Genomic DNA, 115,343 nt, shown 5'->3' with positions numbered 1-115,343 from the left:
ACCAACAAGCAATTGTTCAACGGCGCCTACGCGCGAACCCGCAGCTACTTCGAAAACTCGGAAATGGCCGCCACCGGCCTGCCGGACGCCGATCAACTGGCAATCCTCGAACCGTTCCGCGGCAAGATTCCCGAACAGGTGTTCAGCGAAGCCTTCCAGAACCCGGTCACCGATGGCAGCGGCATGATCCGCGCCCAGCAGCGCAAGGCCTATCAACTGCTGCAAGAGGCCGGCTGGCGCATCGTCGACGACAAAATGGTCGACGCCACCGGTAAACCGGTGACGATCGAGTTCCTGCTGGCCCAGACCGAATTCGAGCGGGTGCTGTTGCCGTTCAAGCGCAACCTGAGCGACCTGGGCATCGACCTGGTGATCCGCCGCGTTGACGTCTCGCAGTACGTCAACCGCGTGCGCTCGCGGGACTTCGACATGATCGTCGGCAGCTTCCCGCAGTCCAACTCGCCGGGCAACGAACAGCGCGAGTTCTGGATGAGCGCTGCCGCCGACAAACCGGGCAGCCGCAACTCCATGGGCCTCAAGGACCCGGTGGTGGACCAACTGGTGGAACAATTGATCAACGCCGATTCGCGCAAAAGCCTGGTGGCCCATGCACGCGCACTGGACCGGGTGCTGCAATGGGGCTATTACGTGGTTCCCAACTGGCACATCAAAACCTGGCGCGTGGCCTACTGGAACCACATCGGCCATCCCAAGATCTCGCCTAAATATGACATCGGCACCGCCACTTGGTGGGTCAAGCCCGATGCCAAACCGGCCATAGAGATCGAAACCAAATTGCAAGCCGACCCTGCGGGCACGGAGTAATCAGATGCTGGCGTATATTTTTCGGCGACTGCTGCTGATCATTCCGACCTTGTTCGGCATTTTGCTGATCAACTTCGTGATCATCCAGGCCGCCCCCGGCGGGCCGGTGGAGCAGATGATCGCCAAACTCGAAGGTTTCGAAGGCGCCACCAGCCGCATCGCCGGTGGCGGTGCCGAAGTCTCGGTAGCCGGCTCGGCCTATCGCGGCGCCCAAGGCCTGGACCCGGCGCTGGTCAAGGAAATCGAGCACATGTACGGCTTCGACAAGTCGGCGCCGGAACGCCTGTGGATCATGGTCAAGAACTATGCGTCCCTGGATTTCGGCGACAGTTTCTTTCGCGACGCCAAGGTCATCGACCTGATCAAGGAAAAGATGCCCGTGTCGATCTCCCTTGGGCTGTGGAGCACGCTGATCATGTACCTGGTGTCGATCCCGCTGGGGATCGCCAAGGCCACGCGGCACGGCAGTCACTTCGACGTCTGGACCAGTTCGGCGATCATCGTCGGCTACGCCATCCCGGCGTTCCTGTTCGCCATCCTGCTGATCGTGGTGTTTGCCGGCGGCAGTTATCTGGACTGGTTCCCCCTGCGCGGGCTGACATCGAACAACTTCGATGAACTGAGCATGGGCGGCAAGGTGCTCGATTATTTCTGGCACCTGGCGCTGCCGGTGACCGCGCTGGTGATCGGCAACTTCGCGACCATGACCCTGCTGACCAAAAACAGCTTCCTCGACGAAATCAACAAGCAATACGTGGTCACCGCCAAGGCCAAGGGCCTGACCAACCATCGCGTGCTCTACGGCCATGTGTTCCGCAACGCCATGCTGCTGGTGATCGCCGGGTTCCCGTCGGCGTTCATCGGTATCTTCTTCACCGGTTCGCTGCTGGTCGAAGTGATCTTCTCCCTCGACGGCCTCGGCCTGATGAGTTTCGAAGCGGCGATCAACCGCGATTACCCGGTGGTTTTCGGCACCCTGTTCATCTTCACCCTGCTGGGGCTGGTGGTGAAACTGATCGGCGACCTCACCTACACCTTTGTCGATCCGCGCATCGACTTCGAAAGCCGGGAGCATTGAGATGAACCTGTCCCCTCTCAATCGCCGTCGCTTCGAACTGTTCAAGGCCAACAAGCGTGGCTGGTGGTCGCTGTGGCTGTTTCTGATCCTGTTCGGCGCCAGCCTCGGCGCCGAGCTGATTGCCAACGACAAACCCCTGGTGGTGCATTACGACAACAACTGGTACTTCCCGGCGCTCAAGCGCTACCCGGAAACCACCTTCGGCGGCGAATTCCCGCTGGAAGCCAACTACAAGAGCCCGTACATCCGCGAACTGCTCAAGGCCAAGGACGCCTGGGTGCTGTGGGCGCCGATTCCCTACAGCTACCAGAGCATCAACTACGACCTGAAAGTCCCGGCACCGGCGCCGCCCTCGAGCGATAACCTCCTCGGCACCGATGACCAGGGCCGTGACGTATTGGCCCGCGTGATCTACGGCTTCCGCATTTCGGTGTTGTTCGCCCTGACACTGACCCTGTTCAGCTCGATCATTGGCGTCATCGCCGGTGCCCTGCAGGGTTTCTACGGTGGCTGGATCGATCTGGCCGGGCAGCGATTCCTCGAAATCTGGTCCGGGTTGCCGGTGCTCTATCTGCTGATCATCCTGGCCAGTTTTGTCCAGCCCAATTTCTGGTGGCTGCTGGGCATCATGCTGTTGTTTTCCTGGATGAGCCTGGTCGATGTGGTGCGCGCCGAATTCCTGCGGGGGCGCAACCTGGAATACGTACGCGCGGCCCGGGCGCTGGGCATGCAGAATGGGGCGATCATGTTCCGCCACATCCTGCCCAACGCCATGGTCTCGACCATGACCTTCATGCCGTTCATCCTGACCGGCGCCATCGGCACCCTCACCGCCCTGGATTTCCTCGGCTTCGGCCTGCCGGCGGGCAGTCCTTCCCTGGGTGAACTGGTGGCCCAGGGCAAATCCAACCTGCAAGCACCGTGGCTCGGCATGAGCGCGTTTGCGGTGTTGGCGTTGATGTTGAGTTTGCTGGTGTTTATCGGCGAGTCCGCTCGCGACGCCTTCGACCCGAGGAAGTGAAATGAATCAGGACAATCTGATCGAAGTGCGCGACCTCGCCGTCGAGTTTGTCGTCGGCGACCACTGCCAGCGTGTGGTCGAAGGGGTCAGTTTCGACATCAAGCGCGGTGAAACCCTGGCCCTGGTGGGCGAAAGCGGCTCCGGCAAATCGGTGACCGCCCACTCGATCCTGCGCCTTCTGCCCTACCCGCTCGCCCGGCATCCGTCAGGCACCATTGCCTATTCCGGGCAAGATCTGTTGAGCCTGAAAGAGAAGACCATCCGCCACATCCGCGGCAACCGGATCGCAATGATCTTTCAGGAGCCGATGACCTCGCTCAACCCGCTGCATTCGATCGAGAAGCAGATCAACGAGGTATTGGGCATCCACAAGGGGCTGGTCGGGAAAGTCGCGACCAGGCGCACCCTGGAGTTGCTGGAAATGGTCGGCATCCCCGAGCCGCACAAGCGCCTCAAGGCCTTGCCCCATGAGTTGTCCGGCGGTCAGCGCCAGCGAGTGATGATCGCCATGGCCCTGGCCAACGAGCCGGAACTGCTGATTGCCGACGAGCCGACCACCGCGCTGGACGTGACCGTTCAGCTGAAAATCCTCGAATTGCTCAAGGAACTACAGGCCCGCCTGGGCATGGCATTGCTGCTGATCAGCCACGATTTGAACCTGGTGAAAAGAATTGCGCATCGCGTATGTGTCATGCAGCGCGGTTGCATCGTCGAACAGGCATCGTGCGAAGAATTGTTCCGCGCGCCGCAGCATCCGTACACCCGGATCCTGCTGGCAGCGGAGCCCAGCGGCACGCCGGCGACCAATGTGGTTGGCCCGCCATTGCTGACGGTCAAGGACTTGAAAGTCTGGTTCCCGATCAAGAAAGGCTTGCTGAAAAAGACGGTGGATTACGTCAAGGCCGTGGACGGCATCAATTTCAGCCTGCCTCAGGGTCAGACCCTGGGGATCGTGGGAGAGAGCGGTTCCGGCAAGTCGACGTTGGGTCTGGCGATCCTGCGGTTGATCGGCAGCAAAGGCACCATCCGTTTTGAAGGCAAGCAGCTAGACTGCCTGACGCAACAACAGGTGCGGCCGTTGCGCAGGGAAATGCAGGTGGTGTTCCAGGACCCCTTCGGCAGCCTGAGCCCGCGGATGTGCGTGAGCCAGATCGTCGGCGAAGGCCTGCGGATCCACAAGATGGGCACCGAGGCGGAACAGGAACAAGCGATCATTGCGGCACTCAAGGAGGTAGGTCTGGACCCGGAAACCCGGCACCGCTACCCCCACGAATTTTCCGGTGGGCAACGGCAGAGAATCGCCATTGCCCGGGCATTAGTGCTAAAACCGGCGTTGATTCTGCTGGACGAGCCGACTTCGGCCCTCGACCGCACCGTGCAACGCCAAGTGGTGGAGCTTTTGCGTTCACTGCAAAGCAAGTACAACCTGACGTATCTGTTTATCAGCCATGACCTGGCTGTCGTCAAAGCGCTCAGCCACCAGCTGATGGTGGTCAAGCATGGCCAAGTGGTCGAACAGGGAGACGCGCAAAGCATTTTTGCCGCCCCCCAACATCCGTATACACAGCAGTTGCTCGAAGCCGCTTTCCTGGCTCCAGCCACTGCGCAATAACCTGAAAGAGAGGAGCAACACATGGGTTTTCTCGCCGGTAAGCGCGTACTGATCGTCGGTGTCGCCAGCAAGCTGTCCATCGCATCCGGCATCGCTGCCGCCATGCATCGCGAGGGCGCTGAGCTTGCCTTCACTTATCAGAACGACAAACTGAAAGGTCGTGTCGAAGAGTTCGCGCAAGGCTGGGGTTCGAGCCCTGAGCTGTGCTTCCCGTGCGACGTGGCCAGCGATGCGGAAATCGCCAAGGTCTTCGAAGAGCTGAGCAAGAAGTGGGACGGCCTGGACTGCATCGTGCACTCCGTCGGCTTCGCCCCGGGCGACCAACTGGACGGCGACTTCACCGAAGCCACCACCCGTGAAGGTTTCCGCATCGCTCACGACATCAGCGCCTACAGCTTCGTGGCCCTGGCCAAGGCCGGTCGCGAAATGATGAAAGGCCGCAACGGCAGCCTGCTGACCCTGTCGTACCTGGGCGCTGAGCGCACCATGCCGAACTACAACGTGATGGGCATGGCCAAGGCTTCCCTGGAAGCCGGCGTGCGTTACCTGGCCGGCTCCCTGGGCCCGGACGGCACCCGCGTCAACTGCGTATCGGCAGGCCCGATCCGCACCCTCGCCGCTTCCGGCATCAAGAACTTCCGCAAGATGCTGGCCGCCAACGAAGCGCAAACCCCGCTGCGTCGCAACGTCACCATCGAAGAAGTCGGCAACGCCGGCGCCTTCCTGTGCTCGGACCTGGCGTCCGGCATCAGCGGTGAAATCATGTACGTAGACGGTGGCTTCAACACCACCGCCATGGGCAACCTCGAAGAGTGATCTTCGGTTAGCCGATAAAAAACCCGCCTCTTCAGGCGGGTTTTTTTGTGCCTGTGAATCCTCGATCGCACGCATTCCCCTGTAGGAGCGAGCCTGCTCGCGATGGACTTCAAAGCACCGTGTTTCATCCTGACAAAACGCATCATCGTTAACGACCATCGCGAGCAGCCTCGCTCCTACGGGGTCAATGTTGTGTCAGGCAATTGGCAAACAGCTGCTGAATCGACTGCTGTCGCTGGCTGTAACGCTGCAACAACACAATCTCCCGATAAAACGTCAACTCACCCAGGCGAATCACCCTGACCTTCGCCCCATGCTCGAGCCACAAACCGGCTTCGGGCAGCAACGAAACCCCCAACCCGCATTCGACCATCTTGACGATGGCTTCCAGTTCATCCAGCTCCAGCGCCACCTGCACATCAACCTGCTGTTCACGCAGAAACCGGGTCACCAGGCGTCCACCAAACGAGTTGCGGTCGTAGCGTACATGGGGGTGATCGGCGAGCAGTTGCAGCGGCTCGTCGCCTTCGAGCTCCGCCGGGACGATCAATACAAACGGCTCGCGGCGAATCACTTGCGCCGACAGTTCCTTGGACAGGTCGAATGGTGGCTTGATCAGGATCGCCAGATCGACTTCGCCGGTGTCCACCTGGCTCAACAGATTGAGCGACACCCCCGGCACCAGTTTTGGCTCCAGCAATGGCGCCTGCTGACGCAAACGCAGCAAGGCCTGGGGCAGCAATCCGGTCTGGGCCGTGGCCACCGCACCGATTTTCAGCTCGCCACGGTATTCGCTGACATCGTCGCTGACGGCCATGCGGCTGAAGGTGTCCAGGATCTCCCGGGCCATGGGCAACGCGCGCTGCCCCGCCGCATTGAGCAATGCCTGACGTCCGGTGCGATCGAACAAGCGAATCCCGAGGGCCTGTTCCAGGTTGCGCATCTGCGCACTGACGGCCGACTGTGTCAGGCCGATGTGCATGCCCGCCGCCGCAAACGTGCCGTAACGCGTCACCGCGATAAAGGTTTTCAGTTCCCGCAGCATAGGGCCCCCGATTGATCGAAATAATTTGAGCTCGGCGCAAAAACTATCGTCTTTTAATCGAAAAGCACAGGAATACACTCAGCCTGAATTCAGCAGATTGAGGCCCACCCGATGCAGCTCTCCCCATTTCACCTCGCCATTCCCGTCTATGACCTGCCGGCCGCGCGACACTTTTACGGCACCGTGTTCGGCCTGGAAGAAGGTCGCTCCAGCGAGCATTGGGTCGATTTCAACTTTTTCGGCCACCAACTGGTGATCCACCTGGCACCGAAAAACGCGATCCAGGAAGCTGCCCACACCAATGCTGTGGACGGCCATGACGTGCCGGTGCCGCATTTTGGCGTGGTTCTGGGAATGGCGGAGTGGGAAGCGCTGGCCGAACGGCTGAAGGCGCTGGGGACGCGCTTCGTGATCGAACCGGGGATTCGTTTCCAGGGGCTGGTGGGTGAGCAGGCGACGATGTTTCTGTTTGATCCCTGCGGCAATGCGCTGGAATTCAAGGCATTCAAGGATATCGGGCAGTTGTTTGCCAAATAAGCGGTGACAGCGAGGACGCCTTCGCGGGCAAGCCCGCTCCCACAGTGATGTCTGTCGTTCACACGAACGGTGTACAACCACACCCTGTGGGAGCGGACTTGCCCGCGAAGGGGCCAGTCCTGCCAACACACGTCTAGCGGCCCAACACCGTTTGCGCCTCAACCAAAAGCTCTTCAATCGAGCCATGCAGCACAGTGTCGTAGTCGATCTGCCCGATGCTGAAGCGAATGTCATAACCGCGATGCAACGTGGCATTGCGCTCATCGAGCATTTCTTCGAGTCGCGCCTTGATCGCCTTGATGTCCACCGCGCTGGACCCCGTCAGCAAAGCGACGAAGGTGGCACCGTCCAGTCGACCGATCACGTCGCTTTCCCTGAAGCCTATGCGCAGCACATCGGCAAAGGTTTTCAGGGCATCGTCGCCCTCGGCGCGACCGAACAAGTAGTTGATGCGCTTGAAGTCGTCGAGGTTAAAAAACAGCAGGGTCGCCGGCCGGCCCAGTTGCTGGCAGACGTTCAGGCCCAGTTGGGCCAATGCGATGAAACCGTGCCGATTGGACAGCAGTGTCAACTCATCCATGCTCGCCATTTGCACGCCGATCAGTTCCTGCTCAGCCTGGCGGGCCAGGTCGCGCAGCAGTTCGCGTTCCTGCAATGGCGTGCGCAAGGGGTCTGCGCAAACGCTTGATGGGTAAGTCTTGCCTGGGATCAGCATAAGTTGCTCCTGTGGCGACTCTGTACTTTAGAGTCGCCCAGAACCGGTTTGACTCCCGGCTGACGCACCGTTGGTCAGCTACCCTGCGGACAGGGCCCTCCCGCGTCCGCCCAAGCCTTGAATTGCTCGACGAAAATAGCGTGGGGCACCGGCACCGGCTCGCGATTGCCTCCGGGATTCCAGCCCCACAGCACCAGTTTGTCCTCGCTGACATGCTTGATCAGCGCCGCGAAATCACGATCGCCGTTGCTGGAACGGTCCTTGATCATGGCGCACAACTTGTCGGGCGGCAGGCCAATCCAGGCCATTTTGTGCGCGGCCGGTGGCAGGCTCCAATGGGGCGCCCCCGGGGGTGCCTTAGGGTCGTAACCGGGCGGTGGATTGGCCTCGGCGTGGCAGGTCGCGCAGGGCAGTCCCGCGGCACCCTTGCCATCCAGGCCACGCACCACATTCATCCCATGGGGCTTTCCCGAATCGAACTGCAACGGTGAATCGCCGGGAATGTGGCAGTTTTGGCAACGCGGGCTCTGGAAAACCTTCAGCACGGTTTCGAAGGCCTTCAACGCTTCGCGGTCATCGGCGAACAACTCGGTTGCATAGATAAACAGGCAAACCAGCAGGACCGAGCCCAACAACCAGTGATGTCGTTTCATCTCACACCCCCGACAACTGCAGTGGCAATTCGCGCAGGCGCTGGCCGGTCAAGGCAAACACCGCGTTGGCCACGGCCGGCGCCATGGGCGGCACGCCCGCCTCGCCGATACCGCCGGGTTTATCGCTGCTGGGCACGATATGCACCTCCACCACCGGCATCTCGTTGAGCCGCAGCACCTGATAGTCGTGGTAATTGGACTGCACCACTTGCCCGTCCTTGAAGGTCAGCTTGCTGTGCAAGGTGAAGCCGAGGCCAAAGGTGATGCACGACTCCATCTGCGCCGCGATGCTCTGCGGGTTAACCGCAATCCCGCAGTCCACCGCGCACACCACCCGATGCACGCGGATCGCCAGGTTGTCCTGGGACACTTCGGCAACCTGCGCCACGTAACTGCCGAAAGACTCGTGCACCGCCACGCCCAAGGCATGCCCCTGGGGCAGTGGCGCCTTCCAGTTGGCTTTCTCCACCGCCAGGTTCAACACGCCGAGGTGTCGCGGATGATCCTTGAGCAAGGTTCGGCGGTACTCCACCGGGTCCTTGCCCGCCGCCGTCGCCAGCTCGTCGATCAACGATTCCATGACAAACGCCGTGTGACTGTGCCCCACCGAACGCAACCACAGCACCTTGATGCCGGTTTGCGGTGAATGCAGCTCGACCTGATGATTGGCCAGCCCTTCGAGGTAGGGACTGTCCACAACGCCTTCGACCGAGGTCTTGTCGATACCATCCTTGACCATCGCCGCTTCGAGGGAGGTGCCGGCCATGATCGACTGCCCGACCATCACATGCTTCCACGCCAGCGGCAGCCCGTCGGCACCCAGGCCAATCCGCGCCTGATGCAGGAACGCCGAGCGGTAATAGCCGCCACGAATGTCATCCTCCCGCGCCCACACGGTTTTCACCGGCCCGCCCGCGGCCTTGGCAACCTGCACCGCTTCAGCGACAAAGTCCGACGTCGGGTTGGCGCGCCGGCCAAAACCGCCGCCCAGGAACTCGGTATGGATTTCCACTTGCTCTGGTTTGAGCCCGGTGATTTTCCCGGCGATCATCTGATCGAGGGTCTGGAACTGGGTGCCGGTCCAGATTTCGCACTTGTCCTGGGTGATCTTCACCGTGCAGTTGAGTGGTTCCATGGGCGCATGCGCGAGGTACGGCACGCTGTACTCGACATCGAGGGTCTTGCTCGCCTTGGCCAGCGTCGCCTGGGTATCGCCCGCCTGACTGGCCGGAAGGCCCGGCGTGGCGGCGAGTTTGCGGAAAGTCTCCAGCAGTTTTTGACTGTCGAGGCCTGTATTCGGCCCCAAGTCCCACTCCACCGTCAGCGCGTCACGCCCCAACTTGGCCGCCCAATAATGATCGGCAATCACCGCCACACCGGTCGGCACCTGCAGCACTTTGTGCACCCCCGGGATCGCCAGCGCGCCGGCGCCTTCGAAGGATTTGACGCTGCCGCCAAATACCGGCGACCGGGCGACCATCGCGGTCATCAAGCCGTCGAATTGCACGTCCATACCGAACTTCGCGCGCCCGGTGATTTTTTCCGGGGTGTCCAGGCGTTTGGTGGGTTTGCCGATGAATTTCCAGTCCTTGGCGTCCTTGAGCTTGATCGATGCCGGATCCGGCACCGGCAGCTTGCCAGCATCGTCGGCCAGTTCGCCGTAGCTGGCGCGCTGGTCGCCGGCAATGACCACGCCCGATTCCGTACGGATCTGCGACGGCGCCACGTTGAAACGCTTGGCCGCAGCCTCGATCAACATCAATCGCGCCGCCGCACCGGCCTGGCGATAGCGGTCGAACTCCATCCAGGTCGAAGTCGAGCCGCCGGTGATTTGCATCCCGCCAAACCCGGCCAGCCCATAATCCTTAGCCGAGGCCGGGGAATGTTCGACGCGGATTTTCGACCAGTCGGCATCCAGCTCTTCGGCAATCAGCATGGTCAGGCCGGTCCAGATACCCTGGCCCATTTCCGAATGGCCGAGCAACACAGTGACGCTGTTGTCATTGCCGATGCGCAGGAACGCATTCGGCGTGAACACATTGCCCTGGTTGTCCGCCCCCTGGGTAAACCGATGGGCACCAGGGATGACAAACGCCACCACCAGGCCGCTGCCCAGCGCCGTGGCGCCCTTGAGGAAACCCCGACGCGATAACGCAGTGATGCTGTCCATGGCCACCTCAACTCAACTCGGCGGCGCGTTTCACCGCGGCGCGGATGCGTGGATAGGTGCCGCAGCGACAAATGTTGCCGGACAGCGCTTGATCGATATCGCTGTCGGTCGGTTGCGGGATCTTCGCCAGCAGCGCCGCCGCCGACATGATCTGCCCGGACTGACAGTAACCGCACTGCACCACATCGAGTTCGGCCCAGGCTTGTTGCACCGGATGCGAACCGTCGGTGGACAGGCCTTCGATGGTGAGGATTTTCTGCCCGTGGGCCACGGCCGTGGCGGGCGTGATGCACGAGCGCAGCGGCGCGCCATCGATGTGCACCGTGCAGGCGCCGCACTGGGCCATGCCACAACCGAATTTGGTCCCGGTCAGGTGCGCAACGTCGCGCAGGACCCAGAGCAGCGGCATGTCCGCGGGGACATCCAGTTCCTGGTCCTTGCCATTGATGTTCAGGGTCAGCATTGCGAAGGTCCTCAGACTCAAGGTGTTCTGAAGAGCGCGCGTCTTGGGAAAGGTGATGGGTTGCAGGAGTAAAGCGAATTTTCGCGCGCCTTGGGTTATCCCTTACAGCTAAGCGCAATTTGACCCGCAGGCCGAACCCTATCGACAGTCGGTCAATTAAACCGTCTCAATCGACTGATCCCAGTGAGTTCAAGGACTGTTGCGGGAGCGAGCCGGCTCGCCCCCACAGTTTTAGCGACATCGGCGCTAGACCCGAGGCTTGAGCAACACCCCGGTATAACGCAGCAGGAACAATCCGAATGCCGAACACCACAGCAACGCCGCCAGTCCCAGCCCCAACCCGGAAAACGGCACCAGCAGTACACGCGACAAACCGGCCAGCAGCATCAGGAAAAAACCCGCCACTATCGCTTTGGAAGGCAACAACGACCGCCCGGTATGGCCGAGGCTGACCCGGGCAATCATCGCCAGAATCAGCCCGCCGATGGCGCCAACCGCCAGCGCATGGGTGGCCAGGCTCTGTTGCGGCATCAGGCCGGCGTGCCACAACGCCATCGCCACGACCGCCACAGACAGCCACCCATAGGACAGGTACAGCGACCACAGCAGAGGCACCCGCCACATTCCACGGTCATGCCAGCGCCACAGCCGCAGCAGATGCAACGCCCCGATCAGCACAAACAACAACGACAACCAGGGCCTTGGCGCGTCATTCAAGCCGAAGGCAAAGCTCACGGCGACCAGCAACCCACTGACCAGCAGCACCCTGGTCGGCAATGGACTGGCCGCAGGCGCTGGCGGACGACTCAATCCGCGCTGAATGAAGAACGGGATCACGCGCCCACCGATCACACTCATCAACGCCGCCACCAGCCACAGCGCCGCCAGCACACCGCGCCGTTGCAGGCCATCGTCATGGGTCGCGAGCCCCCACAGCGTCATCACCTGGCACCCGGCCAACAAGGTGATCATCAGCAAAATCGGGTAATTATCGCGTTTGCCCGCCGCCAGCAGATCCCGCCCCAGCACCCACGCCAGCAGCGGCAGAAAAGGCAGTTGAAGCACCAGCAACAACGCATGAGGAATCGGCATCAGCCACGCCAGCCGCGCCAGCAGCCAGACCAGCACCAGCCCGATCAGCGGCCAGCCATTGAGTCCCCGCCGACCTGTCCAGTTCGGCACCGCTGTCAGCAAAAAGCCGGCAATGATCGCCACGGCAAACCCGAACGGCATCTCGTGTCGATGCCAGGCAAGCATGCCGCCCACCGGTTCAACGCCGGGCCATCGGCCGTACAGCCAAAGCGCCCAGATGGCCACCGCCAGCGCGGCAAATGCAGCGCCGGCGAGAAAGAACGGGCGAAAACCGAGACTGAAGACGGGTGCAGCGCCGAATGCGCGCATCAGGCCAGCACCCCGGCCATCGGTATGCTCAACCGATGCTGAGCCAGCAAGCGCATGACGTAGCCGACTTTCAACAGGGTGGGTCCGACGATGGTCATGGCATGCATCGCTACCAGCGCGACGATCGGCAAATGACCGGCATAGAGATAAGCGCCATAAATCCCGGCAAGCAGCATGGCCAGGCCGGTGCCGAGCACGCGGCTGGAAAGATGCAAAACATGCTGAGGATGGCTGAAGAAGTCGAACATTTTCCGTACTCCTGAAGGCGTTCAGTGGTACGTGTGTCGTATCAAGTCCCGTGCCAGATATTTAACCCTTGTAAATCAGGCACCTGCGAGGCCTTGAGTCTTTTCGACTACCACAAGGAATAGTCTGTATGACTCGATCAGGAGTCATACAGACTACACCCGACAAAACAGCAGCAAGCACTTGTCGATCTACGGCACGCCCGGCCGACATCAGGCTGGCTACGCTGATAGTCCAGCCTGCAAAAACCTGCCAGGGAGACCCGCCATGCTACACGTACAAAAAATCACCCCCTGCCTGTGGTTCGACGGCCAGGCCGAAGAGGCCGCCAAGTTCTACTGTGCGATCTTCGATCACGCAAAAATCACCGCCATCACCCATTACGGCAAGGCCGGCCAGGAATTCCACGGCCGGGAAGTCGGGTCGGTCATGACCGTCAGCTTCGAACTCGACGGACAGACGTTTACCGGCCTTAACGGAGGCCCGAACTTCACGTTCAACGAAGCGATCTCGTTCCAGGTCAATTGCCAGACCCAGGAAGAAGTCGACCACTTCTGGGGACGCCTGTCTGCGGGCGGGCCGGTCGAGGCGCAGCAATGCGGCTGGCTCAAGGACAAGTTCGGCGTGTCCTGGCAAATCGTGCCGGTGGCGATGATGGAGATGATCAAAGACCCCGACACGGCAAAATCCCAGCGTGCCATGCTGGCGATGATGCACATGAAAAAACTCGACATTGCCGAGCTGCAACGAGCCTTTGACGGCGAGAGCTAATACACTCCGACGCTGAACTGCCAAGGATTGACCATGAAGCTCTCCACGCCCAAGGCCACCGACAAGGCCCCGCGCTTCTGGCGCGATGACACCCTGCCCTTCATCGAAGCGCGCGCCATCGCCGACGGGCGCGAGGTCTGTTACACCCGGCATGCCCACGAACACTTCTCCATCGGCGCAATCACCGCCGGGCGCAGTACTTACGTCCACGAGCAATCGCGGTTCGAGGTCAGCACCGGCACCGTGGTGTTGATGAACCCCGACGATGTCCACGCCTGCAATCCGATCGACGACCAGCCTTGGTCGTACCTGATGCTGTACGTCGATACCGCATGGCTCACCGACTTGCAGCACCAGCTCGGGTTCAGCCACGACCTGGCGTTCCGTCGTTTTGCGCTCACCCACACGTCCGACACCAGTCTGTTCGACGGGCTGAAGGCTTTGTATGAAGTGTTGGTCGATCCGCAACAGGACGTGCTGCGCAAGCAGAGCACGGCCGTAGAGTTTTTCAGCGACGTGCAACTGCGCCTCAACCCGACCGATCAACCGCTGCGCGAGCCGAACTTCAAACTCGAACGCGCCGCCGAATTCATCCGCGATCACTGCACGCAGATGCTCAAGCTCGAAGACATCTGCGAAGCGGCACAGCTGTCACCGTCCTACCTGATCCGCGCGTTCAAGCAGCATTACGGCATGACACCCCACGCCTTCCTGGTCAACCGACGCATCCAGTTCGCCCGGGACCAACTGCGCCACGGCAAGCTGATCGCCGACGTCGCACTGGAAGCGGGATTTGCCGACCAGGCGCACTTTCAACGGGCGTTTAAACAGCATCTGGCGGCGACGCCGGGGCAGTATCGGGGCTGAACCCTCGCCACAGATACTCATCAACACAACAGACCTGTCACTCATTCAGCAATCAGGTAAACCGCACTCACCGCCAGCATCAACGCCATCACCCGGTTAAACCAGCGCATGCCCGCCGGGTTGTTGAGGTAGCCGCGCAGAAAAGTCCCGGCGTAGGCCCAGCAGCCGACCGACAGGTAACAAATCACCAGGTACACCGCCGCAAACTGCCAGACCAGCCGCGCCTCGCCATTGGCGACAAATGCGCCCATGCCGGCCACGCAGGCCAGCCAGGCTTTCGGGTTGAGCCATTGCATCACGGCGCCATACAGCATCGACGGGGCACGGTTTGCGTCCTTCGCCTCAAGCTGTCCATTGTCGGCCGCGAGCTTGTACGCCATGTACAACAGGAACGCCACGCCCGCCCACTGCACCACCCGGGTCATCGCCGGCCACAGCCGCAACACCTCATGCAACCCCAGCCCCATCAACACCAGCAGCAGCACGAAGCCCAGGGTCGCCCCGGCCACATGCCGCTGACTGGCACGAAAGCCGAAGCGCGCCCCGGAACTCAAGGCCACGATATTCACCGGCCCCGGCGTAATCGAAGCGGCCAACGCAAACGCCGCCATGGACATCATCAAACTCATCGCACACCTGTTCCTGTCAGTTGAACCAGGCCCCAAGGTAAAGCGCCCGCGGGTGTGCGTATTGAAGAAAACTGCCCTGCGCGCAAGATCCGCCCCTAGGCGTAATAGCCGACCACCCGCTTCACTTTCACCAGTGCCTGACGCAACGAGTCCATGTCCACCGAGCCCAGCGCCAGGCGGATCGCGTGGGGCACATGGGTCGAGATCGCAAAGGGATCGGCGGGTGAGACCGAGACCTGCTCGCGCATCAGCGCCATGGCGATCTGGTCAGCGCGGGCATCGTCGGTCAGTGGCAGCCAGATGAAATACGAAGACGGATGGCTGATGATCCTGAGCCCCGCCAGTTCCTTGCGCGCCAGGGCCTGCCTGGCCTGGGCGTCCGCACGTTTCTGCGCTTCGAGCTTGAGGACGGTGCCGTCATCGAGCCAGCCGCAGGCGATGGCGGTCATCACGCCGGGCGTGTTCCAGGTGGTTGCCATGATCGTGCGCTCGAAGGCTGCGACCCAGGGGACGGGCGCGGCTATAAATCCGACGCGCAACCCGGTGGCGATATTCTTCGACAGGCCTGAAACGTACACCGTCCTTTCCGGCGCCAAGGTCGCCAGGGGTGGCGGAACGTCGTCGGCCAGAAAGGCGTAGGCCGCGTCCTCGATGATCGTCAGATCATGCCGGCGGGCTATCGACACCAACTGCTCCCGCTGTTCGGTCGACATCACCCAGCCCAAGGGGTTGTGCAGCGTCGGCATCGCGTAGACGGCCCGTACCGATCGAGTCCGGCACAGCTTTTCGAGGGCGGGCAGGTCAGGCCCCTGGTCCGTGACGGGAATGGGCAAGAGCTCCAGATGCAGGGTTTCGGCCAGCGTCTTGAAACCAGGGTACGTCAACGCATCCGCAGCGATCACATCGCCGGGCTTGAGCAAGGTCATCAGGGTCACCGCCAGGCCGTGCTGGGCGCCGCTGACGATCATGACCTGTTCGGCCGGCACGTTGAGCCCGCGCTCACTCAGGTGCCGCGCCACCGAGGCCCGTTCATGCAAACGCCCCGCGTGAGGCTGGTAACGCAGCAGCGCTTCGAGGTCCCCGGACAACGCCAACTGACGCAGGGCGTTGCGCAACAGATCGGCCTGACCGGGCAACGACGGATAGTTGAAGTTGAGGTCAATCATCCCCGCCGCCACCACGGACTGGGCAATGCCTTGACCGGGCGGCAGCGACGTCTCCCGGACAAAGGTGCCGCGCCCGGTTTCGCCACTGACCAGGCCCATGCTTTCAAGCTCGGCGTACACCCGGCTGGCCGTGACCAGCGCCAAGCCTTGCTCGGAGGCGAGTTGCCGGTGAGTCGGCAAGCGTGTACCGGGCGACAGGCGACCAGCGCGGATGTCGGCGGCAAAGGCGTCTACCAGGGATTTGTAGCGGGAGCGAGGCATGTCGAGATGTATCCATGACAATTTTTTGATTGTACCGATAGTCGGCCATAGGATGGCTTTCGTGCAACCAGACTTTGAGCGAGAGCGAAATGGAACGGACTTCGAACCTGCAACACCCGTCACTGCAAAGCAACGCCAGCGGCTGGATCAATGGCCTGATCGGCGTGGTGATCTTTAGCGGCTCGCTGCCTGCGACGCGGGTGGCGGTGCTGGAGTTCGATCCGGTATTCCTGACGGTCGCCCGCGCCACCCTCGCGGCGATCCTGGCACTGTGCCTGTTACTGCTGTTCAAGGAAAAGCGCCCCGCGCGCCAGCAACTGCTGCCCTTGGCCATCGTGGCCTTGGGTGTGGTGGTCGGCTTTCCGCTGTTGACGGCACTGGCGCTGCAATACGTGACGTCCGCACACTCCATCGTGTTCGTCGGCCTGTTGCCGCTGGCGACTGCGGTATTCGGGGTCTTGCGCGGTGGCGAGCGGCCCCGGCCAGTGTTCTGGGTGTTCTCGGTACTGGGCAGCCTGCTGGTCGTCGGTTTCGCCGCGTCCCAGGGACTGACCGCGGCACCGCAAGGCGATCTCTTGATGCTGCTGGCAATCCTGGCCTGCGGCCTTGGCTATGCCGAAGGCGCGAAGCTGTCCAGGACGCTCGGTGGCTGGCAGGTGATTTCCTGGGCGCTGGTGTTGGCGCTGCCGATCATGGCAGCCGTGACCTGGTGGCGAGTGCCCGCGACCTTCGCCAACATCAGCGCGCCCGCCTGGCTCAGCCTGGGGTACGTGTCACTGTTCAGCATGCTGATCGGCTTTGTGTTCTGGTATCGCGGCCTCGCCCAAGGCGGAATCGCCGCCGTCGGCCAACTGCAATTGCTGCAGCCGTTTTTTGGCCTGGCGCTGGCGGCGACCCTGCTGCACGAACAGGTCAGCCTTGGGATGCTTGGCGTGACAGTCGCGGTGATCCTCTGCGTGGCCGGAGCGAAAAAGTTCTCCCGCTAGCCACTGATACGGCACTTTAGGTCCATGACTGTACGGGGCGCCCCCTTCAAGGGCTGTGATAAAAATACGCTCTCGCTACTGGAGCCCATCATGGACCTCGCCACCCTCTCCCTCTTTCTCCCGGCCTGCTTCGCCCTGAACATGGCACCCGGCCCGAACAACCTGCTGTCGGTGAGCAATTCGACCCGCTACGGCTATCGCACCGCGTGCCTGGCCGGCCTAGGGCGCCTGCTGGCGTTCGCCGGGATGATCGCTCTGGCCTCGGCTGGTCTGGCGGTGGTGCTGCAAACCTCGGAATTGTTGTTCTACGGGATCAAGATTCTCGGTGCGGCCTACCTGTTCTACCTGGCCTGGCAGTTGTGGCGTGCCGATCCCGGCGTGGAGAACGTGGTGGCCAGCGCTCCGGTGGGGATGCTGGCGCTGGCCCGGCAAGAGTTTCTGGTGGCAGCGGGCAATCCGAAGGCGATCCTGATCTTCACCGCGTTCCTGCCGCAATTCGTCGACGCGACCCGCGCCATCACCCCGCAGTTCGCGGTGCTGGGTGCACTGTTCCTGATACTGGAATGGATCGCCATCGCGGCCTATGCCTACATGGGCCTGCACATGCGCCGCTGGTTTGCCAAGCCGGCGGGCAAGCGCCTCTTCAACCGCTGCTGCGCGGGGCTGCTGTCGGCGGCGGCTTCGGTGTTGCTGATGGCGCGTCGGGCCTGAGCCGTTTTTTATTCATGGCCCTCTCCATCAGCATGGATCGGGCACCGCGCCTGTGACTAAATAGATCATCCCGCCATTGATGTGAAAGCCAGGCCCCAATGAACACAAGCATTCTTTACGCCCTTGCCGCCGCTGCGCTGTTTGGTGCAAGTACGCCATTGGCCAAGCTGTTGGGGCTGAACCTTTCGCCCATCCTGCTGGCCGGACTGCTGTACATGGGCAGCGGCCTGGGATTGACCCTTGCCCGATTGATCCGCGACCGGGGCTGGCGCCCCAGCGGGCTGACCTCTGCGGAATGGCCCTGGCTGATCGGCGCGATTGCATTTGGCGGGATTCTCGGCCCCGTGGCATTGATGTCTGGCTTGACCTCAACCTCTGGCGCCACAGCCTCCTTGATGCTGAACCTCGAATCAGTACTGACCGCCGTGCTGGCGTGGGTGGTGTTTAAAGAGAACGCCGACCGACGCATCGTCATCGGCATGCTGGCGATCGTCGCAGGGGGCGTGCTGCTGGCCTGGCCACAGGGAGCGGTTCACTCCCAGGGCTGGACCGGGCCGCTGTGTGTCGCCCTGGCCTGCGCCTGTTGGGCTATCGATAACAATCTGACGCGCAAAGTGTCAGCCTCGGACGCGCTGTTCATTGCGGGTGTAAAGGGTTTGTGCGCCGGGTTGGTGAACTGTTCCCTGGCGCTGTCGCTCGGTGCATCGTTGCCACCGATGACGGTGCTTGGCCCAACCCTGATCGTCGGCCTGCTCGGTTACGGTATCAGCCTGGTGTTGTTTGTACTGGCCTTGCGCGGGCTGGGTTCCGCACGCACGGGCGCCTATTTTTCCACCGCGCCGTTCCTCGGCGCCGCCATTGCCATCCTGCTGCTGGGCGAATCGGTGACGGCGAGTTTTTGGGTGGCTTCTTTGTTGATGGGGCTGGGGGTCTGGATTCACCTCAAGGAAAGCCATGCCCATGAACATGAGCACCAAACCCTTCTTCACCGTCATCGACACGTCCACGATGAACACCACCAACACGAACATGCATTCGAGTGGGACGGCACCGAACCCCACAGCCATGAACACCAACACACGCCCCTGCGTCACAGCCATGCGCACTTTCCAGACATCCATCATCGTCACAAGCACTAGTCGAGCACCGGCACCTCCTGATGGAGCGGGTCTGGAACGCTCCGCAATTCTCTGTCGATTTTCCGGTGGAGACCGTCTGATTCGACCTCTATGCTGGCCCCATGAACGTACACAGCACGCAACTTCCGCCCCATGCCGAGATGGTTCGCGCCATGCTCGAACGCGACACCGCCTACGAGGGGGTGTTTTTTACCGCGGTCAAAACCACCGGGATTTTCTGTCGTCCCAGCTGCACGGCACGCAAGCCAAAGCCGGAGAACGTCGAGTTCTTCGCCCATGCCGACGAGTGCCTGTCGGCGGGCTATCGCGCCTGCCTGCGCTGTAAACCCCTGGACGCCGCGGCCATCGCCCCGGATTGGGTACAGACGCTGCTCAAGTCGGTGGAAGCCGATCCCGAGCAGCGCTGGACCGATGCCCGGTTGCTGGCCGCCGGCATCGAGCCGCTGAAACTGCGGCGCTGGTTCAAGCAGCATTTCGGCATGACCTTTCATGCCTGGTTGCGCACGCGCCGCCTCGGCATGGCGCTGGGCGGCATCAAACAGGGCGACTCCATCGACAGCGCAGCGTTCGACTGCGGCTACGAGTCCCTGAGCGGTTTTCGCGATGCCTTCCGCAAATCCTTCCACATCACCCCCGGTCGCGCAGCCAACAGTGAGCCGCTGCTGTTCACGCGCCTGACCACGCCGCTGGGACCGATGATCGCCATGGCCGAGCGCCGTGGGCTGGTGTTGCTGGAGTTCCTCGACCGGCCGGTGTTGACCCGGGAGATTGAAGCCCTGCAGAACCGTTTCGGCTATGCCGTGGCGCCAGGACACAACCACCACCTGCAGCAAATCGAGCAGGAACTGGCGCGGTACTTCGCCGGCGACTTGACCGAGTTCAACGTGGCGCTGCACCTGCCCGGCAGCGAGTTTTCCCGCCAGGTCTGGGCCATCCTGGCGACCATCCCTTACGGCCAGACCACCACCTACGGGGCCATCGCCGCCAGGCTGGGCAAACCCGGCGCCAGCCGCGCGGTCGGCCTGGCCAATGGGCACAACCGCCTTTCGATCGTCCTGCCGTGCCACCGGGTGATCGGTGCCGATGGCTCGCTGACGGGCTATGGTGGAGGGCAGCCGCGCAAGGCGTTTCTGCTCAGGCTGGAAAAAGCCGCCGTGCAGATCACCCAACAACTCGCCTTCTGATCGCCCACTGTTTTTCACAAGAAAGGAAACCCGATGGACTGGCGCGACAATCAATGGCACCCACAGACCCACGGCGAAATCCACGCGCCATTAAAGCCCTGCGCAAATGCCTGAGCCCATACCCGACCGCTACCGACCCGCCACGGTGTTCTTGTCGTCAGTCGATGAGGACTGGCGCCGACACATCGCGGCGGTCGGCCCGTGCCTGCACCAACCCCACGCCGCCCGCGATCCTTATGAGTCGCTGGTACGGTCGATTGCCTATCAGCAACTGCATGCCCGGGCCGGCGATGCGATCATCGGTCGGTTGCTCGCCCTGTTCCCGTCCGGCCTGTTCCCCAGGCCCGAGCAGGTCGTGGCCAGCGACTTCGATCAACTGCGCGGTTGCGGGTTCTCCGCCAGCAAGATCGCCACTATTCAAGGCATCGCCCAGGCGACCCTCGAGGGCGTCGTGCCGGATTACGCCACCGCGCTGGCCATGGACGATGAAGCGTTGATCGAGCGCTTGATCACCCTGCGCGGGGTGGGCCGCTGGACCGTGGAAATGCTGCTGATCTATAGCCTGGAACGGCCGGACATCCTGCCGGCCGACGACTTCGGGGTGCGTGAGGGTTATCGGCGGCTCAAGGGCCTGGACGCACAGCCGACGCGCAAGCAGATGGTTGAAATCGGCTTGGCGTGGAGCCCTTATCGGACGGTGGCTTCCTGGTATTTGTGGCGGGTGTCCAACCGATAGACCGCGTTATCGTTCTTCGCGAGCAGGCTCCGGCGGCGTTGCGACGATGGCGCCCGCCGATTCAACACATCACCCAACGCCAGTCACAACCCCGATTTCAACCGGCTGAACGCCCGGATCAGCGCCCGGTTGAAGTCCTTGCCGTTGTCATTCTTGCTGTACAACGAAGCGCGAACCTCGGTCGGCGGGTAAGTCCCCGGATCATTGCGAATCGCCGGGTCGATCAAGCTGTCCGCCGCAGTGATCGCGTTGGCGTAGTGAATGGTATCGGTGATCGGCGCTATCACTTCAGGCGTCATCAAATAGTCCATCAGAGCCAGGCCGGCCTGCGGATGAGGCGCATCCTTGGGAATGACCATGGCATCGAACCAGATCAACGTGCCCTCCTTCGGTATCCGGTAACCGAGCTTGTAAGGTTTGCCCGCCGCTTCGGCCTGGCCGGCAGCGATGGCCACGTTGCCGTTCCACGACATCGCCACACAGGTGTTGCCATTGGCCAGGTCGCTGATGTTCAGGTCGTTGTCGAAGTAGCGAATGTAGGGGCGGATCTTCGCCAGTTGCGCCTCGGCGCGTTTCAGGTCATCGAGGTTCTGGCGGTTGATGTCCAGGCCCATGTACTTCATGACCGCCGCGAACACCTCGTTGGGATCATTGAGCAGGCTGACCCCGCAATCGGCGAATTTCGCCACCACCGCCGGGTCGAACAGCATTGCCCAACTGTCCGTCGGCGCGTCGGGCAGGCGCTGTTTGACCGCCTCATCCTGAAAGCCCACGCCCGTGGTGCCCCAGGCGTAGATCCCGGCATAGCGATTGCCCGGATCGAACACCGCCATATGCTGACGAAACTCCTCGCCGACGCCTGCAAAGTGCGGCAGTCGCTGCTTGTCCACGGGCTGGATCGCGCCGCTCTGGATGGCCCGGGACAGATGCTGTCCGGCAGTCAGCACCAGGTCGTAGCCGCTGCGGCCGGTGAGCAGTTTGGTCTCGACGGTTTCCAGAGAGTCAAAGTGATCGGCGACCACATGGATACCGGTTTGTTTCTCGAAATGGGTCAGGGTGTCCGGGGCCAGGTACTCGCCCCATATATAGAGATTCACCACTGGTTTTGGGGTGTCGGCGGCCTGCACACACAGGGGTGCAAGCACCAGCAGTATTGCTTGAGTCAGTTTGTGCAGGCCCATGGTCACGCTCCCTTTTTGTGGCTGGCGGCGCCGGCGTACTGAGGCATGGTGATGCACGCGACGTTGCCGCCACCGAGGAGAATTTCCCGGGAGTTTTCGATGCCGACGATTTTGTGCCGAGGGAACAGTTCCGCCAGGGTCGCCTGCGCCACCTGGTCGTTGCGATCACCAAACAGCGGCACCACGATCGACGTGTTACCGGCGTAGTAGTTGATGTAGGACGCACAGATTTTGGTGCCGGCCTGGCGGGTGTGGGTGCTGTCCTGCTGGTCCAGGCCTTCGGCCTCTTCAGCGGTCCATTCCAACACATCCGGTTGCGGCAGTTTGTGCACGATCAGCTCGCGGCCACGGCTGTCGCGGGTGCTGCGCAGGATGTCGTAGGCCTCCTGGTAGATTTCCCACTGCGGGTCATCGCGGTTATCGGTCCATTGCAGCACCACTTCTCCGGGGCGCACGAAGCATGCAAGGTCATCGACATGGCCATCGGTTTCGTCGAACTTGCAGCCCCGCGGCAGCCAGATGATTTGCTCGGCGCCCAGGTAATCGGTCAGGCGCCGGGTGACTTCGTCCTTGCCCAGGTGCTGATTGCGATTGCGATTGAGCAGGCATTGTTCGGTGGTGAGAATGCTGCCCTGGCCATCGCTCTGGATACCGCCCATTTCGGCAATCAACGGTGCGCGATAGCGGTCGAAGCGTTCGATTTCGAGGATCTTGCTCGCGATCTGGTCGTCCTTGTCCCATGGATAGTACAAACCGCCGTCGAGTCCGCCGTAGGCGTTGAATTCAAAGTCGACGCCGCGCACTTCGCCGCTCTGGTCGTTGACCACGAAGCACGGGCCGCTGTCGCGAAACCAGGTGTCGTTGCAGGTCATTTCGACCACCCGCACTTGCGGCGGCAACTGGCGGCGTGCGGTGGCGAACTGGGCAGCGGAGGCACACACGGTAACCGGTTCGCTCTGGGCGATTGCGGTGACGATCTGCACCCAGACTTTCTGTGCAGGCTTGGCGCCATTGCGCCAGACGTCGGTGCGCTCCGGCCAGCCAAGCCAGCAGCCGGACTTGGTTTCGAATTCGCCGGGCAAACGGAAACCGTCGAGTTTGGGAGTGGAATCGAGCAAACGTGCCATGGGCCTACCTCATTAGCGGGGATTGGAATGACCACAGGCTAAGGTCGTTGGCGGCCTCCTCGCCAACGATGATTATTTCGGAATACTTGAATTCAACTCATCAATCGACCAGCTGATCGTTGAACCATTCCAGCATCTGCGCGACCGCCGGCCGCTCCAGGCGCACCCGTTCACACACCAGCGCGTATTGGCCCAACGCGGTCATGCTGGAGGTAAAAGGCCGGACCAGACGGCCGCTGAGCAAGTCTTCCTGGGCGGTCAGGTTATCGCCCATGGCCACGCCCTGCCCCTGGGCCGCGGCCTCAAGCGCCAATCCGGCATGGGCGAAATACAGCTGCCGTTCGGGGCGCTGATCGCCGGCGTGGCTGGTGAGCCAGGCGGTCCAGGTCTTGCCGTCCTGATCGTCGTGGAGCAGGCAGTGACGGGCCAGATCCCTGGGGGCTTTCAGCGTGCCCTGGTTGAACAGACCGGGACTGCACACCGGAAAAAACTGCAACGCCGGCAGCGGCCGGACGAAATACGCACTGCTGTCCACCGGGCCGGTACCGTAGGTGATGGCGAGGTCGATGTCTTCCCCCGGCGCCGTGGCATCAATCGGTTGTTCGTAAAGGTGCAAGGTGATGTGTGGATAGCGCGCATAGAAATCGGTGAGGCGGCTCATCAGCCACTTTTGCGCCAGTTCGGCGGTCACCGCCAGGCGCAACACCGCGAGGGACGAGGGGTCGCGTAATTCGTCGCAGGCATCACCGATCAATTCGAAGGCCTGCTGCAAACTTTGCATCAAACGCCCGGCAGCCATGGTCGGACGAATTTGCCGGCCTTCGCGAATAAACAACGACACGCCCAGTTGTTCTTCCAGCTGACGAATCTGATGGCTGACGGCGCTGTCGGTCACACACAACTCAGCGGCTGCCCGACCGAAATGGGCATGGCGCGCGGCGCATTCGAAGGTTCGCAGTGCTGCCAGGGAGGGTAGTCGTCGCATCGGGCCTGGTCCGGAGAGGGAGGTACCCATGCTGACTTGGCTGTCGGTAACCGTCCAGTGGCACCGCGTTATCGTTCATCGCTGGCTGGCCAGCGAAGACGTCAGCAAGCTCACCACAGACCTTCTAGGCTGAACGAACGATTTCAGTCCTCTGGAGAGCACCATGCGACTCGACGGTTCCTGCCATTGCGGCGCGGTGTCATTCAGCCTGACCAGCGCCAACCCCTACCCCTATCAACGCTGCTATTGCTCGATCTGCCGCAAGACCCAGGGCGGTGGCGGCTATGCGATCAACCTCGGCGGCGATGCCGCCAGCCTGAAAGTACGCGGGCGCAAGCACATCGCGATCTACCATGCGCGGCTCAAGAATGAAGGTGACAAACGCGCCCACAGCAGCACCGCCGAGCGGCATTTCTGCTCGTTGTGCGGTTCGGGCTTGTGGTTGTTCAGTCCTGAATGGCCCGAGCTGATTCACCCGTTCGCCTCGGCCATCGACACCCCGCTACCGATCCCGCCGGAACACACGCACCTGATGCTCGGCTCGAAAGCCTCGTGGGTGGAGGTCGAAGCGCATGGGAAGGACCGGCACAGTTCGATGTCTATCCCGAGGAGTCCATTGCGCAGTGGCATGAGCGCCTGGGGCTGAGCCGCTAGGCTCGCGATCCAGGCACCAGCGCGATCCCCCTGTAGGAGCGAGCCTGCTCGCGAAGCACCCAAAGACGCCGCATTTAACCTGAACGTCCGCGTAATCGTTGGCGACCATCGCGAGCAGGTTCGCTCCTACAGGGACGGTATTTTGAAGGGCAAATTCCAGGTATAAAAAATCACCCCGGAGGGTCATGCGGTTCAGGCCGCGGTCGGCACACCACTGTGGAAGCGGAACTCCACATCCGGCGACTCGATCAGCTCCTGCTCGGCGGCGCGGACCTTGTCGATGACCTGGGCGATATCCTTGGCATCTCCGTACTGATAGGCCAGTTTCAGGTAACCCTGGAAATGCCGGGCTTCACTTTTAAGCAGGCCGAAATAGAACTTGCCCAGCTCTTCGTCCAGATGCGGCACCAAGGCTTCGAAACGCTCGCAACTGCGGGCCTCGATGAACGCGCCGACCACCAGGGTATCCACCAGTTTCACCGGTTCGTGACTGCGCACCACTTTGCGCAACCCCGAGGCGTAACGCCCGGCGGACAGCTGACGCAGTCCGATCTTGCGTTTTTTCATCAGACGCATGACCTGCTCGTGGTGCACCAGCTCTTCCCGGGCCAGGCGCGACATCATGTTGATCAGATCGACGTGGGAGTGATACTTGGCAATCAGGCTGAGCGCCGTGCTGGCAGCCTTGAATTCGCAGTTCTTATGGTCGATCAGCAGGGTTTCCTGATCGGCCAGTGCGGCTTGAACCCAACCATCGGGGGTACGGCAGCCAAGGAATTCGTGTATTTCGGGAAGGATCATGGGGCCCACGGACAAAAGGTTCAAAACGAAGGGCGCCGATTATACCGGCCTGCCCGAAGACCACCAGTCGCTACCGTTGATATGCATCAAGTCCCGTGCAGGCGACCAGCATCTATAGTAGTTTCACGCCATCCTTACTTTCCGGAGATCCCGATCATGCAAGCCATTCGCAGCATTCTGGTGGTTCTTGAACCCGAGCACTCGGAAAGCCTCGCGCTCAAGCGCGCCAAATTGATTGCCGGCGTGACCCGGGCCCATTTGCACCTGTTGGTCTGCGACCGCAAGCACGACCACAGCGCCATGCTCGGCGTGCTCAAGGCGGCGCTGGTGGCGGATGGCTATAGCGTCACCACCGAACAGGCCTGGGAAAGCAGCCTGCATGAAACCATCGTCACGGTGCAGCAAGCCGAAGGCTGCGGTCTGGTGATCAAGCAGCATTACCCCGACAGCCCGCTGAAAAAGGCCCTGCTGACCCCGGAAGACTGGAAAGTGTTGCGCACCTGCCCGACTCCGGTCCTGCTGGTGAAAACCGCAGGTTCCTGGAAGGACAAAGTGATTCTGGCAGCCGTAGATGTCGGCAACATCGACAGTGAGCACCGCCATCTGCACAACACCATCATCGATTACGGCTATGACATTGCCAGCATGGCCAAAGCGCACTTGCATGTCATCAGCGCCCATCCGTCGCCCATGCTGTCGTCGGCCGACCCGACCTTCCAGCTCAGCGAAACCATCGAGGCGCGCTATCGCGAACAGTGCAAGGCGTTCCAGGCGGAGTTCGACGTCGACGATGAACACCTGCACATCGCAGAAGGCCCGGCGGACGTGCTGATCCCGTTCATGGTGCACAAGCTGCAGGCGGCCGTGACGGTGATTGGCACCGTGGCGCGCAGCGGATTATCCGGGACGTTGATCGGCAATACGGCGGAAGTGGTGCTCGATGCGGTGGAGAGCGATGTGCTGGTGCTCAAGCCCCAGGAAGTCGAGGATCACCTGGAGGAAATCGCGAGCAAGCATTAAGCCCTGCTGTGCCTGACAGATGACCATCGCGGGCAAGCCCGCTCCCACGGGGTTTTCATCGACCTTGCGGGAGCGGGCTTGCCCGCGATGCTATTTATTAGCCGCCGAATGCATCATTCAGAAACCCCGGCGCGATATAGCGCTGGTAATGAGCTTCTGAAAGCAAAAAGAATTCCCGATCAATGGCGTCCCGCAGCTCCGGCAGGTTCCAGTCGCGAAACTCCGGCAACAGCACCATGCCGTAGGCTTCCAGGTTGTTGATCACCCGCGCGCCCCGTGCAATCAACTGATAAGCCCAGCAGTATTCCGACTGGTGGGGCACGAAGCGGATCTTGCGCTGCTCCAGCTGCATCCGGAGCAGCGCCGGATCAAAAATTTCCACCTTGGCCGCCATCACCTGGGACAACAACTGCTCAAGACGCAGCCATACCGCGCGCTTTTCTTCTTCGTTGTAGCCGTTCCAGTGAATCACTTCATGATGGAAACGCTTGCAGCCACGGCACACCAGATCACCGTAAACGGTGGAGCAGAGGCCGACGCAAGGGGTCTTGATGGTCTGATTGGGCATAGGGGAGAACGCGAAAAAGCAAAACAGAGTGGCATGTTAGCCCTTTGTCCGCCATTGATCACCCCTCAACGCTCTGCGCATCCGGCGCGTCAACATTCCGGGGTCGGCTGTCCACCAAAGTCCAATAGAGCCCGACTTACCTTTAAATTTTTTTTACCGTAGAATCAGCCAGCCTTTTTAGGCGCCAATGTCCGTTGGAAGCTGTTTTCAAAGCGTCACGAGCACAGTCGTTCCTTCAGAACGGTGTTGGCGAAAGGTTTTTTCCAGCGGGGAAAAACCCGACGCCAACCCTCATCAGCTCCCGTTCTGCAGGCGTAAAACTTTGAAAGCAGCTTCTGTAAGAAATTGCCGGTAATTCTGGCTAAGTGGCTCACAACGCCATGAAGCGCATGAGTACGGCAATTTCTGGATGAGCGTCCCGGACACCCATTTGGGACCACTGATGAGGGTAATACTGTGCTTGAAGCCTACCGCAAACATATCGAAGAGCGTGCAGCACTGGGTATCGTTCCCCAGCCGCTAAACGCCGAACAAACTGCAGGCCTGGTCGAGCTGCTGAAAAATCCCCCGGCTGGCGAAGAAGCTTTCCTCGTTGACCTGATCACCAATCGCGTTCCACCTGGAGTGGACGAAGCAGCCTATGTCAAGGCCGGCTTCCTGTCCGCCATCGCCAAAGGCGAAGCCAAATCCCCTCTGATCGACAAAAAACGCGCTGTTGAACTGCTCGGCACCATGCAGGGCGGCTACAACATCGTGACCCTGGTGAACCTGCTGGACGACGCCGAACTGGCACCAGTAGCGGCCGAAGAACTCAAGCACACCCTGTTGATGTTCGACGCCTTCCACGACGTCGCTGAAAAAGCCAAGAACGGTAATGTTCACGCCAAGGGCGTACTGCAATCCTGGGCTGACGGCGAGTGGTTCGTGAAGCGCCCGGTGCTGGCCGACAAGATCAGCCTGCGCGTGTTCAAAGTCACCGGCGAGACCAACACCGACGACCTGTCACCTGCTCCGGATGCCTGGTCCCGTCCAGACATCCCGCTGCACGCCCTGGCCATGCTGAAAATGGCTCGCGACGGCATCGTGCCTGACGCACAAGGCGTCACCGGTCCGATGAAGCAGATCGAAGAAATGCGCAACGCCGGCTTCCCGATCGCCTACGTCGGCGACGTGGTCGGTACCGGTTCTTCGCGTAAATCCGCTACCAACTCGGTACTGTGGTTCTTCGGCGACGACGTTCCTTACGTGCCGAACAAGCGCGCAGGCGGTTTCTGCTTCGGCAGCAAGATCGCTCCGATCTTCTACAACACCATGGAAGATGCCGGCGCACTGCCGATCGAGTTCGACGTTTCCAACATGAACATGGGCGACGTGATCGACCTGTACCCGCATGCTGGCAAAGTCTGCAAGCACGGTACCGACGAAGTCCTGACCACCTTCGAAATGAAGACTCCGGTCCTGTTGGACGAAGTTCGCGCCGGCGGCCGTATTCCGCTGATCATCGGCCGTGGCCTGACCGAGAAGGCTCGCGCCGAACTGGGTCTGCCACCTTCGACTCTGTTCAAGAAGCCTGAAGCACCGGCTGAAAGCACCAAGGGTTTCACCCTGGCGCAGAAAATGGTCGGCAAGGCTTGCGGCGTGACTGGCATTCGTCCAGGCACCTACTGCGAACCGAAAATGACCACCGTGGGTTCCCAGGACACCACCGGTCCAATGACCCGTGACGAACTGAAAGACCTGGCGTGCCTGGGCTTCTCGACCGATCTGGTGATGCAGTCCTTCTGCCACACCGCGGCTTACCCTAAGCCGATCGACGTGACCACCCACCACACCCTGCCTGACTTCATCATGACCCGTGGCGGCGTTTCCCTGCGTCCGGGCGACGGCATCATCCACTCGTGGCTGAACCGCATGCTGCTGCCAGACACCGTCGGTACCGGTGGTGACTCGCACACCCGTTTCCCGATCGGTATCTCGTTCCCGGCCGGTTCCGGTCTGGTTGCGTTCGCCGCAGCCACCGGCGTCATGCCGCTGGACATGCCTGAGTCGATCCTGGTTCGCTTCAAGGGCGAACTGCAACCAGGCGTCACCCTGCGTGACCTGGTTCACGCCATTCCTTACTACGCGATCCAGGCTGGCCTGCTGACCGTAGAGAAGAAAGGCAAGAAAAACGCCTTCTCCGGTCGCATCCTGGAGATCGAAGGTCTGGAAAAACTGACCGTCGAGCAAGCGTTCGAACTGTCCGACGCCTCGGCCGAACGTTCGGCTGCCGGTTGCACCATCAAGCTGTCCAAAGAGTCGATCGCCGAATACCTGAAGTCGAACATCACCCTGCTGCGCTGGATGATCGGCGAAGGCTACGGCGATGCGCGTACCCTGGAGCGTCGTGCTCAAGCGATGGAAGCCTGGCTGGCCAACCCTGAGCTGCTGGAAGCGGACAAAGACGCTGAATACGCCGAAGTCATCGAGATCGACCTGGCCGACGTCAAGGAGCCTGTGCTCTGCGCGCCGAACGACCCGGACGACGCTCGCCTGCTCTCCAGCGTTGCTGGCGAGAAAATCGACGAAGTGTTCATCGGTTCGTGCATGACCAACATCGGTCACTTCCGCGCTGCCGGCAAGTTGCTGGAACAGGTCAAAGGTCAGCTGCCTACCCGTCTGTGGCTGTCGCCGCCGACCAAGATGGACGCTCACCAACTGACCGAAGAAGGCTACTACGGCATCTACGGCAAGGCTGGCGCGCGCATGGAAATGCCGGGCTGCTCGCTGTGCATGGGTAACCAGGCACGTGTAGAGCCGAACTCGACTGTCGTGTCGACTTCGACCCGTAACTTCCCGAACCGTCTGGGTGACGGCGCGAACGTCTACCTGGCTTCGGCCGAGCTGGCGTCGGTGGCTTCCATCCTGGGTCGCCTGCCGACCGTCGAGGAGTACATGGAATACGCTGGCAAGATCGACAGCATGGCGGCTGATGTCTACCGCTACCTGTCCTTCGACCAGATCGCCGAGTTCCGCGAAGCGGCTGCGAACGCCAACATCCCGGTCGTTCAAGCCTAACGCTGCAAGGCAATGAAAAACGCCGCCCATCGTGAGATGAGCGGCGTTTTTTTATGCCCAGGTTTTAATGGCATACCCCTTGTGGGAGCGAGCTTGCCCGCGATGGCGACCTGACATTCACCTCTCTGTTGCCTGACAGGCCGCCTCGAGAGCAATCTCGTTGCCACAGGTCATGCCTTAATCCTTGTAGGCTCGTTGCACAGCGCCATCCACGCTCAGCCCGCTGAGCATCACCCCGTTGGCCCGAACTTCGGGCAACGCCGACAATACCGATTCCGCACTGTCCTTGAGACGCGCCAGAATCAGTCGTTTGCCTTCGTTATGCACCCGGACGAAAAACTCCTGCATCGCCTCGATGCTGGTGCCATCCAGATCAGGGGACTCTTCCAGACTGAGGATCACGGTATGGATCGGTGCCGGTGGGTGCCGGATCAAGTGCAAGGCAGCACCGAGAATCCGCTCGACATTGGCAAAAAACAACGCTTCATCCGGTCGCACGACCAGGACGCCCGGCACGGTTTCCGCCGCGGGATGACGTTGCACGTCGACAAAGTCATGCCCGCCGTCGATCCGGCCGAGAATCTGGATATTGGCCGCCGACATTTGCTTGAGCATCAGCAGCACGCTGATCGCCACGGACACCAGCAAGCCGTCCAGCACCCCCAGCAGTAACACCGCGCCCACGGCGCACATCACCAGCACACGGTCACGCCGCCAGATGAAATATCGCCCCAACGGCTGCAGGCTCAACCCGCGCGCCAACGCATGGATGACGATGGCGGCGAGGATCGGTTCCGGGGTCAAGGCGATATACGGCAATACCGTCATGACGATGAGCAACACCACCAGCGCCGCCACGCCACCGGCCAGCCGTGAGGTGGCACCCGCCGCCTCGTTGGCCGATGTCGCCGAATACCCTGCCCCCGCCGGCAGGCCATGGAACAGGCCGGACAGCAGGTTCGAGGCCCCGAGTGCCAGCATGTCGCGGTTCGAATTCACCCGGTCACCGTGCTTGAGCGCGTAGGCGCTGATCGAGCCGTAGGACTCCGCGTACAGGATCATCACCAGGGCAAACGCCACTTCGCCCAAACGCAGCCAATCGGCAAACGGCAACACCGGCAGGTTCGGCACTTCCAGGCTCAGGTCGATGAGTCCGATCATCTTCACCCCATACGCCGACAGGTTCAGCCACTGGCCGGCCGCGATGCCGATCACCACCACCAGCAAACCACCGGGCACCCGTGGAAACCGCGAAAACAACAGCAACAACACCAGCGCCACCGCCGCCACACCGGCTGCCGGCCAGTTCCATTGCGGCAGTTGTGCGAGTAATTGCGGGGCGAAGCGCACCAGATTGGCGTCGATCAGATGCACACCGACCACACTGGCGACCTGCTTGAGAATGATGGTCAGCGCCAGGCCAAAGGCAAACCCGCGCAACACCGGTTTGGCGATAAAGGACGTGACGCTGCCAAAGCGAAAGATCCCGGCCAGCAGAAACAGCCCGCCGGTGACCAGCACCAGCCCGGCCGCCAGGGTCGAACGCAACTGCGGGTCCCCGTTGGCCAGGGTCGCCGTCGCCGCCGCCAGCACCGCCGCCGCCGACGAAGTGGCCGAGACAATGGCAAACCGGCTGGTGCCGAACAGCCCATAACAGAGCAACCCGGCAAACAGCGCGATAACCCCGGCCTGCGGCGCCAACGCAGCAATGCTCGAATAGGCGACCGCCTCGGGCAGCAACAGACCGGCAATCGACAGCCCGGCCAGAACATCCTGCCAGCGATGGGTGGATTCAACAGGGTTGGGGGCACTCGACAAGCCACTGTCTCCAGACAAGAAAACCGCTGCACGCGTGATACGTGCAGCCGCCACTGTAGCGCAAAAGCAAACGATCGCCGTCTGTGGCTAAAGGATTTGTTCCCGCTGGCCCCGTCGCGGACGCCCGATGGACTGCCCCTCCGGCGCCACTCAATCTCGGAATCGTCCTACACATCAAAGCGATTCGCCTGACTGCGCCAAGCCGTGGACCCGCGCAAAGTCCCGTGCCTTAAAAAAAACACAGGGAAATGTGAATGCTCATTGCCGGCAAACCCGTCGTTTACAAGCTCGATATCCAGGGCTTCCCCCACGACTTTCAAGTGTTTGAGTTCAAGTTCACCGAGGCGCTCAACGAGACTTATGAGGTCAAACTGGAACTGGTCAGTGAACGCCGAGACCTTGATCTCGAATCACTTTTGCACCTGCCGGCCCATCTCTCTTTCGGTCCAGACGGCGCCGGCGTTCATGGGCAGGTTTATCGCGTCGCCCAAGGCGATTCCGGCGCCCGGTTGACCCGCTATCAGATGACGCTGGTGCCGCATCTCGCCTATCTGGCGCATCGTCACAACCAGCGAATTTTTCAGCAGCAGAACGTGCCGCAAATCATCAAAAGCGTTCTGAGCGATCACGGAATGCAGCCCAACGTCTGGCGCTTCCAGGTGAGTGCCGACTACCCACCCCGCCTGTACTGCGTGCAATACAACGAGTCAGACCTGGATTTCATCCATCGGTTATGCGAGGAAGAAGGTCTGCACTTTCATTTCCAGCACAGCGCCGATGGACACGTCCTGGTCTTCGGTGACGACCAGACCGTCTTCCCCCTGCCTGACGCACCGACAGCCTACGCACAAGATAGCGGCATGGTCGCCGCCGCAACGGTGATCGACCGCTTCAATGTCCGCCTGGAAACCCGCACCACCCAGGTCAGCCGCCGCGATTACCATTTCGAAAAACCCAATGTGCAACTGGAGGCCGAGGCCGCCGAGGCGCGTGTTCCCGTGCTGGAGGATTACGGTTTTCCCGGGCAGTTCACCCTTCGCGATCGCGGTGAGCACCTGAGCCAGCGCACCCTGGAGCGGCATCGCGCCGATTACCGTCAGGGCAACGGCCGCAGCGACCAGAGCCTGATGCGCAGTGGCAGCTTCGTCGAGATGAGCAAGCACCCGCGACCCGACTGCAACGGTTTATGGCTACTGACCCGCGTCGTGCACGTTGGTCGACAGCCACAAGTGCTGGAGGAGGCGGCGACCTCCGACGACAGTGGTGGCATCATTCAGGGCTACCGCAACCACTTTGTCGCGACGCCCTGGGATGTGATATTCCGCCCCGCACTGAAACACGCCAAACCGCGCATCCCCGGCAACCAGCACGCAGTGGTGACCGGCCCGCCCGGCGAAGAGATTTACTGCGATGCCTACGGCCGGGTAAAGGTCAAGATGATGTGGGACCGGGACGGTCAGCTCAATGAGCGGACCAGTTGCTGGCTGCGGGTGGCCACGGGCTGGGCCCATGATCGCTACGGCAGCGTGCAGATTCCACGGGTCGGCATGGAAGTGCTGGTGGGATTCGCCGAGGGTGATCCCGACAAACCGTTCGTCCTCGGTTGCCTGCCCAATGCCGTCACCCCGGTGCCGCTGGACCTTCCGGCGGAACAGACGCGCAGCATCCTGCGCAGCCAAAGCAGCCCCGGCGGTGGCGGTTACAACGAGCTGCGGATCGAGGACAGGAAAGGCGCCGAAGAAATCGCCATTCGCGCCCAGCGCGACTATGTCCAGCATGTGCTCAACGACCAACGCATCCAGGTCGACAACCAGCTGTCGGTGGTGGTCGGCGGCATTGCCAGCCATGAGCTGCACAGCGATGAACATCACCTGACCCACGGCAATCGCCTGACCGAACTCAAACAGGATGATCATCTGTGGGTGCAAGGCGACCGTCATATTCGTGTCGCCAATCAGCGACTCAGCGCCAGCCAGCATGTGCACCTCGGTGCCGGCCAGCAAGTGGTCATCGATGGTGGCGCCCATGTGACGATCAAGGCCGGCGGGCATTGGTTGACGCTGGGGCCTGAAGGCATCTTCAGCAGCGTGGCGATTGTCGAAGGTGGCGCTCCGGCGGTGGGCCTGTTGGCGGAACCCTTGGTACCGGGCGCATTGCCATTGCTGAAGGTGGCGTTCGATGCGGTTCAGCAGCGCCACGCATTGGTGTCGACCCGCGCCTCGCGCTGCCTGATCTGCGAGGCCGCCCAAGCATGAGCCTTTCGACTTCCTTGCCTGAAAATCTGCCATGGGGCGAGCAGCAGGCCTTTGTGCTGCTCGATGGCGCGACGCTGAGCGACTTGCCATCGCGGATAAAACGGCTCAACCGCGCTGCACTCACCCTGCCCCTGTACGACCAGCCACCTTTTAGCGCCTTGCGCGATGTCTCGCCATTGCTGGTGGCCGTCGAGCAACCTGACGACGCCGTGATGCAGTTTTTCATGCAACACGCCCCCATGGAGTGCGGTGTGCTGCTGTTCAGCCCGGCTCAACCCCATGTCGTCGCCGAACATTTAAGAAAGCTGCTGACCGTAGAGCTGTCCGAAGGCCTGTCGGTACTGTTGCGACTGGCCGATGCCGCCGTGATGCGAGCCTTGTTGGCCAGCGCCGATCAAAGTTTGTTCGGCCCGATGTCCTGGGTGGTGACGGCCGACTGCGTCAACACGGTCTGGCACAGTCATCGCCCTCGACAACCCGAATGCCCCGCGCTGCCCGCCCCTTATCGACTCAGCCCGGAACAGGTCGCGGCGCTGGATCAGGTTGATCATCGGCGCACGCTGCTTGAACTCGACGCACACTTGCTCAGCCATTTTCCCCAACGCCACCCCGGCGACAGTGTGGCCCAGCGCTGGGCCAGGCTTGAACAGCTGGAGGTCCAGGCCTCTGCCCTCGGGCTGCAGGGTCAATCCGAGTTGTTTTACTACGCCAATGTCGTGGCCTGGCTGGAGGGCGACGACCTCGACCGGCACCCGCACATCCGCCACTTGCTCCACACGCCTTCCCTGCAATCACCCGGCGAGCGCGTCGCGCTGGCTGCGGCCCTGGCCCATCAGTGGGCGTCTGAACGAGGCCCATCATGAACCAACACCCCGCCAACCTCGCGGCCGCCGCCGCTTCGAAATCTCCCATCGGCGCACCCGCTGCTTGCCCGCTGCGGCAAACCCATGTGCAACTGCTGCCGTTGCGTTACGGCCTGGTGGAAAAAACCCTCGACCCCGGCGCCGAACTGGAGATGCCCTACACCCTCACCGCCCGCCCCCTGGGCGTCCGCCTGCTGCGCGATGGCTGGCTGTACCTCATCGACAGCCTCAGCGGCGAGCTGTACGAGTACCGGGTGCTCGACGGTGTCGTCAGCGCGCTGCTGCACAAAGGCAAAACGGTTCACGAGGATCAGCGAGCGGCCATTGAAGAACGCCCGGCGCTGATCTTTTCCCGCAAGAGCACCCTGTACGTGACCTTCGCCGAGGTGCAGTGGAGTGCCGCCAAATGCCGTCAGGTGCTGGACAGCGCCGAGGAGCGCAAGCATTTCATGCAGGCGGTCGACCTTGGGCCGGTGCATTGCCAACTGGGTGGCGAGCACTTGCTCACCGTCGCCCAGGCCCGACAATGGCTGGCGGAAGTAGCGACCGGCGCAGAACCGGCCACCGACCCGCAAACGGGCGAGGTCGAGCTGCCCGCCGTGCAGGTCAGCGACGCCCCCGAGCACGAACGCGAGCCTTATCTGTGGGAGCAACCGCGGCGTTTCCGCGCGGCACACATCGGCGAATTCCTGGGACGGGTGCGCGCGCCTTATCAGGACGACACGCTGTTTCTGCTGGTCAACGATGACCTCGGCGTGATGCGCGATCTGGCCGACTATCAGGACACCGTGGTCGGCTGGGTCGATGACTGGAGCAACGCCGACAACAACCAGCGCGATTACCTCCTGGCCTGTTACATCGAGTCCCTGAGTCAGCTCAGCGACCAGGACATCGACAGTCTGGCCAAGGCCAACGACCAGCCGCAGGCCAAAGCCGTGTTTGCCGAACTGGAGCAGTTGCCCGAGCCGGATCGCGAGAACACCCGCAAGGCCTTGCTCGACTACCTGAACAAGGGCGGCAAGGTCGAGCCGAGCGACACCGCCGCTTCCCCGGAGCTGGAGCAATTACGGGACAAGACCCTCGACAACGCGCTGGAGCTGAACCGCTTTGACGGTGTCGCCCCGGACTTCACCGCCCACGGTCGGGCCATGGCCGACGCGGATCGACGCTACTACACCCGTCAGTCCTTCGAAGCGGTCGCTCCCGAAGACTTCGTCGATCGGCACCTTTCGGCGCTGGTCGATCTGGGCAAGGATCAGGACCTGCGCATGCGCAACGTGCTCGACGGCCCGGTGCTCAGCGGCAAGCGCGGGGTCAACGACCTGATCGACCGCCCGGCGATGGACGAGGCGTTGAACCGTCATCGCGACGACCTCGGCCGCTGGAACCGCCTGCTCGACCGCATCACCGCCGACCGCACGCAACTGCTGTGCGCCGGCCATTACCATCGCTCGGCCTGGTACTACGACGCACAAGTGCCGGCGCAACTCGGCCAGGCGTTCACCGCCGAATACGCCTGCCTCAAGGACCTCTGTCGCAGCGACGCGGCCGCCGAACTATTGCTCGGCTATCTGGAAGAACACCCGGAGCTGACCCGAGCGCTGTTCTACACCTTGCCGCTGCGTTTGCAATCCGAGCAGGTCGGGCAGTATTCAACGCTGTTCAACGCCGGCATGGCGATGTTCAACAACCTGGCGGAGTGGCTGGCCAAACTGCGGAAAATCGAGCAACCGCAGCTGCCGGCCCTCGACGATCTGCCCGACCCTACCCGCGCCGTCGCCGAGGCCGTGCAGCACACCTACAGCCCGGCGCTGAACCTGGGCCTGAGCCGCGTACTGGAAGGCTTCGACCTCTCGGCGGAGAAAATTCCCGACCTGGACGAATTGTTCCAGCGCCTGCCCAAGGGCCTGAAGCTGCGGCTCTTCGATGCCGCCAGAACCAGCGGCGTGACCTTCACCGTCGCCAGCCCCGCCGAACAGGCCGCCTTGCAACGGGAAATCAAGGACCTGCTCAGTGAACGCGACTACCTGAAAACCCTGAGCCGCGAACGCAACCAACTGACCCGCAACAAAAACCGCCAGGGCCACAAAACCCCGCGGGCCATGGAGTTGCAGCACGAAATCGTGCGGGTGCGGGCGCAACTGGCGCAGATCGAAGGACGGCTGGCCAAGGCATTGAGCCCGATTGCGGAACTACCAGATGAGTCGGCACGGCTGTACGGCGCAACCCCGGCACGGGCCGGCGTGACGGTGATGTTCCCGCCGGCCCAGCAGCAGGAGTTACGGGGTTTGTTGGGGAATATTCGGTCAGGGCTGGGCGGAGTGTCGACGGGTAGCCTGGTGAAGACTGAAGGGATGGGGTTGGTGGTGGTTTTGGTGCAGGTGGTGAATTTGGTGGGGGTATTCAAGGAAACCCTCAAACAATCAAAAAATGAACGAACTATTTGGCCACTTTTGTCTGTTGCTGCGACAACGGGAGCCGCTGGTTTCACTGCGGCCCAAAGTCTCTCAGACACCGTGTTGAAGGCTCGTAGTGCAACTCTCGTTTCAGGACTTCAGCACCATGCTTTACAGAATGTGAATGTGCAGATGGGCAAATTGCACATTGGATTGGGCATATTCACTTATAGCTTTGGGCTTGTGACTTCAATTGCCAGTCTTAAAAAGCAGATCAAAAATTGGCAGCAGGCGATCCGTAGCGGAAATCGTCCCGCACAAGCTGCAGCCGCGCTGGCTACATTGGGTGCGGGTGGAATGACTACCGTCAATGCAAATGGTCTTGGGCCAACTTTACGCGCCGGTTATACCGTCATTACCGCTGAAAAAGGCACGGTGCGCGCTACGGCGTGGGCAGCCGCCGCCACACGCCTTTCCACCGTGTTCTTCCGCTTCAACCTTGCAGGCGCGCTGTTCACCGTACTTGAACTGAGTGGCTCTTGGCTGTTCAACCGCTACAACCTCAGCGCCCACGACAAATGGCTGAAAACCACCCCTTGGAGCCGGGATGCCGAAATGCGCGGCGACCACTCACTGGATGAGTATCAAAGTTATCTGGCTTTCCTGATCCACGCACCTTACGCGCAACTGGGCCCGACCCCCTACGACTCCTGGCTGAAAAACCTGCTGTTCAAAGCCAGACCCAGCGATATCCATCTGGTGCTGCCAAGAGTGACGCTGGAAAACCTTCTGCCTCCCTTTGGCGGCAAGCCGACCCATCGACTGGGTATCGGCGCCCACCGTATTTCCATGCCCTTGCATAGCCAGGGAGCACCACGTGAACGCAAGGATGTGATCAGCGACGAGGTCGTGAGCAGCCTGCGCATCGTCAAATCAACCCCAGAAGGCTTGGTGCTCTGTCTTCGATACCCGGTCAATCCCGGCGCCGAGTACACGCCAGCGAAAGAAACACTGGAACTGACCGTCTGTATTCAGACGTTGAATGCCAAAGGCGAGTGGACGTCGCGCACCTCTGTCATACATATAGATCCTCGTGGTGAAGGCCATTTCTCGGTGGTTGCTTCCCAGTTGATCAAGGAGAAGCCTCCGGTCTTGCACGTCGAAACCGAGTTTTTGGAGAAGGCCGACCATGGCGAATAATCACGACAAGCCAATCGGCGCGCCGCAGCTTCAACAGCCCAAAAAAGCTGGAGACATCGAGCCGTTTCCCAGCGGGAAAATGACCTATCTGGCACCGCTACCACTACCAACACCAATGCCTCCCTACGGCCCGCATATTGGTGAGTTGAATGATGTGTACATGGACTTTGGGTTAGGTTCGCCTCAAATATTTTCTTGGCAAGTCATATTCGGCGGCCCGCTAACAATGACCTTTATGTTTGCTTTCTTGTTGCCGTTATTTAGTTTTTTCTTCGGACTCGTTTTAGGGTACGACTTGTTGTATTCCTGGGAGTTCGCGGAGCAGGTTTTTTTCCCATCATCAGAACTAGGATTGCAAACTGCCTTTGTATTGTTATCCATCGGCCTAGCCGTCTGGCACCACAACCACAAAAAACGCTCAACCCTCATCCCCACCCGCTTCAACCGCCAACGCCGTGAAGTCTGCTTCATGCCCTCAGGCGCGACCGAGCCCGTCTTCGTCCCCTGGGAATCCCTCTCCGCCTGGGTCATCGAAGCCCAGGGCGCCACCCAGTACGGTATCCATCGCCAGTACGGCATGGGCATCGGTTACCACCACGGCGAAACCCTCACCAGCCTCGAATTCCAGTGCGCGGGCCTGCCGCTGGTCATCAGCCACTGGGAAGCCATTCGCGGTTACATGGAATACGAAGTCAACGACCTCAAATCCATTCAGGACCTGCAAGACCTGCAAGGCCCCGACGACCCACCCCACGAAGGCCTGCACACCTTCCATAACGCCCGCGCTCGCATGCACCAGCAGATCCGCGACGGTTCGCGCAGTCGAACATCGGGTTTCTTCTGGTACCTGTACCACGTCATGACCTTGTGGACGATTCCCAACCGCCTCGTCGAATGGGAAGTGCGCCGCCTCGAAGAAATCGGCAAACAAGCCCTCCCCGACGCCATGCGCGAATGGTCGGAGCCGCTGCCGCAAGAGCAATGGGCCAAACCAAGTGAGGAATTGCTGCGGCTGAGTGAGCAGGTGCGGCAGCTGCAAAAGCGCCAGCCGCGACGGCCTATCACCGAGATTTTTGCCGAGGTGCAACGCTCGCCCTCCAACGGAAAACGTCGCGCATGAGTGGTTTTCCAGAGGTGCTCAGTGGGGTCGCTGTCCAACAGAAAGAACAAGAGAGACCGTCGGTTGTGCTGGTCGAAACCGAGTTTCTGGAGCAAGCCGACCATGCCGAATAATCACGACAAGCTAATCGGCGCGCCGCAACTTCAAGAGCCAAGAAAAGCTGGAGACATTGAACCGTTTCCAAGCGGAAAAATCACGTATCTGGCACCGCTCCCCTTACCGACACCAATGCCACCCTATGGCCCGCATATAGGCGAGTTAAATGATGTGTACATGGACTTCGGGTTGGGTTCGCCGCAAGTGTTTATGTGGCAAATGACTTTGGGCGGACCATTCAACATCGCTTGCTCTGTCGCCTTTCTCTTTCCCTTGTTAGGTGGCTTTCTTGGGTTAATGTTTGGAGATGGTTTGGAAACCAGTTGGATCTACGTAGAAGAGATCTTCGAAGAAACTCTAGGACTCGCACTGGAAACCGGTTTTTTTATTCTTCTAATCAGTCTAGGAGTCTGGCACCACAACCACAAAAAACGCTCAACCCTCATCCCCACCCGCTTCAACCGTCAACGCCGTGAAGTCTGCTTCATGCCCTCAGGCGCCACCGAGCCACTCTTCGTCCCTTGGGAATCACTCTCCGCCTGGATCATTGAAGCCCAGGGCGCCACCCAGTACGGCATCCATCGCCAGTACGGCATGGGCATTGGTTACCAGCACGGCGAAACCCTCACCAGCCTCGAATTCCAGTGCGCCGGACTGCCGCTGGCCATCAGCCACTGGGAAGCCATTCGCGGCTACATGGAGTTCGAAGTCAACGACCTTAAATCCATTCAGGACCTGCAAGACCTGCAAGGCCCCGACGACCCGCCCCACGAAGGCCTGCACACTTTCCGCAACGCCCGCGCACGCATGCACCAGCAGATCCGCGACGGTTCGCGCAGCCGAACATCGGGTTTCTTCTGGTACCTGTACCACGTCATGACCTTGTGGACGATTCCCAACCGCCTCGTCGAATGGGAAGTGCGCCGCCTCGAAGAAATCGGCAAACAAGCCCTGCCTGACGCCATGCGCGAATGGTCGGAGCCGCTGCCGCAAGAGCAATGGGCCAAGCCGAGTGAAGAGTTACTGCGCCTGAGTGAACAGGTACGGCAGCTGCAAAAGCGCCAGCCGCGACGGCCTATCACCGAGATTTTTGCCGAGGTACAAGGCTCGCCCTCCAACGGAAAACGTCGCGCATGAGTGGTTTTCCAGAGGTGCTCAGTGGGGTCGCTGTCCACAAGAAAGAACAAAAGAGACCGTCGGTTGTGCTGGTCGAAACCGAGTTTTTGGAGAAGGCCGACCATGGCGAATAATCACGACAAGCCAGTCGGCGTGCCGCAGCTTCAACAGTCCAAAAAAGCTGGTGATATTGAGCCGTTTCCCAGCGGAAAAATGACCTATCTGGCACCGCTACCCTTACCGACACCCGTGCCCCCTTATGGCCCGCATATCGGCGAGTTGAATGACGTTCATATGGATTTTGGAGTGGGATCGCCGCAAGTCTTTTCATGGCAACTCATACTGGGCGTGACATTCAGCGTGTCTTCCTCATTGGTATTTTTGTTCCCACTAATCACCGGACTTCTGGGAGTTATTTTTGGGTACGAACAGGAAGCCATATGGGACTCAGTGGTTGTAATGTTTGAAGTAGGTTTTGAACACGTTATTTTCATAGGACCGCTCATCTTGCTCATCGGCCTGGGCGTCTGGCACCACAACCACAAAAAACGCTCAACCCTCATCCCCACCCGCTTCAACCGCCAACGCCGTGAAGTCTGCTTCATGCCCTCAGGCGCGACCGAGCCCGTCTTCGTCCCCTGGGAATCCCTCTCCGCCTGGGTCATCGAAGCCCAGGGCGCCACCCAGTACGGCATCCATCGCCAGTACGGCATGGGCATCGGTTACCACCACGGCGAAACCCTCACCAGCCTCGAATTCCAGTGCGCCGGACTGCCGCTGGCCATCAGCCATTGGGAAGCCATTCGCGGTTACATGGAGTTCGAAGTCAACGACCTTAAATCCATCCAGGACCTGCAAGACCTGCAAGGCCCCGACGACCCGCCCCACGAAGGCCTGCACACCTTCCGCAACGCCCGCGCACGCATGCACCAGCAGATCCGCGACGGTTCACGCAGTCGAACATCGGGTTTCTTCTGGTACCTGTACCACGTCATGACCTTGTGGACGATCCCCAACCGCCTCGTGGAGTGGGAAGTGCGCCGCCTCGAAGAAATCGGCAAACAAGCCCTGCCCGACGCCATGCGCGAATGGTCGGAGCCGCTGCCGCAAGAGCAATGGGCCAAGCCGAGTGAAGAGTTACTGCGCCTGAGTGAACAGGTCCGACAGCTGCAAAAGCGCCAGCCGCGACGGCCTATCACCGAGATTTTTGCCGAGGTGCAACGCGGACTGTGAATAGAGGGAGGAAGCCTTTGTGGCGAGGGGTTTCGGTGGGTCAGGTGACAGCGGGTTTTCGCTGCCGCCCTTTAATCCGAAGCAAAAAAAGTCGCAGCCTCTGGCAGCACCTGGGAGAAAACACCGTTTTCTACGGAAGCTGCCGAAGGCTGCGATCTCTTGATCTTTAAATCACGCCGTCAGCGAGTAGATGAGCGCTGTAATCGCCACCAGCCCCACCGCCACCACGAATACGTTGGACGCCTGGCCGCGATAGCGCGCCATGGCCGGTACCTTGCGGATTGCGTACATCGGCATCAGGAACAGGATTGCCGCGATGACCGGGCCACCGAGGGTTTCGATCATGCCGAGGATGCTCGGGTTGAGGGTGGCGACGATCCAGCACACCACCAGCATGAACGCCGCGACGATGCGGTCCAGTGCCTTGGCGCCCGGGCGTTTGCCGCTCTTCACGATCAGGCCTTTCAAGCCTTCGCTGGCGCCGATGTAGTGGCCCAGGAACGACTTGGAAATGGCCACGAAGGCAATCAACGGCGCCGCGAAGGCGATGGTCGGGTTGCTGAAGTGGTTGGCCAGGTACGACAGGATCGACAGGTTCTGCGCCTTCGCCTCGGCCAGTTGTGCCGGGGACAGGGTCAGCACGCAGCTGAAGACGAAGAACAGCACCATCACCACCATCAAGGCGTGGGCACGGGACAGGATCTGCGAGCTGCGCTCTTCGGCGTGGTCGCCGTAACGACGCTTCTGATCGACCGCGAACGCCGAGATGATCGGCGAGTGGTTGAACGAAAATACCATCACCGGAATCGCCAGCCACAGGGTGTGCAGCAGCGCCGAGGGCTCAGGCAAGGTGCTGGCCGTGGCCAGGATGCCGCCGTTCCAGTGAGGAATCAGGAACACCGCCAGAAACAGCAAGGCGACAATGAACGGATACACCATCAGGCTCATGGCCTTGACGATCACCTGCTCGCCACAGCGCACCACGGCCAGCAGGCCGAGGATCAGCACCAGCGACAGCAGCGCGCGTGGCGGCGGCATGATGTGCAGTTGATGTTCCAGGAAACTGCCCACGGTGTTGGTCAGGGCCACGCTATAGATCAACAGGATCGGGAAGATTGCGAAAAAATACAGCAGGGTGATCAGCGCGCCGGCCCGGATGCCGAAATGCTCTTCGACCACTTCGGTGATGTCCGCGCCTTCACGGCCGGACAATACGAAGCGGGTCAGGCCGCGGTGCGCATAGAAGGTCATCGGGAATGCCAGCAGCGCCAGTACCAGTAACGGCCAGAAGCCGCCTACGCCCGCGTTGATCGGTAAAAACAGGGTGCCGGCGCCAATCGCCGTGCCAAACAGGCCAAGCATCCAGGTGGTGTCTTGGCGATTCCAGCTCGAAAGGGTCGCTGGTGTCGCGTCTAAATAGCGTTCGTTAACGCTATTGGCCTGATCATTCATCCGGTGGGATCTCCACATTCCGGTCACTTGCCACCCGGTCAGAACGCGTCGGAGTACCCGACAGGTAGCGCCCTGGCCGAAACAGGGGCGCGATTGTCCGGGATTAGTGAACAGAAGCAAAGACTTAGGTGAGGAACGGTGGTGCCAGGTGGCTGAGATTGCACAACATATCCCCCCGTGTGCGTAGTTTTTCAGTATTTTTTGAAATTTTTTCATTATTGATTGGATTTAGAGCACTTCTCGATACTTTGGGCCGGGCTGCAACTCCTCTGACAAAAGTAAATACTGGGGCCCGCATCGAAGCTATTTTTGCTGATCTGTCGTAAAGCAGCGAAACCATGCGTTTTTATACTGGCAGGGAATTGTCATCAACAGAAAAAACACGATCCCAATCCCGAGCGGCCAATGTCTTGCACACAGCTTCCACTCCTCCGAAGCAGCGACGTGAGACCACTTGCATGTCCTTGTCCGTTACGTATTGAATTGACATTCCATTTTCATTGAGCAGGACTCCACCCGCACCTCTCAACAATGCATGACCTGCAACGACGTCATGTGCAGAAACTGGGTAGAGAGAGACACCACAAATTCCGTCACCTGCGGCCACTTTCGCAAGCCTGTAGGCAATCGAGGGCATCGCGACAAAGCCACTAGGTGAGCAGAGCTCCAGATTGATATCTGATTTGTTTACGGCAGCGGAACTGAGCATGACCCGGCTACCGCTCGACCAAGGCAGGTCCAGAAGTTTACAAACTAAGGGCTGCCCATTACGCAATAAAGCAGGCGATCCTTCAGCCCAAGCGATGCAATCCGAAATGCCTTCTTCCGTCACAGGAGCATAAACCACGCCTAGTACTGGGATGTGTTTGTAAAGAAGGCCGACTGAAATAGCTGAACCTTTCAGCCCTCTCAAAAAATCATTCGTGCCATCGTTGGGGTTAACAACCCAGCACCATGGGTGTCCTGTAAGGGTATGGCCAGTTTCCTCCCCCCAAAAGTCGCAGAAAAACAAACCAAGTAGCTGCTGACGTAAAAGTTTTTCAATTTCGACATCGACAACTGCCTTGTCACCGTGCCCTCTTGGCCCTTCTACCCGCTCCCATTCTGCTACAAGGAGCTGCCCAGCCTGACAAACTGCATCGATGACGAGTGAAAGCAGCGCCGGCAGATCTAGTTGTTTCAATGCGGGGCTGCCTGACGCCCCGGCGATCCTGCCTATGGGCTCGCTCGAGGAACCCAATTGCAAGGCGACATCAAGAAAACGATTCGAGGCTTTTTCGGATCTCGAGGTCATCAACCGCTGAGCCTCCGTTTCGAATTGAAACTTCATAGCCCATTTCGTTGTTTTCGCTTTGCGTCTACCTTTCATTGCCAATCACACCCGTGCGTGAAGAGAAACACATCGCGTCGATCAACCATCCGCCCTCCACCACCTGCGCAAAAGAGCCGGCAGTTGGCTGAGTTCAACGGAACGGGATCACACGGTTCCAACACAGGCGGACCTCTTGTTCATTGCGCCAGCACTCATAGGCTTTGAAATTAATGATAAGCACATCAGAAAACGGCCAGCAGCTGCTGGCGATAGTTTTTCGAGAAGCTTATTTGATAAGTCGAGACAGGGTCTAAGTCGACCTGCGAAGAAAATTTCTGCATTGTGGTGACATGTGGTGAGTTTCCTGGCTCTCCCGGGAGAGCTTGCGCGAAGAGATCCTCACCTTCTATTGAACAAGGCTCAAATTTAGGTGCGCTTACAGTGCAGACAACAGCCAAATCATCCGGCAAATCATCGGCGATGCGCTGGGAAAATCGCCTCAGAGTTGGCTCTGCCAAGACGAACAACCAAGCCTGATCGTCAATGTCGCCCATACGTCGAAGGACTCTTCCCAGAACCTGACGGTAATGCAGCTCAGTGCGAATTCGACTGAGGTAGCAGCAGACCTGCAGACGAGGAATGTCGGTCCCCTCGCTGATCATTCCTACAGCCACGATCCAACGGCAGTCACTATTTTTGAACCTGTTGATTACCTGCTGTGCATCTGGGGTTCTGGTGGTCACGACTTGGAAACTCTCGCCCCTGCTTTTTAGCGCCAAAGCAACTTGGTGAGCATGGTCGATATTCGTAGCAACAACCAAACCCGCGGCATTCGGTTTCAGCATTCGTACTTCATCGAGCTTCTTGCTTCCCAGATCAAGCAACTGGCTGAGTGCGTCCTCATGAAATAACAGGTCCTCGTATGAGACCGGAGATTCACGCAGTAGCTTAGCGATGCTAGGAAAAAATTTGACGGTGCTATCGTTTGCGAAATCTTCTTTTAGCCTCAGCATTTGGTTATCTAGCAGAACGATGCGAGGTGACCGGCAAACCCCGTCGAAAATGGCTTCTTTGAGACCGTAGCGATAGTCGCAAATCAATCGGCCTTCCGGGTTGGAGTAACGAGCAAGAGCAATGCCTCTGTCATCGGAGCGCCATGGCGTGCCCGATAGAGCCAAGGTAAAGGCAGCACGATCCTGCATTTTCAGTAAAATCTGTTGCCCCCAAGCGTTGCTTAAAACCGGATCATATCCGGAGCAGTGATGGATCTCGTCGAATACCGCAAACACACGGTAGTCATCGAAAAGCCTCCAGAAGGCTTCATCCTGATGCTCCATCGATTGATAAGTACTTGCGGCTCCCACGGCACCAATAAGTCCATCCAAGCGCCGCCCCAATACAGTGGCGAATGTCGAGCGAAAACCGTCGACGACTTGGCATGAGGGAGCAAAACAGAGCACGAGATCAATCTTGCCCTGCCCCAACAGTCGTCGAGCCAGCTCTGCGGCCATTCGTGTCTTCCCGGCCCCTGGAGTAGCTTGACAGAAGAAGTGCGGTGTTGTGGTGTAGTGCTCCAGCGCTATTTCAATGCATTGGCTCTGCCATTTTCTCGGCGATGCTTTCATCGTGCGGACATGACTGTCTTGAGCGTCTTTTCGACCGCTCGGAGATGACCTAAAAGACGAGAGCTTCGGTCTCGAGCTTCGAGATAATCACCTTCGACTTGGTCTTTCAGATGCGGCATTTCGTCGAGCAGTTGCTTATAGCGCTCCGTTTCTCCCATGGAGGAAAGGAAGTCGAGCCGAATCTCTTTGAGTATGGATTCCAAGTGTTCGACCACATCTGGCCCAGGCTGCTCTGAGTCGATGCTTTGTGCGGGTTGTTGCAGCGGTTTATTCACCGACCTAACACTGTTCTCGTACCCATTATCGATTAGCTCCACCTGCAGATTCGCTGGAATACCCTGCTAGTGATAGATCTGACCCCGCTTTTGTCGTTTTTCATCCTGAATAACCCATCCGGTACGCAGCATCCGTCTGATCTGCTCATAGACATATCTGCGCAGGTCGCTGCTGTTGAACGTAATACCCGTCAGGTGAGCGGCGTAAGCGTTACGTAAGTCGTTGGTCGTAAATTTGCGTAGGTGCCCCTGCTGAAACAGGTCGTAGAGACGCCCGTCGAAGATGAATGAATCGGGTTTCATGCAGGCACCTAGAAGGGAAATTCGCGGAACGATCAAAATGCGGATTATAGTCCGTGGCCGATTCATCCGCAAACGCAAGATAGTGCCGCCTCAGTGGAGACCGAGGCGGATATGCATCAGCTTGCAAAGGCGTTGGGCGAAAGAATACGGACACAACGGAAAGCCAAAGGCTTTTCCCAAGATGCGTTGGCGCACTCCTGCACTGTCGATCGTAGCTATATGGGCCGTATTGAGCGCGGCGAAGTGAATATCACCGTAGAGAAGCTATATCGCATAGCCAACGTCCTGGAATGCGAGCCTCAGTACCTCTTGCCTGAAACGCTTTCTCTCCACGAGTTGGATTCTGATCTGGCGGCAAGCGACTGAACCCAAATTAGCCGGTACTAATTGACCAGAATTGACAAATTACTGATTCAATTGCGCAGTGTCACTTAACTAGCGCCGGTATGATCCCTATCCAGATCGCGAATCGTGCCATGAGTTTTCACTACGATTGGAATTCTTTTCATTAAGAATGGAATCAGTCAGCCATCTAATGCGAACGTTATTGGCCTGGATGCGCGCCGTGTGTGAAGGGGTTGAAGTCGAGATGTCGGGCCAGCGCAAGAAGACTATCTGCGGTGCGGCATTGAACAGCCGCACTGCGAGGTGCACCTCCAGCTTAGCGACCCTCTTGGCTCCACCGTTGATGCTCAAGTTTAGGGGGCGTTTGCGCGGCAGTCCGTTACAACTCACCAGCGCTGACTACAACATTATCAATAAGCCGCGTCTTCCCTAGGCGCGCCGCGACGAGAATAACCAGATTGCCGGACGTTTCCGACGTAAGGCTTAAATCGTGCGCGTTCCTTATTTCCAGATATTCCAACTGGAACCCAGAGGAGGTTATGCGCTTACATTGCTCATCTAGCAGTTGTTCAACGTCCAGACTTCCGCGCTGTAAAGACAGGGCAACGTCCTTGAGGCACTGATAAAGGATCGGAGCAGCGGCGCGCTCTTGGTCATTGAGGTAGCCATTGCGGGACGACAGTGCCAAGCCATCAGGGGCCCGGACGGTCGGCGCACCGAAGATTTCGATCGGGATGTTCAGGTTTCTGACCATCGACCTTATGACGGCCAACTGCTGATAATCCTTCTCCCCAAATACAGCTATATCTGGCTGAACCACGTTGAACATCTTATTGACGATCGTCGCCATTCCATTGAAATGTCCCGGCCGAGCCGCACCACAAAGACCTTCTGATACTCTCGGAACGCTGACAATTGGTTGAGCTTCAAACCCTTCTGGATACATTTCAGCCACATCGGGTAAGAACAACAAATCGCAGCCAGCTTCCTTTAACTTGGCCTGGTCTGCGTCGGGCGTCCGAGGATACTTTTCCAAATCCTCTGAAGGTCCGAATTGAATAGGATTTACAAAGATAGTCGCCACCACGAAATCAGCGTGTTGTTTAGCTACATCTATCAATGCGATGTGGCCCTCATGCAAGTTACCCATCGTAGCGACGAGCGCGACTTTCTTGTTTTCGATCCGCGCGCGGCCCACAATTTTGCGAAGCGCGAGAACCGTTTCCACTATAACCATCAGCTACTCCCCTTTCGTATTTCGACCACGAGTTTGCCCACCGCCTTGCGCAGGCGAAGTGCTTCGAGCGCGTCGCCTGCGCGAGCCAATGCATATTGCTGTGAAATCAATGGGCGCAACTTGCCTTCGGCGTGCCAGGCAAACAGTTGCCGGTAGTTGGCTTGGTTTTCTTGCGGCTGGCGCTGGGTGAAAGCTCCCCAAAACACACCCAGGACTGCCGCACCTTTGAGCAGGGTAAGGTTGACCGGCAATTGTGGTATGCGCCCGCTGGCAAAACCGATCACCAACAAGCGGCCATTCCAGGCAATAGCTCGAATCGCCTGATCTAATAAATCGCCCCCCACCGGATCGAAGATCACATCGGCACCACGGCCTTCGGTCAGCGCATTGACCTGCTCCTTGAGACTGCCGTTGCCATAGCAAATCAGCTCGTGGGCACCTGCTGCCCGAGCCACTTCCAGCTTCTGCTTGCTGCTGGCGGCCGCAATGACGTGTGCCCCCATCACCCTGCCGATCTCAACGGCAGCGAGGCCCACCCCACCAGAAGCGCCCAGTACCAACAAGGTTTCTCCCTTTTGCAGCCTGGCACGCTGACACAAAGCATGCATCGACGTGCCATAGGTCACACCGAAAGCTGCTGCGCCAGCAAAATCCATGCGGGTCGGCATCAACGTGACCTGGCTTGCCCGTACCACTACCTGCTCGGCGAAACTGCCCCAGCCGGTCAATGCCATGACTTTGTCACCCGGCTGCAAATGACTGACCCCCGCCCCCACCGCAGCCACTATCCCGGCCGCCTCGCTTCCTGGCGCAAATGGAAATGCCGGCTTGATCTGGTACTTGCCTTCTATCAGCAAGGTATCGGGGAAGTTAACGCCGGCCATATGCACATCGATAAGGACTTCGTCGCTCCCGGGCACAGGGCTCGGGATATCTTCCAGAACCAGGCTATCGGCGGTACCGAATGCTTTGCACAGCAGCGCTTTCATAAGTATTCCGCGTCAGTAGTGGGTACCAGTCTGGCAATAACTGTCATACCATCAGTTATACTCACCTCCGACACTGGACGCAAACATGACCGAAGAAGTCATCTATCAGGACCTGCAGAACGGTATTGCGCTGATCACTCTCAATCGCCCGAATAAGCGCAATGCAATCAACGTCAGCGCTTCACGCACCCTCGCCCGCCTGGTCGAAAAAACTGAAGCCAACCCTGACATTCGGGTCGTGGTCTTGACAGGGACCGGGCCTCTGGCGTTTTGCGCAGGTGCCGACCTCGACGACATCGCTGCCGGTATCGGCGAACAGATCGCCGTCAACCAATCCGGCATGTGTGGCCTGATTCATGCCGAGCGACGCAAACCCTGGATTGCTGCCGTACGCGGCGCGGCGCTTGGCGGCGGCACTGAGCTGGCGCTGGCCTGTGACCTGATCATTGCGGGCAACAATGCCAGCTTCACTTTGCCCGAGGTCAAGCGTGGATTGATCGCTGGCGCAGGTGGTATCTATCGACTGATCCGACGCATTGCACCGGCCATCGCGATGGAGTTGCTACTGACCGGCAATCGACTTGAAGCCGAACGCGCAAAAACACTCGGCCTGATCAATCAGTCAGTCGACGATGAACGCGTGCTGGAGACTGCCCTTCAACTGGCTCGACAAATCGCAGCCAATGCACCACTGGCCGTTCAGGAGACTCTGATGGTAGCCCGCCAGGCTCTGGCGCTCGGAGAGTCGCAACTACGCCTTGACGTCGAAGCCGCGGGTTTGCGGTTACAAGCATCTGAAGACGTGCAGATCGGTGTGCGCGCATTTCATGAAAAACGTACGCCCGAATGGAAAGGCAGATAATCATCGCTGGCACAGCGGCACAGGGCTGCCACCACGTGATAACTGACCACATGATAGTTATCCAGAAACCCCCACCCCTCCGGATTACCCAGGAGAAAAAGCATTGGCGTCATTGGCAGTCCATGAAAACCGAGGTTATATTACTCAAAAGTAACGTATGAGGATCAGCCCACCTTTCACTCAAGGTGAAAAACTGAGCAACAGTCAATAACCCTTGTTCCGCCACGCCAAAAACATAACAAGAGGCTGATGGAAATGAAGAAATGGCAGTGCTTTTTCTGTGGCTTTACCTACGACGAAAACCTGGGCTTACCTGCGGAAGGCATCTTGCCCGGGACGTTGTGGGAAGACATCCCCGAGACATGGATCTGCCCGGAGTGCGGGGCAGCCAAGCAAGACTTCGCGATGATCGAAGCAAGCTGAAACGCCTCATGTCAGCCATAACCCCCACCGATTATCGACCCCTGCACCTGACCCCCGTTGGTGCGCCAGCCCCCCAAACAGCAAAAAATAAAACTACCCCTGGGACAGCAAAATGAATAAACGATACGACTACATCATTGTGGGGGCCGGCTCCGCAGGCTGCGTCTTGGCGAATCGCCTCTCGTCCCGGCACTCCGTGTCCGTGCTGCTGATTGAAAGCGGCCCGGATGACAGCAACGCATTGATTGCCATGCCCCGCGGCATAGGCAAATTGCTGACTCCGGGTAACCCGCATGTCTGGGATTACAAGGTTTCGCGAGGCCCCCAACAAGCTGAAGACATCTGGCTCAAAGGTCGCGCAATCGGTGGGTCCAGCTCGATCAATGGCATGGTCTATGTGCGTGGTGCACCCGAGGACTATGACGCGTGGGAAGCCGCCGGTTGCACCGGTTGGGGCTGGGACAATATGGGACGGCATTTCGTCGAGCTCGAGGACCATGCACTGGGGGCCGCACCAGAGCGAGGTATCGGAGGGCCGCTCAAGATTTCAGTCCAATCTTCAGGCGGCCCACTCTGCGAAGCCGTACTGACTGCGGGCGTGCAAGCGGGAACACCTCGAGTGGATGATATCAACCTGGCCAACACCGCTGGGCCTGGCGGGCTGGGTTACCAAACCCAGAACATCTGGCATGGCCAGCGCTACAGTGCCGCGAAAGCCTTTCTTGATCCAGTGCGCAACCGCCCGAACCTGGACGTCCTGACACTGACCGACGTCCTGTGGATCAACTTTGAAGACAAGCGTGCAACCAGCGTGACCGTGCGCGATAGCAGCGGCGAACGCGCAATAAGCGCGGGTAAGGAGATCATCGTCTGCGCCGGTGCCATTCAGTCACCCAAATTGCTGCAGCTCTCCGGCGTAGGGCCTGCCGCGCTGCTCGAGTCCCATGGCATTGCCGTGGTCAAGGATGCTCCCCAAGTGGGTCGTAACTTGCGCGAGCACTTCTTCCTTGCCATGCAGTACCGCGTGAAAAGCCACAGCCTGAATCATCGTTTTTTTGGCCTGGGCCTGCTGCGCTCCGTGTGGCAGTACTACACCGGCAGAAAGGGTCCGCTCACCCATAGCGCACATGAAATTGGCGGTTTCGTCAAAACCCGCCCCGAACTCGACCGTCCCGACGCACAAATCGGTGTCAGCCTGTACTCGCTGACTTACGGAGAAGATAAAGTCGTCCCCGAAAAGCAACCCGGGTTGACCTTAGGGGGCTATTTCATGCGCCCGCAAAGCCAGGGTGAGGTGTCGATTCGCTCTGCCAACCCCGATGTGCCGCCCTACATCTGCGCCAATTACCTGGAATCGGTAACCGATCGTGCGGCTGCCATTTCCATGTACCGCTGGATCCGCCAGCTTGCCTCACAACCGGCCTTGGCCCCCTTCATCGTCGGCGCGACCACACCGAGTGTCGATGCCCAAAGCGATGAAGAAATCCTGGAAGCCTTCAAACAGTGGGGAGGCACCGCCTTCCATGTGTCTGGCACTTGCCGCATGGGCAGTGATGCCGAATCGGTATTGGACCCCAGCCTGAAGGTTCGCGGGGTGTCGGGGCTCAGGGTGGTGGACACATCGATCATGCCGTCTTTGATCTCAGGCAATACCAACGCCCCTGCCATGGCTATCGCTTTGCGCGCCGCCGAAATCATCGCCGCGGAGCTTGCCAATCCGCAAATCGCGCCATCGGGGCACCTTACCGGGGTCGCAAACTAAATACAGCCGCCTTCCACTGCACAACAAATAGAAAGGATGACTGCAATGCCGACGCCCTTCACCGACATAAAAAAGTTTTACATCGACGGCCAATGGGTTTCCCCTTCCGAGGGGTACGAAACCATTTGCAATCCAGCGACCGAAGAAATCATTGGCCAGGCCCCGGTGGGTGGTAAACCCGAAGTCGACCTTGCCATTGCTGCTGCCCGCAATGCTTTCGATAACGGCCCCTGGCCAACCCTGCCGATGGCCGAGCGCATCGAGGCCATCAAACGTTTTCGTGCGGCCATAATCAGCCGTCAGGACCTGATCAAACAGTTATTGATCGAAGAAGTCGGCGCCGTGCACATGCTGATGAACAGTGCTCAGTTCAACGGCGCTATAGAAGCCATCGACTACGCGATCTCACTGGCGCAAAAGATCGAGCCGGAACCGATAGCCATAGAATCAAAACCTAACCCCTTCGACCCTTCGGCACCCGATCTGCTGGGGGCTGGCGTCACCCTGTTCGAGCCCTACGGTGTGGTGGTCGGTATCACCCCGTACAACTACCCATTTTTGCTCAACATCGTCAAAGCCGTACCGGCGTTGCTTACCGGCAACACGGTGGTGATCAAACCCTCGCAATTCACGCCCTTCTCTGGCTTGCTGCTGGCCGAAATCATCATCGAAGCGCAACTGCCCAGCGGCGTACTGAGTGTTGTTACCGGCGGCCCAGAAGTCGGGGTGATGCTGACCGAAGATCCGCGCATTGACCTCATCAGCTTTACCGGCTCCGATGCCGTCGGCTCGGCCATTTTGCGTCAGTCGGCCAGCACCTTGAAGAAGGTTCACCTGGAGCTGGGCGGTAAATCGGCAATGATCGTCAGACATGACGCCGATGTGGTCAAAGCCGCGAGCCTGGCAGCCTTCAGTATTTCGCTACACGCCGGCCAGGGTTGCGCCCTGCTCACCCGCTTTCTGGTGCACAACTCCATTCGACCGGCATTCGCCGAAACCATGAAAGCAGTTCTGGCCCAGTTGAAGATCGGTGATCCACAAGACCCCAGCGTGATCGTCGGTCCACTCATTCGCGAAAGTGCCCGCGCCAAGACCGAATACTATGTACAACTGGGGTTGGAGAGCGGTGCAACCCTGATCGCCGGTGGCAAGCGACCAGCCCATATTGATGAAGGCTTTTTCTACGAGCCGACCGTTTTTGACAACGTGGACAATGCATCTCGACTGGCGCAAGAGGAAGTCTTCGGGCCAATCGGCGTGATCATCGGTTTCGACACCGATGAACAGGCGATACACATAGCTAACGATTCAAAATTTGGTCTCAGTGGTGCCGTGATGTCAGCTGATCGTTCTGCTGCCTTTCGCATTGCGCAAAAACTAAGATCAGGCGGAGTTGCCATCAACGGTGGTACCGGAGACCTTTACGTCAAGGCCCCCTTTGGTGGCTACAAACACTCCGGTATCGGACGGGAATTCGGCCCGCACTGGCTCAAAGAGTATCTGCTGGAAAAGGCTATTACCTATCCGATCGGTTAATAGCCTGAATTCGCCTACCCCCGCACCACGCTTAGCGCGTCGATGCGGGGCGTTCACATTGTTCGCTAGCGAATGGCGCCTGAATCGCGCAGAGCCCTCAACTGGGCATCGGTCAAACCGATCTCGCGTAGCACTTCATCGGTGTGTTCGCCGAATCCAGGGCCAGCCATGAGTCTTCCGATCGGTTGCTCGTCGAATTGTGCCGGCGATACGCCCACCTGGTACTGGTTGTGTTCGTCGATATCTACCGAACTGATGAAGCCATTTTCCAACGCCTGTGGGTCGGTCAGTACTTCAGCGGGGCTCTGGATTGGGGACCAGACACCTTCCAACGTCTTGAAGCGTTCACACCACTCTGCGTAATCACGGGTAGCGAACACTTCGTTCAGTTCACCTCCCAGTGCGCGCGAGTTCGCATGCCGTGAAGCCGCATCCTTGAAGCGCGGATCGCTGAGCAACGCCGGCCGTTCGATATGAGCGACAAAATCCGGCCACCACTTCTCCATCAACAGACAGATGGTCAACCAGCGACCGTCGCGTGTGCGGTAATTGTTGGCCAAGGCAAACGAACTGTCTTTCTGCCGCTCGATGGGAATCGTCGGTACGCCAATGCTGGTAGCCAGCAGAGACTGTGACATCAAATACGTACCGACCATGTACAGCGCGTTGTCGACCACGGCGCCCTTGCCGGTGCGCTCGCGGCGAAACAAGGCTGCGGCAATGGCCCCCGCCAGGGTGACGCCCCCGGTCAGGTCGCCGATGGAACCGGGTTGTTTGGGTGGAGGTTCATCCGGTAGTGTCTGATTGAACGCCGCACCGGCCCGGCACCAAGCCGTGGGGTAGTCGAACCCGCCATCGTTGGCCATGGCACCGTGCAAACCGTAGCCAGTACCGCGTGCGTAGATCAAACGCGGATTGCGCTTGAGCAAGTCCTGCGGCTCGATACCCAGCTTTGCCCGCGCATCGGCACGCAAGTTAGTGAGGAACACGTCGGCACCCTCGATCAATCGGTACAACTGCTCTCGACCCGCCTCCTGGGTCAGGTCCAGGGCGATGCCGCGTTTACCGCGGTTGCCCGTTTCAAAGAATGGATTGACCCGCCCGTCCGCGCCCGGCAGGCGCATATGCCGCGAAGCGTCTCCACCTTGCGCGCGCTCAACCTTGATGACATCCGCGCCCCAATCCGCCAGCACCATCGCTGCGGCTGGCACATAGGTGTGTTCCGCAACTTCGATTACACGTACACCGTTCATGACATCGTACATAGCCTCTCCCGTTGGTAACTGGCACTCATGATCACGTATGCCCCCCGCGCAGTGCGAAGACGCGGTGGCTGCTTACTGCGGACGCGGTGCGTAGCCCGCAAGAAAAAAACGCACGATTTCTCTCAAGTGAGGTTCCACCTGTTCCTGCGCCAGCTGCACGCCCATTAGTCGTTCATGGGTGCGGCCCGCAAGGGTCAAAAAGATAATCGCGGCGTCGAGTGTGTTCGGTATTTGCACCACACCTTTCGCGTTGAGTTGGTCGAGCCAGCCTGTCAGCTGCGCCATGAAACCGTTCATCACTTCTTCACGAAAATGGATGATCAGCTGAGGAAATCTGACGCTCTCATGCGCACCTAACCGAGACATGGCCATGACACGCGGGGTACCGAGTTTGTCGTAGAACAGCTGGGCCAACTCGTAGAGCAATTGTGCGACTGGTCGATCAACCCGCAAAAAACTCAAATCGAGTTCGAAATCCCTGGAGATGTGCGCGAGCACAGCCTCAAACAACAATTCCTTGCTGGGGAAACGCCTATACAGTGCCGGCTTTGTTGTCCGCCCGGCCTCGGCGATACGGCCGAGATTGGCATCGGTGTAGCCGAACTCCAGAAATTCGTCGGCGGCTGCCTGGAGCAGCGCCTCGTCCAATTCACGACGAGGCCGCCCCTTGGGTTTTACTGACATGAAAGTCCTTCCACCATTTTGCTGTTCACCCGCCCGATGAGTACCGGGCAGGTCGTTGTACGGCGCAAGGAAACTTAACATATCGGTCGGCTGTATCAGGACAGGCCTACTACTGGAATGACCGCGCCATTGAGGGCGCTGGCAGCATCACTGGCCAGGAATTGGAAAACTGCGGCCAACTGCTGCGGCGAGACCCAAAGGCTCGGATCTACATCTGGCATCGCGGCACGGTTGGCAGCGCTGTCGATGATGCTCGGGGCGACGGCATTGACGTTAATGCCATGGCCACGCAGCTCCTGGGCCATGGATTCGGTGATCCGCGCCACGCTGCTCTTGGCGGCGCAATAGGCGCCCATCGAACCCTTGCCCGTGATGGCCGAAGCGGCCGATACGTTGATGATCTTGCCTGCGCCGGCTGCCAGCATCCCCGGCACGGAAGCGCGACAGGTGTTGAGCACGGTCGCGACGTTCAGGTCCATCATTTGCTGCCAAACAGTGCCGTCAGCGTCATGCACGTCACTTCCCATGGCAAATCCACCGGCAATGTTGCACAGCACGCCGGCCGGCCCTTTTTCCTGGAATACCTTGCCCAGGGCTGTCTGAGTCGCTGCGGTGTCGGTCAGGTCCACGACCACAAAATGCTTGTCGCCAGAGACACCCTCATAAACCGATTGCAGTGCTTGCTCACTGCAATCGACCAAAACAACCGGGCGGCCCTGCGCCAGAAAGGTTTGCGCGACAACTCGGCCCAGTGCACCCGCCGCCCCGGTGACCACTACTAATGCGTCCGACATTTAGACTCTCCTCTTTTCTTGTTAATAACTGACCATGTATCAGCTTATACAATAGAAAAAGCGTGTTCGGCAACATCCTTAGACCACAGATCGACGAAGAACAAACATCTTGTAGGCGGCCTATTGCATCTTTGTTTGAGATGCTCTAAAAATAACAACATGTTAGTTTTGAGCGATGAATGACTAGCGGTGGTAGCACTGTGCGAGCTCAAGCATGATGTTCACTTCCCCCGTCAACGCTGGAGATTCTTATGAGCACTGCCTACAAACGCGTATTGCCACAGCTGGATGATCTCAACCGGTTTTTCTGGACCAGTGGCGCCGACGGCCAATTGCGCTTTCTGCGCTGCAACGACTGCGACCATTGGCTGCATCCGCCGGGAATCATCTGCCCGCAGTGCCTGAGCCGAAACCTCGCGCCGCAGGCGGTTTCGGGCCTGGGCACCATCGAGGCACTGACGATCAATCATCAGCCGTGGTCGCCTGACCAGCCCGTGCCTTATGCCGTCGCCATCGTTTCACTCGACGACCACAAAAGCCTGCAACTGACGACCAACATCGTCGGTTGCGCGCCCGAATCGGCCTTCATCGGTCAGCGGGTACGTGTGGTCTTCGAAGCGATCGAGGATGTTCACTTACCTCTGTTCACGCCTGTCTGAGAGAGCCCGCATGCAAGAAGAACACGCCGAAAGTCTCGCTTCGATCCGCGAACAGGCCAGGCGCCTGCTAAAGGATCAAGCCACCCCGGAACACTTGAAATCGCTCCTGGATACACCCGCCAGTTTCGATCGACACTTGTGGAGCCATGCCGTCGACCAGGGTTGGCCGAGTGTCGCGGTAACCGAGCAATCGGGGGGGTTGGGTCTGGGCTGGAGCGGCCTTGGCGTGCTTTGTGAAGAAACCGGGCGCCTGACCGCGTCATTGCCGCTGATTGGTAACGCCGTGGCTGCCCATGCCCTGCAGTTCGCCAAAGGCGACTGGAGCACCTTGATCGAAGCATTGGCCAACGGAGGCAAGATCGCCTGCCTGGCCTTGGCGGATCCAGACGACAGTGGCTTGGCGACAAGCCCGTCATTGTTGGCAAGCAACGGCGTTTTGCAGGGCGAAAAGGCCCTGGCTGCCTTTGCCAGCGTTGCCGACATTGCACTGGTCCAGGCACAAGGCGAACATGGCAACGGGCTCTATCTGGTCGACCTAGCACACCCCGGTGTCACCCGCCGAACCTTCAATACCCTCGACAACGCTCGTGCCGCGGCTGTCCTGCAGTTCAAGCAGGTCCCGGCCACACGACTGGGCGGTGTCGACTTGATTCTGGATATCGCCAACCTGGCGGCCCTCGCCTGCGCCAGCGAGCAGATCGGCGGCGCCCAGGCCAGCCTGGATCTGGCCTGTGATTATGCCCGCGAGCGTCGTGCCTTTGGTCAACAGATCGGTAGCTTCCAGGGGATCAAGCACAAGCTCGCCGAAGCTTACTGCTTGCTGGAAATCGCCAAGGGTTGCACCCATGACGCACTCGATGCCTGGGAAAACGGCGCGCAAGAGAGTCGACAATTGAGCGCAGCCGCGCGCATCGCAGCGACCAAAGCCTACGACTACATCGCCCAGGAAGGACTTCATGTCCACGGCGGCATGGGGATGACATGGGAAGCCATGCCTCATCACCACTACCGTCGCTCACGCACGCTCGCCCTGGAACTGGGCAGCATCCACTACTGGCGTGAATGCCTGCTGAACGAAATCGGGCTGGAGATGGCGAATCATGGATAACGGCGGACACCTCATGAGCAATACACTCGAACGCTATCGCGAACGCGCCAGATCCTGGCTGGCAGAGCACGCCCCTCTTTATGCGGGTCAAGCACGGTGCGGGCTCAGTTTCAAAGAGGATCTGGACCTGGCTCGCGCCTGGCAAGCCCTCAAGGCCGAGCATGGCTACGCCTGCATCACCCTGCCAACAGAGGTCGGTGGTGCGGGTGGCAGCGAGCTGGAAAAAGTCGTCTTCAGCGAAGAAGAGATGCGTTATGACCTGCCACTGGTCTACTTCAGCATCAGCCTGAACAACCCCCTGCCGATTTTCCTGCGCTACGCCCCGTCTTATTGGACCGAGCGCCTGGCCAGGCCCACTGTCCGTGGCGAGTTAATCTGGTGTCAGCTGTTTTCTGAGCCTTCGGCAGGTTCGGACCTGGCGTCACTACGTTTGAAGGCTGTTGCAGTGGAAGGTGGCTGGCGCCTGAGCGGGCAAAAGGTCTGGACCAGCTGGGCACAAATCGCCGATTGGGGCGTGATCGTTGCCCGCACCGATCCGAGTCTGCCCAAGCACGCCGGGCTGACCTACTTCTTTGTCGATATGAAATCCCCTGGCGTGAGTGTCGTGCCGATCCGCCGTCTGGGCGAGGAAAGCGACCTCAACGAAGTGTTCTTCGATGATGTTTTCGTTCCCGACGATCAACGCTTGGGTGAAATCAATGGTGGTTTCAAGGTCGCAGTCGAAACGCTGATGATCGAACGCTACTCGGTCACCGACGAATCCGGCTACGCCCCCAGCCTGGAGAAATTCATCGCATTGGCCGAGCAGTCGAAAATCAATGGCAAGCGCGCGCTTGATGACGCTGAGATCCGCGCCAGCATCGCCGATGTATTCGTCCAGCGCCAAGGCCTGCGCGCCATCCATCGCCAAGCCCTGGAGGCATTTGCCAAGGGCGAGGCTCCGGGTCCTGAGGGCGCCATGCGCAAATTGCTGTTGGGGCGCACCCGTCAATCCTTGAGTCGGATGGCGATGAACATCCAGGGACCGAACAGCCTGGTCCTGAATGAAGACTCTCAGGCGAAGACCGACTTCACCAGTGCCTGGCTCGACCCCAGTTTGCGTATTGCCGGCGGTACCGACGAGTTACTGCTCAACACCTTGGCCGAGCGTGTGCTTGGCCTGCCGCAGGATTCACGGCCAGACAAGGGCCAGCCTTTTAACGCCAACAAATAAACGCCCCGGGCGGCCTTGGTCGCCCGCCACCGAAGGATCTCGCTCATGCATTTCACTCTCGATCAGGAAGACGAGCGCTTCCGTCAGGAAGTCCGTGCCTTCCTCAAGGCCAAGCTGCCCCAGGATCTGGCTGAACGCAATCGCCGGGGTTACCACCCCTTGCGTGAAGACACCCGCCAGTGGACCAAGATCCTTCACGCCCAGGGCTGGTCCGGCGCCAATTGGCCAACATCCTGGGGCGGTACCGGTTGGTCGCCCGTGCGTCAGTTCATTTTCGAAGAGGAAAGTATCCTGGCCGGTGCGCCGGCGGTCGATACCGCTGGATTCAAGATGATCGGCCCGGTGATCATGACCTTCGCCAACGAGACCATGAAGGCACAGTACGGCCCACGCATCCTCAGCGGGGATGTCTTTTGGGGCCAGGGATTTTCTGAACCCAATGCCGGATCGGACTTGGGCTCTTTGACGACGCGTGCCGAACGCGACGGCGATGAATATGTCATCAACGGGCAGAAAATCTGGACCTCGTTCGTTGAAACCGCGGACATGATTTTCATCCTCGCCAAGACCGATCCGCAGGCTCGTCAGCGCGGTATTTCGATGATTCTTGTCGACCGCCAGGCCCCGGGCGTGACCATTCGCCCGATCTATGACATCGGTGAAAGTCACAGCCTCAACGAAGTCTTCTTCGATGACGTGCGGGTTCCGGTCAGCAATCTGGTCGGTGAGGAAGGCATGGGGTGGACCTATGCCAAGTTCCTGCTGGAAAACGAGCGCGCGTTCAGTGCCGAATGGCCACGCAACAATGCCCACCTGGCCCGCCTACGGACTTTGCTCAATACACCGCAGCACGATGGTCGGCGATTGATCGACCGGCCTGGCTTTGCCAGTCGCCTGGCACAACTCAATACTGACTTGCTGGCACTGCGCTGGTTGAGCCTGCGCGCCCTGCACGAAAAAGCAGGAGGCCAAGTTCGTTTGCCGGTGGGCTCACTGCTGAAAATCCGCGGTTCGGAACTCCTGCAAAAAATCGGCGAGCTGCAAGTCGAAGCCCTCGGCAGCCACGCCAGCTATGTCTACCCCGACCCATTGGGCGACGCCCAGCGCCAACGAACCTGGCCACCGGGCCCAAACACGGCGCCCGGCATCATGGCGGATTATTTCTACCGTCGCGCCACCACTATTTACGGTGGGGCAAATGAAGTTCAACGCACGATTATCGCCCGTTCGTTCCTGGAGCTCTGAGCATGGATTTTCAACTGAATGAAGAGCAAAACATGCTCAAAGACAGCGTTCGCCGGTTCATGGAGGACAATTGCTCCTTCGAACAGCGCGGTGCAACCGTCGATAATGGCGCCTTCGATGGCGGTCATTGGCTTCAGATGGCCGAACTCGGGCTCCTGGCCCTGGGCCTGCCGGAAGATCTGGGTGGAATGAACTGTACGGCAATCGAAAGTGCCTTGGTGATGGAGGAGTTCGGCCGCGTGCTGTGCGTGGAACCCTACTGGGCAGTGGCCATCCACGCGGCGCAAACCCTACTGGCCAGCAATGACACAAAAGCTCGCGCGGTACTGCAGGCCATGGGTGAAGGTATGGCACTGCCTGTGCTGGCCCACGAAGAAGCACCGGCACGCGGAGAGTTAGCCTATGTCAAGACCCGCGCCTTCGAGACCGGGCAAGGTCGCTGGCGGTTGAACGGGGAAAAAATAGCGGTGATCGGTGGCAATATCGCCGAGCTGTTCATCGTTTCGGTACGTACCTCTGGTGCGACAGGGGATCGCGACGGCATCACACTGTTTTTGCTCGACGCAAATACGCCTGGCATCGCCAAACATAATGTTCGCCTGATCGATAACCGTTGGGCCAGCCACCTGGTGCTCACTAACGTTGAGGTCACCCAGGCCCAGGTTCTGGGCAAGGTCGGCGACGGCTACGCAGCGCTGAGCCACGCCAACGCGCACGCCATGGTAGGGCTGTTCGCCGAAGCGGTGGGTGTGATGGAACAGTCGCTGTGGATCACCCGTGACTATCTGAAAATTCGCAAACAGTTCGGCCAGACGCTCTCGAACTTCCAGAGCCTGCAGCACCGCATGAGCGAAATGCTCATCGAACTGGAACTCTCGCGCAGCATGCTGCACCTGGCATTGGCCAGCCTCGATCTCGATGCAGCACAGCGCGACCGGGCACTGTCGGCTGTCAAGGCGCACATCGGTAAAAGCGGTCAGTTCGTTTGCGGCCAGGCCATTCAGTTGCATGGAGGCATTGGGGTGACCGAAGAGTACGTCATCGGTCACTACTTCAAACGCATGACCCTGATCAACGCAGCGCTCGGCACCAGCATGCATCACTACGAGTTGTTGGCAGAAGCAGAGCGCGCGGCCTGAGGGGTGTTCGCCCTTCCCCGTTTGCCATAAAAATCCGGACCTGCATAAGGCTCCGGATTTTTCAAAGCGGCTTCACACGCCCCGCGGGGCACCCATGACAACAAACACACCGCTATAACAAAAACCAAGAGGACCGTGTGATGTTGAACCTTTCCATGAAACCGACCGGTTGGTTCCAGATCGGCTGGAGCGATGAACTGGCCCCAGGCGCGGTCAAGCCGATGAAATACCTTGGGCATGACCTGGTGGCATTCCGTAGCGAAGCAGGCGAGCTTGCCGTACTCGATGCCCACTGCCACCACATGGGTGCGCATTTGGGTTATGGCGGCAAAGTCAAAGGCGACTGCATCGCGTGCCCTTACCATGGCTGGCAGTGGAACACCAAAGGTGAGAACGCCTTGATTCCCTATCAGGACCATCCCATTCGCAAAAAGCTGCGCAAGTGGGACGTCGTCGAACAGCACGGCATCATGTTCCTGTGGCACGATCCGGCCGGTGGTCCACCCCGCGACGGCTGGTTGCCCGACGTTTTCGATCACCCCGAACACCCGGCAGATCCCGCCGATTTTTACCCGTGCTATCCCGATGCCGTGGTCCTCGCGCCTGAGGAACCCATCCATCCGCAACTGATTACAGAAAACGCTGCCGATACCATGCACTTCCGCTTTGCCCACAATGCCCCGGAAGACCCGCTCCTGCTGGCCTTCGATACCAGCACGGCGATCTGGAAGTCGACCATGGGGTTTCGCTCAAAAGTCACCAAGGAAGTCGCGATGCTGCTGCATGCGCGCAATGCCGGGGTCGGTCTGAACTTCTCGATATTCGATCATCCGGTATTGGCGCGCCGACTGGTGCTGTCCTGCACGCCCATCGACGATGAAAAATCAGACCTGCGCGTGAGCTACTACTTCCGGCGCGATCCAAAGTCTCCTGAGCACATGCCCGAATCCGTTCGACAAATGGCACGGCATACGCGCGTTCTTTTCGAAGAGGACGCGGTGATCTGGAGACACCAGAAGTTTGTGCAAAGGCCGATCTATGCCAGACAGGACGTCGCCGGTTATACCGCGCTGCGGACCTGGTGCGAGCAGTTCTATGAGGCGACAGGCAGTACCCAGGGACCGCTAAAAGTCCTGGAAGACGCTGGCGAACCGGTCAACTGCAATCTGCTGTGACACCGTGCAAGGCGTTGCTCTGAGTCCTGGCGAAATCAGTTGTTTCGCCGGGTTCCTTGCGGGATTTCCCCGCAGAAAATATCGACGTTGCCATCGGACGGCGCGGTTCTCACCACGATCGAGTATTCGCCTGAAAGTAGCGCTGACATGGCGACAGGCAAGCTTCTTGAGTAGGTCCAGCCGCGTACTGCGGCACGTTCAGTGTTGACCTGATCATTCATCGAAAATGCGATAGGCCCAGGCTGCTGGCAGCTGCCCTTATAGATGAAGGTGTAGAGACGCAAGGGCAGAGAAACGCCACCTGGAATGCCACTGATGATAAAGCTGAATCCCGTTTGTGTGCCCCGGCTTGCCAGTGTCACGTTGGCAATCTGACCGGCGTTGCGTTGAGTGGGGAGCAAAGGAACGGTCATCACTTGCTCGGTTGACGTGGTGCAAGCACAGAGGGAGGCAGCGATCATGAAGACTGCCAATGGGTTTGTGACGTTCATCTTCCACTCCGTCGACTCTATCAATGGTGCCGCTGGCCAATGGTCGCCTTTGAGCCTGGGCAGGACGCAAAAGCCTGGAATCCAGTACGGATTCCAGGCTTTCCTTTCAAGTCGCGTTATGGGTCAAGGGTAGACTTCAAACAACCCTGCCGCGCCCATACCGCCCCCCACGCACATACTCACCACGACGAAGCGTACGCCGCGTCGACGCCCTTCCAGCAAGGCACTGCCCACCAGACGCGAACCGGTCATGCCGAACGGATGACCAAGGCCGATGCCACCGCCATTGACGTTGAATATTTCCGGATCGATACCCAAGTGGTCGCGGCAATACAAGGCCTGGCAGGCAAATGCCTCATTCAACTCCCAGAGGCCGACATCGCCGATGGTCAGGCCATGTTTACCCAGCAGCTTCGGAATCGCTGTTACCGGACCAATGCCCATTTCTTCCGGTGCACAGCCCGTGACGATCAATCCGCGATAGGCACCCAGCGGATTCAACCCGCGTTGTTCAGCAACACGTGCTTCCATCAGCAGGCAGGCCGAGGCACCGTCAGACAGCTGACTGGCGTTGCCAGCAGTAATACTGCCACCCTCCATGACTGGCTTGAGTGCCGCCAGACCTTCGGCGGTTGTGCTCGCACGCAGGCACTCGTCTTCGCTGAACAGGAAACGCTTGTAACTGATCTCCCCGCTCTGTTTGTCGACCAGCTTTTGCGAGACCTGTAGGGGTGCGATTTCTTCGGCGAAGACGCCTCTGGCCTGGGCCGCGACGGCGCGCTGCATGGCCTGCAGGGAAAATTCATCTTGGGCCTGACGCGAAATACCGTACTGCCGAGCGACATATTCGGCGGTCTCGATCATCGGCATGTAGGCAGAGGGTACCCGCTCCACCAGATCCGGATCCTTGTCGCGTATCGCCCACTCGAGGTAGCCGGGGGTCAGCGCGCTGACGTTCTCTGAGCCGCCGCCAATGACGATGTCCATGCCATCGACCATGATCTGCTTGGCGGCCATGCCGATCGCCATCAATCCCGAGGCACACTGCCGATCGACGGTGGAGCCGGCGACGCCGACGCCGAAGCCGGCCCGCAATGCCGCTGCGCGAGCCAGGTTGCGCCCGGCGGTCCCGGCCCCCATGGCTGCGCCAATGATCACATCCTCGACTTCAGTGGGATCAACCGCTGCTCGCAAGGTGCTATGCAGCAATGCATGCGCTGTCAGGCTCGGCGACTTGATGTCGTTCAGAGCACCTCGATGGGCCTTGCCGATCGGTGTGCGTGCAGTTGAAACAATAACCGCTTCTCTCATGATGTTATCCGGTTGTTCACGGTGGCTCGGGCCTCAGGTGCGAGGGGCACTGGGCAGTTTCAGGACAGCCTTGGCCAGAATGTCGCGCTGGACCTCATTGGCGCCGGCATAGATCGATACGGGCCGCGCCATCATCAACGGCCAGTGCAAGTCGGTCAGCAGCGAGCCGATCTGAACGTCGCCAACGATGCCGCCAAAATCACCGGCGATTTCCGCGCAAAATTCGGTGATGCGTTGCAACAGCTCCGAGATGTAAACCTTGAGCATCGAAACCTCCGGCCCCGGTTGTTCATCGGCTTCGGCGATGCGATCGCAGATTTGCGCGTAGAACAGTCGGTAGTCATGCAGGTCCGCTTGCAAACAAGCCAGTCGATCGAGCACGCCACGGTCATTGGCCAGGCCCATTTCCGTCACAAGCCGCCCAGCCAGTTCCAGCGCACTGCCAGCCATCGCCGCGCTGCCCAGCCAGATCCGCTCATGGCCCAACAACGCTTTGGCCAGGCTCCAGCCCTGGTGCAGTTCGCCCAACAGGTTGCTGGCCGGAACGCGAACGTTGTCGAAGAACACTTCGCAGAACTCGTCTTCGCCTGCAATGTTGGCGATCGGCCGGACGCTGACACCCGGAGCACTCAGGTCGATCAACAGAAAACTGATGCCCTGCTGTTTTTTCTCAAACTTGCCGGTGCGCACCAACGCATAGATATGGCTGCATTCAGCGGCGTGAGTGGTCCAGATTTTCTGTCCATTGACGACGAACTCATCGCCGTCAAGATCTGCGCGGGTACGCAGGCTGGCCAGGTCGGAACCCGCGCCTGGTTCGGAATAGCCCTGGCACCACATATCGTCGCAGGCCAGGATCCTTGGCAGGATGCGTGCACGTTGCTCCTCGGTACCACCTTTGATGATGGTCGGACCGAGTTGGGTTTCACCGTTGTCGATAATCCGCCCGACACCCGCGCGTTCCATCTCCTGCTGGTAAATCAGCTGCTTACGAAAGGAAATGCCCATGCCACCGTATTCACGAGGCCAGGCAGGCGCACGCCAGCCGTGATCATTGAGCAAGCGCAGCCAGCCGGTCAGGTCGTCGCCGCGCAGGCGCAGGAATGGCCGGCGATCGTTCTGCCGCAAATGTTCGGGGTAAAACTCCGTCAGCCAGACACGCAGGCGTGCCCGAAACTCCTCGTCGCTCCACTCGCGAGGATCACTGGAGCTCGACGCTTCGAAGGGTTCTAGCGCCGCTTCAATAGGATTTTCGCCAGTGAGCTTCGCAAATTGACGGCGGTGATCCCAGACCGACCCTAACCAGGCCGATCCGAACATCGCCGCCCGCAAGTACAGGCCGATGTCCACTTCCTCGGCAAAACCCATTGCGCCATGCAGTTGCACGGCTTGCTTGCCGGTCAGGATGGCGGCTTGAGCACATCGCGCCTTAGCGGCACTGATAGCGGCCTGACTGGCCTGCGTCAGAGGTGCCTGCTCATGGCAGGTCAGCGCATGCTGCAAACTGGCCTTCGCCAGCGTCTGTTCGATGCTCAGGTCAACGCAGCGATGTTGAATGCTCTGGAAGGTGCCCAGCGGGCGTTCGAACTGCACCCGTTGGCTGACGAAATCCAGAGTCTGTTGCAGGCAACCCGCTGCCTGCCCCGCCAATTCCGCCGACAGGGCAATACGTCCACCTGCCAGGCTGAGTTGCAAGGCATCGAGCGCCGGCTGCCCCCTGAGCAGTGCCTGTTCAAAGAGCACAGGCGCCTGATCGAAGTCGACATGGTACTGAGCCCCGATGCCTGCCGCGAAGGCTTCAACACGAACGCCTGGGGCATTCGCAGCAACGGCGACGATCACCGGTTGGCCGTGTTCGAGGGCAGACACCAGCAAGACTGACTGCTGTTCAGCCCCCAGCACAAAGACCTTGCGCCCGCTGAGCCGGCCTTGATCGACCCGGCACTCGATCAGGTCCGGATCCATCTGCCCGGCCTGTTCTTGCCAGGCCAGGGCCAGCAGGCGTTCGCCACTGACCTGCCAGGCGGCCAATTGCTCGGTGGCGGGGCCATTGTCCGCCTGCGTGAGCAACAGTGACGGCATCACACAACATCCCACAAAGGGCTCGGCGAACAAGCGCTCCCCCATCACCTCGCACAGGACTGTCGCCTCGCGCAAGCCCAGGCCACTGCCACCCAGTGCCTCCGGCAGCAGCAACCCGGTCCAGCCTAACGCGGCGATGTCGTGCCATAACGATGATTCCACCGGTCGCGCCCGGCCTATCCAGCCCCGCAAGCGCGATGGGCTGTGCGATCCTGTCAGAAAGTCATCGGCCGATTGGCGCAGCATGGCTGACAGCGATTGATCCGCAATTACTCCCATCAGAGACTCCTGAACGTTTAAATCAATTAACTAACGTTATGTCAGTTTTCATTCTATACTCAGCCGGTGTCAACCACTATTTCAACCTGCCCGTCGTGGCCAATCTGTCAGAGAGGAATTCATGCCTAGAGGATTTGAAGCTGGAAAACGCCCTGCGCTGCTCATCAGCGAATGCCAGCGGGGTGTCATCGACCCTGAACTGTCTGACTTTCCAGGGCTTGCAGAGCAGGTTCAGCAACGTGGTGTGCTACCGCGCATCGCCCGCCTGGCGGAGGCGTTCAGGGCCGCCGGACTGCCGGTATTGCACCTTCACGTGGCGCATCGCCCGGGTTATGTCGACCTGCCGCGCACCAGCGTGATCATTGCCCGCTCGACCAAGCAAAACCGAATGATTGTTGGTTCAGAGGACGTGAAGTCAGTGCCGGAAGTGGCACCTCACGAGTCGGACATCGTGCATGCACGCAGCTTCAGCCTGGTGGGTTTTCACGGCACCGACCTGGATTCGATCTTGCGTAACATGGGGGTGACGACCCTTGTGCCGGTGGGTGTTTCAACCAACGTGGCCATTTCGGGCCTGTCATTGTGCGGATCAGACCTGGGTTATCAGGTCGTAGTACCCGAGGACTGCATCGCCGGTGCCACACCGCAAAGCCACGACTTTATCGTCAGCAACCTGCTGCCGCTCTACAGCACTTTGAGCGGCAGCGAGTCGGTCATTGCGGCGCTCAGTGAGCGTATTGCTCACGCAGGACGTGCTTGAGAATTTTGTTCAAGGTTTGATTGCGCGGCAGTTGCTCAACGATTTCCAGTTGCTCGGGAATCTTCTGCCGCATCACCTTGGCCTGCATGAAGAAGTCGACCATCTCCTCGAACTGCAATGCCGCAGCACCCGGCTTCAGTTCGACGACGGCGCAGACACGCTCACCCCGCAGTTCATCCGGCAGGCCGATGACCGCTACCGCTGCTACTTTGGGATGGGTGAACAACAGGTCTTCGATTTCCTTGGCCGAAATGTTCTCACCCTTGCGGATAATCACATCCTTGAGCCGCCCGGTCAGAACGATACGACCATCGGGGCGGCGCATGCCCAGATCGCCGGTTCGGAAAAAACCGTCGTCATCGAATGACACCACGTTCAATGCAGGGTCGGTATAACCTTTGAACACCGCCTTACCGCGCACCCGGACTTCCCCCGATTCACCCTCCCCTGCCAGGCTGCCGTCAGAGCGGATAATCCGTAATTCGATGTCCTGCATGGGTATGCCGTCGGCATTGGCCAACTGCTCGTCCGTATCGGTCTCAAAGCCTGCGCAAATCAACGGGACTTCGGTCATACCGTAGTTATGAATCAGACCGCACCCTATCTCATCGCGGACCTGGTAATAGAGTTCTGGCGGTTTGGGAGCGCCCCCACCGCAGAGCACGCGCATCTCGGGTAATAAAGGTGTTTGAGCATTGCGCCTTTGTTCAGCAAGCAATAGCTGGTAATGGGCTGTGCTGCCGCCAGCGAGTGTCACGGCATATCGGCGATAGATTTCAGCAGCTTCCTCGGCCTGAAAGCGGTCGAGCAATACAGCGCTCATGCCCGAAGCCAGCAGCATGGTGGTGTACATCGCACCGCCAATGTGGGCGTACGGAAAAGCGACGCTGCCGACATCGGCGGCACTGACGCTCATTGATCTGGCCAGGTTCCGCCCGCCGATCATCAAGCTGTCGTCCGTGTGACAAGCGCCCTTGGGTTGCGAGGTCGTGCCCGAGGTGTAATAGACCCAGCGCACGGCCTGACCGTCGCTGGGGGGTGGCGGCAAACTTGACGCCCGCCCACGTGGCAGGTGATTGCCCATGACAATCACCTGCGGCGGCCGCTCGAGCTGCTGGCAAAGGCGTTCGGCCATCGCCGGAAAATCACGCTCGCCGTCATCGGGCACCAGCAAGAACTCCGAACGATTTCCCTCAAGAACACCGTGAACCTCGCGTTCACCGTACAGCGAGATAATCGGGTTCTGCAGAGCACCCAGGCGCGCCAGGGCCAAGGCGGTCATAACGGCCGGCAAGCCTGTGGGCAACATCCAGGTGACCCGACTGCCGGCACTGATACCGAGCTCGTAAAAGCCCGCGGCCAAGCGCTCGGCAATATCCAGTGCCTGGGTAAAGGTCATATGCAAGTGTTTGCGGCCATCGATCAGCATGGGGGCTTGCGGCGTCAGTTCCGCGCGCCGTTCCAGCAATTGCCACAGGGTCGGGGCGTGCAACAGGGTCATGGGCATTCAACTCCAGCTAACTACCAGGCACTGCGATGGCTGCCGCCATCGACAGGAATAAGGCAACCATTGATGTAACCCGCCCGGGCGGAGCACAGGTACACCGCCAGCGAGGCGATCTCTTGAGGATCGCCCGCGCGGCCAACGGGAATACTCTTGGTCAAGCGCTGCAGCAGCGCGTCGGGGGCCATACCGCGCTCCCTGGCCATGCGCCCTACTTCTTCGAGCATCGTGGTCGTTGCGATCCACCCCGTGGCGAGCGTGTTGACGGTGATGCCATCGACGGCGAACTCATCGGCCAGGGATTTGTTCAAGGTGACGACCGCCGCGCGTGCGGTGGTTGCAGCCATCAGGTTCAAGCCTGGCGCCGGCTCCTTGGCCGCGGCCGTGCCTATGGTCAACAAACGTCCCCAGCGCTGCTCGCGCATATGCGGAACGGTTGCTCGCGCCAGGTGCACGACACTCATTACCAGGTTCTGAAAGGCATTGAGAAAGGCATCGGCATCCCCATCAAGAAAATCGCTGGGCTCTCCACCGTGCACATTGGTGATGACGATGTCTGGCGAGCCAAAGGTCTGCCGTGCCACCCCCACTGCTCGTTGCACATCGCCAGGCCGGGTCAGGTCAGCAATCACGCCACTGGCAATGCCACCGGCATCACGCAACGCCGCCACCGTTTGCTCGATTGCATCACTGTTGCGTGCGGCAACCATGACTTTGCAACCTTCAGCGGCCAGCAGTTGCGCGCAGGCGCGTCCGATGCCTTTACTGCCTCCGGAAACAAACGCGACTTTTCCTTCCAGACCCAAATTCATCAGTAGACTCCGGTACATCCGCAGATTGTCAAAAGGTGCACGTAAGCACGGAGCAGATAAATCTGCCCCGTGCATGACTGGTTTTCAGGCCGTAGTGCGGAGTTTGACGGCGAGTTTGTCTGCGCCGTCCGGCGATTCCAGAACCGCCATCGGGTCATCGATCGTTGCGCTTTCCTCTACCTTTTCACCGTCGACCTTGTCCGCCGGCGTGCGCAACAGGAAGTAGGACAGTGCCGGGATCAATACCAATGCGCCGACCATGTTCCAGAGGAACATGAAGCTGAGCAGAATCCCCATGTCGGCCTGGAACTTGATCGGAGACCAGATCCACGGAATCACCCCGGCGGCCATTGTCAGGCCGACCAGGCCCACGATCCGCCCGACGAAATCCAGCGATCCCTCATACGAGCGCGCCAGTGTCATGCCGTGCCGTTGCAAGCCCAGTTGCACGCTGAGCAGGTACAACGCGTAGTCGACACCGACGCCCACCCCAACCGCGATGACCGGCAAGGTCGCCACCTTGATGCCAATGTTCAGCATCACCATCAGCGCCTCACAGAGGATAGACGTGATGATCAACGGGATCAGTGCCACAACGACCGCTCGCCAGTTGCGGAAAGTGATGAAACAGAGCAATGCCACAGCACCGTAAAGCACCAGGTGCAAGGTCCAGAAACTGCGCTTGACCACAATGTTGGTTGTCGCCTCGATGCCGGCGCTACCCGCTGCCAGCAGAAACGTGCGCGACTCGGTGCTGTACTGCGCGCTGTAGGCTTCCACTTCCTTGACCACACGCTCCAGCGTCGCCGCCTTGTGGTCTGACAGGTAGGCAATCACCGGAGTGATCACGCAGAAGCGATCGACCAATTCCGGACGGTCGGTGGCAAACATGTTGAACGCCTGTGTGCGGTTGCTGGCGTTACGTGGGATGGTCTGCCATTTGGGGTTGCCCTCGAACAGCCCGGAGGTCGTCAGGCGAATACCATCGGCCGGCGAAAACGTGGTCTGCACACCTGGCAATTCGCGCAAACGGGCACTCAGTCGATCAGCTTCAGTGAGCGAGGCGAACTCGGTGCAACCGTTTGCCGGAGTTTTCAGCATGACCACGAACTGGTCGGTGGACAGGCCGTAGTTCTGCGTCACGAAAGCCACATCGCGGTTATAGCGCGACTCAGGACGCAACTCAGGCGCACCCGGGTTGAGGTCGCCAAACTGCACATGGTGCCCGATCATCAGCCCTCCCCCTGCCAACACTACCGCCCCTGCAACAGCGAACATGGCGGGACGGCGCTCCGTCAAACGGATCAGACCTACACGCAGTCGTTGCATCGGGCTATGGCCTGACTCCACCTGTTCAGACGTCTGAATGCTGCGTTTGGCTGCGTGATCGCTGACGCCGAAATACGACAGCAGCACAGGGATCAGAAACAGCTTGGTAAAAATCAGGATCGCCACGCCCAGACTGGTGGTCAGGGCCATGTCACGGATCACAGGAATGTCGATGATGATCAATACGGCAAAGCCGACGATATTGACCAGCAACGCTGTCAAGCCAGCCATGAACAGTCGACGGAATGTATAACGGGCAGCCACGTATTTGTGAGTCCCGCGCCCCACATCCTGCATGATGCCGTTCATCTTCTGCGCACCATGGGACAGGCCGATGGCAAAAATCAGGAACGGTACCAGGATCGAGTAAGGGTCCAGCACATAGCCCAGCACGCTGAGCAGCCCCAAAAGCCAAACCACGCCAAGCAAAGCGCAAAACACCAGCAACAGGGTGCTGCGCAGGCATCGGGTATAGATGAGCACCAGAGCGGTAGCAATCAATACCGAAAAACCGAAGTACGCCATGACCGAATACAGCCCGTCGATCAAGTCGCCGACGATCTTGGCGAAACCGATGATGTGCACCTTGATCGTATCGGTTTCCAGGGAGCGCACCTGCGCTTCCAGTTGCCGGGATAACTGCGCGTAATCGAGTGGCTTGCCGGTTTCGGGATTGATGTCGAGCAAGGGCACAAAAATCATCGACGACTTGAGGTTGTTGGCCACATAGCTGCCGACAATACCCGCGCGGTTAATGTTTTCACGCAAGCGGTCCATCGATTGCGGGCTGCCGTCCCAGCGGTCGGGAATGACCGGGCCGCCGCGATAGCCCTCCTCGGTGACTTCAGTCCATCGCAGGCTGCTGGTCCACAAGCTGCGCATCCAACCCTGGTCAACACCCGACATCAGGTAGACGGCGTCGTTGACCTTCTGCAAGGCGAGCAGGTAATCCTTGTCGAAAATGTCGCCCTGAGTGTTCTCGACCACGATACGGGTCGCATTACCCATGCCGCGCAGTGCATCCCTGTGTTCCAGATAATTCTGGATATAGGGGTGCGATTGCGGAATCATTTTCTCGAAACTGGTGTTGACGGGAAGCTTGAGCGCACTCCAGCCAAAGAACAGCGTCAGCAGCCCGCAAAACAGGATCACGCTGATGCGATGATTAAATACCAGCCGTTCGAGCCAATTGCCGCTGTTCTTGTCGAAGTCGGCAGGGTCCGCGATGACGGGCATTTGCAGCGCTTTCAAATCAACCATATTTGCCTCTGAAAAGACTGGAGCCGTCGGCACCTATTGCACAGTGACTTCCCGTACCCCGGAAAAACCAACGCTGATGGCTTTACCATTCTTGAGCTCGGTCAGACTGGTAAACCGTCCGGGACGCGACACCGTCAAGGGTTTGAAGCTGCTCACCGAGATATCACTGATAACGACTTTGCCATTGACCCCGGCCAGCAGAAAACGGCCATCAGGCAGACTCTGCACATCGCTGAGCGCCACATTGATTCCAGTGGGCAAGGGTTGCCATGTGGTGCCGCCATCCATGGATTTGAATGCCGTGCCCCGCAGGCCTGCGGCAACGAGCGTTGTCGGTGTCACCTTGATGCTGAAAAAACTCCCGGTGTAACCGGTTTCTAAACGCTCGAAACGTTGCGCCCGAGGATCCAGCTTGAAGACAACACCGCGCTCAGAAGCGATATAAACCTGCTCGCCGCTTCCAGAAATCGCCATGTAATGCAGGAACTCTGGATTGTCGGAGCGCTCCATCCAGGACTCCCAAGTTTTGCCTCCATCGTGGGTGGCGAGCAGAGTGCCAAAGGTCCCTACGGCCAAGCCGTTGTTCTCGTCGGAAAACCAGACACCCATCAGCGCCTGTTCCGGACCGTCCTGATAATTGAGCTTGACCCCTTCCTGAAAGCTGACAGCTGACTCGTCACCGGCAGCCGCCCACTTGTCAAAGTGTTCGGTCAACATCTTGCTCGCCGCCACGCCATCGAATTGCTTGACCCAATGACTTCCGCCATCACTGCTATGCAGGATCACGCCATCATGGCCGACCGCCCAACCTTGCTTTGCCGTTGGAAAATGAACGCCCAACAGATCGCTTGAGACGGGTGATGAGGCCTGGGTCCAGCTGGCGCCGGCATTGTCGGAAACAATGATCAGGCCGCGCGCTCCCACCGCGATCAATCGCTCGCCCGCCGTGGTCACACTATTGAGATGAGCACCGGCCAAATTGCCCACAGACGATGCCGGGCGCTCCAGGGGATCGGTGAAGTCGGTTTGGGCATTCACCGGGTTCGACAACCCTGTGACCAGGGCTGCCACCAGCACGAACATATAACGCACAGTTGCCATTTCATCCTCACAGCACGACTGAGCCAGGTGAGTTCGAAGAGCCGAGCACCAGGTGCTCGACTCTTCCCGGGGTTCAGCGTACGCCGGAGCCGGACAAAGCCCCCGATGAGAAGTAGTTGGCTGGGTAAGGATCTACCTTGTAGAAACCGGTCATTTTCGGTGCCCCCATCAGCGAGCCGTTGGAGTACACGTTCTTGGTCATGTCATAGAGCACGTACTGACCATTGCGATAACCGGGTTTCTCGTACTGTTGAACCGCAGGCTGGTACATCAAGTGGTGAACTTTGCCGGACTGATCCTCAGCGACGTAAGTCAGGATGCTCCAGCTGTCTTCGTCCAGATAGAAACGCTTGACCTTCTGTACGTGGCGCTCGCCAGGTTTGAGCGTTGCCTCCACTTCCCAAACACGGTGCAGCTCCCAGCGCAGGTAGTCCGGGTTCAAATGCTTGGGCGTGTTAATCGCTACAGGATCGGCCGCCCAGGTTTTGTAGGCGTTGTACGGTACGTACATCTCGCGCCGGCCCACCAGCTTGAAGTCGAACTTGTCCATCTTGCCGTCGAAGCCGTTGATCTCATCGAACAACAGCACGCCACCGCTGGAAGTACTGACCGTGTCGTACTTGAACTCAGGAGCAAGGCGTACACGACGCTGACCAGGCACATAGCTCCATGCCATGTTGTCCCGTTCGGAAGTGTTGAGGAAGGCATGACGCATCTGTTTGACGCCCGCCGATGCGGCCGGTGACATGGTATTGGCGATCAATGCCCAGAACGGCTGATTGTCCGGGACCTTGTCGATGGTGTTATCCCAGAACAGGTTACGGTTCTCGATCTTCTGAACGTTGGTCAAGGTCACGCCACCGTTGTTATCGATCAGGTAAGCCGCCTGGGTACCTTCGGAATAGGGCAGTTCAAACTTGACGCTGGCGTTCCACATGGCCTCGTAACCGTTCTTGGGAATCGGGAACGGATACTGGGCATGGGCGTTGATCAGGCCAGGTGCGGAACCGACCAGTTGCGGATTCTTCACCCGCGAAATGGTGTTGTCGTAGACCCACTTCGGATAACAGGCCGTTCGATGAGTCGGGTAAATATCCAGGCGGTAGCTGTCTGGATAGCGCTTGAACAGCTCTTGTGTACCTACGTCGAGCTTGTCTTTGTATTGCGCCATGTTGGCAGCAGTGATGCTCAACACCGGTTTTTCATTGGCGAACGGATCGACATACGGCGAGCCGCCCTTGTCACCCATGATCGGCTTGTAGCCGGCGGGCGCCGTGCACAAGCCACCTTCCCAGGAGGGAATGGTGCCATTGGCGTTGCCGGCTTTGACTGCGCCCAGCGGCGTAAGGCTGGTCCCCAGTTGTTTGATCTCTTCATCGGTGGGTGCGGCCAGAACCTGGCCTGCAAACAGAAGGCTTGCCGCCCCCCATACCATCATATTCTTGTAATTCATTGATGAACCCTCACATCAGGCAGGTAAAGGGAAGCTAATCAAAAGGTCGTCTTGTAAGTGAACGACAGCCAGCCATGGTCGTTCTGCACCGCTGCGCCGTTCGTGTAGTCACTGGTGACGTAGCCGCGAGCCGGATTGTTTTTGTAATCGGCATGCGAGTCTATCCATTTGAGGGTGAAGTTGTGCAAATTCATCCACTTGCCGCTGATACCCACCGAGTAGTTGTAAGCACCTTCGCTGGTACCACCCAGCGTCGGGCTATTGCCGTCAATGCCGTAGGCCCAGGTGACCGGCATCGATACGTCCCAGCCCGGGAACAGTTGCGGCCACTCAGGGGTGAAGCCCACTTGCGTACCGACCGAGTGATCATCTGCGCAGTTCTTGCTGTAAGCCGTCACGCAGCCATGACCACGCCCGTTATAACGCGCCTCATTTTCGGTGATTTTGTCCAGCTTGTTGTAAGTCAACTCAGCTTGAAGCGTACCTCCCTCCCAAAGGGCGGTGCGAGGGAGCAGGTAGATGCCGTTAATCAAGGCATGGTAACTGTCGCCGCGTGCCCCTTCGGCCTGGGAGTAACTGGCATCCCCCGTGGAAATCACGGTGTAACCCGCCACCGAGTTCAACGCTGTGTTTTTACGGTAGGACACTTCACCCGCCACGCTGACCGTACCGAGGTTTTTGGTGAGGCTCAGGCCATACAGCTCGGTGTCACGAGCATAGTTATAACGAATGGCGTTGGGCACACCAGCGAAACGGCCTGGCGCCACTTGCACGATACCGACCTGGGTAAAACTCCACGGCAACTTCTCACCGAACTTGCGGTAGTAGACCCCGGCGGTACCTTCCAGCCAGTAGGGGCTCCAGCGCAGGTTCACGCCGAAGTCACCGTGGCTGTCGGGCTCGATGTCATCTCCATTGGGAATCTTGAAGATCGTAGCAGCCGAACCGAGATCGGACCGTGCTCCGTCAGCATTCGAGAAGTAGGTACCACCTGGCACCAGGCGAAACGGCTTCCAGTCCAGCATGTATTGCGCACCCAACGAAAGTTCGTCAGTCAGCTGGATATCCGTGGATATTTGCTTGAGAGGCAGGAACAACTCTTTGGCTTCCGCACCAGGGCTAGTAGCAGCCTTGATGGTGTCAACCGGACCTTGGGAGTAAGCGATACTGTTACCGAGGGTAAACAGCGATTCGCCCCAGTAGACGTTGTGCTGACCGGCCTTCAGGTTGACCCCTACGCTACCGAGTTGAAACCCGGTGAACACAAAGGCATCAAGGAATTCACCGGATGGCCCGGCGATGTAGCGATTGGCATAGCCGTTGTAGTGATTGTTGTTGTAGTTGCCACTACCTACCAGGTTCGGATTGGGCTCTGCACTGTCCTGATAAGCATCGTCATACCAGCCAGCAGCACTGACGCGGAAACCATGCTTCTGCTTCCACGCGACATCCAGTTCGGTGATGAGGTCAACACGATTGGTGACCATGTCGCCTTTATCGAACTTGTGCTCCGTATCGTCGTAGAACGGCGATTTATCAAAATCGTCATTGCGCCCTTCCATCCGCCAGCCGGCGTTGTAGCGAACGGTATTGTCCCAACGGACGCTAACGTCAGGGTTGCCGGTTTCGACTTCAAACGCCAACGCTTCGTTGCCAGCAGCTGCCCCCAGCAGCAACGCAATTGAACAAGACACATAGACCGGTTTAATGGAACTGACACTTCGACCGCTAACGCTGCGTTTTGTGGTTGTTTTCACTGCCTGCCTCTCCGATTCGAATCGGTTTCTTATTTTCGGCTATGACCCTCTGCAACCGAGGGCCTAGACACTGGGCACGAAGACCAAATGACTGCAGCAAGGGCGAGCGCAAATAGAGCATTTGGCCTTGACGCTGTCAATCACGATCCTTCAGAACCGCTAAGCCACAAACTAACAGATCATCAGCTATTGGCAAGACGTTTTCTCCAGATTTTTTTTGTTACATGTTTTTTTACTTATTTATCAACATATTAATGAAACAAAAGACCTTCATCCATGAATCATTTCATTACGGAGTGACAGTTAAATACCCGTGCGGCACCGCCTGTCATGTGAGTAAACCGCAACGAAATCGTCCAAATGGACGAGTGTTTTTTCCCGGATTCACGAGCCCTCCCTCCCCATCAGTCAAATGCAACACAATAACCACTGGCATTCGAAAAATAACTGATATATTGTCAGCTTTACCGCATAACAATAACCAAGCGGCTTTTTCATGCGACCTCACCAAGCCCCCTCCGGGCAGGCGTGCGAAAAGCAAAAAAGCCAGGAGCCAGCTGATGTCCACCGCACCCTATCCGCATCTTTTCGAACCCATACGCTTGCGTAATCTAGACATTCCCAACCGCACGGTGATGGCGCCGATGTCGACTAATCTGGCCGGCCATGACGGCCAGGTAACGCCACAGCAGATCGCCTTCTATCGCGAGCGCGCTGAAGGCGGCACGGGCATGATCGTGGTGGAGTTCTGCTGTGTGGATGCTGCCAGTGGTCGCTCCGAGCACCGTCAGCTGACGCTGGAAACACCGGCGTTTGTAGCCGGGCATCAGCGCCTGGTGGAAGCCATCACCGGCGCCGGTTCAGTGGCGTGCCTGCAATTGCAGCATGGCGGCCAGGGTGCCAAACGCGAGCTGGTGACCGATGGCATGCCTTGGGCACCCAGCGATATCTCCTCGCGTTCCGACCCTTCACGCCTGGTCGCCCGCGGCATGACCGAAGCTCAAATCGAACACCTGATCGAATGCTTCGGGCGAAGTGCGGAGCTGGGCGTACTGGCCGGCTATCAAGCCTTTGAACTGCACGGCGCCCATGGCTATTTGCTGACGTCGTTCCTCTCGCCTTACAGCAACCACCGCGATGACGCCTGGGGTGGCGATGAAGAGCGTCGCTTGAACTTTCCACGCCGGGTTATCGAACGAGTACGCCAGAGCATCGGCGACCGCCCGTTGATTTATCGGCTCTCGGCAGACGAGTTCACCCCCAAGGGTCTCGATATCGACGACATGGTGCGTATCGCGCCGAAACTGGTGGCTGCCGGTGTCGACGCGCTGCATGTGTCCATGGGATTGGGCTGGACGAGTTTTGACAAGGTCATCGAGCCCATGTCGACCCCCGAAGGCTGGCGCCTGCCCTATTCGCGGCGCATCCGCGAAGCGGTCAATGTACCGGTCATCAGCGTCGGGCAGATTCGCTGGCCGCAAACGGCGGAAAACGCCATACGTGACGGTGATGCCGACATGATCGCCCTGGGTCGCCCGCTGCTGGCCGATCCCGAGTGGGCCAATAAAGCACGGCGTGATGCTGCATTGGATATACGCCCCTGCACCTCCTGTAACTATTGCGTCGCCATCAGTTCCGGCGCCCACGGCACCATCGGCTGTGCCGAGAACCCCCGCAGCGGTCATGAACTCGACCGTTTGCCTGACGCTGGCAACCTTCGCGGCCAACGCGCAGTTGTCGTCGGCGGTGGCCCTGGCGGCATGGCCGCGGCATTGATGCTGCAGCAAGCCGGTTTCGCCACCGAGCTCCATGAGAGCCGTGACGAACTCGGCGGCGGCCTGATCGCCTCGGCCGCACCGCCGTTCAAGGACAAGCTGACCTGGTACTTGAATTACCTGATTCGCCAGCTCGATAAAAGCGCCGTAAAGGTCCACCTCAACAGTCATGTCGATGCCAGCGCCCTGTCCGGACCGGGCGCACCAGCCATCGTGTTGCTGGCAATCGGCGGCAGAGCCCTGCGCCTGCCGATCAAGGGCATCGACTCAAGCCATGTACGCGACGCCTATGAGTTGCTGATGGGGCATACGCAAAACTTCCCCGCTGTCGACGACACCTTGCCATTGCTGGTTTATGGCGGCGGCGAGACGGGCTGCGAAACCGCCGAGCTCCTGAGTGAAAAAGGCTATGCCGTGGTACTGGTCAGCCGTTCGCCGGCCAAACAACTCGCGCGTTCGGCCGAGGTGATCTATCGCGGCGTGCTCAATACGCGTCTGGCCAGCAACCCCCGTATCCGCATCATCGATAACAGCAGCATCGTCGCCATTGCCGAAGACGGCCGCGTGCAATTGCAACACAACGACGGTGAACACAGTGAATTGCAGACCCTCGGCGTACTGATCGCCCAGGGACGCAGACCCGATGACACCTTGCTCAATCACTTGCTCGAGGCGGGTCTTGCCGTCGCGACCATCGGCGATGCGCGCAAGGGCGGACGCATCGGCGATGCCGTCCACGATGCCTATCAGACCGTACTCGGGCTGTGCGCCAGCGATGCGCCGCTGCGTCCGCTGGCGTGCTGATGCTCAACCGAACCGGATCTTGCCCAAGGAAACCATCATGCAACTGACGCTCTCCCCCGAGGACCTGGCCTTTCGCGAGTCGGTCCGGGCTTTTCTCAAGGACAAACTGACCGATGATGTGATTCGCCGCAGCCGCACCGGCATGCATCCGCCGAATGAAGATGACCGGCGCTGGTGGAACCGTGTGCTCAACGAGCAAGGCTGGGCCGCACCACACTGGCCAGTCGAATACGGCGGCACCGGCTGGAGCCATCTGCAGACGCACATCTTCGAGTACGAATGCAAACTGGCCGGCGCCCCGGAGCTGCGCTGGCAAGGCCTGCGCCTGCTTGCCCCGGTGCTCTACACCTACGGCAGCGAGCAACAAAAAGCACGCTACCTGCCACCGATCCTCAATGGTGATGAAATGTGGGCGCAGGGCTTCTCCGAGCCCGGTGCCGGGTCCGACCTCGCCGCACTCAAGACCAAGGGCGTGCTCGACGGCGACCACTACGTGGTCAACGGCCAGAAACTCTGGACCACTGAAGGTCAGTACTGCGAGCAAGGCTTCTTCCTGGTGCGCACGGAAAACAGTGACCGCCCGCAAAAAGGCATCTCGATGATGATCATCGACATGAAGTCACCTGGCGTCACCGTGCGGCAGATCCCGATGATCAACGGTGAAGGTTCAACCTGCGAGGTGTTCCTCGACAACGTCCGGGTCCCGCGGGAAAACATTATCGGTGAAGTCAATCAGGCTTGGTCCCAGGCCAAGTTCCTGCTGTCCAACGAGCGCACCTCCAGCGCCGACATCTATAAGGCCCGCGCTGACCTTGAGCGCATCCGCCTGATTGCCGGCGCAGAGCACAAGAATGGCTTGCCGCTGCTTCAAGATCCCGAATTCGTGCGGCGTTTCACCGGCGTACGCCTGGAGGTTGAAGCGCTGGAATGGTCAGTGCTGCGCGTGCTGCATGAGGCCCCCAGCCACCACCCCATTGTTGCCTGCGCGTCGGTACTGAAAGTGCGCGGTTCATCCCTGCAACAGAAACTCACCGAGCTGATGAGCGACGCGTTGGGACAGCGCAGTCTGCGGGTCTACAGCCGCGACGAGGCGTTTGCCGACCCGACGGGCGATCCGCTGTGGCCAGGCCATGTTCCCGGCGTCACCGCAGACCTCATGTACTTGCGCGCCTGCACCATTTTTGGCGGCGCCATGGAAGTACAAAAGAACATCATTGCCAAACTGGCTTTCGGGTTTTGACCATGAATTTCGAACTCACTGATGAACACAAGCTGTTGGCCGAAAGTGCCGAGCGCTACATGCGCGAACGCTATGTATTCGAAGAGCGTCGCCACACCGTTACCAGCGGTGCCCATTTCTCACGCAAACACTGGCAGCAATTCGCCGACATGGGCTGGCTGGCGCTGGACATCGCCGAAGCAGACGGTGGCGTGGGCGCCAGCAGTTTCGAGCTGACGCAGTTGATGGAACCCCTGGGACATGGCCTGCTGCTCGAGCCGGTGGTCGACACCGCCGTGCTCTGCGCCAGCATTCTCGGCACAAGTGACAATACCGGCGAACGCCAGCGTCTGCTTGAATCGATTGCCACCGGTGAAACCGTGATGGCCCTCGCCCATCAGGAACAAGACGCTCGCAATGAATACCAGGTGCAACTGCACAGTAGCGCCCGACGTGTCGCCGATGGCTGGGCCTTGAATGGCCAAAAGCACCGCGTATTCCATGGCGGCGTAGCGGACAGCTTTCTGGTGAGCGCCATCCTTGAAGACAGCAACGAAACGGCGCTGTTCGTGGTCGACCGTGCGGCTGTGGGGATGACGGCCAACACCTACGAACTGATCGACGGCAGCCGCGCCGCAGATCTGCATTTGCAAGACGTACAGGTCACCGATGCGAACCTGTTGTTGCGCGGCGCGGCCGTGCAGCAAGCCATTGAAGCCGGACTCGACCGCGCCATTCTGGCGCTGTGTGCTGCCAGCGTTGGCTCCATGGAAGCGGTCATGGCCATGACCGCTGACTACCTCAAGACACGCGTTCAATACGGCAAGCCTCTGGCGCAATTCCAGGCCCTGCAACATCGCATGGCGGAGATGTTCGTGGAAACCGACCAGGCCAGGTCCATGTTGTTCAGCGCGATCAATGCGTTTGACTCAGGGGACGTCGAGACCCGGCGCCAGGCAGTGTCCGGCGCAAAGGTATTCATTGCCCGCGCCCACTATTTCGTTGCCAGCCAAGGCATTCAGTTGCATGGCGGTATCGGCACCACCGACGAGTATGCGGTCGGCCATCACTACAAGGCAGCCGTACTTTTCGAAAAGCGTTTTGGCGACAGCGATTTCCACCTGACCCGTGCTGCCGGCAACCTGCAACAACCCATCGGAGGCGCTTTGTATGCGTGATTATCTGCCACTGTCTTTCGCCGATGACCTGGAACAACGCGCTCGCTTTTATCGCAATGACCCGGCTTATATTCTGGGCGAGAAAAGCATCAGCCACGGCGAGCTGCTGTCCAGCGCGAAACTGATCGGCTCGGCCTTGCATAATGCCGGGTTGCGGCATCAGGATCGGGTCGGGATCCTCTCGATGAATTCGATTGAATTTGGCGAAATCATGGCTGCCACGCAATGGGCCGGCTATATCCTCGCACCCGTCAATTTCCGGTTGGCCCCGGCTGAGATCGCCAGCATTGTCCTTGATGGCTCGCCTCGGCTGTTCTTTTTCGAAGCGCAGTATTTACCGATCATGGAGCAGTTGCGCCATGAAATGCCGTCGGTGGAGACCTTTGTCTGCATCAATGGCGAGAGCGACTGGGCAATCGACTATGAAGACTTCATCGCCACTGGCGATCCGCTCGGTCCACCGATCCGCGCTACCGAAGAAGACATCTGCTGCCTGATCTACACCAGCGGTACCACTGGAAAACCCAAAGGCGTGATCTGGGGCCACCGCGAGTATCGGCAGTTGGTTCAGGTCGATACCTGGTTGATCGACATGCAGCAACCGGACGTCACCCTGATCGTCATGCCCATGTTTCATTTGGGTGGCATGGTCATCAGCCTGTCGCAGCACGTTCGTGGCGGCGCAGCCTATCTTCAGCGTCAGTTCGAGCCCCTAGATGTGCTCAAGGCCATCGAGAAGGAGCGCTTGAGCATCCTGCTGCTGGCACCGACCATGGTGCAGATGGTGCTCGAGCACCCTTACGTGACTCAGGCCGACCTCTCCAGCGTACGCACCATCATTTACTCCGCGGCCCCCATGCCGGTGCCGGTACTGAAAAAAGCCATCGATGTGTTCAATGGCTGCAACTTCGTCAACCTGTTCGGCCAGAGTGAAATCTGCATGTTCTCGTTGTCGTCGGCCCAACACCGACCCGATGGCACTGAACAGGAGCGCAAGCGCCTGGGCTCGGTGGGCAAGCCCTACCCTAACCTTCTGGCCAAGGTGGTCGATGAGGACGGTAACGAGTGCCCGCCAAACCAGCCCGGGGAAATCCTCGCCAAGAGCAGCGCGATGTTCCGCGGTTACTGGAACAACAATGCCGCCACCCTGCAGACCCTGCGTGATGGCTGGTGCCATACCGGTGACATGGGTCGCTTCGATGAGGATGGTTTCCTGTACCTGGTCGATCGCAAGAAAGACATGATCATTACCGGTGGCGAAAACGTCTATTCACGGGAAGTCGAAGAAGCCCTGCTGCAACACGCTGTGGTATCCGAATGCGCCGTAATTGGCATTCCCGATGCCAAATGGGGTGAAAGTGTCTGTGCGGTCATCACCTTCAAACAGGGAGAAAGCACCAGCGAAGACGCCCTTATCGAGCACACGCGGTCACTGATTGCCAGTTACAAGAAGCCGAAAAAAATCATTGTGGTCGATGCGCTGCCCAAGCTGGTCACCGGCAAGGTCAACAAGATCGAACTGCGCAAGCTCTACGCACAACCGAACTGAAACAAGGCGAGGTTGCCATGAACTTGAACGTATCCGAAGAGCAGCAAATGTTGCTCAACTCCGTCACCCGCCTTTTCAGCGTTGAGTCCAGCCCTGCACGCGTGCGCGCTGCAGAAGCCCGCGGGTTCGACGCTGACCTGTGGCGGCAACTGGTGGATTTCGGTATCACCACCATGCGCATTCCGGCGTCCGCCGGCGGTTCCAACATGGGACTGTTGGAGGCCGTGCTGGTTGCCGAGGAAGCCGGACGCCATCTGGTCTCGGTGCCTCTGGCCGAATCGCTGCCGGCAGCGCGCCTGCTGGCACAGCTCGACAGCCCGGCCGCAACAGCGCTGCTCGATCAGGCCAAACAGGGAGAGCTAATCACGCTCGCCCCGCAGCCCTACGGCGCGGGGCGATCCATTGCTCTGCCGGGAGCCAATGCCGCGATTGCCGTGCTTGTTCGTCGGGGCGATGCCATTCTGGCGCTGACGGGTCTGGCGGCAAAACCGCCAAGCGCCAATCTTGGCGCCGATAACCTGCAGATACTGGCCGCCGATGACCACACGGTCGAGAGCCACATAATCGCCAGCGGTGCCGAGTCCTGCCGCGCTTTCGAGCAAGCCGTGGAAGAATGGAAACTGCTCAAGGCAGCCATGCTGATGGGCCTTGCCCATCAGGCATTGAAGTTGGCCGCTGCTTATTCATGCGAACGCCAGCAGTTCGGTCGGGCTATCGGCGGCTTTCAGGGTATCGCCCATCCACTGGCCGATGCCCTGACCGAAATCGAGGGCGGCCAACTGCTGGTACGACATGCGGTCTGGAGCATCGCGCGGCAGCAACCCGACGCGGCTGCATTGGTCTCGATGGCCTGGTGGTGGTCAACGCAATCTGCCGGGCGTGCAGTGGCCCGTGCGCTGCATACTTTCGGTGGCTACGGCGTTTCGCTCGAATACGACGTGCAATTGTATTACCGCCGGGCGAAAGCCTGGGGGATGCTCAATGGCGACCCGCAGCTTGAGCTGGACAGGGTTGCCGCACGCTTGTGGAGTGACGGTCACACCGTCGCCCTGCCAGAGGTCGGTGAGGTCAATCTGGAATTCGGCCACGGGCCGCAGGCTGCCCTGTTCGCCGAAGAGGTTCGAGCGTTTTTCCGCACACATCTGACCGAAGAATTGAAAGCTTACGCCCATCATTCGGTCGATGGCTACCATGCCGGCTTTAACCGCATGCTGGCCGATGCAGGCCTGCTGTTTCCTCATTGGCCTGCCGAATTCGGTGGCCGAGGCAAAAACGCTTTTGACATGGCCGCCTTGCAGGAAGTGTTCGAAGCGCACAACTGGCAGCGCATCACCACCCCGATCACCAACCAGGTAGCGCAGATCGTCATGCGCTTCGCCAGCGACGAAGTCAAAGCAGAAGCCCTGCCCCGCTTTGCCAGTGGCGAAGCGTTGGCTTGCCTGGGCTTCAGCGAGCCGTCGTGCGGCTCCGACGTTTTTGCCGCGAAGACACGTGCCACGCGCACCCTTGACGGCAACTGGGTCATCAACGGGCAGAAGATGTTCACTACCGCCGCCAACCTTGCGGACTATGTCTTCCTGTTGGTACGAACCAACTCCGATGTGCCCAAGCACGCAGGCCTGACGCTGTTCCTGGTGCCAATGGACTTGCCGGGCATCGAAGTCCATCCGGTGCATACCCTGCAGGATGAGCGCACCAACATCACCTACTTGAGCGAAGTTGTCGTCGCCGATCGCTATCGGATCGGTGAAATTGACGGTGGCACCGCTGTCATGGCCGCGACCCTGGAGCTGGAGCACGGCGGTGATCAGTACCGCATCAGTTTCGAAAACATGTACAAGCATGCACTGCAATGGGCGCAATCCACTCGGCGCGATGGCCACCCCATGTTGGCAAATGCCGATGTACAACGGCGACTGGCACGTGTGGCGGTACACACGACCATTGCCCGCGACCTGTGCTACCGGACCATTTGGGGCGTACAGGAGCAAGTGCCTGGCCGCGCCGCCTTCGGGCCGATGTCGAAACTGTTCTCCACTGAACAGTACCAGCGTGATGCGCTCGACTTGATGGACCTCTGCGCACCCGACACCTTGCTGCAATCAAACACCGGGCTGGGGCATGTAGAGCTGGGCTATCGGCAGTCGATCGGCATGACTATCTACGGCGGTACCAGCGAGATCCATCGCAGCCTGATTGCCGAACAGGCACTCGGCATGCCGCGCTCCAGGACCTGAGGATCCACAGATGCCGCGCTTGCAGCTTGAGCTTCCGGAAGAATCTTTCTGCTTTAGCACAACGTTCAGGGTGCGCATGAGCGAAATCAATGCTGGAAATCACCTGGGCAACGACAGGCTGATTTCCTTGATTTCGGATGCGCGTACGCTGTTTCTGTGCCACTACGGCATGCCACCCGAGGATGTCGCTAACAGTCGCCACGGTACGCTGATCACCGATCTGGCAACCATTTATAAGGCGCCCGCATATTTCAATGATCAATTGCTTATAGAAGTGGGGGTGACGGACCTGAACACCTATGGAGGGGATTTTATTTATCGCATTACACGCAAGCACGACGCGCGCGTGATTGCACTGGCAAAGAATGGCTTCGTTTTCTTCGATTTTGTCGCTTCGAAAGTCGTGGAAGTACCTACTGAGTTCAAGGAGCGCTTCAGTACTCACTTACAACATTGACCCCTACTACAGCGAGATCGCAGGTCTGTGCAGCCTGCGACCTCGCCATTTTCAAACCCCTCTGAAATTGGGTGGGCGCTTGCTCATGAACGCATCGACTGCTTCGCGATGGTCCTGGGTCAGGTACAACGCCGCCTGGTTATCCATCTCGTAGCCCAGCGCCTCATCAAGAGTGCCCATGCCACGAGACAATGCAGAGCGTACCAGCGCCACAGAAAGCGGCGCGTGAGCAGTAAAGCTTTGCGCCAGGCTGACTGCCGTAGGCAACAAATCGTCGTCTTCGGACACCAGAGTATCGATTATCCCTAGCTTCAATCCTTCCTCGGCTTCGACCACCGCTGCGCTATAGAACAACCGTCGCGCCTGCGCCACACCAATGCGCTGTGGAAGACTCCAGAGCAATCCAAGGTCCGGAACCAACCCTACCTTGGCAAAGGATGAAACGAACTTGGCGCTTGGTGCTGCCACGACATAGTCGGCAGCAGCTGCCAATGAAAACCCGGCGCCCGCGGCATAACCTTGCACCGCGGCGATCACCGGTTTGTTGCCAGAAACCATCGCCTTGACCACCCGATGCCCGAGCACCATCCGTCCACGACCGACGGGTAGCGGACGCTCGGCCGACATGCCGGAAACATCGCCACCGGAACAAAAATGCCCATTGGCGCCGTTGATCACAATGGCCCGGCACTCCACGTCATCGTTCAGTGCCTCAAGGCAATCGGCGAGAACGGTGAGCAAGTCACGGGACAAGGCGTTTCGAGTCTTGGCATTGTTCAACGTCACAACCGCCACGGCACCGTGGCGTTCCAGCAAAACCAGGTCATTCATAGTTGGCTCCATTGGCAAGAAGGCCGCGCAATAGCGCGATCAGCGCGAGAGGCTGGTCGATCATCATGTGATGGTGGGCACCGGGTATTGCGAACGGACCGCGCCCATCGGGAAGGTCCGCCACGATGCGCTCGGCCATGGCCCTGGACACGATTGCGCTGTGCTCGCCATAGACGAAATCCACCGGTCGGTTGACCCTGGGCAGCAAGCTCGCTGCCAACTCCTCCTGCGCGACCCCGGAGGGCATCATCGGGTCGAACTTCCAGCACAGGCCTTGTTCATGCTCGACCAATGAATGCCGGGCAATGTGATCGACGATGTACGGCAAGGCAACAGGCTGTTCCGGCAACAGGCGATAACGCCCCAGCGCCGTCGCCTGGTCCGGGTAAAAACGTCGTGGTGCGGGTTTGACTGGATCGAACGGCGGAATGTCCTCGGGATAAACCACCAGAGCATCGAGAATGATCAGCCGTTGAAAAAGATCAGGGCGATCGGCACAGGCACGCATCACCCGCGCTCCCCCGTAGCTGTGACCTACGGCAATGACCGGCCCCAGGCCAGCCTGTTCAATAAAGCCAACGATATCGGCCGCCGCGATCTGAAACGGGTAATCCGAACGATGACCGCTGTCACCCATCCCGGACAGATCGAGGGCGACAACCCGGTAGTGTTCGGCGAAAAACGGCGCTATGCAGTCCCACCAATGGGCATGCGCACGCAAACCATGCACAAACAGCAACACCGGCTTGTCAGCATTGAGTGGCGACCAGCTCAGGTAATGAAGCTCGATACCCTCGACGTTGACGCGATGTGATTGTCCCGCCTGGGCGATAGCCCGGCTAAACCAGCTGGGCACCTCCTGGGCGCGGCGACCTAAGGCAGCCTGGGCGAAAGAGGCGCTCAGCATGGTCGATCAACGCTGATTGAATTTAGGTGTGCGCTTCTCACGGAAGGCCGCAATGGCCTCGACATGATCCTTGCTCGCCGAGGACACGTTTTCGTAAGCCATACCCACGTCCATCATGCTCGCCGCCATCTGGCGCAGCGGTACGTTGATGGTCGATTTGCTCCAGCGCAGAGACTGTACCGGCATGGCGGCGAGTTTATCGGCGTAGGCGTCGACGTAGGCATCCAATTCGGCAGCTGGCATGGCGGCGTTGACCATACCAAACTCGACGCCCTGTTTAGCGGTGAACTTCTCACCCGTGAACAGGTAGTGCTTGGCGCGGGCATAGCCCATCAGGTACGGCCACATGATCTGCCCACCGTCGCCGCTGATCAGACCGACGTTGTTGTGCGGATCGCCAAAGCGTGCGGTCTCGGCGGCGAAGACCACATCGCAGAACACTGCAACGGTAGCGCCCAGGCCAATCGCATCGCCGTTGACCTTGGCGATGATCGGCTTGTCGCACTCCAGCATGCCGTTGACGATGCGCTTGGCTTCGCGAACGCAACGATAGAACTCGGTCGGATTGTCATGCAGCCATTGCATGTACTCGATATCGCCGCCGGCACTGAAGGCGCGGCCCGCGCCGGAGACAACAATGATGTCGCTTTCAGTATCTTCAACCAGGTCGTAGAACAACCAGGACAGCTCGGTGTGCGACACGCCGGCGAAGCTGTTGAGCTTCTCTGGTTGGTTGAAAGTCACGTTCAGAACACGGCCACGACGTTCGAAAGCAATCGTCTTATAGTCAGCGAAATTCATCATCACCCTCCAAGGGCCTTTTGTTGTTAAACTCATCGAAAGCTGACATTTGGTCAGTTATGTGTAGAATGTATAGCACCAGAAACAGTGACGCAAGCCCAAAAAAGCCAAGAAAAATACAATAACCAACTGACATTCATTTTTAGGAGCTTCCCATGCGGATATTTGCGGCAACCTCGCGCTATGTTCAGGGCGATGCGGCACTCGATGAATTGGGCCGCCATTGCAAAGTGCTGGGCAGAAGTGCCCTGGTGATCACCGACGCCGACATGGCCCGGTTGCTGGGTGACCGCGTGCTGGCGAGCTTCAAGGCAGCCGACGTTGCCTGTGCACTGGAAGTCTTTCCGGGGGAAATCACCCATGCCGCCATTACCGCTCTGGCTCAGGACAGTTTGCGGTTCGGTGCCGACATGGTGGTGGGTCTGGGTGGCGGCAAGGCTCTGGACACCGCCAAGGGTGTCGCCTTGAAGCTGGGTTTGCGCAGCATCAGTGTGCCGACCATCGCTTCGAACGATGGCCCTGCCAGTGCCGCCATTGCCGTGTACGACGATGAACACATCATGCAGGACATCCTCCATTTGCCACGCAACCCGGACCTGGTGCTGGTCGATACTGGCGTCATTGCCAATGCCCCGGCACGTTTTCTGCGCGCCGGAATTGGCGATGCCATTTCAAAGAAATTCGAAGCCCAGGCTTGCGCCTCCGCCGGTGCCCTTACCCTGCTGGGCACCCCTGCATCGCTGACTGGCCTGATGGCCGCCGATGCCTGCTACAGCATCATTCGCAAGCACGCCGCCGCGGCGTTGCGCGCCGTCGAAGCCAAGCAGGTCAACAATGACCTGGAGGCACTGGTCGAAGCCACGGTACTGCTCAGCACGATCAGTTTCGAGAACGGTGGCTTGTCGGTTTCCCACGCGATTGCTCGCGGCTTCTCTTACTTGCAGCGAGCCAAGGGCACACTGCATGGCGATCACGTTGCCTACGGCTTGCTCGTTCAATTGGTGCTGGAAAATCGCCCACTGGCATTCATAGAAGAGCTGATCGGTTTCTATCATGAGATCGGACTGCCGACGCTGTTGCAGGACTTTGGCCTGCTGCAGCCGAGCAATAAAGAGATTCGCGAGCTGGCCGAGAAATCCATGGTCAGCCCAAGTGCCGCGCGATTCTCCCCCCCAGTCGATGCCAATCAACTGGAGGCGGCTATCAAGCGCGTAGAACAACTGGGCGGATAATTTCCTGAAATCCAGGCAGCAAAAAGGGGAGCCTGGGGCTCCCCTTTTGCTGCCTGGCACTTTTTGTTGCCTGGAGCTCAGGAAAAACGCGCGAGCAATTCAGCCATGCCCGGCGATGGAATCATTTTTGCCGGGTTGTAAAACGGCGACAGCACCTTGACCAAGCGCTTCTTGCTGGCCTTGGCAATTTTTGCCTTCAGCAGCTTCTGGCGCTCGATCGATGCCAGGCGTTGTTCCTCGGTCATGCCTTCGCGATCTTTGTCAGTCAAGTAAGCCGCCACCCGAGCGGTGTGCGAACCGATGTGCTTAACCGCATAGCCGAAGGCCCAGACCCGATACAGCCAGGCGAACAGACCATTGCCATACAGCGCCTTATAGGCCTGGAAGCACACTTCCCGGTGTTCGAACTCTTCTGCCAGGTGCCACTTCCACAAATCCACCGCCTCTTGGTCGGCGCCTTCAAGGTACTCGTCAAGTTCCTCGAAAAAGACCTGTCCGGCCGACGAACCCATGGCCTCGAAACCTTCGCAATAGGCGACATTGAAGCGCAGCGATTTTGTGTCGAGGAAACGCTGGTAATCCTCCTTGTAAGGTTTCTCCAGGGCTTGCATGCCTTCATAACCAGACTTGTACAGCATCTTGTTGAAAGCCACGTGCTGCTTGCAGTGCTGCACTTCCTGCTTGTTGAAAATCTCGATGCTCTCGCGCAGTTTTGGATGGCTTTCGCCAAGGGCATCCTTGACGCGCATCATGACTTTGACCAGAAACGGCTCGATATGCGCAGGTACCGTGGAAAACGCGTTGTAGCTCTGGGCAAACTCATGGACCGGTGCCCAATGGGGTCGAATACTGGAAAAATCGAAGTTGGGTAGACGGACTTTCATCGCCACGGTTCCTCTTATTGTTATTGATTGTGCTCAAGTCGGGCCGCAGGTACCCAACTGCAAGAATAATAAATGACTGTTTGTCAGTTGTATTCCGATCCAGGCTCCGCGTCAATCGCCACGGAGCCCCTCGGACTAACGGCGGGCCACCACGGATGCGCCCCAGCGGCGGATATCTTCGACGAAATGCTTTGGCACCTCCATCGCCGCAAAATGCCCGCCTTCAGGCAATGACGTCATGTCAGCCAGGTTGTAGACCAACTCGATCCGGCTGCGTGGCGCCACAGGCGTCAGCGCGTCACCCGAGTACTCGGCGAACGTCGTCGGGGTTTCACAACGAACACCGGCAGGCAATAGCGTAAAACCATCCTTGACCACGCCGGGGTAATACCAGAGCGCACTGGTGAAGCTGCCGGTCATCACATACAGCACGATGTTGCTCAGCAGGGTATCCAGGTCGAAGACCTGTTCGAAGCTGCGCTGACGCAAATCCGCCCAGTCATGAAAGCGCTCCAGAATCCATGCTGCCTGGCCCATTGGGTTATCCGCTGCAGCCCAGGCAATCGACTGTGGCTTGCTCATCTGCACCGCCGCATATCCGCTGTAAGCCCGCTGGGCGGCTTCGGCCTGGCGCTGCCAGTTGAGTTCAGCGTCGTCTCGCGGCGGGGTGAGCGAGCGAAAGCCCAGCATGTTCAAATGAATCGCTTCGACATGCTGGCCATGGTCCAGGCCAAGCCAGGACGTGACGATGGAACCCCAATCGCCGCCCTGAGCCCAATAGCGCGGGTAGCCCAGCACCTCAGTCATCAATTTGTTCCACAGGATCGCTGTCTGACGCTGGCTGAAGACGCCAGGTGGTTTGCCGCTGAAACCGAAGCCCGGCAAGCTTGGGATGATCAGATCGAAGGCCTGATCGGCACTGCCGCCATGGCGTGACGGAAATGCCAGCGGTTCGATGACGTCCCAAAACTCCAGATGCGAGCCCGGCCAGCCATGGGTCAACAGCAATGGCCGACGCCCTTCGGCTTCACCTTTGACGTGGACGAAATGCACCTCCAGGCCATCGATCTCGGCGATGAATTGCGGGTAACGATTGAGCCGGTCCTGGCAGGCCTGCCAATCGAACGACTCAAGCCAGTGGCGTTGCAGTCGATGCAAAAACTCACTGTCACAGCCCAGCGTCCAGCCGCTACCGGCAGGCGCCGGGGGTAACCGACAATCCTCGACCTTGCGCATCACCCGCGCGATGTCGGCATCAGTCCATTGCACTTCGAAGGCTTTCATATCAGCTCCAGGTCCAGTTGGGATCGCGCTTTTCCATTTGGGCACGGCGCGCTTCGGTGGAATCGTTGTAGCGCGTCACCCGGCCCGTGTAATCCTGCTCGATACGATAACCTTCCTTGAGCCCCAGGTCCTCGACCCGTGTCAGCGATTCCTTGCCCAGACGCAAACCAATCGGACTGTTGCGAGCGATACTGGCGGCCAGGCCCAGGGCTGCGTCCATCAACTTCTCCGGCGCGACGACCTCCTCGACAGCACCCAATCTATAGAACTCTTGTGCCGGAACCGCCTCACCGGTGAAAAACATCTTGCGCGTCTTGAACGGCCCGACCAGCCGCTGGAGGTGCCTCGCACCACCGAGCACGCCGACCTTGATTTCCGGAACGGAGAAGGTGGCGTTCTCTGACGCGATAATCAGATCGCAGCACGCCACCAGCACCAGCCCGGCACCAATGGCCTTGCCATTGACCGCCGCGATGACCGGCAGCGGACAATCGAGAATGGACCAGAAGCATTCGCGTACGACCGCACCCGGATCGAGCAGATCGAGGGTAGTGTCGCCCTCGGCGGGTGTTCGGGCATGCCGCCGTGCGGAATCATTGAGGTCGATCCCGGCACAAAACAGCCGGTCGCCGGGTGCCATCAACACAATCACACTGGCTTCGGTAGACCGTGCCAAGGCATTGAAAGTGGCGGTCAGCTCACGGATGGCTACCGAATCGAGCGCATTGACCGGCGCACGGTCAAGGGTCACGACAGCGACCCGATCGCGGATTTCGGTGTGCACATGTTGCATTGGCGTGCCTGTGACAGTCGTGCTCATGAAGGGTTATCTCCAGTGGATCAAAGAGTTTCAGCTGTGCCGAGGATCAACGTGGCCTGGCTGGAAAGCGTGCCGCCGTTGGCGTGTGCCAGCGCCAAACGGGCATTGGCGACCTGACGCTGGCCAGCCTCACCCCGTAGCTGCATGCAGGATTCGACAATGGTGAACAACCCGTACATGCCAGGATGGCAGCACGACAAACCACCGCCATTGGTGTTGACCGGCAATGAACCACCCGGGGCGATGTTGCCGCCCGACACGAAGTGACCGCCCTCGCCTTTCGGGCAAAACCCGAGGTCTTCGAGAAACAGCAGGGTATTGATGGTGAAGGCGTCATACAGCTGCACCACGTCGATATCCGCCGGGGTGACACCGGCCAGTGCGTAGGCACGCTGGCCCGATTCACGCGCAGCCGTCACGGTAAGGTCCTGCGACTGGTCGACACCCGAATACCAGGTCGCCGCTGCACCACCGAGCAGGTACACCGGACGTGCCTGCAGGTCACGGGCGCGGTCGGAGCGAGTCAGCACAATCGCCGCTGCACCGTCGGTGACCAGGCAGCAGTCACGCACGCTCAACGGATCGGAAACCATCCGTGCTTTCAAGCAGTCTTCGATGGTCAGTTCATCCCTGACAAAGGCGTCCGGGTTGAGCTGGGCCCACTTGCGCGCCGCCACGGCGACCTCGGCCAGATGCTCACGGGTCGTGCCGTACTGGTGCATGTGGCGCGCGGCAGCCAGTGCATAGGACGAAAGCGGCGTCAGCGGCTTGTACGGCTTCTCGTAAGGCGACGGCAAGCGCATTGAAACCAGCCCGCCGGATGCCGTGCGTTGGTTACTGCCGTAAATGATCAATGCCGTGTCGCAATAGCCGCTTTCGAGCATCAGGGTGGCCGCGATCACATGGGAATGAAAGGCTGAGCCCCCGGTGCGGTTGTTTTCTGTAAAGCGTGGCTGGATGCCGAGGTATTCCGCTGCGCTCAAACCTGACAATGCGTCATCTGGTGTGCAGACAAACAGTGCATCGACCTCCTGCAGGCTGACGTTGGCATCCTTGAGTGCCAAGACGGCGGCCTTGGCGGCCAGGTCCAGCGATCGCATGCCCGGGGACTCACCCATGCCATAGGTGGCAGCGCCGACGATTGCCACCTGCCCTCGAGGAAAACGCTCCATTGCTGCACTCCGCTTCGGTCCGGTCGATACCGGCGATTGGTCTGGACTTCGAAATAATAACTAACATAGTATCAGCTATGACGACAAATTAGCCTAAGCAAACGCACGCTGCAATAGCGTCATGGCTAATGCGTAAACAGGCCATAAAAAGGACCGGTACCATGAGCGAGATCCCACAGCAAAAAGCCGATGAATCCCCGGCACCTCCCGCCTGGTTCAAATGGGCACTGGAGCACCCTGGTCGTTCGCAATACATCGAAGCCAACGGCAGCCGCCTGCACCTGTTGTCCTGGAACTTCGAGGCGCGCGACAAGCCCGTTCTGTTGTTCGTCCACGGCTTTCGCGGACATGCCCATTGGTGGGATTTCATCGCACCGTTCTTCGCCGAACGGTACCGGGTCATCGCCCTGGATCTATCGGGGATGGGCGACAGCGCCCACCGCGCCAGCTACGGCCCACATACCCTGGCCGAAGATGTCATTGCCGTCGCCGAGTGGCTGGACACTCCGCGCTTGATTGCCATCGGCCATAGCTATGGCGGATCCCGAGTACTACGCGCTTGTGCCGATCGGCCGGAGCTGTTCGAGCGGCTGATCATCATTGACAGCTACGTGGTGTTTTCCGATCAGGAGGCGGTCAAGGAGCCTGCGAAAATTCGCGGTGACCGTGAATACCCGGACGTTGAAAGCGCCGTTGCACGTTTCCGGCTGCTACCGCAGCAGCCCGACGCAATGCCCTGCCTGGTAGAACATGTGGCCAGGCACTCAGTGCGCGCGACGGCCACCGGCGTGCGCTGGAAGTTCGACGTCAATCTGCCGCCCGGTGGTGCGCGCGAAGGCGACGGCGAACAACTCCTGTCCAGAATCAAGCGCCCCGTCGCGTACGTGTTCGGTGAACGCAGTGTCGTCGTTTCCCCAGCCATGGCCCACCGCATCGTCAACCACCTCACCGATGCCTGCGGCCCCATCGCCATACCCGACGGGCACCACCACTTGATGTTCGACCAGCCCATCGCATTGATCAGCACGCTGCGCGCGCTGCTTGCCTGACCCTTCCATTTTGTCTGTCCGAGGACCCGAACCATGGCCATCGATTACTACAAACTGCTTGATCTGCAGATTCCCGATACACAGCAGAGTTACACCCACAAGGACAGTATTCTGTACGCCCTCAGCCTGGGTTACGGCAGTGACCCGCTGGACGCCCATCAGCTGCCCCTGGTGTATGAGGCCGAGTTGCGAGCAGTACCCACAATGGGCGTGGTGCTCGCACACCCCGGCTATTGGCCGCGCACCCTCAACACAGGGCTTGATTGGGTGCGCATCGTGCATGCCGAGCAAGGCCTGGTCTTGCACAAACCATTGCCCGCCGAAGCCCGGGTTATCGGCAAATCCCGGGTCGTCGACATCATCGACAAGGGTGCGGACAAGGGCGCGTTGATCACCTATGAGCGACGCATTCTGGAAGCCGACAGCGGCGAGCCACTGTGCACCATCAGCCAGACCATGCTGGCACGCGGCGACGGCGGCTTCGGCGGTCCGCAACGCAGTGCCCCGGCGCCCCACACCGTGCCCGAGCGTGCCCCCGAACACATTATCGATCTGGTGACTGCCGAAAACATGGCGCTGCTCTATCGCTTGAATGGCGACTGGAACCCTTTGCACGCCGATCCACAGGTGGCCGCCAAAGCCGGTTTTCAAAGGCCGATCTTGCATGGATTGGCGACCTGGGGTCTGGCGGGGCGCGCGATCATGCAAGCGGTGTGTGCATTCGATGGTCGTCAGATTGCGTCCATCTTCGGGCGCTTTACCGCTCCGGCCTACCCCGGTGAAACCTTCCGCACGGAAATCTGGGTCGATGGCCCGGTCATCTCCTTCCGGGTTCGCAGTGTTGAACGCGATGTAGTGGTCATCAATAACGGTCGAGCCGAACTCAGAGGCTGAGGCCAATAACAACAAAGGAGCACGTCATGACACCCATTGACATTCGTCTGGACAGCAAAGTCGCCCTGATTACCGCTGGCGCCAATGGTATCGGCGCCGGCATTGCCCTGAACCTGGCCCGCTTCGGAGCCCGCGTGGCCATCGCCGACATCGACCGGGTCAGCGGCGAACAGTTGGTGCGCACCATCGAGGCAGCAGGCGGCCAGGCGCTGTTCCTGGAAACCGACGTCAACCACACGGAGCAAATCACGGCCACCGTGGCACGGACCGCCGAGCATTTCGGCCGCCTCGATATCCTGGTCAATAACGCCGGTGGCGTGCGCAACGGCAGTTTTCTGGAGCAAAGCGAGCGCAGCTGGCGGCGTCATATCGACTTCAATTTCATCAGCATGCTGACAGCCACCCAGGCAGCCGCGAAGGTGATGGTTGAAGCCGGCCAGGGCGGCACCATCATCAATATCGCCAGCAGCGAAGGCCTGCGCGCAGCGCCGGGGTTTGCCGTCTACGCCGCTTGCAAGGCCGGCATGATCAGTTTCAGCCGTTCGATGGCGCTGGAGCTTTCCGGGCATGGCATTCGCGTGCATGCACTGGCGCCGGACATGATCATGACCGACGGTTTGAGGCCCTATATGGAAGCCGGCGGCGAAGCGGGCAAAGCCGCCCGCGATCGTTACATCCCGCTTGGGCGCACCGGATCGACCGATGAGTTGGCGGGCGTTGTGGTGTTTCTGGTGTCGAACATGGCGTCCTATGTCACCGGCTTGACCGTGCCGGTGGATGGCGGTGCCATCGCCTCCAGTGGCTGGACGCGGTCGCCCACCACCGGCGAATGGAACCTCTACCACGCTTGAGCAGTATCCGAAGGCTTGCGGCAAGCAATCCGCAAGCCTTCGGGCACCGGTTACTCGCTGGACAGCAACACGGCCCCGGCCAATGGGCCACCACCATTACTCGCCACCGCCAGGCGCGGTTGACCCGGTACTTGTCGGGCCCCGCCTTCGCCGCGCAACTGGACCACCGCCTCATGCACATGGCCGAGCCCATGAAGACGTCCGGCCGACAGTTGGCCGCCGTGGGTGGCCATTGGCAATTGGCCGTCCAGGGCAATACGGTGACCGCCTTCGACGAACGCCGCCGCCTCACCGCGCCCACAGAAGCCCAGCCCCTCGAGCCAAAGCAGACTGAGGAAACTGAAGCCGTCATACAGCGCGGCAACCTTCACGTCGGCAGGCTTGTAATCGGTACGCTGCCAAAGCCGCCGACCGGCCTCTTCGGCGCAATAGCGCGTCAGATCGCCCATCTGATCCCAAGCGTCGCGACCGGTGAACGGGCCGCAGATTGATTCGATGTTGACCGGCCGCGAGCGCAAGTCCTGCGCTGTATCACGGTGAGAAACGATCAGCACCGTCGAGCCATCCACCGGCACGTCGCAGTCGTACAGGCAAAGCGGCGTCGACACCATGCGCGATGCCAGATACTGCTCCATGCTCAGCGGCTCGCGATAGACCGCCTTGGGATTGAGCGCCGCATTGCGTCGGGCATTGAGTGCAACCGCCGCCAGCTGCTCGCGGGTCGCGCCAAACTCATGGAAGTAACGGCTGGCAACCAGCCCCACCCAGTTGGCGGCCGACGCCGCCTGAAACGGCACCTGGAATTCGCCAAAGCCCGATACACGCCCTTCTCCTCCTACGGAGCTTGAGCGCACACCTGTGGCCAATGCGCTGGATTCAGTCACGGTGCGAAAACAGATGACGTGCCTGGCCTGACCCGAAGCGACAGCCATACAGGCGTTGATCAAGGCGCTCATCTGCGTCGCTTCGTTACCGGCACTGTACCAACTCAGCTCCAGCCCCAGCGATTCCTTGACCTGACCAATGGACACCGGGGAAAAAGCCGGCATATCGGCACGGTAGCCCGGCCAGCTGGCAACACCATCGATGTCCTTGCGGTCCAGGCCGGCATCCTCAAGGGCCGCCAATATGGCTTCCAGCGTCAGGTCCAGGCCACTACGTCCCAGCCTGCGACCCACTGCCGATTGCCCGATGCCGGAGATGATCGCTTGGCGCTCTGGAGCCATGGTCATGAAAATTCCTCTAGTTTTTGATCTCGAGTCACCGCCGCTCTCCGTTTCGGATTTGGCGATATGCAATTGTCGGGGTCTTGAGTATTGACCCACCTGCAACACTGCGGCAGACTCTAAAAAATGTCAAACAGTCAGTTATTGGAATTTGCGGTTGTTACGCAGGTCTGGAACTGGCGCTAAGATAGCGGGAAATCTCTGCGCTCGTCCCGAGCTTGGAGAGGCACCTACAAAAACAAAATTCGAGGTGAAGATCCATGGCAGCACGTGAACCCGGCTGGAGCACTGACCAGCTAGACACCATCAACGCCGTCTTGCAGCGCGCTACCGAGAAATATGGCGACCGCCAGTTCATGGACTTTCTTGGCGACACCTACAGCTTTACCGATATCAACCAGGCCGCCTGTCGCCTGGCCAATGGCTTGAGCAAGCTGGGGGTCAAGAAAGGCCAGACCGTGGTAACGCTGCTGGACAACTCTGCCGATGCCGTCTTTATCTGGTTTGCCATCAATAAGCTCGGTGCCGTCAGTGTGCCGGTCAACACGGCACTCAAAGGTGAGTTCCTGCGCCATCAAGTGGGTGATGCCGGCGCCGCCGTGGTCATTGCCGAGAGTGACTATGCCGATCGGGTCGCATCCATTGCCGACAAACTGCCTGAACTGACCACTCTGGTTCACCGCGGTGCCGTACCGACCGTCAGCATCAAGCAGACACTGCTGGCCTGGAATGACCTGCTCAGCGACGACGCCAGCGAGCCGGACGTGCAAGTCATGCCCCATGACCTGGCCATGCTGATCTACACCGGCGGCACCACCGGCCCTTCCAAGGGCTGCATGGTCAGCCACAACTATACCTGCAGCCTGGCGCGGCAAATGCTGGTGATTACAAATCGCCAGGAAGACACCATTACCTGGTCGCCGCTGCCACTGTTCCACCTCAATGCGGTGGCCACTACGGTCGTTTCCAACATGATGGTCGGTGCCCGCATCGCCATTTACCCACGCTTCTCGGTGTCCAATTTCTGGCCGCAGATCGAACGTACCGGCGCCAACGATGTGCAATTGCTCGCCGCGATGATGCCCATGCTGGCAGGCGCACCGGACAACGAATCCAGCCTGCGCTGCCGCGGCCAGGTCAAGGCCGTCTGGGGCGCGCCGTTCCCAGAGGCTGTGCAGCAACAGTGGAAGGAACGATTCGGTGTCACCCACACCGTCTGCGGCGGCTTTGGTCTCACCGAGTGCTCGCTGCCGAGCATTCTGCCGTTCGGTACGGTTGGCAAGCCGGGCAGTTCCGGCCTGCGCAACACCGAAGACTTCGACGTGCGCATCGTCGACGACAACGATGTCGAGCTACCGCCTAACACACCCGGTGAAATCATTGTTCGCCCCCGCAAACCCAACGTCATGTTCGATGGCTACTGGAAGCGTCCGGAAGACACGCTCAAAGTCATGCGCAACATGTGGTTCCACACCGGCGATATCGGCAAGTTCGACGAGGATGACTTCTTCTATTTCGTCGATCGCAAGAAAGACTATCTGCGTCGTCGCGGCGAGAACATCTCCAGCTTTGAAGTGGAAAGTGCCTTCCTGCAGCACGAAACGGTCGACGAGGTGGCCGCTCACGCCGTGCTCTCAGACCTGGGCGAGGATGAACTGAAGGTCACCATTACCCTCAAGCCAGGCAACGCGCTGAGCGAAGAAGAGCTGTGCCGCTGGGCCGCCGACCAGATGCCCTACTACGCGGTACCGCGCTACATCGAGTACCGCTCGGCGCTGCCGAAAAGCCCGCTGGGACGCATCTACAAGTTCCAGCTGCGCGATGAAGGCGTGACCGCCACCACGTGGGACCGGGAAAAGTCCGGTCTGAAACTGGCCAAACGCTAAATGAAAGCGGCCAAGGAGCTTGCCATGCAACCTACACCTGTCTGGTTCACGGGCGGTGCCGGCAATCGCCTGGCCGCTGATGTTTCTGGCCCGCAGGATGGTCCGCCAGTCCTGCTGATGCATGGTGGCGGTCAGACTCGCCACTCCTGGTCACGGGCACACTGGACACTGGCCGAAGCAGGCTACCGGGTGATCTCCCTCGACGCCCGGGGCCATGGGCAATCGGACTGGATCGAAAACGGCGATTACGGCCCGCAATCCCAGGTCGAGGATCTGCTGGCCGTTATCGATACGCTGGGAGTGGCACCTGCACTGGTGGGGGCGTCGATGGGCGGGGTCAACTCATTGCTGGCCTGTGCGGCAGACCCGCGGTTGGCTTCTTGTCTGATTCTGGTCGACGTAACCCCACGCCTGGAGCTTGCGGGCGTGGATCACATTATCGAGTTCATGACCGGTAACGCTGATGGCTTTACCTCGCTGGAGCACGCGGCCCAGGCCGTCAGTGCCTACAACCCTCATCGCCAGCAAAAGACCGATACCCGTGGACTGGAGAAAAACCTCAGGCTGCGTGACGACGGACGCTGGTACTGGCACTGGGACCCGCGCTTCATGGCTGGAGACCACCGCCAAAAAGTTGCACGCATTGCTCAACGAATGAAGGACGCCGCCGGCAAGATCGGCATTCCGACCTTACTGGTTCGTGGCCAGCAGAGCGACGTGGTCAGCCCCGAGGGTGCACAAGAGCTGCAGGCAATGATTCCCCACATGACCTTCGTCGACGTGGAAGGCGCAGGTCATATGGTTGCTGGCGACAAGAACGACCTGTTCAATGCCGCCATTATCGAGTTCCTCCAACGCCACTACCCGGCACACTAGAAGAGGGCAACGCGCATCACTTCAAGGGCCGTCGCGGGCCCTTTTTTTGATCAGCGAAACGCAAAGTGCGTGGCGTGTGGCGCCGGCAGATCGAGGATGGAGCGACAGCCGGGTGCCGCTGCCACGACCCCCGGCACGAAGTTGACCGCCCGCGCGGCGTTCAGCGCTGCAGCGTGATCCGTGCCATCCTCGCCCGCCTGAGCCGAGAGCTCACAGCAGATGCGAGGTGACCCCTCAATCTCGACCCGCCAGTTGGGTTCGTCCGCCCGCTGCCGCCAGCCCGGGCCGAGCGCCAGACGGGCAACCTGCTCGTTCACGATCTCAAGGAAAGGACGGCCGTCGGAAAAGGCGGTGAAGGTCCATCTCACCCCGGCCGGGGTTCCAGCGGGAATGTGCAGTCCACTGGCCTGGAGCACCATGTCCTCCGGGGCCAGCGCGTATTCCTTGTTGGTGATTTTCACATCATCCAATACCAGCCCCAGGCCGTCGGCCACCATGCGAGCGGATTGACGCATGCCCCACAGCCATAGGTCGTCCACCATGGCGCCGCTCGTTTGCTGCTGCACTGGAATACCGAATCCGCAACCCTGACTCAATTGCACGGCGGACGGATAGTGGGCGTTGTAGCCCCGTTGCCAGGCCCGGATCGACGTGACCCGGCCGGCGTAGCCGGAAACGAACAAGGGCAACACATCACTGATCAAACCGGGGATATTGCCCCCGGCAACCAGCGTGGTGTTACCCGCCTGGCAAGCGTCTTCCAGTGCCGCAAGTTCCGGTTCTCCCTGCAGGTACCAACCGCCAATACCGGAATACACATTGATACCGCGGCGCAGGAAACGCTCCACAATATCGGGGCTCCACGATTTACCGTGCCATAACGCACAATCGGCCGGCACGGCGAGCAGCTTTTCCAGATTGCATGTCGCCGTAATGCCCATGGCCTCGATGCCGCTCAGGAGGCCTGCATCGACGCCCTCCTTCTTTTGGTCATGGACGAGCACACCGGCAAGCTCCATCCCGGGATGCCCCTTGAGAAGGCGGATGATTTGACGGCCGACGCCGCCGGTATAACAGACGATAACCCGAAGTTTTTTCACCGCGGTACGCTCCAGGGCCCTCAGGCGCAAGTGATATGGCAAAGGGGGTGAACAACCTGACTCAATCGCGCTCGCCCATCAGGCAATCCTGTGCAATCGACGCCACGAATTGTCGTTGCTGGTCATAGATCCGCACATTGGACAAGGCACGCCCCGATTGCAGGCTGGGGCTGTCACAGACGAACAACAGCCACTGATCGGCGCGGCAAGGGCGATGAAACCAGAGGGAATGATTAAGGCTGGCGATAAACAGACGGTCACGCGCCTCGACCAGGGCAACATGGTGCAGTATCGCTGCGCTATTGACCCAAAAGTCGCTGAGATAGGCCAGTCCAGCCGCCTGCACTGCATCATCTTCGGGCAAGCGTTCGTGCAGCTTTACCCAAAAGACCAGGCTCGGTTCACTGGAAGGCTGGCACAGGTAGCGCTGCGGTTCGACAATGCGCAATTGCGCGCAGCTTTTTTCAAACCGTCCCCAGTCCGCCCGGCCGCCATGACGCAACTGAGACATCTTGGGCAACTCTTCAGGGTCCGGCACTTGCGGCGGCGCCTCGGCATGAAAGAAGCCTTCAATGGGCACCTGAAAGCTGACCTGGGCATCGATCACGCGCCGCGCCTGTTGCATCCCACTGACATGAAAGCTGGCAAAGCGCTTACCCTCCTGCAGCGGCGTCACCTGATAGGCAATCGGCAGCGTCGGCAACGCACCTTGCAAAAACAGACAATGCAGCGTCGCAGGTTGCTTGTCCGGGCAACAGTCCCGGGCCGCCAGAAAGGCCTGCGCCAACAGTTGCCCACCAAAAACGCGGCCATTGAGGTTGGCATCGTGAACGTCACCGGTAAAAACCAGCGGACCTTGTTCAGTGAGACACAGCAGGTCCGCCAAGACCTGCTGATTCCAGAGCCGGGCTTGCACAACATCAGACAGATTCATTCGGTATTCCGGCAGGCTTGTCAGAGAACGGAAACCGGACGCTTGATGTATTTGAACGTACCGGAAGCGGTGGCGAGCAACTCACCCGCTTCATTGCGCACCTCAGCGTCGCAGAACGCCAGTGAGCGGCTGCTCGATCGCAGGAAACCCTGCGCATTCAGAATGTCACCCGCCTGCCCGCCGGGACGCATGAAGCTGCTCTTCATCTCCACGGTGACGCAATGCTGCTCGCGCCCGGAAGCGAAGGTGCTGCAGGCCATGACCACATCCATCAGGGTCATGATCAACCCCCCGTGAGCGCTGCCACCGCCGTTCATGTGGAAATCCTTGAGCCGGACCTGAAGTCGCGCCCCCTCCTCGTCCATTTGCGGCGCCCCGAGAATTTCCAGGTGCTGCGTCAAGGGATCAATACCCTGGTCCGCCATGAGATTGGCCAGGAAAGCTGCACCGTCTGCCATAGGTTTATCCTGTCCTTCAAATCGAGGTTCGAGAAACGGGCTGGCCCATGGCCAATGGCTCGCTTGCAGGTGAACGCTCAGGCGTCGCCGTCCCGTCGAAGCGCGGATAGCGGCCCATCGTCAGCAACAACACCGAACACAACGGGAAAGCCACAACGCAATAGGTCAGCATCGAGTCGTAGGTGCCGGTGCGGGAAAACAGAATCGCAAAGCCAAAGGGTGCGAGGGTGCTGCCCAAGCCAATGACGCCCATGTGCAGGCTGTACACCCTGGCGTAGTCACGCATGCCGAAATAACGTGCCATCAGGAAAGCCGCGATGTCCATTTCCGCACCGGCCCCGAGCCCCACCAGAATCGAGCCAAGCATCAGAATGTGCATGTCGCTCTGGGTCATGAAAATCAGGCAGCCAAAGGCCGGGGTCAGCAACACCACAAAGGCCACGCCCGGTGCCCATAACCGATCGATCAAGTAACCGACCACGACCCGGCCGAGTACCAGGGAAACGCCATAAATGCTGAATACGCTGGCCGCATCCGCCGCCGAGAGCCCTTTGTCGCGCAGCATTGGCACGGTATTGATCACCATGCCGATCATGGCGGTTACCGCCAGCAGCAGCGCAAAGTTACAGACCCAGAAGCGCCGTGACCGCGCGGCTTGACGCAACTCCATCCCCGGCAACTTGACCGCTTCGACATCAGCTCCGACAGCCACAGCCATTTGCTTGACCAGCGGCGCCGCGGTGGACAGCCAGCACAGCGACAGCGGCAAAGTCACCAACAACGGCAACAGACCCAGCACCCAGTAGCCTGCGCGCCAGCCCCATTGCCCGATCGCCCAGCTCAACACCGGCGGCAGTACCAATGCCGCGAGCCCGGTGCCGGAGAGAATGATTGCCAGGGCCAGGCCCCGGTTAAGGTCAAACCACAGGTTGACCAACTGCGTCCAGGTCACCTGCATGGTCCCGAGCCCGGCAAATGCAAGCAGCGCGTAACCGCCGTACAGCTGCCAGATGGAGCCAGTATTGAAGGTTATCAGCGCATAGCCCTGTGCCAAGGCCACCAGCGAACACAATGTCACCGGGCGAATGCCGTAGCGCTTGAACAACCAGCCGGTGATCTGAATGGAGATTACCGAGCTTGCGAACAAGAAGGAAATGGCCGGCTGTATCTCGCCCCGAGTCCAGCCAAAGGCTTCCTGCAAGGGCACGATCATTGAACCGAAGGCATACAGCGGCGCGACGCTGACGGAAGTGCCAATGCCGATCAGGGCGAGGATGAGCACCCTCCACCCCAAGCGAAACTCGGCAAAATTGATGGCCAGGGACGTTCCAGGCTTTTCAGATGAGCGAGACATGCAGACACTCCATCAGCTTTTTTTTTAATTTTTCAGCTAGCAAGCGCTCAAAGATCGAGAGAAGTTCAGCGAATATCGCGCTGCCCATTTCAACCTTTAGAACCCATTAACTGACTTATTGTTATTTTTACTGATCATCACCTTGCCTTCAACGCTTGTCAAACGTCACGTTGGCCTTGACCCGATCCCAGGTAGCAGCCGTCACCCCTTGATCGCGCAATTCATACTTGAGAATCCGCCCGACCGGGCTGCGCGGCACTTCAGTGCGAAACTCGATGTAGCGCGGCACCGCATAGTAGGGCACGCGGTCAATGGCCCAGCGGCACAGCTGCTCCTCCGTCACGCTACTGCCCGGACGCAGTACCGCGGTGACCTTGACTTCATCCTCGGACAACTCGGAAAATACGGCATGGACCGCGACATCCTCAATCTGCGGATGCGCCGCGAAGGTTTTTTCCATCTCATAACTGGAGATGTTTTCCCCGCCACGGCGCATGTAATCCTTCTTGCGGTCGAGGAAAAAGAAGAAGCCTTCTTCGTCGATCATGCCGATGTCGCCCGTGTGGAACCACATGTTGCGCATGACTTTGAGTGTGTCGGCGGGACGATTCCAATAGCCCTCGAACATCACGTGTGGCTTGAGTGGACGCACAATCAGCTCGCCCGGGGTGCCATAGGGCAACTCGACATCGTTGTCATCGACCACGCGAATATCGAAGGAGTCGCAACGCTTGCCGGCACAGTTGGGCTTGTAAGGTTCACCGAACGGTAGCATGGTCACGATGGCGCACTCGGTCAGGCCAAAACCTGCCCCACCTACGGCGTGCCGCACGCCGAAGCGCTCACGCCAGCGTTGCTGCAACTCCGGTGGAAATGGCGCGCCGTAGACCTTGTCCAGTTGCCCGTAGCAACGCTTCATCGCGTCGTTGTCAGGCGCACCCGCCAGCAGCGGAACCATTGAAGCCAACAGGTTCGCCTCATTGGCGCCGCTGCGCTCGATATCCGGCCAGAAACCCGACACCGAGAAACGTGGATAGACCACCGCGCGCGCGCCAATCATCAAGTTGCACAACACCGTGGTCACCGTGGCATTGAGGTGAAACAGCGGTAGCGGCGTCCAGGTAATCGACTCTGACGTGCGACCCAGGCAAATGATCATCTGCCGCGCTTCGTTACAGGCGTAGTTGTGGCTGATCATGCAGCCCTTGGACGGCCCGGTGGTACCGCCGGTGTAGATCAGCATGGTCAGATCGCCCGGTGCGACCTTGACCTCAGGATCACGGATATCGTCGCTGCGCAGGCTTTCCAGGGCGACGATCTGCTTGTCGCCGAGGCATTCAGCGGGCGCTTCGCCGCGATGGACAAGGACGCGCAAGTCCGGCAACTGATCGGCAATCAGGCCAACACGTTCGGCATAAACAGTTTCGGCGATGACCACCGCCGCATTGGCGTCGGCAATCTGATGGCGAAGAAATTCACCCTTGAACGCGGTGTTCACCGGCACGCTGATGGCGCCAAGTTTGTTCAGGGCAAACCACATCAGTACCGCATCGCAGTTGTTGTCGAGAATGGTCACGACTGTCTGGCCCTTGACCACGCCCAGCGTAGCCAGGCCATTGGCAAGACGACAGGCCTCACGCTGGATGTCGTTGAAGGTCAGCACCTGCCCCAGAACATCAAGGAACGGTTTGTCACCGAATTCGCGGGCCGCACGACGGACCACATCGTTGACCGTATCGGACTCGCCCGCAGACCACCCTGGCAGTGCTTGCGGATTCTGGATTGAAGGCAAAAGGGTCATGCTTGTGAGCTCCGGTAATGGGGTGAGCAATCGCGTGTCAGCCGCTGTAAGCGCCGGCCGGCAAGTTCGAGGGAGTTTTCGTGGGTCAGCACGTAAAAGCGCTTTTCATGAATGGCGGTCAACAACTGCATCGCCACCTGATCGGCCGTCACTGATGCGCTACGCAAGGCTTTCTGCGCGTGTTCATGAAAGGCTTTCGCTGTTGCGCCGGGAGGCGCTGTCCGGGATTCGACATGGTCACCACCTGGCCCGGTCAAACCCGTGGGCACCAGCCCTGGGCACAGCACTGAAACGGCGATATCGGCGCACAAACTCTTGAGTTCCAGATCCAGGGATTCCGAGAGTGCAACAAGCGCCGCCTTGGCTGCGGCGTACGGGCTGATGAAAGGCAAGGCCATCAAGCCACCCATGGAAGCGGTGTTGACGATATGCCCCTCCCTGCCCTGCTCCAGCATCATCGGCACAAAACTGTGCAAGCCGTTGACCACCCCAAGCAGATTGACGTCCAGTACCCGCCGCCAGTTCGCCAGGTCATGCTCCCAACTGCAGCGAGGCAAGTCCCCGGTTATTCCTGCGTTATTGCACAGCAGATCAACGCCACCTTCTGCCCTGACCCGCTCAGCCAGCTCAGCCATCGAACCCGGGTCGCTGACATCGGTGGGCACTGCCGTTACCTGCCCTGCATCGAAGCTTTGCACGGCTACCTCGAGTCTCTCTCCCGGTAAATCCGCGAGTACCACATGCATACCTTCGGCCACAAACAACCGCGCCATGGCCAAACCCAGCCCACTGGCAGCGCCCGTCACTACGGCCCTTTTGTTAGCAAGTTTCAACATGAAGCTCACCCCCTATTCGAGCCAGGTCTTAGCGTACGGGCACCGTTCCGCCGTCCACACTCAGGGTTTGCCCGGTGATGAACCGGGCGCCGTCACCGGCGAGAAAAACCATGACAGGTGCCAGATCGCGATCTGCATTACCCAGCTTGCCGCCCAGCGGAATGATCGACGCCAGATGCCGATCATGGGCGGTCAGTTCTCCGGGCGTCATCTTGGCGCGATGGGAGTCGTACATCGGCGTCCAGATCATCGGCGCCACCGCATTGACCGTGATCCCGTAACGCGCCCACTCCTGCGCCACAGTGCGGGTCCAGGCGAGTACTGCGCCTTTGGAGGCCGCATAGTGAGCCGCCCCAGGCATGCCGGTCAGGCCGGCGGCCGAACCAAAGTTGATGATGCGCCCGCCACGCTCGCACATATGCTCGAAGGCCGACTGGTTGGTGTGGAGGGTGCCGCGCACATTGACGTCGAAGATCAGGTCCCAATGCTCCTGGCCGATATCCTCGGCCGGTGCAGTGCGTTCGACACCGGCGATGTTAGCCATGGCATCGAGCCCGCCCATGAGGCCAACGGCAGCCTCGAATACCTCGGCGACCTCGCCGCGGTTGGCGATGTCGCAGTGATAAAAGGTGACGGCACCCGGAAATTGCTCATTGACCTGAGCGGCGGCTTGCTCGCCTTCGGCGTCCAGTACATCCAGGGACGCGACCTTTGCACCTTGCGCGGCATAAGCACGCACGACGCTGGCGCCAATGCCACGCGCGCCGCCCGTGACGATGATTTTCTTACCTTGGAACTGCATGTTCCTGCCTCTTGTTGTTATTCAGGTGTTATGCGCAGTTGCCAGCGGACCGCCTATGGCAGCCCGCCGTCCACCTTGATCAAAGAGCCGGTCGTATAACTGGAGTAAGGGCTTGCCAGGTAAAGCGCCGTGGTGATGATTTCTTCCGGTTTGCCTGGTCGGCCAAGGGCATTGGCGCAGGTTTCGCGCATCTCTTCGGTCCAGGCCTTGGAAATGTCAGTGAGGAACGGACCCGCCGAAATGGTGTTGACCCGAACCTTGGGACCATATTCCTGTGCCAGCCCTACGGTCATGGCGTTCAGCGCAGCCTTGGCCCCCGCATACGGCACGATCTGTGGTGATGGACGCAGGCCACCGGTGCTGCTGACGTTAATGATCGAACCGCCCTTGCCTGCGGCCATACGCTGGGCAACCAATGCACCGAGGCGAAAGGGTCCCTTGAAGTTCAGGCTGACGACCTTATCGAACAGCTCCTCGGTGACCTCATGAGAAGGCACGGCCGGCGACATGCCGGCATTGTTGACGAGCACGTCGAGGTAACCGAATTCGGCGTAGGCCACATCGACCAGGCGCTCGACTTCCTGCCATTTGCCAACGTGACAGGCCACCGCCAGTGCGCGCCGGCCCAGCGCCCGCACTTGCTCGGCAACGGCCTCGCAGGCATCGAGCTTGCGACTGGCAATGATCACATCCGCGCCCGCCCTGGCGAAGGCCAGGACCATCTGGTAACCCAGGCCTCGGCTACCACCCGTGACCAGCACGACTTTGCCGGTCAGGTCGAACAACGACTCGTGGTTAATTGAATCGGTCATTGCAAGTTCACCGTCTTAATGGTTCAGGATGTGCGCGTATCGGGCCCGTGCTGCCGCGATCTTCGGCGGCAGGTGCTCGCTGGGGAACATGCCTTCAGCGGGTTTGTAGCGACGTAGCAGCTCGCGGGCCACGGTCACCCGGTGGACCTCGGTGGGGCCGTCAGCCAAGCCGAAGGTCGGAACATTCATCCACATGTAGGCCAGAGGTGTTTCGAAGGTCGCGCCCAGGGAGCCGTGCAGGTGCAGCGCGCGCTGCACGATGTCGTGATAGATCTTGGCCATGCCGACCTTGACCATGGCGATGTGAGCGCGGGCCTGACGCGGATCGCCATGGCTGCGATCGATGATCCAGGCGGTCTTCATCACGAGCAGTCGAAACTGCTCAAGCTCGATCTGGCTGTCGGCAATCATCGTCTGCACGGTCCCCATATCGGCCAGCAGCGTGCCCTGGGTACGCCGACTGAGCGCCCGTTCGCACATCATGTCCAAGGCCCGCTGGCACTGCCCGACGATCCGCATGGCGTGATGCACCCGGCCACCACCGAGGCGCGCCTGGGCCACTGCAAAGCCCCCGCCCTGCTCGCCCAGCATGTGATCGAGCGGGACACGCACGTTGTTGTAGTGCAGATAGCCCTCAGTCGCCTCGTCCATTTCCAGGCGCTCGCCCATGTATGGCGCATTACGGATGATCTCCAGGCCTTCGGTCTCCCGAGGCACGATGAACATCGACATGCGCTTCTGGATAGGGGCCTCGGGGTCGGTCACCGCCAGCACCAACACGAATTCGGCATATCGTGCGTTGGAGGAGAACCATTTCTCACCGTTGATGACCCAATGGCCACCCTCACGCACGGCCGTGGTGGTGAACACCCGTGGGTCTGCACCACCCTGCGGCTCGGTCATGGAAAAGCAGGAAACGATATCGCCATCGAGCAGCGGCTGCAGGTAGCGTTCCTTTTGCTGTGGGGTGCCGAACATGGCAAGAATTTCAGCGTTGCCGGTGTCCGGTGCGGCGGTGCCGAACACGGTTGGCGCCCACAAGGAGCGACCCAGACGTTCATTCATCAAGGCCAGAGCGACCTGGCCGTAGCCTTCTCCACCCAACTCCTCACCGAGGTGACAGGCCCAAAGTTTCTGGCGTTTGACCTCGTCCTGCAGCGGTTTGAGAATGGCCCGTGAGGCTTCATGGCGAGTGTTGTAAACCACACTTACCGATGGAAACAGCACGTCCAGCGGTTCCACTTCCTCGATCAGAAAACGGTCGATCCAATCCAGCTTTTTTTGGAACTCAGGGTCGGTCGAAAAATCCCACATGGTATTTCCCCAGACAGCGTTGCAATGGACCGCTAGGCGGCAGAGATGAGTTGCCGAGCCTTGGCCATCAGCCAGGTGGCGTAGTTGTGCAGGTAGTCGCCCATTTCCTTCGGCGCCTTGCCGACCAGGGAGCGCGCGTAAGTGCCTTCGAGCAGGCAGGCGAGCTTGTAGCAGGCCAATACGAAGAACCACGGCAGGCTGGACAGATCACGACCGGTGAGTTCGCCATACAGTGCAATCAGTTCACTGCGGGACATGAACCCATCCCAAGGCTCAACCACCGGCTTGCTACCAGGGCCCGGGATCTGCGGGTCGCCCGGTTCACGCCAGGATGTCAGCACCCAGGCAAGATCCAGCAGCGGGTCGCCCAGGGTCGACAGCTCCCAGTCGATCAGGCCGCTGATGCGCGGTGACTCCAGAGAAAACATCACGTTGGGCCACTGATAGTCGCCGTGGATGATGCCGATGCGGCCATCTTGCGGGACGTTGTCAGCGAGCCAGCGACCCACTTCATCGACGCTGGGCAAGCCACTTTGCTGATAGCCTGGGGTATCGCGATAACCATCGAGCTGCGAGCGCCAGCGATCGACTTGGCGACCATGCCAGTTCTCGGGACGGCCGAAGTCCGCGAGCCCCGCCTGCTGATAGTCCACCTGACTCAGCGACGCCGCCGCACGAACGAAGGCTTCACCCATCTGGTAGCGCCAACTCGCATCGGTGGCATAGCGGCCTTGCAATTGACCGGCCGGAGAGAAGCCTTCAAGCGGCTCCATGAGGAAGAAATTCACGCCCATCATCGAGCTGTCGGTACAGACAGCCAAGAGCGCCGGATGAGGGACGTCGCTGCCCGCCAGCGCCTTGAGCACCCGGGCTTCTCGCAACATGGTTTCATTGCTGTTGGCACGCAGATGTCGAGGTGGACGGCGCAGCACCATTTGCCGGGTGCCGCGGTTGAGCATGAACAGATTGTTCTGCGAGCCGCCGGTCAGCTGGCGGACTTCGGTGATCGGGCCGTCGCCGGGCAGGCCTGCGTCGTCAAGCCACGGCTGCAACACGGACCAATCGAGCAAACCGTCGAAATCGGGAAGTGTCGGCTTCATACGAGGCGACCTCCCCCGCTGCGGTTCGGTTCAGCCCCTGGCAAGCGCCGATCATATCGGCCCTGCATGCGTAACGAAGTCTCCATCATCCGCTTTCCCCATCGTTATTGTTGTTCGGTCACTCCTTGCGCAGCAGCGTTCTTGTCCTGCTCAAGGTTTCGGCGCACTTGTCTCAACACATCCAGCGTCTGATCCAGAGCCGCCACATCCAGGCCCTGGGAAATACGCTCGGTCCACTCGGCACTTTCCTGGTTCACCTGTGCATACACCTGACGCCCCAGTGGGGTGGCTACCAACTGCTTGGACGTTTTGTGATGCGGATTTTCCTCGTAGCTCACATACCCTTCTGCAGCCAGCACATCAGCCAATCGCTGAATGGCCTGGCGCGTGTACCCCAGACTGCGGGCAATCCGGGCAACGGTGGGTGGCTCGACCGCCAACACCACCGAGGCCAACACGAAGGTCTGGCCAGGGCCGCCCAATACTGATGGGCGCTTGACGCTCATGACCCGGCCATGCAGACGCAAGACCTCATCCACCAACTCTCCGAGACGACCACCGACCTCGCTATGAACCGAATGGTCGAAGGTCGGCACAGGCCTTTCCTCGGCTTTCTTGCTAACCATACTGACACTCCATTTCCAAACTGACAACATGCTGTCGTTTTATTTTATAGAATTTAGCCCAATACAGCACCGTGTAGGAGCCTCATCGTCAGCGCACGACTCTACAGACACAACAAGGGGGAGCAAGCTCCCCCTGGGTCAATCATGTTGAATACTCAAACTCCGCAGGCCGTATAGCCCCCATCAATCGGCAAGAGTGCCCCGGTAATGAACGAGGCGGCCGGTGAACAGAGGAACAAAATGCCCTGGGCAATTTCCTCCGGTTGCCCCCAGCGCCCCAAGGGTGTGCGCCCCAGCACCCGGGTATTTCGCTCGACATCAGCCGACATGCCACGGGTCATCGGCGTGACGGTCCAGCCTGGCGCTACCGCATTGACGCGAATGCCTTCCTTGCCCCACGCCACAGCCAGGCTCTTGCTCAACTGCACGACACCGCCTTTGCTCGAGGCATAGGCAGGTGCTGTCGGACTGCCGAAGGAGCTCATCACCGACCCCAGATTGACAATGCAACCGGCACTGGCCGCCAGCAGATCCCGTGCGGCGTAGCAGCAGCGCATGGTGCCGAACAGGTTGATCTCCAGGGTGCGCAGGAAGCCTTCTTCGGTGAACTCACTGGCACCACGGCCGATGCCTGCGGAGTTGATCAGAATGTCGAGCCGGGAAAGCCCGGAAAAATACGCGGTGACAGCAGTGGAGTCGGCGACATCGAGCACGGAGAAACTAACAGCGGCCAGCCCGCTGTCATCCTGGCAGGACTGGACCTCAGCCAGGGACACTCCGGTCGCCTTCACCGCACACCCGGCTTCCAACAATCTGCGAACAGTCGCAAGGCCAATACCACTGGTACCGCCGACCACCAGGGCCGTTTTATTGTGCAAATCAGTCGCCATAACCACTCCTACTCAAGTCCCCTGGGCATCCCTCTGACACCCGACAGCAACAAGATGACATAGAGTCAGTTTCTAGCGCTATATCCCCGGCATTTGAACGACAGCGACAAAACCAAGCAAAACTCTAGGATTAACCCAGATATCGGGGCTTTTCAGAAGGAGGCTTGACGCAGAAAAATAACTGACATATGGTCATCTTTACCAAAACAACACGCCTGCAACCCGAGGTCAGCATGCCAACCGTCAACTACCCGATCTACGACGTAGACCGTCACTTTTACGAGCCACCGGAAGCATTCCTGCGCCATCTGCCCAAGCAGTTCCGCAAAGAATTCCAGTACGTGCAGATCAATGGCCGCACCAAACTGGCGGTTGGCGGTGTATTGAGCGACTACATCCCTAACCCTACTTTCGATGTGGTCGCCGCACCCGGCTCCCATGAAATGTGGTACCGCGGTGAAAACCCGGAAGGTCTGTCACTGCGTGAGTTCGGTGGCGATCCAGTACCTTCCCATCCTGCTTTCTTCAACGGTGAAGCGCACCTGAAGGTCATGGATGAGCAGGGTATTCATGCCGGCTTGTTCATTCCGACACTCGGCTCGGTCATTGAAGAACGCCTGTCACACAAACCGGACGCCATTGCCGCCCTCTTCCATTCGTCCAACCAATGGCTGGCCGAGGAATGCGGTTTTGCCCGTGAGAACCGCCTGTTTCCGGTACCGATGATCAACCTCATCGATGTCGATAAAGCCGTTCAGGAACTGGAATTCGTCCTGGCTGCCGGGGCGCGGGTGGTCGGCATTCGCCCGGCACCCGTGGCCGGGCTGACCGGTGGCCGGTCGATGGGCTTCACCGAGTTCGACCCCTTCTGGGCTCGCGTCAACGAAGCGAAGATTTTCGTCATGCTGCACGTTTCCGACTCCGGCTACGACAAGATCAATAGCTGGTGGACGGCAGGTGGCAAGGGTGAATTCAGGCCGTTCGAGAAAGAGCCATTCGGCGAAGTGCTGGACTGGATGGGTCGTGCCATCTCCGACACCTTGGCGGCATTGATCTGCCATGGCGTTTTCGATCGTTTCCCTGATGTGCGTGTAGCGTCGCTGGAAAACGGCACCTCCTGGCTAGAGCCGCTGCTGGGACGCCTGGCACACATCTACAAGAAAATGCCGAAGTCGTTCAAACGCGATCCGGTGGAAACTTTCCGCCGCCATGTGTTCGTTTCACCGTTCTATGAAGATCCAGTGGACAAGCTCATCGATTTGATCGGCGTCGAACGCGTACTGTTCGGCAGCGACTGGCCGCACCCGGAAGGCCTCACCC

Annotated in this window: 98 protein-coding genes and 2 pseudogenes (2 of these 100 running past the window's edge); 47 read left to right on the top strand and 53 right to left on the bottom strand. The window is 59.6% G+C overall.

Annotation, left to right across the window (positions count from 1 at the left end; translation table 11 throughout):
- The 5 genes in view from BLV61_RS28940 to fabI are tightly spaced (at most 21 nt apart) and all read left to right on the top strand, a layout consistent with a single transcriptional unit that may run on beyond the window.
- Positions 1 to 825, top strand: partial view of an extracellular solute-binding protein gene (locus BLV61_RS28940; RefSeq protein WP_047528316.1) — the final stretch only. 1,017 nt of this gene lie to the left of the window's left edge; the window shows 825 of its 1,842 coding nt (coding positions 1,018–1,842); its start codon lies beyond the left edge, outside the window; its stop codon occupies positions 823 to 825.
- Between the two features lie 4 nt (positions 826 to 829).
- Positions 830 to 1,903, top strand: coding sequence for a microcin C ABC transporter permease YejB (locus tag BLV61_RS28935; protein ID WP_047528314.1), 1,074 nt, complete (start codon positions 830 to 832; stop codon positions 1,901 to 1,903).
- Position 1,904: 1 nt separating this feature from the next.
- A complete protein-coding gene (locus tag BLV61_RS28930; RefSeq protein ID WP_047528312.1) occupies positions 1,905 to 2,924 on the top strand; it encodes an ABC transporter permease in 1,020 nt (339 codons plus the stop codon).
- Position 2,925: 1 nt separating this feature from the next.
- Complete coding sequence (locus BLV61_RS28925; protein ID WP_047528310.1) at positions 2,926 to 4,536, top strand: ABC transporter ATP-binding protein; 1,611 nt, start codon at positions 2,926 to 2,928, stop codon at positions 4,534 to 4,536.
- Positions 4,537 to 4,557: 21 nt separating this feature from the next.
- A complete protein-coding gene (fabI, locus tag BLV61_RS28920) occupies positions 4,558 to 5,352 on the top strand; it encodes an enoyl-ACP reductase FabI (protein WP_020799278.1) in 795 nt (264 codons plus the stop codon).
- A gap of 184 nt (positions 5,353 to 5,536) precedes the next feature.
- Here the strand turns inward: fabI and BLV61_RS28915 are convergent, their stop codons facing one another.
- Positions 5,537 to 6,397 (bottom strand): LysR family transcriptional regulator, encoded by an 861-nt coding sequence (locus BLV61_RS28915; RefSeq protein WP_090469237.1) that lies wholly within the window; start codon positions 6,395 to 6,397, stop codon positions 5,537 to 5,539.
- 111 nt (positions 6,398 to 6,508) lie between these two features.
- On the opposite strand from BLV61_RS28915, the gene BLV61_RS28910 reads away from it, so the two are divergent.
- The gene (locus BLV61_RS28910) at positions 6,509 to 6,934 is read left to right on the top strand and encodes a VOC family protein (protein ID WP_090469234.1); all 426 of its coding nucleotides are present in this window, start codon (positions 6,509 to 6,511) and stop codon (positions 6,932 to 6,934) included.
- A 133-nt stretch (positions 6,935 to 7,067) separates the two neighbouring features.
- Here the strand turns inward: BLV61_RS28910 and BLV61_RS28905 are convergent, their stop codons facing one another.
- The 6 genes from BLV61_RS28905 to BLV61_RS28880 form a co-directional block, all read right to left on the bottom strand.
- On the bottom strand, positions 7,068 to 7,649 hold the full coding sequence (locus tag BLV61_RS28905; protein ID WP_090469229.1) for a GGDEF domain-containing protein: 582 nt from the start codon (positions 7,647 to 7,649) through the stop codon (positions 7,068 to 7,070).
- Between the two features lie 74 nt (positions 7,650 to 7,723).
- The gene (locus tag BLV61_RS28900; RefSeq protein WP_090469226.1) at positions 7,724 to 8,302 is read right to left on the bottom strand and encodes a hypothetical protein; all 579 of its coding nucleotides are present in this window, start codon (positions 8,300 to 8,302) and stop codon (positions 7,724 to 7,726) included.
- A 1-nt stretch (position 8,303) separates the two neighbouring features.
- Complete coding sequence (locus BLV61_RS28895; protein WP_090469223.1) at positions 8,304 to 10,472, bottom strand: xanthine dehydrogenase family protein molybdopterin-binding subunit; 2,169 nt, start codon at positions 10,470 to 10,472, stop codon at positions 8,304 to 8,306.
- A 7-nt stretch (positions 10,473 to 10,479) separates the two neighbouring features.
- Entirely contained in the window at positions 10,480 to 10,935 is a 456-nt protein-coding gene (locus BLV61_RS28890; protein ID WP_047528283.1) for a (2Fe-2S)-binding protein, read from the bottom strand.
- Positions 10,936 to 11,181: 246 nt separating this feature from the next.
- Positions 11,182 to 12,336, bottom strand: a complete 1,155-nt coding sequence (locus BLV61_RS28885; RefSeq protein WP_090469219.1) for an NnrS family protein — start codon at positions 12,334 to 12,336, stop codon at positions 11,182 to 11,184.
- Positions 12,336 to 12,584 carry a transmembrane sensor/regulator PpyR gene (locus BLV61_RS28880; RefSeq protein ID WP_090469216.1) on the bottom strand — a complete coding sequence of 83 codons (249 nt, stop codon included), beginning with the start codon at positions 12,582 to 12,584 and terminating at the stop codon, positions 12,336 to 12,338. The genes BLV61_RS28885 and BLV61_RS28880 overlap by 1 nt, the downstream gene beginning before the upstream one ends.
- Positions 12,585 to 12,849: 265 nt before the next feature.
- Here BLV61_RS28880 and BLV61_RS28875 point away from each other — a divergent pair, with 265 nt between their 5' ends.
- Positions 12,850 to 13,353: a VOC family protein gene (locus BLV61_RS28875; protein WP_047528279.1), complete on the top strand. Its 504-nt coding sequence runs from the start codon at positions 12,850 to 12,852 to the stop codon at positions 13,351 to 13,353.
- Positions 13,354 to 13,386: 33 nt separating this feature from the next.
- On the top strand, positions 13,387 to 14,220 hold the full coding sequence (locus BLV61_RS28870; protein ID WP_090469213.1) for an AraC family transcriptional regulator: 834 nt from the start codon (positions 13,387 to 13,389) through the stop codon (positions 14,218 to 14,220).
- A 41-nt stretch (positions 14,221 to 14,261) separates the two neighbouring features.
- Here BLV61_RS28870 and BLV61_RS28865 read toward each other — a convergent pair whose 3' ends face one another.
- Complete coding sequence (locus tag BLV61_RS28865) at positions 14,262 to 14,849, bottom strand: LysE family translocator (protein WP_090469211.1); 588 nt, start codon at positions 14,847 to 14,849, stop codon at positions 14,262 to 14,264.
- A gap of 95 nt (positions 14,850 to 14,944) precedes the next feature.
- A complete protein-coding gene (locus tag BLV61_RS28860) occupies positions 14,945 to 16,276 on the bottom strand; it encodes an aminotransferase-like domain-containing protein (protein WP_090469208.1) in 1,332 nt (443 codons plus the stop codon).
- An 89-nt stretch (positions 16,277 to 16,365) separates the two neighbouring features.
- Here BLV61_RS28860 and BLV61_RS28855 point away from each other — a divergent pair, with 89 nt between their 5' ends.
- The 5 genes from BLV61_RS28855 (at position 16,366) to BLV61_RS28835 (ending at position 21,032) form a co-directional block, all read left to right on the top strand.
- Positions 16,366 to 17,262: a DMT family transporter gene (locus BLV61_RS28855; RefSeq protein ID WP_090469205.1), complete on the top strand. Its 897-nt coding sequence runs from the start codon at positions 16,366 to 16,368 to the stop codon at positions 17,260 to 17,262.
- A 90-nt stretch (positions 17,263 to 17,352) separates the two neighbouring features.
- Complete coding sequence (locus tag BLV61_RS28850) at positions 17,353 to 17,973, top strand: LysE family translocator (protein WP_090469202.1); 621 nt, start codon at positions 17,353 to 17,355, stop codon at positions 17,971 to 17,973.
- 98 nt (positions 17,974 to 18,071) lie between these two features.
- A complete protein-coding gene (locus BLV61_RS28845) occupies positions 18,072 to 19,112 on the top strand; it encodes a DMT family transporter (RefSeq protein ID WP_090469199.1) in 1,041 nt (346 codons plus the stop codon).
- 101 nt (positions 19,113 to 19,213) lie between these two features.
- Positions 19,214 to 20,296 (top strand): bifunctional transcriptional activator/DNA repair enzyme AdaA, encoded by a 1,083-nt coding sequence (locus BLV61_RS28840; RefSeq protein WP_090469197.1) that lies wholly within the window; start codon positions 19,214 to 19,216, stop codon positions 20,294 to 20,296.
- Positions 20,297 to 20,402: 106 nt separating this feature from the next.
- Positions 20,403 to 21,032, top strand: coding sequence for a DNA-3-methyladenine glycosylase family protein (locus BLV61_RS28835; RefSeq protein WP_425272111.1), 630 nt, complete (start codon positions 20,403 to 20,405; stop codon positions 21,030 to 21,032).
- A gap of 83 nt (positions 21,033 to 21,115) precedes the next feature.
- Here the strand turns inward: BLV61_RS28835 and BLV61_RS28830 are convergent, their stop codons facing one another.
- The 3 genes from BLV61_RS28830 to BLV61_RS28820 all read right to left on the bottom strand — a co-directional run bounded on the left by BLV61_RS28830 (position 21,116) and on the right by BLV61_RS28820 (position 24,325).
- Positions 21,116 to 22,213: an extracellular solute-binding protein gene (locus BLV61_RS28830; protein WP_090469195.1), complete on the bottom strand. Its 1,098-nt coding sequence runs from the start codon at positions 22,211 to 22,213 to the stop codon at positions 21,116 to 21,118.
- Between the two features lie 2 nt (positions 22,214 to 22,215).
- Positions 22,216 to 23,340, bottom strand: a complete 1,125-nt coding sequence (gene aguA / locus BLV61_RS28825; protein WP_090469193.1) for an agmatine deiminase — start codon at positions 23,338 to 23,340, stop codon at positions 22,216 to 22,218.
- 100 nt (positions 23,341 to 23,440) lie between these two features.
- Positions 23,441 to 24,325, bottom strand: a complete 885-nt coding sequence (locus BLV61_RS28820) for a LysR substrate-binding domain-containing protein (RefSeq protein WP_047528263.1) — start codon at positions 24,323 to 24,325, stop codon at positions 23,441 to 23,443.
- 163 nt (positions 24,326 to 24,488) lie between these two features.
- On the opposite strand from BLV61_RS28820, the pseudogene BLV61_RS28815 reads away from it, so the two are divergent.
- A pseudogene (locus BLV61_RS28815) lies at positions 24,489 to 24,979 on the top strand (GFA family protein).
- A gap of 192 nt (positions 24,980 to 25,171) precedes the next feature.
- Here BLV61_RS28815 and BLV61_RS28810 read toward each other — a convergent pair.
- On the bottom strand, positions 25,172 to 25,780 hold the full coding sequence (locus BLV61_RS28810) for a MiaE family protein (protein WP_047528259.1): 609 nt from the start codon (positions 25,778 to 25,780) through the stop codon (positions 25,172 to 25,174).
- A gap of 156 nt (positions 25,781 to 25,936) precedes the next feature.
- On the opposite strand from BLV61_RS28810, the gene BLV61_RS28805 reads away from it, so the two are divergent.
- Positions 25,937 to 26,800: a universal stress protein gene (locus BLV61_RS28805; protein ID WP_090469191.1), complete on the top strand. Its 864-nt coding sequence runs from the start codon at positions 25,937 to 25,939 to the stop codon at positions 26,798 to 26,800.
- Between the two features lie 97 nt (positions 26,801 to 26,897).
- On the opposite strand, the gene BLV61_RS28800 is transcribed toward BLV61_RS28805, so the two are convergent.
- Positions 26,898 to 27,368, bottom strand: a complete 471-nt coding sequence (locus tag BLV61_RS28800) for a DUF1289 domain-containing protein (protein WP_047528256.1) — start codon at positions 27,366 to 27,368, stop codon at positions 26,898 to 26,900.
- A 456-nt stretch (positions 27,369 to 27,824) separates the two neighbouring features.
- Here BLV61_RS28800 and acnB point away from each other — a divergent pair, with 456 nt between their 5' ends.
- Positions 27,825 to 30,425 (top strand): bifunctional aconitate hydratase 2/2-methylisocitrate dehydratase, encoded by a 2,601-nt coding sequence (gene acnB, locus BLV61_RS28795; protein WP_090469188.1) that lies wholly within the window; start codon positions 27,825 to 27,827, stop codon positions 30,423 to 30,425.
- 177 nt (positions 30,426 to 30,602) lie between these two features.
- Here the strand turns inward: acnB and BLV61_RS28790 are convergent, their stop codons facing one another.
- The gene (locus BLV61_RS28790; protein ID WP_090469185.1) at positions 30,603 to 32,243 is read right to left on the bottom strand and encodes a SulP family inorganic anion transporter; all 1,641 of its coding nucleotides are present in this window, start codon (positions 32,241 to 32,243) and stop codon (positions 30,603 to 30,605) included.
- 254 nt (positions 32,244 to 32,497) lie between these two features.
- Here BLV61_RS28790 and BLV61_RS28785 point away from each other — a divergent pair, with 254 nt between their 5' ends.
- From BLV61_RS28785 to BLV61_RS28760, 6 genes are all read left to right on the top strand, one after another.
- Positions 32,498 to 34,498 (top strand): type VI secretion system Vgr family protein, encoded by a 2,001-nt coding sequence (locus tag BLV61_RS28785; RefSeq protein ID WP_090469183.1) that lies wholly within the window; start codon positions 32,498 to 32,500, stop codon positions 34,496 to 34,498.
- Entirely contained in the window at positions 34,495 to 35,361 is an 867-nt protein-coding gene (locus BLV61_RS28780; RefSeq protein WP_090469180.1) for a DUF4123 domain-containing protein, read from the top strand. Before BLV61_RS28785 ends, BLV61_RS28780 begins: the two co-directional genes overlap by 4 nt.
- On the top strand, positions 35,358 to 38,957 hold the full coding sequence (locus BLV61_RS28775) for a toxin VasX (RefSeq protein WP_090469177.1): 3,600 nt from the start codon (positions 35,358 to 35,360) through the stop codon (positions 38,955 to 38,957). The genes BLV61_RS28780 and BLV61_RS28775 overlap by 4 nt, the downstream gene beginning before the upstream one ends.
- On the top strand, positions 38,947 to 40,077 hold the full coding sequence (locus BLV61_RS28770; RefSeq protein WP_090469174.1) for a hypothetical protein: 1,131 nt from the start codon (positions 38,947 to 38,949) through the stop codon (positions 40,075 to 40,077). Before BLV61_RS28775 ends, BLV61_RS28770 begins: the two co-directional genes overlap by 11 nt.
- 102 nt (positions 40,078 to 40,179) lie before the next feature.
- Entirely contained in the window at positions 40,180 to 41,310 is a 1,131-nt protein-coding gene (locus BLV61_RS28765) for a hypothetical protein (protein WP_090469171.1), read from the top strand.
- A gap of 486 nt (positions 41,311 to 41,796) precedes the next feature.
- Positions 41,797 to 42,522 (top strand): hypothetical protein, encoded by a 726-nt coding sequence (locus tag BLV61_RS28760; protein WP_244159941.1) that lies wholly within the window; start codon positions 41,797 to 41,799, stop codon positions 42,520 to 42,522.
- A gap of 171 nt (positions 42,523 to 42,693) precedes the next feature.
- On the opposite strand, the gene BLV61_RS28755 is transcribed toward BLV61_RS28760, so the two are convergent.
- From BLV61_RS28755 to BLV61_RS28740, 4 genes and pseudogenes are all read right to left on the bottom strand, one after another.
- The gene (locus BLV61_RS28755) at positions 42,694 to 43,974 is read right to left on the bottom strand and encodes a serine/threonine transporter (RefSeq protein ID WP_090469168.1); all 1,281 of its coding nucleotides are present in this window, start codon (positions 43,972 to 43,974) and stop codon (positions 42,694 to 42,696) included.
- A 346-nt stretch (positions 43,975 to 44,320) separates the two neighbouring features.
- The gene (locus BLV61_RS28750; protein ID WP_425272110.1) at positions 44,321 to 45,304 is read right to left on the bottom strand and encodes an inositol monophosphatase family protein; all 984 of its coding nucleotides are present in this window, start codon (positions 45,302 to 45,304) and stop codon (positions 44,321 to 44,323) included.
- Positions 45,305 to 45,528: 224 nt separating this feature from the next.
- The gene (locus BLV61_RS28745) at positions 45,529 to 46,911 is read right to left on the bottom strand and encodes a DEAD/DEAH box helicase (protein WP_090469158.1); all 1,383 of its coding nucleotides are present in this window, start codon (positions 46,909 to 46,911) and stop codon (positions 45,529 to 45,531) included.
- Positions 46,908 to 47,489, bottom strand: a pseudogene (locus BLV61_RS28740) (hypothetical protein). The gene BLV61_RS28745 and the pseudogene BLV61_RS28740 overlap by 4 nt, the downstream one beginning before the upstream one ends.
- 111 nt (positions 47,490 to 47,600) lie before the next feature.
- On the opposite strand from BLV61_RS28740, the gene BLV61_RS28735 reads away from it, so the two are divergent.
- Entirely contained in the window at positions 47,601 to 47,855 is a 255-nt protein-coding gene (locus BLV61_RS28735) for a helix-turn-helix domain-containing protein (protein WP_090469155.1), read from the top strand.
- A gap of 358 nt (positions 47,856 to 48,213) precedes the next feature.
- On the opposite strand, the gene panC is transcribed toward BLV61_RS28735, so the two are convergent.
- Together panC and BLV61_RS28725 are read right to left on the bottom strand one after the other, a co-directional pair.
- On the bottom strand, positions 48,214 to 49,071 hold the full coding sequence (gene panC / locus BLV61_RS28730; protein ID WP_090469152.1) for a pantoate--beta-alanine ligase: 858 nt from the start codon (positions 49,069 to 49,071) through the stop codon (positions 48,214 to 48,216).
- Complete coding sequence (locus tag BLV61_RS28725) at positions 49,071 to 50,060, bottom strand: NADPH:quinone oxidoreductase family protein (protein WP_090469149.1); 990 nt, start codon at positions 50,058 to 50,060, stop codon at positions 49,071 to 49,073. Before BLV61_RS28725 ends, panC begins: the two co-directional genes overlap by 1 nt.
- An 85-nt stretch (positions 50,061 to 50,145) precedes the next feature.
- On the opposite strand from BLV61_RS28725, the gene BLV61_RS28720 reads away from it, so the two are divergent.
- The 4 genes from BLV61_RS28720 (at position 50,146) to BLV61_RS28705 (ending at position 54,643) form a co-directional block, all read left to right on the top strand.
- Positions 50,146 to 50,922, top strand: a complete 777-nt coding sequence (locus tag BLV61_RS28720; protein ID WP_090469146.1) for an enoyl-CoA hydratase-related protein — start codon at positions 50,146 to 50,148, stop codon at positions 50,920 to 50,922.
- A 249-nt stretch (positions 50,923 to 51,171) separates the two neighbouring features.
- Positions 51,172 to 51,345, top strand: coding sequence for a rubredoxin (locus BLV61_RS28715; RefSeq protein ID WP_279627449.1), 174 nt, complete (start codon positions 51,172 to 51,174; stop codon positions 51,343 to 51,345).
- A gap of 112 nt (positions 51,346 to 51,457) precedes the next feature.
- Positions 51,458 to 53,107 (top strand): GMC family oxidoreductase, encoded by a 1,650-nt coding sequence (locus tag BLV61_RS28710; RefSeq protein WP_090469143.1) that lies wholly within the window; start codon positions 51,458 to 51,460, stop codon positions 53,105 to 53,107.
- A 36-nt stretch (positions 53,108 to 53,143) separates the two neighbouring features.
- Positions 53,144 to 54,643: an aldehyde dehydrogenase family protein gene (locus BLV61_RS28705; protein ID WP_341865093.1), complete on the top strand. Its 1,500-nt coding sequence runs from the start codon at positions 53,144 to 53,146 to the stop codon at positions 54,641 to 54,643.
- 65 nt (positions 54,644 to 54,708) lie between these two features.
- Here BLV61_RS28705 and BLV61_RS28700 read toward each other — a convergent pair whose 3' ends face one another.
- The 3 genes from BLV61_RS28700 to BLV61_RS28690 form a co-directional block, all read right to left on the bottom strand.
- Positions 54,709 to 55,908: a CaiB/BaiF CoA transferase family protein gene (locus tag BLV61_RS28700; RefSeq protein WP_090469137.1), complete on the bottom strand. Its 1,200-nt coding sequence runs from the start codon at positions 55,906 to 55,908 to the stop codon at positions 54,709 to 54,711.
- A 72-nt stretch (positions 55,909 to 55,980) separates the two neighbouring features.
- Entirely contained in the window at positions 55,981 to 56,592 is a 612-nt protein-coding gene (locus BLV61_RS28695; protein ID WP_167361817.1) for a TetR/AcrR family transcriptional regulator, read from the bottom strand.
- Positions 56,593 to 56,687: 95 nt separating this feature from the next.
- Entirely contained in the window at positions 56,688 to 57,386 is a 699-nt protein-coding gene (locus BLV61_RS28690; protein WP_090469130.1) for an SDR family oxidoreductase, read from the bottom strand.
- A gap of 251 nt (positions 57,387 to 57,637) precedes the next feature.
- On the opposite strand from BLV61_RS28690, the gene BLV61_RS28685 reads away from it, so the two are divergent.
- The 6 genes from BLV61_RS28685 (at position 57,638) to BLV61_RS28660 (ending at position 63,925) form a co-directional block, all read left to right on the top strand.
- On the top strand, positions 57,638 to 58,045 hold the full coding sequence (locus BLV61_RS28685) for a Zn-ribbon domain-containing OB-fold protein (protein ID WP_090469127.1): 408 nt from the start codon (positions 57,638 to 57,640) through the stop codon (positions 58,043 to 58,045).
- Between the two features lie 10 nt (positions 58,046 to 58,055).
- Positions 58,056 to 59,153, top strand: a complete 1,098-nt coding sequence (locus tag BLV61_RS28680; protein WP_167361816.1) for an acyl-CoA dehydrogenase family protein — start codon at positions 58,056 to 58,058, stop codon at positions 59,151 to 59,153.
- A gap of 13 nt (positions 59,154 to 59,166) precedes the next feature.
- Complete coding sequence (locus BLV61_RS28675) at positions 59,167 to 60,366, top strand: acyl-CoA dehydrogenase family protein (RefSeq protein WP_244159939.1); 1,200 nt, start codon at positions 59,167 to 59,169, stop codon at positions 60,364 to 60,366.
- Between the two features lie 45 nt (positions 60,367 to 60,411).
- Positions 60,412 to 61,611 carry an acyl-CoA dehydrogenase family protein gene (locus tag BLV61_RS28670; RefSeq protein WP_090469117.1) on the top strand — a complete coding sequence of 400 codons (1,200 nt, stop codon included), beginning with the start codon at positions 60,412 to 60,414 and terminating at the stop codon, positions 61,609 to 61,611.
- Between the two features lie 2 nt (positions 61,612 to 61,613).
- Positions 61,614 to 62,750: an acyl-CoA dehydrogenase family protein gene (locus tag BLV61_RS28665; RefSeq protein ID WP_090469114.1), complete on the top strand. Its 1,137-nt coding sequence runs from the start codon at positions 61,614 to 61,616 to the stop codon at positions 62,748 to 62,750.
- Positions 62,751 to 62,890: 140 nt separating this feature from the next.
- Positions 62,891 to 63,925: an aromatic ring-hydroxylating oxygenase subunit alpha gene (locus tag BLV61_RS28660; RefSeq protein ID WP_090469110.1), complete on the top strand. Its 1,035-nt coding sequence runs from the start codon at positions 62,891 to 62,893 to the stop codon at positions 63,923 to 63,925.
- Between the two features lie 35 nt (positions 63,926 to 63,960).
- On the opposite strand, the gene BLV61_RS28655 is transcribed toward BLV61_RS28660, so the two are convergent.
- The 3 genes from BLV61_RS28655 to BLV61_RS31955 all read right to left on the bottom strand — a co-directional run bounded on the left by BLV61_RS28655 (position 63,961) and on the right by BLV61_RS31955 (position 68,088).
- Entirely contained in the window at positions 63,961 to 64,416 is a 456-nt protein-coding gene (locus BLV61_RS28655) for a hypothetical protein (protein WP_090469107.1), read from the bottom strand.
- 123 nt (positions 64,417 to 64,539) lie between these two features.
- Positions 64,540 to 65,727: an acetyl-CoA C-acyltransferase gene (locus BLV61_RS28650; protein ID WP_090469104.1), complete on the bottom strand. Its 1,188-nt coding sequence runs from the start codon at positions 65,725 to 65,727 to the stop codon at positions 64,540 to 64,542.
- A gap of 33 nt (positions 65,728 to 65,760) precedes the next feature.
- Positions 65,761 to 68,088 carry an acyl-CoA dehydrogenase family protein gene (locus BLV61_RS31955; RefSeq protein WP_090469101.1) on the bottom strand — a complete coding sequence of 776 codons (2,328 nt, stop codon included), beginning with the start codon at positions 68,086 to 68,088 and terminating at the stop codon, positions 65,761 to 65,763.
- Positions 68,089 to 68,209: 121 nt separating this feature from the next.
- Here BLV61_RS31955 and BLV61_RS28640 point away from each other — a divergent pair, with 121 nt between their 5' ends.
- The gene (locus tag BLV61_RS28640; protein ID WP_090469098.1) at positions 68,210 to 68,848 is read left to right on the top strand and encodes a cysteine hydrolase family protein; all 639 of its coding nucleotides are present in this window, start codon (positions 68,210 to 68,212) and stop codon (positions 68,846 to 68,848) included.
- On the opposite strand, the gene BLV61_RS28635 is transcribed toward BLV61_RS28640, so the two are convergent.
- The 6 genes from BLV61_RS28635 to BLV61_RS28610 all read right to left on the bottom strand — a co-directional run bounded on the left by BLV61_RS28635 (position 68,814) and on the right by BLV61_RS28610 (position 78,064).
- Positions 68,814 to 70,349: a class I adenylate-forming enzyme family protein gene (locus BLV61_RS28635; RefSeq protein WP_244159938.1), complete on the bottom strand. Its 1,536-nt coding sequence runs from the start codon at positions 70,347 to 70,349 to the stop codon at positions 68,814 to 68,816. The genes BLV61_RS28640 and BLV61_RS28635 overlap by 35 nt on opposite strands.
- A 20-nt stretch (positions 70,350 to 70,369) precedes the next feature.
- Entirely contained in the window at positions 70,370 to 71,164 is a 795-nt protein-coding gene (locus BLV61_RS28630; RefSeq protein ID WP_090469090.1) for an SDR family oxidoreductase, read from the bottom strand.
- Between the two features lie 84 nt (positions 71,165 to 71,248).
- Entirely contained in the window at positions 71,249 to 73,753 is a 2,505-nt protein-coding gene (locus BLV61_RS28625; RefSeq protein ID WP_090469087.1) for an efflux RND transporter permease subunit, read from the bottom strand.
- Between the two features lie 33 nt (positions 73,754 to 73,786).
- The gene (locus tag BLV61_RS28620) at positions 73,787 to 74,854 is read right to left on the bottom strand and encodes a WD40/YVTN/BNR-like repeat-containing protein (protein ID WP_090469084.1); all 1,068 of its coding nucleotides are present in this window, start codon (positions 74,852 to 74,854) and stop codon (positions 73,787 to 73,789) included.
- Positions 74,855 to 74,927: 73 nt separating this feature from the next.
- Positions 74,928 to 76,307 (bottom strand): DUF1329 domain-containing protein, encoded by a 1,380-nt coding sequence (locus BLV61_RS28615; protein WP_090469080.1) that lies wholly within the window; start codon positions 76,305 to 76,307, stop codon positions 74,928 to 74,930.
- Positions 76,308 to 76,345: 38 nt separating this feature from the next.
- The gene (locus BLV61_RS28610; protein ID WP_244159937.1) at positions 76,346 to 78,064 is read right to left on the bottom strand and encodes a DUF1302 domain-containing protein; all 1,719 of its coding nucleotides are present in this window, start codon (positions 78,062 to 78,064) and stop codon (positions 76,346 to 76,348) included.
- A 560-nt stretch (positions 78,065 to 78,624) separates the two neighbouring features.
- Here BLV61_RS28610 and BLV61_RS28605 point away from each other — a divergent pair.
- From BLV61_RS28605 to BLV61_RS28580, 6 genes are read left to right on the top strand one after another with little or no spacing between them, the layout of a single operon-like run.
- Positions 78,625 to 80,643, top strand: coding sequence for an oxidoreductase (locus BLV61_RS28605; RefSeq protein WP_090469077.1), 2,019 nt, complete (start codon positions 78,625 to 78,627; stop codon positions 80,641 to 80,643).
- Positions 80,644 to 80,680: 37 nt separating this feature from the next.
- A complete protein-coding gene (locus tag BLV61_RS28600) occupies positions 80,681 to 81,883 on the top strand; it encodes an acyl-CoA dehydrogenase family protein (RefSeq protein WP_090470029.1) in 1,203 nt (400 codons plus the stop codon).
- A 2-nt stretch (positions 81,884 to 81,885) separates the two neighbouring features.
- Positions 81,886 to 83,040: an acyl-CoA dehydrogenase family protein gene (locus tag BLV61_RS28595; protein WP_090469074.1), complete on the top strand. Its 1,155-nt coding sequence runs from the start codon at positions 81,886 to 81,888 to the stop codon at positions 83,038 to 83,040.
- Positions 83,033 to 84,589, top strand: coding sequence for a class I adenylate-forming enzyme family protein (locus BLV61_RS28590; RefSeq protein ID WP_090469070.1), 1,557 nt, complete (start codon positions 83,033 to 83,035; stop codon positions 84,587 to 84,589). Before BLV61_RS28595 ends, BLV61_RS28590 begins: the two co-directional genes overlap by 8 nt.
- Before the next feature lie 17 nt (positions 84,590 to 84,606).
- A complete protein-coding gene (locus BLV61_RS28585) occupies positions 84,607 to 86,826 on the top strand; it encodes an acyl-CoA dehydrogenase family protein (protein ID WP_090469067.1) in 2,220 nt (739 codons plus the stop codon).
- A gap of 10 nt (positions 86,827 to 86,836) precedes the next feature.
- Positions 86,837 to 87,283 carry an acyl-CoA thioesterase gene (locus BLV61_RS28580; protein ID WP_090469064.1) on the top strand — a complete coding sequence of 149 codons (447 nt, stop codon included), beginning with the start codon at positions 86,837 to 86,839 and terminating at the stop codon, positions 87,281 to 87,283.
- 51 nt (positions 87,284 to 87,334) lie between these two features.
- On the opposite strand, the gene BLV61_RS28575 is transcribed toward BLV61_RS28580, so the two are convergent.
- The 3 genes from BLV61_RS28575 to BLV61_RS28565 are packed head-to-tail and all read right to left on the bottom strand — an operon-like array spanning position 87,335 to position 89,822.
- Positions 87,335 to 88,114, bottom strand: coding sequence for an enoyl-CoA hydratase/isomerase family protein (locus BLV61_RS28575; protein WP_090469062.1), 780 nt, complete (start codon positions 88,112 to 88,114; stop codon positions 87,335 to 87,337).
- Positions 88,107 to 89,021: an alpha/beta fold hydrolase gene (locus BLV61_RS28570; RefSeq protein WP_090469060.1), complete on the bottom strand. Its 915-nt coding sequence runs from the start codon at positions 89,019 to 89,021 to the stop codon at positions 88,107 to 88,109. The genes BLV61_RS28575 and BLV61_RS28570 overlap by 8 nt, the downstream gene beginning before the upstream one ends.
- Positions 89,022 to 89,027: 6 nt before the next feature.
- Complete coding sequence (locus BLV61_RS28565) at positions 89,028 to 89,822, bottom strand: enoyl-CoA hydratase/isomerase family protein (RefSeq protein WP_090469057.1); 795 nt, start codon at positions 89,820 to 89,822, stop codon at positions 89,028 to 89,030.
- Positions 89,823 to 89,977: 155 nt separating this feature from the next.
- On the opposite strand from BLV61_RS28565, the gene BLV61_RS28560 reads away from it, so the two are divergent.
- Entirely contained in the window at positions 89,978 to 91,054 is a 1,077-nt protein-coding gene (locus BLV61_RS28560) for a glycerol dehydrogenase (protein ID WP_090469054.1), read from the top strand.
- A gap of 77 nt (positions 91,055 to 91,131) precedes the next feature.
- On the opposite strand, the gene BLV61_RS28555 is transcribed toward BLV61_RS28560, so the two are convergent.
- The 4 genes from BLV61_RS28555 to BLV61_RS28540 all read right to left on the bottom strand — a co-directional run bounded on the left by BLV61_RS28555 (position 91,132) and on the right by BLV61_RS28540 (position 95,214).
- Positions 91,132 to 91,938, bottom strand: coding sequence for a metal-dependent hydrolase (locus BLV61_RS28555; RefSeq protein WP_090469051.1), 807 nt, complete (start codon positions 91,936 to 91,938; stop codon positions 91,132 to 91,134).
- 135 nt (positions 91,939 to 92,073) lie between these two features.
- Positions 92,074 to 93,222: an epoxide hydrolase family protein gene (locus tag BLV61_RS28550; RefSeq protein WP_090469048.1), complete on the bottom strand. Its 1,149-nt coding sequence runs from the start codon at positions 93,220 to 93,222 to the stop codon at positions 92,074 to 92,076.
- Position 93,223: 1 nt separating this feature from the next.
- The gene (locus tag BLV61_RS28545; RefSeq protein ID WP_244159936.1) at positions 93,224 to 94,042 is read right to left on the bottom strand and encodes an enoyl-CoA hydratase-related protein; all 819 of its coding nucleotides are present in this window, start codon (positions 94,040 to 94,042) and stop codon (positions 93,224 to 93,226) included.
- 20 nt (positions 94,043 to 94,062) lie between these two features.
- Complete coding sequence (locus tag BLV61_RS28540; protein ID WP_090469042.1) at positions 94,063 to 95,214, bottom strand: thiolase; 1,152 nt, start codon at positions 95,212 to 95,214, stop codon at positions 94,063 to 94,065.
- A gap of 161 nt (positions 95,215 to 95,375) precedes the next feature.
- Between BLV61_RS28540 and BLV61_RS28535 the strand changes: the two genes are divergently transcribed.
- Genes BLV61_RS28535 through BLV61_RS28525 form a run of 3 tightly spaced genes read left to right on the top strand, consistent with a single transcriptional unit; the run spans position 95,376 to position 98,008 of the window.
- The gene (locus tag BLV61_RS28535; protein ID WP_090469038.1) at positions 95,376 to 96,263 is read left to right on the top strand and encodes an alpha/beta fold hydrolase; all 888 of its coding nucleotides are present in this window, start codon (positions 95,376 to 95,378) and stop codon (positions 96,261 to 96,263) included.
- Positions 96,264 to 96,296: 33 nt separating this feature from the next.
- Positions 96,297 to 97,157, top strand: a complete 861-nt coding sequence (locus BLV61_RS28530) for a MaoC/PaaZ C-terminal domain-containing protein (protein WP_090469035.1) — start codon at positions 96,297 to 96,299, stop codon at positions 97,155 to 97,157.
- Positions 97,158 to 97,183: 26 nt separating this feature from the next.
- A complete protein-coding gene (locus BLV61_RS28525) occupies positions 97,184 to 98,008 on the top strand; it encodes an SDR family NAD(P)-dependent oxidoreductase (RefSeq protein WP_090469032.1) in 825 nt (274 codons plus the stop codon).
- Positions 98,009 to 98,058: 50 nt separating this feature from the next.
- Here the strand turns inward: BLV61_RS28525 and BLV61_RS28520 are convergent, their stop codons facing one another.
- On the bottom strand, positions 98,059 to 99,240 hold the full coding sequence (locus BLV61_RS28520; protein ID WP_090469028.1) for a thiolase family protein: 1,182 nt from the start codon (positions 99,238 to 99,240) through the stop codon (positions 98,059 to 98,061).
- A gap of 254 nt (positions 99,241 to 99,494) precedes the next feature.
- Between BLV61_RS28520 and BLV61_RS28515 the strand changes: the two genes are divergently transcribed.
- Positions 99,495 to 101,120 carry an AMP-binding protein gene (locus BLV61_RS28515; protein ID WP_090469025.1) on the top strand — a complete coding sequence of 542 codons (1,626 nt, stop codon included), beginning with the start codon at positions 99,495 to 99,497 and terminating at the stop codon, positions 101,118 to 101,120.
- Positions 101,121 to 101,144: 24 nt separating this feature from the next.
- On the top strand, positions 101,145 to 101,996 hold the full coding sequence (locus BLV61_RS28510; protein ID WP_090470025.1) for an alpha/beta fold hydrolase: 852 nt from the start codon (positions 101,145 to 101,147) through the stop codon (positions 101,994 to 101,996).
- A gap of 50 nt (positions 101,997 to 102,046) precedes the next feature.
- Here BLV61_RS28510 and BLV61_RS28505 read toward each other — a convergent pair whose 3' ends face one another.
- From BLV61_RS28505 to BLV61_RS28450, 12 genes are all read right to left on the bottom strand, one after another.
- Positions 102,047 to 103,096 (bottom strand): dihydrodipicolinate reductase, encoded by a 1,050-nt coding sequence (locus tag BLV61_RS28505; protein WP_208604217.1) that lies wholly within the window; start codon positions 103,094 to 103,096, stop codon positions 102,047 to 102,049.
- Positions 103,097 to 103,157: 61 nt separating this feature from the next.
- Positions 103,158 to 104,030, bottom strand: coding sequence for an acyl-CoA thioesterase (locus BLV61_RS28500; RefSeq protein WP_090469022.1), 873 nt, complete (start codon positions 104,028 to 104,030; stop codon positions 103,158 to 103,160).
- Positions 104,031 to 104,050: 20 nt separating this feature from the next.
- Entirely contained in the window at positions 104,051 to 104,488 is a 438-nt protein-coding gene (locus BLV61_RS28495) for a PaaI family thioesterase (protein WP_090469019.1), read from the bottom strand.
- A gap of 16 nt (positions 104,489 to 104,504) precedes the next feature.
- Positions 104,505 to 105,842 (bottom strand): MFS transporter, encoded by a 1,338-nt coding sequence (locus BLV61_RS28490; RefSeq protein ID WP_090469016.1) that lies wholly within the window; start codon positions 105,840 to 105,842, stop codon positions 104,505 to 104,507.
- A 148-nt stretch (positions 105,843 to 105,990) separates the two neighbouring features.
- The gene (locus BLV61_RS28485; protein ID WP_090469013.1) at positions 105,991 to 107,643 is read right to left on the bottom strand and encodes an AMP-binding protein; all 1,653 of its coding nucleotides are present in this window, start codon (positions 107,641 to 107,643) and stop codon (positions 105,991 to 105,993) included.
- Complete coding sequence (locus tag BLV61_RS28480) at positions 107,640 to 108,479, bottom strand: SDR family NAD(P)-dependent oxidoreductase (protein WP_139213662.1); 840 nt, start codon at positions 108,477 to 108,479, stop codon at positions 107,640 to 107,642. The genes BLV61_RS28485 and BLV61_RS28480 overlap by 4 nt, the downstream gene beginning before the upstream one ends.
- Before the next feature lie 28 nt (positions 108,480 to 108,507).
- On the bottom strand, positions 108,508 to 109,281 hold the full coding sequence (locus BLV61_RS28475; protein ID WP_090469006.1) for an SDR family NAD(P)-dependent oxidoreductase: 774 nt from the start codon (positions 109,279 to 109,281) through the stop codon (positions 108,508 to 108,510).
- Between the two features lie 53 nt (positions 109,282 to 109,334).
- Positions 109,335 to 110,093 (bottom strand): SDR family NAD(P)-dependent oxidoreductase, encoded by a 759-nt coding sequence (locus BLV61_RS28470; protein ID WP_090469003.1) that lies wholly within the window; start codon positions 110,091 to 110,093, stop codon positions 109,335 to 109,337.
- Between the two features lie 15 nt (positions 110,094 to 110,108).
- The gene (locus BLV61_RS28465; protein ID WP_090468999.1) at positions 110,109 to 111,407 is read right to left on the bottom strand and encodes an acyl-CoA dehydrogenase family protein; all 1,299 of its coding nucleotides are present in this window, start codon (positions 111,405 to 111,407) and stop codon (positions 110,109 to 110,111) included.
- A 32-nt stretch (positions 111,408 to 111,439) separates the two neighbouring features.
- A complete protein-coding gene (locus BLV61_RS28460) occupies positions 111,440 to 112,507 on the bottom strand; it encodes a phosphotransferase family protein (protein WP_090468997.1) in 1,068 nt (355 codons plus the stop codon).
- Between the two features lie 104 nt (positions 112,508 to 112,611).
- Positions 112,612 to 113,133 (bottom strand): MarR family winged helix-turn-helix transcriptional regulator, encoded by a 522-nt coding sequence (locus BLV61_RS28455; RefSeq protein WP_167361815.1) that lies wholly within the window; start codon positions 113,131 to 113,133, stop codon positions 112,612 to 112,614.
- A gap of 155 nt (positions 113,134 to 113,288) precedes the next feature.
- On the bottom strand, positions 113,289 to 114,023 hold the full coding sequence (locus BLV61_RS28450) for an SDR family NAD(P)-dependent oxidoreductase (RefSeq protein ID WP_090468989.1): 735 nt from the start codon (positions 114,021 to 114,023) through the stop codon (positions 113,289 to 113,291).
- Positions 114,024 to 114,256: 233 nt separating this feature from the next.
- Between BLV61_RS28450 and BLV61_RS28445 the strand changes: the two genes are divergently transcribed.
- Positions 114,257 to 115,343: the 5' portion of an amidohydrolase family protein gene (locus BLV61_RS28445; RefSeq protein WP_090470016.1), read on the top strand. It continues 104 nt past the right edge of the window; the window shows 1,087 of its 1,191 coding nt (coding positions 1–1,087); it begins with the start codon at positions 114,257 to 114,259; its stop codon lies beyond the right edge, outside the window.

The organism is Pseudomonas mohnii, from assembly GCF_900105115.1.
GTDB lineage: Bacteria > Pseudomonadota > Gammaproteobacteria > Pseudomonadales > Pseudomonadaceae > Aquipseudomonas > Aquipseudomonas mohnii.
Note: the sequence above shows the minus strand (reverse complement) of the source record. Positions and strands in the feature narration are given on the sequence as shown.

Coding starts and splice junctions, on each gene's coding strand:
- BLV61_RS28515 (WP_090469025.1), top strand. CDS start 99,495: ATGGCAGCACGTGAACCCGGCTGGAGCACTGACCAGCTAGACACCATC.
- BLV61_RS28525 (WP_090469032.1), top strand. CDS start 97,184: ATGACACCCATTGACATTCGTCTGGACAGCAAAGTCGCCCTGATTACC.
- BLV61_RS28495 (WP_090469019.1), bottom strand. CDS start 104,488: ATGGCAGACGGTGCAGCTTTCCTGGCCAATCTCATGGCGGACCAGGGT.
- BLV61_RS28600 (WP_090470029.1), top strand. CDS start 80,681: ATGCAACTGACGCTCTCCCCCGAGGACCTGGCCTTTCGCGAGTCGGTC.
- BLV61_RS31955 (WP_090469101.1), bottom strand. CDS start 68,088: ATGGGAGTAATTGCGGATCAATCGCTGTCAGCCATGCTGCGCCAATCG.
- BLV61_RS28845 (WP_090469199.1), top strand. CDS start 18,072: ATGAACACAAGCATTCTTTACGCCCTTGCCGCCGCTGCGCTGTTTGGT.
- BLV61_RS28820 (WP_047528263.1), bottom strand. CDS start 24,325: ATGCGACGACTACCCTCCCTGGCAGCACTGCGAACCTTCGAATGCGCC.
- BLV61_RS28875 (WP_047528279.1), top strand. CDS start 12,850: ATGCTACACGTACAAAAAATCACCCCCTGCCTGTGGTTCGACGGCCAG.
- BLV61_RS28720 (WP_090469146.1), top strand. CDS start 50,146: ATGACCGAAGAAGTCATCTATCAGGACCTGCAGAACGGTATTGCGCTG.
- BLV61_RS28590 (WP_090469070.1), top strand. CDS start 83,033: ATGCGTGATTATCTGCCACTGTCTTTCGCCGATGACCTGGAACAACGC.
- BLV61_RS28765 (WP_090469171.1), top strand. CDS start 40,180: ATGCCGAATAATCACGACAAGCTAATCGGCGCGCCGCAACTTCAAGAG.
- BLV61_RS28755 (WP_090469168.1), bottom strand. CDS start 43,974: ATGAATGATCAGGCCAATAGCGTTAACGAACGCTATTTAGACGCGACA.
- BLV61_RS28550 (WP_090469048.1), bottom strand. CDS start 93,222: ATGAAAGCCTTCGAAGTGCAATGGACTGATGCCGACATCGCGCGGGTG.
- BLV61_RS28605 (WP_090469077.1), top strand. CDS start 78,625: ATGTCCACCGCACCCTATCCGCATCTTTTCGAACCCATACGCTTGCGT.
- BLV61_RS28745 (WP_090469158.1), bottom strand. CDS start 46,911: ATGAAAGCATCGCCGAGAAAATGGCAGAGCCAATGCATTGAAATAGCG.
- BLV61_RS28930 (WP_047528312.1), top strand. CDS start 1,905: ATGAACCTGTCCCCTCTCAATCGCCGTCGCTTCGAACTGTTCAAGGCC.
- BLV61_RS28735 (WP_090469155.1), top strand. CDS start 47,601: ATGCATCAGCTTGCAAAGGCGTTGGGCGAAAGAATACGGACACAACGG.
- BLV61_RS28510 (WP_090470025.1), top strand. CDS start 101,145: ATGCAACCTACACCTGTCTGGTTCACGGGCGGTGCCGGCAATCGCCTG.
- BLV61_RS28805 (WP_090469191.1), top strand. CDS start 25,937: ATGCAAGCCATTCGCAGCATTCTGGTGGTTCTTGAACCCGAGCACTCG.
- BLV61_RS28690 (WP_090469130.1), bottom strand. CDS start 57,386: ATGTCGGACGCATTAGTAGTGGTCACCGGGGCGGCGGGTGCACTGGGC.
- BLV61_RS28465 (WP_090468999.1), bottom strand. CDS start 111,407: ATGTGGGATTTTTCGACCGACCCTGAGTTCCAAAAAAAGCTGGATTGG.
- BLV61_RS28905 (WP_090469229.1), bottom strand. CDS start 7,649: ATGCTGATCCCAGGCAAGACTTACCCATCAAGCGTTTGCGCAGACCCC.
- BLV61_RS28545 (WP_244159936.1), bottom strand. CDS start 94,042: ATGAGCACGACTGTCACAGGCACGCCAATGCAACATGTGCACACCGAA.
- BLV61_RS28725 (WP_090469149.1), bottom strand. CDS start 50,060: ATGAAAGCGCTGCTGTGCAAAGCATTCGGTACCGCCGATAGCCTGGTT.
- BLV61_RS28485 (WP_090469013.1), bottom strand. CDS start 107,643: ATGACCCTTTTGCCTTCAATCCAGAATCCGCAAGCACTGCCAGGGTGG.
- BLV61_RS28455 (WP_167361815.1), bottom strand. CDS start 113,133: ATGGTTAGCAAGAAAGCCGAGGAAAGGCCTGTGCCGACCTTCGACCAT.
- BLV61_RS28540 (WP_090469042.1), bottom strand. CDS start 95,214: ATGGAGCGTTTTCCTCGAGGGCAGGTGGCAATCGTCGGCGCTGCCACC.
- BLV61_RS28770 (WP_090469174.1), top strand. CDS start 38,947: ATGGCGAATAATCACGACAAGCCAATCGGCGCGCCGCAGCTTCAACAG.
- BLV61_RS28520 (WP_090469028.1), bottom strand. CDS start 99,240: ATGACCATGGCTCCAGAGCGCCAAGCGATCATCTCCGGCATCGGGCAA.
- BLV61_RS28570 (WP_090469060.1), bottom strand. CDS start 89,021: ATGCTGAGCGCCTCTTTCGCCCAGGCTGCCTTAGGTCGCCGCGCCCAG.
- BLV61_RS28585 (WP_090469067.1), top strand. CDS start 84,607: ATGAACTTGAACGTATCCGAAGAGCAGCAAATGTTGCTCAACTCCGTC.
- BLV61_RS28855 (WP_090469205.1), top strand. CDS start 16,366: ATGGAACGGACTTCGAACCTGCAACACCCGTCACTGCAAAGCAACGCC.
- BLV61_RS28555 (WP_090469051.1), bottom strand. CDS start 91,938: ATGAAAGTCCGTCTACCCAACTTCGATTTTTCCAGTATTCGACCCCAT.
- BLV61_RS28910 (WP_090469234.1), top strand. CDS start 6,509: ATGCAGCTCTCCCCATTTCACCTCGCCATTCCCGTCTATGACCTGCCG.
- BLV61_RS28660 (WP_090469110.1), top strand. CDS start 62,891: ATGTTGAACCTTTCCATGAAACCGACCGGTTGGTTCCAGATCGGCTGG.
- BLV61_RS28680 (WP_167361816.1), top strand. CDS start 58,056: ATGCAAGAAGAACACGCCGAAAGTCTCGCTTCGATCCGCGAACAGGCC.
- BLV61_RS28780 (WP_090469180.1), top strand. CDS start 34,495: ATGAGCCTTTCGACTTCCTTGCCTGAAAATCTGCCATGGGGCGAGCAG.
- panC (WP_090469152.1), bottom strand. CDS start 49,071: ATGGTTATAGTGGAAACGGTTCTCGCGCTTCGCAAAATTGTGGGCCGC.
- BLV61_RS28565 (WP_090469057.1), bottom strand. CDS start 89,822: ATGAATTTCGCTGACTATAAGACGATTGCTTTCGAACGTCGTGGCCGT.
- BLV61_RS28630 (WP_090469090.1), bottom strand. CDS start 71,164: ATGAATTTGGGTCTGGAAGGAAAAGTCGCGTTTGTTTCCGGAGGCAGT.
- BLV61_RS28895 (WP_090469223.1), bottom strand. CDS start 10,472: ATGGACAGCATCACTGCGTTATCGCGTCGGGGTTTCCTCAAGGGCGCC.
- aguA (WP_090469193.1), bottom strand. CDS start 23,340: ATGGCACGTTTGCTCGATTCCACTCCCAAACTCGACGGTTTCCGTTTG.
- BLV61_RS28665 (WP_090469114.1), top strand. CDS start 61,614: ATGGATTTTCAACTGAATGAAGAGCAAAACATGCTCAAAGACAGCGTT.
- BLV61_RS28560 (WP_090469054.1), top strand. CDS start 89,978: ATGCGGATATTTGCGGCAACCTCGCGCTATGTTCAGGGCGATGCGGCA.
- BLV61_RS28655 (WP_090469107.1), bottom strand. CDS start 64,416: ATGAACGTCACAAACCCATTGGCAGTCTTCATGATCGCTGCCTCCCTC.
- BLV61_RS28750 (WP_425272110.1), bottom strand. CDS start 45,304: ATGAAGTTTCAATTCGAAACGGAGGCTCAGCGGTTGATGACCTCGAGA.
- BLV61_RS28575 (WP_090469062.1), bottom strand. CDS start 88,114: ATGAATGACCTGGTTTTGCTGGAACGCCACGGTGCCGTGGCGGTTGTG.
- BLV61_RS28915 (WP_090469237.1), bottom strand. CDS start 6,397: ATGCTGCGGGAACTGAAAACCTTTATCGCGGTGACGCGTTACGGCACG.
- BLV61_RS28880 (WP_090469216.1), bottom strand. CDS start 12,584: ATGTTCGACTTCTTCAGCCATCCTCAGCATGTTTTGCATCTTTCCAGC.
- BLV61_RS28700 (WP_090469137.1), bottom strand. CDS start 55,908: ATGTACGATGTCATGAACGGTGTACGTGTAATCGAAGTTGCGGAACAC.
- BLV61_RS28775 (WP_090469177.1), top strand. CDS start 35,358: ATGAACCAACACCCCGCCAACCTCGCGGCCGCCGCCGCTTCGAAATCT.
- BLV61_RS28460 (WP_090468997.1), bottom strand. CDS start 112,507: ATGAAGCCGACACTTCCCGATTTCGACGGTTTGCTCGATTGGTCCGTG.
- BLV61_RS28595 (WP_090469074.1), top strand. CDS start 81,886: ATGAATTTCGAACTCACTGATGAACACAAGCTGTTGGCCGAAAGTGCC.
- BLV61_RS28535 (WP_090469038.1), top strand. CDS start 95,376: ATGAGCGAGATCCCACAGCAAAAAGCCGATGAATCCCCGGCACCTCCC.
- BLV61_RS28675 (WP_244159939.1), top strand. CDS start 59,167: ATGAGCAATACACTCGAACGCTATCGCGAACGCGCCAGATCCTGGCTG.
- BLV61_RS28635 (WP_244159938.1), bottom strand. CDS start 70,349: ATGACCCTGTTGCACGCCCCGACCCTGTGGCAATTGCTGGAACGGCGC.
- BLV61_RS28490 (WP_090469016.1), bottom strand. CDS start 105,842: ATGTCTCGCTCATCTGAAAAGCCTGGAACGTCCCTGGCCATCAATTTT.
- BLV61_RS28685 (WP_090469127.1), top strand. CDS start 57,638: ATGAGCACTGCCTACAAACGCGTATTGCCACAGCTGGATGATCTCAAC.
- BLV61_RS28865 (WP_090469211.1), bottom strand. CDS start 14,849: ATGAGTTTGATGATGTCCATGGCGGCGTTTGCGTTGGCCGCTTCGATT.
- BLV61_RS28650 (WP_090469104.1), bottom strand. CDS start 65,727: ATGAGAGAAGCGGTTATTGTTTCAACTGCACGCACACCGATCGGCAAG.
- BLV61_RS28900 (WP_090469226.1), bottom strand. CDS start 8,302: ATGAAACGACATCACTGGTTGTTGGGCTCGGTCCTGCTGGTTTGCCTG.
- BLV61_RS28840 (WP_090469197.1), top strand. CDS start 19,214: ATGAACGTACACAGCACGCAACTTCCGCCCCATGCCGAGATGGTTCGC.
- BLV61_RS28640 (WP_090469098.1), top strand. CDS start 68,210: ATGCCTAGAGGATTTGAAGCTGGAAAACGCCCTGCGCTGCTCATCAGC.
- fabI (WP_020799278.1), top strand. CDS start 4,558: ATGGGTTTTCTCGCCGGTAAGCGCGTACTGATCGTCGGTGTCGCCAGC.
- BLV61_RS28500 (WP_090469022.1), bottom strand. CDS start 104,030: ATGAATCTGTCTGATGTTGTGCAAGCCCGGCTCTGGAATCAGCAGGTC.
- BLV61_RS28695 (WP_167361817.1), bottom strand. CDS start 56,592: ATGTCAGTAAAACCCAAGGGGCGGCCTCGTCGTGAATTGGACGAGGCG.
- BLV61_RS28830 (WP_090469195.1), bottom strand. CDS start 22,213: ATGGGCCTGCACAAACTGACTCAAGCAATACTGCTGGTGCTTGCACCC.
- BLV61_RS28670 (WP_090469117.1), top strand. CDS start 60,412: ATGCATTTCACTCTCGATCAGGAAGACGAGCGCTTCCGTCAGGAAGTC.
- BLV61_RS28475 (WP_090469006.1), bottom strand. CDS start 109,281: ATGCAGTTCCAAGGTAAGAAAATCATCGTCACGGGCGGCGCGCGTGGC.
- BLV61_RS28835 (WP_425272111.1), top strand. CDS start 20,403: ATGCCTGAGCCCATACCCGACCGCTACCGACCCGCCACGGTGTTCTTG.
- BLV61_RS28620 (WP_090469084.1), bottom strand. CDS start 74,854: ATGGCAACTGTGCGTTATATGTTCGTGCTGGTGGCAGCCCTGGTCACA.
- BLV61_RS28710 (WP_090469143.1), top strand. CDS start 51,458: ATGAATAAACGATACGACTACATCATTGTGGGGGCCGGCTCCGCAGGC.
- BLV61_RS28625 (WP_090469087.1), bottom strand. CDS start 73,753: ATGGTTGATTTGAAAGCGCTGCAAATGCCCGTCATCGCGGACCCTGCC.
- BLV61_RS28890 (WP_047528283.1), bottom strand. CDS start 10,935: ATGCTGACCCTGAACATCAATGGCAAGGACCAGGAACTGGATGTCCCC.
- BLV61_RS28810 (WP_047528259.1), bottom strand. CDS start 25,780: ATGATCCTTCCCGAAATACACGAATTCCTTGGCTGCCGTACCCCCGAT.
- BLV61_RS28705 (WP_341865093.1), top strand. CDS start 53,144: ATGACTGCAATGCCGACGCCCTTCACCGACATAAAAAAGTTTTACATC.
- BLV61_RS28580 (WP_090469064.1), top strand. CDS start 86,837: ATGCCGCGCTTGCAGCTTGAGCTTCCGGAAGAATCTTTCTGCTTTAGC.
- BLV61_RS28935 (WP_047528314.1), top strand. CDS start 830: ATGCTGGCGTATATTTTTCGGCGACTGCTGCTGATCATTCCGACCTTG.
- BLV61_RS28850 (WP_090469202.1), top strand. CDS start 17,353: ATGGACCTCGCCACCCTCTCCCTCTTTCTCCCGGCCTGCTTCGCCCTG.
- BLV61_RS28925 (WP_047528310.1), top strand. CDS start 2,926: ATGAATCAGGACAATCTGATCGAAGTGCGCGACCTCGCCGTCGAGTTT.
- BLV61_RS28480 (WP_139213662.1), bottom strand. CDS start 108,479: ATGTTGAAACTTGCTAACAAAAGGGCCGTAGTGACGGGCGCTGCCAGT.
- BLV61_RS28470 (WP_090469003.1), bottom strand. CDS start 110,093: ATGACCGATTCAATTAACCACGAGTCGTTGTTCGACCTGACCGGCAAA.
- BLV61_RS28800 (WP_047528256.1), bottom strand. CDS start 27,368: ATGCCCAATCAGACCATCAAGACCCCTTGCGTCGGCCTCTGCTCCACC.
- BLV61_RS28870 (WP_090469213.1), top strand. CDS start 13,387: ATGAAGCTCTCCACGCCCAAGGCCACCGACAAGGCCCCGCGCTTCTGG.
- BLV61_RS28530 (WP_090469035.1), top strand. CDS start 96,297: ATGGCCATCGATTACTACAAACTGCTTGATCTGCAGATTCCCGATACA.
- BLV61_RS28450 (WP_090468989.1), bottom strand. CDS start 114,023: ATGGCGACTGATTTGCACAATAAAACGGCCCTGGTGGTCGGCGGTACC.
- BLV61_RS28785 (WP_090469183.1), top strand. CDS start 32,498: ATGCTCATTGCCGGCAAACCCGTCGTTTACAAGCTCGATATCCAGGGC.
- BLV61_RS28885 (WP_090469219.1), bottom strand. CDS start 12,336: ATGCGCGCATTCGGCGCTGCACCCGTCTTCAGTCTCGGTTTTCGCCCG.
- BLV61_RS28860 (WP_090469208.1), bottom strand. CDS start 16,276: ATGCCTCGCTCCCGCTACAAATCCCTGGTAGACGCCTTTGCCGCCGAC.
- BLV61_RS28715 (WP_279627449.1), top strand. CDS start 51,172: ATGGAAATGAAGAAATGGCAGTGCTTTTTCTGTGGCTTTACCTACGAC.
- BLV61_RS28615 (WP_090469080.1), bottom strand. CDS start 76,307: ATGAATTACAAGAATATGATGGTATGGGGGGCGGCAAGCCTTCTGTTT.